Origin of the sequence: Paenibacillus campinasensis (assembly GCF_002272015.1) — a bacterium.
In the GTDB taxonomy this organism is placed as follows: Bacteria; Bacillota; Bacilli; order Paenibacillales; family Paenibacillaceae; genus Paenibacillus_AQ; species Paenibacillus_AQ campinasensis.
The window spans coordinates 1-95,599 of record NZ_NPBY01000057.1 but is presented as its reverse complement, the minus strand read 5'-3'; the positions used below and the strand labels follow the sequence as shown (position 1 = coordinate 95,599).

The following is a 95,599-nucleotide window of genomic DNA, read 5'->3' as shown; positions in this document are numbered from 1 at the left end:
CGGAAAAGAGCTCCATGACGGGTAGGGCCCCATGATTGGCGGTTTGACGAGGTGCATTGTCGGCTCATTTCTTGCATCATTATCCCTTTCGTTCAGGGTGGTGGTGCGTTGGAGCAGGAAAAGAGCTCCGTGACGCGTAGGGCTGCACGGTCGGTGGTTTGACGAAGTTCATCGTCGTCCCATCGGCGCTTCAATTCCCGGTCCAGCCCACGGTTCAGATACGATTCAAATACGATTTAATTAAATTACCTTTCAACCACGGTTCAAAGATCTTCACAGATCATGCAAGGAGAGTTCAAAGACCGTTCAAAAGGAAATTTCAAGAGTCGGAGTAGGCCGAGGTTATGAAAAGGCGGTTTATGGTGGGTTAAGTAATTCAGATTAATTTAGAGTAATACTGAGTAATTTAGACTAATACCGATTAATTTAGACTAATACCAAGTAACTCAGAGTTATACTGATTAATTTAGGGTGATTTAGATTAATTCAAGTTGATTTAGAGTGATTTGTAGTGATTTATATACATTTACAGTTATTTATAGTAATTTTTAATGGTTTATAGTGGTTTAAAGTACTTCAAAGTAGTGATTCTGAGTAATAAAGAGGTGTCAGTATGGCAAGGGTTGCTCAGTAGTCCAAATATGGATACAAAACAGCTCAAAACTAGATCACATATCGTTCAAATCCCACATTGTTTAAAACCCAATTCCCTTTCCTGAGCTAACGGGATAATGATGCAAGGCTCACGGCAAACATGTGCGAATCCGCCGCTGTAGACGGGGAAAAACCGGCAAGCTTTACGCCTCCCGGTCCATCATTTATTTATCTGACTCATTCGCCTTCTTGTTGCGGCAAAAGCGCTATTTGGAATCCGGCGCTTCTGCTGGCAGCAGGTCCTGGCAGGCCCGTTCAAGGTAGGGCTTCGCTCCGAGGAAATTCCGGAACGCGACATATTCCTGCCACAGCTTCTCCCGCTCGCCGGCGGAGCCGGTTACGGCACGGATCAAAATGTTTTTCGGCGTATGCTCCATGTCGATAAATTCCAGCAGCTGCGTCTTGTAGCCCATCAGATCCAGCAGCTTGGCGCGGATGGCGTCGGTTGCCAGTGCCGAGAAACGCTCCTTGAGTATGCCGTGGGACAACAGCGGCTCCATCACGGGACTGTTCACCTGCTGGAACAGTTCATGCTGGCAGCACGGAACCGACAGAATGACGGAGGCGCCCCAGCGCACCGCCTTTTCGAGTGCGGCATCCGTTGCCGTATCACAAGCATGCAGCGTGACGACCATGTCGACCTGCTCCAGTTCATCATATTCCGCAATATCGCCGACAAGAAACTGCAAATTGTCATAGTTCAGCTTTTTCGCCAGCAGACTGCAGTGTTCGATTACATCCGCCTTGAGATCCAATCCGACAACATTCAGCGTCCGGCGAGACTGAATCGCCAAATAATGATAGAGGGCAAAGGTCAGGTACGATTTGCCGCAGCCGAAATCGACAATCGTGAGCGGACGATCCTCAGGCAGATGAGGAAGCACATCCTCAACCATCTCCAGAAAGCGATTGATTTGCTTGAATTTGTCGTACCGGCGGGCAAACACCTTGCCGTCCTCGTTCATAATGCCGAGCTCGACCAGGAATGGAACCGGCATGCCTTCCTCCAAAATATAAGTTTTCTTGCGGTTATGCGCCAAATCCGGCTTCGATTTGGTTGGTGATTTGGTCAAGATGGAGACTTTGTATTTTTTCGAGATCAGCACCTGGTAGTCCGCATCGGGAGTAAAAATGACCGCCTGACGGAATATGTTCTCGAACATGTCGATCAGAAGGCTTTCCGCCTCTTCACTGGCCACGTTCTGATGTGTCACTTTGTTCGCCGAGTAGTAGGCAAATTGGTAATGAAGCTTGTTTTTCAGCTCGACCGGCTTGACGGTCACCTTGGTATAATCAATTCCTTCGCGCTTGCGAAGCTGACTTAATGTTGCCGTAATCAACGCGTTGTCATTCATGATGTGATGGATAAGTTTTCTCAGTGATCCCAAGAGGTACATCTCGCTTTCTTCAATTGATAGTAAAACCAAGTGCATCGGGACACGTGCCAGTGTAGACCATTCTACAAACCTATAGACAATAGTGCTATCCCGTAGACGATATCCTATAGACTATATCCCGTAGACAATATCCCATAGACGATATTCTACAGCGATGTTCTGCAGACGATATCCTACAGGCGGGCGATATTCTATACTGTATACTCTGTGCGCTACACACTATATGCTGTCCGCATACTGCCGATCCAACTCTGCCATCCCTTCATATACTTCATCAAGGGGCAAGCCACCCCGCTCCAGTTCTTCAGGCTCCAATTGAAGCAGCCGCTGGTAAAACTGACGCGCTTCATCAGGGGCCATCCCGTTCTGGTCAAGAAGGCGGTACAGTGTATTTTCCGCCTCGGCGAAGTCCCCCTCTTGCTCCGTATATGTAAAATACAGCCGTTCCACAGATACCGGCATGGCATAAGCACGCAGCTTGTCCCTTACATCCGCAATTCGTTGCGGCAGTCCAAGCAGCTTGCGGTCAGCACCGTGCAGAATCGCGGTCAAATACAGCTCCAGCACCTTGGTAAGATGAAGCACAGCCTCTTCTTCACGGCCCATGTCCATCAGAATATCCGCCTCTTCCTCCAGCATCCTTGCTGCACTTTGCAGACTGTCTGCATCCAGAAAGCCTTGATTATGGAAGAGCTTTTCAATATCGGAAGCCGACAGCGAACCAAGCAGCTTGGAATTGAGACGAAATTGCCGCCGGAGCAGATCCTCCACCTTCTGCAGAGCCTCGGTATGCTTGCGTTCCTGCTTGAGCCTGAATACATGTGCAATCAGCTTGGTCATGTCCTCAACGAGACGAACAAGATAATCCCTGCGATACATCCTCTTGTCCCCTTCCTCACCTAGCATGCTTTTTCTATGTTTAGATTGTAGGCGATTCAACACCATAATTCCAGTCGCCCGGTTCTGCGGAAGCGAGCCCCAGGCAGCACACCCCGGCGTTCTTCCGGGGGCGCTGTTAGCTTCCATCCAGCGATTTCCACCCACACACAGAAAAGATCAGCCAGAGCCTTCTGACTGATCTAATAAATAACACGAGCTATGTTCTTCTACAACAAGCTACCTTCAGCTGCAACAAGCTACCTTAAGCTACAATAAGCTTCCTTAAGCTGCAACAAGCTTCCTTCTCCTGCAACAAGCTTCCTTCTCCTGCAACAAGCTATCTCTTTTTCCATCTGCAACGAACTATCTTCATTTAAGCTCTTGTGTTATTGCACCCAGGTCGCCGCTTATGTAGCTGCGACAACCTTGTCCATAAACGACCGAATCGCGGTCGCCAGCTTCTCCGGCGCCTCCATCATGCTCATATGTCCCGCACCCTCGATGACCACTTGTGTCACGGGTTCATGATCTGCGGTGAAGGTGCGCTCGACCGGAACCAGTCCGTCCTTCTCGCCAGCTACCAGCAGAATCGGAAGCACTGAAGCATTCAGTACGGCCCGGCGATCCGGGCGCTCTCGCATCGCCATCGCCGCCCCAGCCGCTCCTTGCGGTGGCGTAAGGTATCCGATCTCCTTGGCGCGCTGAATGCATTCCGGCATCGTCTTCTCGGCACCTTCAGCAAACAGTCCGGGCACGAGCCCGTCGACAAACGCTGTAATGCCATCATTCTGAATGGTGCTGACAGCCTTCAATCTTTTCTCCTTCGCTTCCTCCGAGTCCGGATAAGCCGTGGAGTGGATAAGACCGAAGCCCTTCAGACGCGCAGCATAGCGCTGGGCAAAAGACAGCGCAATGTACCCGCCAAGCGAATGGCCCAGCAGTACCGCGGAAGGGATGCCAAGCTCATCCATCAAATGCAGAACATCATCTGCCATTTGCTCAATCGTATAAGGGCCGACAGGTGCATCCGAGCGCCCATGTCCCCGCAGATCCGGCACGATGACTCTGAAGCCGGCCAGATGCGGGAGAACCTGCTCCCAGTAAGCGGAGCTGCCGCAGAAGCCATGCAAAAGAATCAGCGGCTGGCCTTGGCCTTGATCTACATAACATATCGTGCTTCCGTTGCACTGTACTTTTTCCATAACGTTACCTTCTTTCTACCTGCGATAATAGAATGATGTCTATTAAACCGAAACAGCAATATTGAAACGCTTTAGTGCTCGCTTGCAAGCCCGAAAGCGGCGGCGGCCGACCTGGCAATCTCGGCGGCCATCGTCATCACCTGATGCAAGGACGTGACCTGAAGCGTCCAGTAAGGTTTCGGACCGTGAACGTTGACCACTGCCGCCAGGCTGTAATCTCCGACAGCCGGCAGCTTCTCGCCGACCGATTGACCTGGCCGGAGCGCCCCGTTCGAGACCAGATAATGCCCTACGGATGAAGGATGACCGAGACAGGCATCGATGGCAATCAGCACTTGTCCTTGAGGAACTGCCTTCAGCCGCGTCTCCAGATTGCGCGCATCACAAGGCTCCGGCATCGTCCCAATCACATGGGGAAACCCGCATTCCAGCAGCTTGCTTCCGGTAAGGGGCCCGAGTGCATCGCCGGTGGACCGGTCGGTTCCAATACAGACAAACGTGACTTGATCCGGCTTATAGCGACTGGAAATCTCCATAAAAAATTGCTGCAGACGAGCTCCTGACATTTTGACAGCAGCTTCTCCCCGAACAGCTTCCACAGATTGGCTCATTACGCCCTCCTCTCTCCATGTTCGCACTCATTATATTAAAATGTTCTGTAATAGAAATGGGATTCACCTGATTTTAACCTAAGGCTGCCCGATCTGGCAAAAATATTGGTCTGAGCGGCAAAGAGCATGGTACAATACATGAGGATAATCCGGGTAGAGAGGATGGTGGTACCCCAATGGATCTCAATGAGAAAAGCCAAGCAAACGTCGAATATATGATTGAATCGATCAAATCCAAGCTGCGGATGGCTTCAGCAGCAGCCATGCAGGCTTCAGCATTCTCTGTCAACCATTATGATGATATTCGCGATCTGTATGATATGGTGATTGGCAAGGACAATCTGAGCATATCGGAAGTGGAAGCTGTTGTATCTGAGCTCGGCCGACTTCGCGGATAGGCACACATCTGCAGCCCGGCATCCCTGACACCGATTCATAGCGAATAAGCGATGCCACACTGCATCATCAATGGCCTTCACAGGACAAAGCCCCCGAAGAGCTCTAGCGGAATCACCGCCTGAGCTCTTCGGGGGCTTATTGCACTCCTGTTCCGGTTAGCGATGAAGGCACATGAATCTAAGGCAAGTCAATCGCGATCCATTCAGAGGCACCTTCCGCAGCAATTCCCTTTACTTGAATCTCCTCGCATTGGTGTATGCGGGCGGTGTCCCCGGATGAAAGCTGATATACGCCTTCATCGGTCGTCACTTCGACGTTCCCGTTCACCACATATAAGTGCACTCTTCGTCCCTCCGCGACGGAGTGACTGACACGGCCTCCGGTTTCCAATATCGTGCTGTATAATCTGGCATCCAGTTGAAGGGTTGCTCCGGATTCCCCCTTGACGCCCGAGGCGACCGGAAACAGCTGATTCAGCCGCTGCTCTCTTGAGAACTCGGCGTAATGATGGGTCGGCTCCTGGCCAAGCTCTTCCGGCAAGAGCCACAGCTGAAGATAACGAACCGACCTGGTTTCGTCCTCATTTTTCTGCGTATGGGCTACCCCCGTACCGGTGTTGACCACGTAGACGGAGCCTGGCCCCAGTTCGATCCGCTCGCCTGTATCATCTTCATAGGAAAGCGTCCCGTCCAAAACAAAGTACACCATGATCAAATCATGATGGTAGCTGCGCTCCATCCGCTGCTTCGGTTCCAATACATATTCATTATGCGCGAGCAAACTGCCAAAAAACTCGTTATGCGGATCCTCATATTCCCCAAACGAAAAGCTGAATTCCCCGTGAATTCCTCCGTTATGCACAGTATGTCTCTCGGCAGATGTCATCACTTTAATCATGACCTTTCACCTCCGCGTTTTATGTACTACATACCCCTGCCCTTTTGCTTCTAATCAACATGATAGATATGCCCGTTCCCTGTACCGAATCGGGAGCGTTACCTTCCGAATTCAGTGGGACACAGCGCTGTGTCCGCCCTCAAAGAACCGCGCGGGACGGCGCTCATTCACGTAAAGGCTGTTGTTTCAGGACGATGTCATTCGTTTAAATACGAGATAAGCAAGCCCGCACGACAATCAAAGCTCTAAATAAGGAGGCGATAGAAATGTGGGGAGTTATAATCACCATCGTTATGGCCATCATTATCGGAATTATCGGCGACGCTCTGGCCGGTCATAATATGCCGGGCGGCATCATCGGTGCCATGATCGCCGGTTTCGTCGGCGCATGGGTCGGCACCTGGTTGTTCGGCGCGTGGGGGCCTGAGATTGGCGGATTCGCCATCCTTCCGGCGATTCTAGGAACTGCACTCTTCGTGTTCCTTCTTGGATTTGTCGCCCGAATGCTCAGACGTGCTGCTTAAATCGTAACCAAGTTACCCGAAGGAACAGCTTTCTTATCATGATATAAAAAATAAGGAGTGTGAACATTATGAGCAACATGGAACAGGAATACCAACAAGGCGGATCCTCTTTTCTGAAAGGAGCGTTTATCGGTGCGCTGGTCGGAGCGGCGGCGGCCCTGCTCTTTGCTCCTAAGCCGGGACGCGAGCTGCGCGGGGATCTGTCCGACAAGCTGGCGGTTGTGTCGGATAAAACGAAGGAGGTCTGCAGCACGGTCGGCACCAAAGCAACGGAGATTGCCAAAACCGTGTCCAACAAAGCCTCTGATGTTATGTCCACGGTCAGTGAGAGCCGGGATCAGATCATGTCCACTGTGAAGGAAGCGGCAGCTGATGTATCCCACGAGGCAACCCGAGCTTCGAAAGATGTGAAGGATCAAGCAGCTGACGCCACCACGGACGTTGCCCAAGAGTTGAAACAGACGCCTAACCATTAATTCGCTCAATTGAGGTATTAAACGACTCTAGCCAGCTTACTCAGCTGGCTATTTTCACGACTGTCGGATGATGGAACGATTTCGCAACCAACTTGACATTACAATAGAAAGAGGGGAATTGCCATGAGTAAGGTCAATCCTTATCCAGGCCATAGCGCGCCTTCCGATCGCGGAATGAAGCGGGATGACTCACGCTCTCGCCAGCTTCGCAGCCGTGAGCACACTGGTTCTGACACCGAGCAAGATCAGCGGAAGCTCGATGAACGCGAGGCCCAATTGAATGAGCATCCATTCGAGCTGCGGCATGAGGTGAGGCGGCTGAATACTCGCCTTGATTCCATAGCCGAAACGCTGGAGAAATCGCAGATGAAAGATATGATCGAAAACTACATGAATCCGAAAAAACGGATCATTGCCAATCTCACCGCCGGTCTCGCTCGGGGACTTGGCCTGACCCTCGGTACGGCGCTCGTGCTCGGTCTGCTCGGTTACTTCCTCAGCCTGTTTGTGGATATGCCGATGATTGGTGACTTTATTTCCGATTTGCAGGGCTATGTCCAGCAGTCCAGATAATCGCGCATTCCTTGATCCGTCATTTGTCCTGATACACACGAGGCCCGAAATCTCTTTGACTGCATGTGAGATTCCGGGCCTTTTGTATGGCCTATATATTTTTGTTCTTCGATTTGACTTTAAGCAAATCTCCTGTCCATCCCTTTGCCCTCATCCATAGATACGTTCCCGCTGTACATAACAGCGTAAAAATCATAACCGACGCGAAACCCCAACCGACATGAATGACCGGCAGATTCTCAAAGTTCATCCCCCAGATCGCCCCGACTACCGTCGCCGGCGTGAAAATGACGGTCATGATCGTCAACGTCTTCATAATCTCGTTGCCCCGGAATCCGGATATCGCATCATCGATCGATACAAGTGCTTCAATCTCGCGTTCATAATGGCGCAGCAGCTTCTCCATCCGCTCCACCCGATATAACAGATGATGAAACGGACGGCTTTGCTCCAGTTCGTCATGATAGCCTTCCTTCGCCGCAGCGATGAATTCCTGAAACGGAATGAACAGGTTGCTCCAATCCAGCAACTCATAGCGGGCTGTCAGGATTTGATCCATCAGGGTGCGCCGGTTCCTCGTCCGCATGTCTTCTTCAACCGCGCGCAGGTTCACTTCGAACCGATCCATTCCGGCATGATAATAATGCAGGATGGCTCTCGCCAGAACACACATCCCGTCAATCGGCCTCTGGCATTGATGAAGCATCGATATGCGGTCGGCTGCAAGCATCGTCCTGCGTGTATCCTCATCCAGATTCAGGGTAATCAGCACGTGTCGGTCCACGTGGAAATAAAACTGTTTCAGCTCCCTCTTCTCGGTATCCTCGGAAGTCACTCTGTATAGAAGAGCGCCGGCGATGACAGGCTCCACCCCTTCCTCGAACCGGACCGACAAATAATTCCGATCCAGCAGCGATGGCGCCTTATCCAGCCAGTCCTCCGTCGCCGGATAACGTGTACGCAGCTCGCCAAGGAGCGGAGAGTCCCATTTCCGGGCACGAATGTCATGCCATTCCCACCCTCCTGCGAGCGAATATATGTCCTGCCCTTCTTTCATATGAGGTTCAAGCATGGTGTTGTTCACTCCTTTCCTCGGCGGCGCACGGAATATCCCATGATTTGCCTTCAAAAAAAGCACGCCAATCCCTTATTATCGGAATAGCGTGCATATGTACCTCATGATCTCCTAGCAAGAAAGCTTGTCCGTTCCTGATTAATACAATGAGTTCGACATAATCTGTTTTAGTTTCTCGGTTGCCCGTTTCTGAATACGGGACACGCTCATCTGTGATACGCCGAGCTTTTGGGCGATGGCGCGTTGGGACTGTCCTTCCTGGAATGCGAGCAACAGCACTTTCTGCTCCTGTTCCTTCAACTGGCTCATCGCCTGCTGGAGGTCCATTCTCTTTTCGACAGAATCAAAATCGTCCACATCCGAGCTGATCAGTTCACCCAGCGTGGCCCCGGTCTCTTCCTGAGACAGCGGTGAATCCAGGGAGACATAATGGTAGCACTCGCGTCCGGCCAGCACTTCAACTGTCTCCTCCACGGACAGATCCAAATAATCGGCGATTTCCTTAACATCCGGGGACCGTTCAAGCTTGACCATTAGTTCGTCAATCGCTTGCTGTACTAGAGCGCCCTTCTCTTTAATCCGTCTTGGCACTTGAATGTACCAGGACTTGTCGCGGAGAAAATTTTTCATATGGCCGATCATGCTTTTCATCGCATACGGTTCAAACGGAATACCCAAGCTGATGTCGTATTGCTGAAGCAAACGAATCAATGCCATTTGCCCCACTTGATAAAGATCCTCATATAGATCCGGACGGTTTCGGGCAATTTTGCCCGCAGCCATCTTGACCATAGGCTCATATTTCTGGATGAGAACGGTAGCAATCTCATTGTCTTTCGTTTCCTGATACTGACGTATCAGACTAACCGCTTCATCTCTGGACTCTGGGGGAGTCACTTTATCATTCATACATGCTCCTCGCTTCTTGCAAGTCGCTTGATGAGCGTGACCACGGTTCCCTTTCCAGTCACATTGGTCACGTTGACCTCATCCATGAGAGCCTCCATCAAATAAAAGCCCAGGCCTCCAACTTGCACCTCATTGAGATCTTTATCATGGAGCGTTCGGTTTCCGGCCGTTCCCACACCGTCGAAACTCTCCCCTTCGTCTCTGACCGTAATGGACAATGACTCACCGGCTACTTCAAACACAACCTCGACCATTCCGCCTTTCTGTCCGTATGCATATAGCACCGAGTTGTTACAGGCTTCCGACACCGCCACCTTCATATCCTCAATCTCTTCATACGAGAAACCCATCTTCGAGGCAATCCCGTATAAATTCAACCTCACAATATCCACATATTCGGCACTGGCAGGCAAACTTAGCGTAACTCTTTGTACTTCTGAATTCATTCTTTTCGATCCTTTCCTATTGGGAATTCTTCTGTGCTTGAAAGAACTTCGCAATACCCGTCATATCAAACAGCTTTTGAATTTGCGCAGGAACCTCTTCCACAGCAAAATTTGCCTTCATCCCATGTCTGGCTTTCAAGATCGACAGAAGAATACCAATTCCTGTACTGTCAATGTATGTCAATTCCTTCATGTTGACGATCAGATCAATTTCCGAATTGCCGACCAAAGGCTCCATCACCAGGCGAAAATCAGGAGCAACGGACAAATCCAGTTCGCCGCTCAAATATACTGTGCTTCCACCTTCGCTCATCTTCGTTGTGGCATTGAATTTATCGTTGGTTTTTGTATTCATAGATACTCTCTCCCGAAATTTGTTTTCCCTACAAATTAACCCGTTATGGGGCAGATTGAAACAACTTAGCAACGAATCAGCCACTATCAATTATTGGCAATTCTCAACCATGGTTTATCCTGATCGCAGGGGCATCCTCCTGCCACTCCCGAAGCTTGGGATAACCGTAACGGGCCAGCATATGACGGACACCGCCAATATTGACCGGCTTGCTTATATAGTCGTTCATTCCCGCATCCAGACAGCGCTTCTGTATCCCTTCCATCACATTGGCTGTCATGGCGATGATCACGGGAGGATGATCCTGGAGTTCCGGCAACCTGCGAATGGAGCGTGTCGCTTCCAGCCCATCCATAACCGGCATTTGCAGGTCCATAAAAATAATATCATAGCGTTTCGAGCCCGAAACGAGGTCCACCGCTTCCTGGCCATCCTGGGCAACATCCGCCCCGAGACCCAGCCTGTCCATCATGCTGACCATCAGCTTCTGATTCACCGGATGGTCATCGACGACGAGAATGCTCGGGGTTTGGCCGCCATGGACACTGAATTTCTCCAGCTGCAGATCCTCCTGCGGGTGAATACTCTCCTCGGCATAAGCCTGAACCTGAATCGTAAAGACAAAGGTCGCTCCCTGCTCCTCCACCGATTCCACACTGATCTCCCCGCCCATCATCTGCACCAAGGATTTACAAATGGCAAGTCCCAGTCCGGTCCCCCCATACTTTCGTGTCATGGAGGAATCCAGCTGGGAGAACGGCTTGAACAGTCGGTCCAGCTTATCCGGCGATATGCCAATCCCCGTATCCTTCACGGTGAATTTAAGCGTAAGCCGCTCTTCTTCGCTGTCTGCAAGGGAGACGAGCAAATATACGCCGCCCTTGTTCGTAAATTTGACCGCATTGGATACAAGATTCATCAATACTTGGCGCAGTCGGCCCATATCGCCGTACAGCATGCTTGGAATTTGCTCTTCAATAGAATAGGAAAACTCCAGCTGTTTCTTGGAAGCCTCAGCCGAAAACAAGCCAAAGACCTCCTGGATGCAAGGCTTCAGTTCGAACGGATACTCTTCCAGCTCCATCTTGCCAGACTCCATCTTGGAGAAATCGAGGATGTCGTTAATGATGTTGACCAGCGCATCCGCGCTGCCCCGAATAATGCGGGCATACTCCCGCTGCTCCTCCTCCAGATCACTCTCCATCAGCAGGTCAATCATACCGATCACTCCATTCATGGGTGTCCGGATTTCATGACTCATCATGGCCAGGAATTCGGTCTTGGCCTTGGCGGCAATCTCGGCCGCTTCCTTGGCCTGAACCAACTCTTGGTTGATGCGCTCAAGCTCCAGTGTTTTTTGCTGAAGGAGCATCGACTGTGTCTTCAGTCTTTTATTCGTCTGATACATCGCTACAAATCCTTCAATCTTCGATTTCAGGATCTGTGGAATGAAAGGCTTGACCATATAATCGATCGCACCTGCTGAATATCCCGCAAATAAGTGCTCCGCCTCCTTGCTGTTAGCGGAGATGAAGATGATGGGAATATCCTTGGTTCTATCCCTTGCCTTAATCAGCCTTGCGGTTTCAATTCCGTCCATGCCAGGCATCTGTACGTCCAGTACAATGACTGCGAAATCATATTTCAAAATGCACCGCAGCGCTTCCTCCCCCGAGGTTGCCTTGACCAGCGTATAATCCTTGCTGTCCAGGACTGCTTCCAGCGCCAGCAGATTTTCAGGACGGTCATCTACCAACAAGATATGAATCGGTTCGTGAACCCCCATGGAATCCTCCTGTAAAATCCTATTTGATCTTCCGGTATATTTTCTCGGCCCGATCCAGTGTCTCATAGGAATCACTGTAACTGGTGAAGTGAATCGACTCTTTCGAGCCGAGAACCAGAATACCGAAGTGGCTCAGACTTTCATGAAATAGTCCATGTACGTGATCACGAAGCTCATCATTAAAATAGATCATTACATTCCGGCAAAAGATCACGTTAAATTCATTAAAAGAACCGTCTGTCGCCAGGTTGTGTTCCGCAAAAACCATATTCTTTTTCAGAAAAGGCTGAAAAATAACAGAGTTATACTTAGCTGTATAGTATTCGGAGAATGAGCGGGTGCCTCCGGCTTCCAAATAATTCTTGGTGTATTGCTTCATCCGCTTGATGTCGAACACGCCTTCCTTGGCCTGCTGCAGGGAACGGGCGTTCATATCGGTGGCATAAATTCTCGACTTCTCATAGAGGCCTTCCTCATGCAGCAGAATCGCCATCGAGTACACTTCTTCACCTGTCGAGCAGCCGGCGTGCCAAATACGGATGTAGGGATACGTCCGGAGCATCGGGACAACCTTCTGTCTGAACGTTAGGAACAGCTGGGGATCCCGGAACATTTCCGTAATCGGAATCGACAGATTGTAGATGAGCCGCTCGAAGCATGCGCGATCATGGAGCACTTTTTCCAGCAGCGCCGAGATCGTCTGCACACCCTCCGCATGGGCATGATGCCATATTCTCCGCCTCAGTGAAGGGAGCGCGTAATTGCGGAAGTCGTATCCGTAGAAGCGATGGACACCTTCCAGAAGCAGCTCAATTTCAATTTGCTCCAGCTCTTCCCCATGGCTGCCTTCCCACTCTTTCTCATCTGCTCGGCCACTTGATGACATTGTTCTTGCACCGCTTTCCTGAATATTTGATGACTAGATATATTATATTACCCAGATGCAAGAGCTACGAATACAGCCATACTCTCATAAGTGACAGCAGTTGCTCGGTCTGGATCGGCTTCTTCATGTAATCGGAAGCGCCCGCTTCAATACATTTCACCCGGTCTTCCTTCATCGCCTTGGCCGTCAACGCGATAATCGGCAGCTTCTCAAACTCCGGCATCTCGCGAATCCGGCGCATGGCTTCATAACCGTCCATTTCCGGCATCATCATATCCATCAGCACCAGATCGTAATCCGGATTCTTCTGGAGCATTTCGATCGCCTCGCGGCCATTCTCTGCAAACGTGACATCCATATTGTACCCTTCCAGCACGCTGGATAGTGCGAATACATTCCTTATATCGTCATCGACCAGCAGGATCTTCTTACCGTCGAACAGCTCTTCCTTGTTATGAAGCTTCTGCAGTATCTTCCGCTTGTCTTCCGGCAGATTCTCCTCTACCCGGTGCAGGAACAGCGTAGTCTCGTCCAGCAGCCGTTCAGGCGATTTCACGTCTTTGATGATGATCGATTCCGCGTATTTTCTTAGACGCGTCTCTTCCTTCGAATCAAGCTCCTTGCCGGTATAAATAATGATTGGCAGGTCCACCAAGTTCTCATCATCCCGGATCTGGTCAAGCAGATCGAAGCCGGTCATGTCGGTCAGCATTAAATCAAGAACCATACAATCATATCGTTGTTTGCGAAGCTCGATCAACGCCTCTCTGCCGGTCGATACAGCCGTAATGGAAACATCGTCGTGACCGATCAATTCAATAATGGAATGACGCTGAATATCGTCATCCTCCACTATCAGCAGATGCTTCACCGATTTTTCAGTATAGGAGGCGATATGGTTGAAGGCATTCTCCAGCGCCTCACGCGACGATGGCTTCTTCAAATAAGCGATCGCACCCATCATTAATCCCTGCTTCACTTCATCTACAACCGAAATGACATGAACCGGGATGTGCCGTGTGATTGCAGAGCTCTTCAGTTCGCCGAGCACCGACCAGCCATCAATGACCGGAAGCTGAATGTCCAGAATGATGGCATCCGGCTTGTACGTCTGCGCCATCTTCAGGCCGGTATCGCCCTGCAGGGCAACCAATGCCTTGAAGCCGCGGCCTCTGGCCATGTCCAGCAATATGCTGGCGAATTTAACATCATCCTCAATGATCAGAAGCACCTTGTCTGTCGGTCCAAGATCATTGCGGTCATCTTCAAGTTCAATCGGATGCTCCTCCGGCTTAGCCAGCACTCTTGGGGAGATCAATCTAGCCTTCGGCACAATAAGCTCCGCTCTGGCTGACTCCTCAGTTGTTGCAGCGGCTTCCTGAGCCGCGCTTGGTTCCGGAACGGCGGTGAGCGCTGGCAGGAACAGCGTAAAGCTGCTGCCCTTCCCTTCTTCTGTCTCCACCTGAATGCCGCCTCCGAGCAGACGGGACAGCTCACGGCTGATCGACAGGCCAAGCCCGGTTCCGCCGTACTTGCGGCTCGTCGTCCCATCCACCTGCTGGAAGGCCTCGAAGATCAGCTCGGTCTTGTCGGCAGGAATGCCGATGCCCGTATCGATTACCGAGAAGGCGATATAATCGGTATCCCGCTTGAGGAATGAAGGCAGTGCTGCCGGATTGGCCGATTTGACCGCCAGCTCCACAGAGCCGCTGTTCGTGAACTTGAAGGCATTGGACAGCAGGTTCCGCAAAATCTGCTTGATCCGGTGCCCATCGGTTACGATGCTTTCCGGAACACGGTCCTCGATGCGGACATGAAGCTCCAGCTGCTTCCGGGAAGCGACAGGGCCAAAGTTCTGGAATACAAATCCTTCAATATCCCGGATATGAACCTCCTCATGATTGATCTCCATCTTGCCGGCATCCACTTTGGACAGGTCCAGAATCTCATCAATCATCTTCAGCAGATCCGCGCCCGACGTATGGATCGTCTGTGCATATTCAATCTGCTTCTGACTCAGATTACCTTCCTTATTCTCCGACAACAGCTGAGACAAAATCAGCAAGCTGTTGAGCGGAGTCCGAAGCTCATGCGACATATTGGCCATAAACTCGGATTTATACTTGGTGGTCATCGACAGCTGAAGTGCCTGTTGTTCCAATTGATGACGAGTACGTTCAAGCTCCTCGTTCTTCTCTTCAACCTCCTGCACCTGTTCCTCCAGCGCACGGGTCTTGGCCTGCAGCTCGGTATTGTAATGCTCCAGTTCCTCCTGCTGACGCTGCAGCAATTCCTCGGAACGCTTGAGTGCTGCAGTCTGCTCCTCCAGATTTTCGTTGGAGCGACGAAGCTCTTCTTGCTGGGTCTGCAGCTCTTCGGATTGACACTGCAGCTCTTCCGTCAGCGCCTGGGATTCCCGCAGCAATCCTTCGACGCGCAGACGCCCTGTAATATTGTTAACGATAATGCCCAGCGATTGCGTCAGTTGCTGCAGCAGCTGCTCCTGAAGCGGGGAAATCGGCTCAAAGGAAGCAAATTCCACAACGCCCAGCACTTCGTTCTCAAACAGAATCGGATAAATCACAATCATGCCCGGCTTGGATGATCCCCATGCCGAGTGGATGTTCATATAGTCTTCCGGCGCACGTTCCAGCTTGATCGGCTTTTTGTCCAGCGCAGCTTGTCCGACAAGCCCTTCGCCAATCATAAACACATCCTTCGGCTCCTCGCCGCCCTCATGCGCATACGAGCCTTTCATTTCAAGCTTGTTCGGATGCTTGTCCTCCTGCCGGATATAGATAGCCCCGTATCGGCAGCCCAGCACCGGCGTGAACTCACTGATGAAGCGCTGGCCAACTTCTTCAAGCGAATTAATCCCTTCAAGCAGCTCGGTAATCCGGGCCATGTTGGAATTGATCCACGACTGATCTTTTTGCGCTTGGAGATAGGTTTCCTCCACCTTCTGTTTCTCCAGAATGTCCGCAGACAATTCCTTGAACACGCGCGCAACCTCGCCAAATTCATCCTTCGACGGCACCTTGATCCGGCTGATCGCCTTCAGCCTGCCCTCACCGAAGCTTTTCAGCATCAGAGATACCACGTTAATGCCGCGTGTAATGCTTGGCACGATCCACAGAATGACCAGGAATCCCAGCAGAAGACCGCCGCTCATTAAGTAAATGCTCATTTGGATCGAACGCTCATAAGCGGACTGGGCCAACTCAATATCCTCGGCAATTTTCTGATCCTCGTAATCCGCCAGCGCGTTCAGACTGCTCAGCATTTCCTCCTGAACCGCCTGCCCGCTGGTGATGCGAATCCGGTTGGCTTCCTGGATATCGCCAGCCTCCATCAGTTCCAATATGTGATTCTGATAGTCCACATAGCTTCCGACGGCATCATCAATTCGGGCCAAAAACTGCTGTTCCTCCGCACTTGTGACGCTCTGATGAAGTGTCCCATACAGCTCAAAAGCCCGGTCGGTCATACTTTGGATCTCATGTCTGCTCGCCTCGAAATTGTCGACCGTTCCTGTCGCAATCAGATTGGTGAGCGCGCGGGCCATGTTGTTCACTTCGCCCCGCATTTGGCTCGAATCCCTTACTTTCTGATAACGCTCTCCGTATATCGTATCCATCTGATCTCGCATGTAGCTTAATCTGTCGTAGCCGACCATAGTCAGAACGAGCATGAGACCAAGCAAGGTGGAAAAGCCGATGACTAGCTTGCTTCTTAATTTCATGACGCTTGTCCCTCTCCTTTATTTAAGACATACCCATACAAGACATTTATCATCTTCCCGCTCCTCGGACAAGTGGTCTACAAAAAATTGTGCCCTCATCTCCTCTTCTCTCCAGTCATGGGAACCGCCAAGCCGCTCCTGGAGGAAGCTTAGCTTCTCATCGTGTCCGCCGTCGACCAGCTCCAGCAAGCCATCCGTATACATCACCAAATGCCCCTGGCCTTCATAATGGAAGCTCCGCGGCTCCATCTCCTCAATCCGGTCAAACAAGCCGACAGGGCAGCAGCCCTGATCGAGTGTTACTACACTGCCATCCTCCTGGAAAAACAGCGCCGGCGGATGACCCGCATTGACATAATCGACCCGTTTCAATCGAGTATCTACTACTAAATAGATGGCGGTAAAATAATACTGAATGAGCTGCTCCTCAATATGCAGCTGATTAAACCGCCGATTCAATTCCTGGATCACCTTCTCCGGTTCCACGTAGGTCGTTACGGTGTCCTTCAATACCGAGGCGATAAACATGCAAAACAGGGATGAGGATATGCCGTGTCCCATCATATCCAGCAAGATGACACCATACCTGTCTTCACTGATCGGATACCAGGCGTACAAGTCCCCTGCCAGCTCCGCTGACGGCTGATACAGGGCATGAATTTCGACCTGATCGTTCACAATCGGGGAACTGAGCACCGCGTTTTGCACCATCGCCGCCAGCCTCAGCTCATCCTGAACCCGCTGCTCCCGCTCCTTGTGCCAATCTTTCTCATGCTTCAACCGCAGCGCCAGACGGATTCTGGCCATGAGCTCCACCTTGTTGATCGGTTTCGTAACATAGTCCATTGCCCCGGCATCCAGCGCTTCAGCCAGCTTCTTGGAATCGCCAACAGCCGTCACCATAATGATCGGAATATCCTTCAAATGCTCATACTGCTGGACGATCCGGCAAGCCTCGATCCCGTCCATCTCCGGCATCATCATATCCAGCAAAATCAGATCGATCCCGACTCTGCCCGGACGAAGCGCGTCCGTATGATCGCCGATCCCCAGATGCTCCAGCATATCAAGGGCGGAGGAAGCAGCCAGCGTATCCCGGAAGCCTTCCTTTTTCAAAATTTCGCGTATGATAATAACGTTAGTCGGATTGTCGTCTACGATTAATATTTTCATGTTCCGCTCCTTTAACGATGACTGATTCCCCGTAAGTGTCATTATGAATTTCATTATACTACAACCGAATTATGGGATCGGTTGTGCAATTTCAGGAATCTATGAAATCAATCAAGCAAGGGTATAACCCACTAAACCCACTACATGTTAAAAACATAGATAAGGAATGGGACAGATCAGGGTCCCATTCCTTATCTATGTCTTAGATTATATCTTCTGCCCATGGCACGACACCGGCATTTGTTCGAGTATGGGGCAGTATCGAATTCATTCATCATTCTTCACTGCAATAACAAGTACTTTGCCAATATCCAGCTGCTTTTCATAGAAAGCGGCCTCCGCTGCGGTGAAGCCCAGCGATTCGATCTTGGCGCGCAGCTCATCGCCTCTGGAACGAAACAGGTTCGCAAACGAGCCAAACAGCCCTTCCTCTTTCATTCCAACCTCGCGGCTTCCGGCCACCTCGGCGATTTTACTTGTTTTGTCGGAATCATGTGCAAGCACATAGATTTGATCTGTCGTGTAGCCGGATTGATGCAGATTCTCTATTTCCTGAGCGGCGAGGGTGCCGTTCTCTACAACTTTAGCATATGATTTCGTATTGGTGGATGACATATGTCGAAAACCTCCCCTAATAGCGCTCCATAATCACCTACAGGATATAGGTCCATTAGATATTAACCACTTTCAGTCGGTCTGAAACACTTTTTTTATTCTATATGTGAGAAAAATAAATCGATTCCTGTAATATGACCGCTATCCCGATTCATAAATACCTTCAGTGCTTCGTTTCCCCGAACGTACACATCCCCGTCCTCGGCTGCATGGTCGGGCTGCCCGAGAAAAGCATGAATATCACGGATTGTCATCGGAACAGGCTGCCCATTCAACTGAAACTCTCCCGCTGAAGGCTTGACATGTACATATTCCGTTCGGTCATGATCGATTCCGATTTCCATATGATCATAATGCAATACGGTAACATGCTGGATCGGGTCATCCTTTATCGCCGCAGGAGCACCCAGTTTGTGCACAATTTCAGTCTTGGTGTCGTTTAGGTCCACTCCGTTCAAGGACATGGGCTCATCCTGTACCACTTCGCGATCATTAAGGAGTCTGAATGGGCTGGCGGTATAAGCGGCATCGTTATCTGGTATGCCCGCCGAACTGACGACCGGCGCGTCAGCCTCTCCTCCTGTTGACAGCAGCATCGTCATGAGCAGCAGTACGATCGTCCGCATACTCCCTCCTCCTTCCTGTCCGAATCCGTGTGTCCGGTGCTAACGCACAAGCTGGCTTGTTGTTCTTTCTCCGTACGTGTACATCTTCTTATCTGGCTCTCTGGCGGCGGAAGCTGTTCCACAGTCCGACAGCCATATCGACATAGCTTAGCCAATTGCGGCCCTTGGTCGTTTCCCGAGACGCTTCATACACCGATTCGTAGGATTGAATGGTGCGATCCTGCTTCGTTCCAGGCTCAGGCAGCGAGCGCTCCCTGACCGCTTCCTGCTGAGGCTCGGCAGGCTTGTGCTTGAATCGGCTGACCATGCCAGCAGATACCTGCTTCACTGCATAGCTGACCTCGCTCAATGCCTCGCCCAAGTTTTTCACGGTATCCATAACCGGATTAATCTGCTGCATTTTATGTTGAATATCCACTGCAATATCATTGGTATTCCGAATCGTCTGTTTCACCTCATAACTTAATTCGTCCACCGTCTTCTGAACATCCTGGAGCGTCTGCGTTACTTTGTCGAGTGACTGGGTTGCTGCTTTAAGTGTTCTAATCAGGAAAAAAACGAGCACCGCAAAAGCGACAGCAATGACGGCTACGCTGATTTGGGTTAGCATTCTATCCAACCTCACTTTCAGTAATGTTGTCATCGGATACCCCATAGTTACCCTTTGGGGAGAAGCCCGAATCAGCGGCACAACAAAAAGAAGGGAGCTCCACCCGCAGCTTGCGGGGGAATTCCCTTCTTCGGATCACTTCGTATTTCAGGCGGTAATTACACAGCTGCTGGCGCCTCCGTGTTGCCCGCGGTTCTCGGCTCCTCGGCCGGCGTAGTCTTCTTAATAAAGAATGCCAGCAGCAAGGAAACAACGGTGATCCATGTCGCAATGACAAACGCATAGTTAATGCCGTAAATGGTCGATTCATGGGCAACCTGGAGCATATCGGCCTGATTCTGCGGATTAAATTGTCCGGACTGAACCATCGCTGCCCCGCGGCTTTCCGCCTGGGTAGCCATAATCGTTACCAGAATCGCGGTTCCGATCGAACCGGAAACCATGCGCAGCGTGTTGGACATTGCCGTGCCATGGGCGTTCATGCTCTGTGGCAATGCGTTCAAACCGGCGGTCTGGATCGGCATCATCAGCAGTGACATCCCGAACATCCGCGCGGTATAGATCATCATAATATGCCCATACGACAGCGTTTCGGTCAAATTACTGAACTCCCAGGTCGTAATCGCCGTAATCAGCAAGCCTGCAACCGCCAGCCACTTGGCGCCAACCTTGTCGAAAATCGCCCCTGTAATCGGGGACATAATGCCCATTAGAATCGCTCCTGGAAGCATCAACAGGCCGGATTCCACTGGTGTGAAGCCCCGGATTTGCTGAAGATATATCGGGAGCAGGATCATGCCTGCGAACATCGCCATGGTAACAATGACGTTGATCAAGGTCGTTAATGTAAACATGTTGTACTTGAATATTCGGAATTCCAGCATCGGTACCTTGACCGTCATCTGGCGCCATACAAACAGGACCAGCCCGATCACACCCGCAGTCAGCGTTGCAATGACGGTTGTGCTGGACCATCCGTTGTTGCCAGCGTCACTGAAGCCGTACAGCAAGCCGCCAAAGCCGATCGTCGACAAAATGATGCTGAGTGTGTCGAGCTTCGGCCGGCTTACTTCGGTCACGTTCTTCAGGAAGAACACACCGATCAAAGTTGCGATGATCGAAAACGGCAAAATCATGTAAAACAATACTCGCCATGTGGAGTGCTCAACGATATATCCCGATAACGTCGGGCCGATGGCCGGGGCAAAAATCATGGCGATCCCCATCATTCCCATCGCCTTGCCGCGGTTCTCAACAGGGAATATATTCAGAAATACGACGGTCATCAGCGGCATAATAATCCCTGCTCCCGCTGCCTGGACAAGGCGACCTGTCAGCAGAAAGCCGAAGTTCGGGCTGATCGCGCATATGAGCGTTCCAAGTGAAAACACGCTCATCGCCGTAATAAAAAGCTGCCGCGTTGAAAAACGGGCGATCAAAAACGCCGTGACCGGAATCAGAACCCCGTTCACCAGCATGAAGCCCGTGGTCAGCCACTGGGCAATGGTCGGTTTAATATCCAGACTGGTCATAATGCTCGGCAAAGCGACGTTCATTAGGGTCTGGTTCAGTATCGCTACGAAAGCACCGATCATCAATGCCGCGATGATCGGCCCTTTCTTGATGTTCTCACCCTTGTGAGCCGCAATAGGGGTGCTCATGCAAATATCACTCTCTTTCCTTCACGAAATGATGTTGAATAACTTCTGCTCATATCAGCCATAAATTCAGTAAAATCTTGTTCCCAAAAAAACTCAGTCATCGGAGCCGACTTGACCGTGAATCGTTTCAATGTTCTCGATAATCTTGCGGTATATGATCCGCAGCTGCCGAATCTCCTCCTCCGTCAAAAAACCGTACAGCAGTTCCGAAAGCTCGGCGCGCTTCTTATCCAGCTGCCGGATCAACTCACGCCCTTGATCCGTAATTTCCAGATACACAACTCTCCGATCCTGGGAATCACGAACCCGGCGAGCATATCCCCCTTCGATCAGCTTATCGGATATGCCGGTGACCGCGCCGCCCGTGACATGGATCGTATCCGCCACGTCAGACAGCCGCATCGCCCCAAGTTCATTCAGCTTCTCAAGCGTGGTAAATTGACTTCTTCCCAGCTTCGGGAAGCCCTCCTTCTGCCATTCGCTCTGGACGGTGCGCAGCATCTTCTTAAATAGCATCTCCACTTCCAGGATGTCGTTCTGGATGGACATTGTAAGATTACGCCCCTTTTCCTGCCCCAGCCTCGCTATTCATAAAGTTATGGTGACTCCTTTTTAAATAGTTTAGAACTAAAGCATTTATTACTAAACAAAATTGATTATAATCCTGCTATCGATCCATGTCAATGTTTACATAATTATAATTTTCATATTGTTTTCTGAAAATTGATGGAATAAAAAAAGACCCGGTCCGGTTGCCCTTCCCGAGTCTGCTTCATGATCTAATCCTTCGTTGTTGCGTGTGTGTACTTCCGTTATTTTAATAATAAAGGCAATGATGTCCAGTCCAGCTTAAAGGACAGCTTCATGCCATCCTGCAAAAATTCAACGTCCCTTACAGTAACAAGATCCGGCAAATGTTCTTTCAGCGATACTTGAATGTCAGAAAGATGGAACCACGACGTTGGGACATCGACCCCCCGAATCGTTGTAGCCTCATGCTTGAGATAAATAAAGCTCCCGTCAGCCGTCATATGAAACTGCAGCAGAGCCCCGAACGGAAGCAGCCCCCAGCGGCCATTGATATCGGCCAGCATCGTATCTCCATCCATTCTGAATGCAGCGCCGGTGATTTCTACGCCCAGGTCATGTTCTCTCAAATACTGAATCAAATTTTTCTTCGATAGGTTCCCTACCTCTTCGGGCGTCAAGATCATTTGTGCCTCTCGCGTCTCTACCATTTGCAGCAGCTTCGGTTTAAAATCGACAGCGCGGTATCCGAGATCCAGCTTCTGCGTCGGAGAGATAAACCACACTCCTGCCCCCAATATGGCGATGATCAGAATCAGCAATGTCAGCCAGATTCCACCTCGTCTTTTCCTCGGACGACTCATTGATTTCCCCTCCACAAAAGATACCGTTGTAGGACAACCTCTCTCTATGGTTTTCCTCCCAAAGTATATATGAAATGAGGAAGCTTGTCACATTTTCAGATCACTCTTCCCTGCTCCCTTGGTTCATGTCATCCATTTTGTGGTATTACGATACTGATCAGAATACTACAACGCTTACAAGGAGGATGTACCATGAACAAAAAGAACACTCTAGCCATCACCACCGCTTTGACGCTGGCCTTGTCGATGACTGCTGTTGCAAGCGCAGACCCGGTTACGGGCACCGTTACGGAGGCTACATATGAGCCAATCCAGAGCGAACCGATCATCAAGCCGGAACTGGTTGTGTTGTTCCCATCCGAGGATGTTATTTTGACGGAAGTTGCGTATTTCTACAATACGCCTAACGGAGTAAAAATCGGTGCCCTGGCCCCGCAAAAGGTGAAAACGACAGGAGAGCGCATCACGGTAGCTGGCGGTGAATGGGTAGAAATCTACACTTGGCTTGGCAAGGCCTGGCTCTTCGTGGATCAAACTTAATCTTCATGAATATAGTACATCCCGGATTCCATCAACTGGAGTCCGGGATGTTTGTCATGCGCTCGTGGCCCCCCTGTTCAGAGCGTTATCAAGATGGGGAACGATCGGCTTGGTCCGCCCCCAATTTCGGGTGGTCCGCCCTTGGCTCCACATGGATGTGGACGCTCATAATGTTATGCAGCTTCTCCATCTTCTCCTCGATCAGGTCACTGATATGATGGCCTTCGCGCACACTCAGCTCCGGATCAACCTCAATAACGACATCAACCAATACATGATTGCCGTGAATTCTGGCTTTCACATCTTTAATGCCTTCTACGCCCGGTGTGCGGGCAATGCTCTCTTTCAGGTCAGACAACCGGTTCTCATCAAATCCGTCAGTCAGGCTATGTGTGCTGTCCTTGAATATTTCCCATGCTGTTCTGCAAATAATGATCCCGACGGCAATCGCAGCGAGCGTATCCAGCCATGGGTATCCGAACTGGGAGCCGATGATGCCTACCGCTGCGCCCACACTGACCAGCGCATCCGACAGATTGTCCTTCGCAGCAGCCATCAATGCCTGACTGTCAATTTGGCGTGCGAGATTGCGGTTGTAGCGATATACGCCGAGCATGGCCAGCGCACACACTGCAGCTACAGCAGCTGACATCAGATCCGGCGTGCCCTTGCCTCCGGTAAAGAAGGACCGGAAGCCCTCCACCAGCACCTGAATGCCCACCACCGCCATGATGAACGAAGCGATTAATGCCGCAACCGTCTCTGCTCTCATATGGCCATAAGCATGATCGGAGTCCGGCGGCTTCTGGGAGATGCGCAGTCCAATCAGCACGGCGGCTGACGCCACGATGTCAGTCAAGTTATTAAACCCGTCAGCCAGAAGTGCGCTTGAGGCGAACATGTACCCGCTGACGAGCTTGGAAACGGACAGAACCAGGTAGGCAGCAATGCTGACCCAAGCCCCTCGCTCCCCTTTTTTTATGTTGTCATATGCGTTCACCCTATGATCTCCTTTGCCCATTCGATGTGCGAGAACAAGAAACTGCAGCCTCACGATTATTCCAGCCGAAGCTCTTCATACGGCTGACAAACACACGCACGCTTGCTTGCGACAAAGATTCGTCGCGGCGTAATATTTAATATAAATTATTGTTACCCTTGTATGCATTTTTAAAAAGGAATAAAATGAGGACAATCCTACATAAGGAGGATGCTGTCATGACTGAAAATGAGCATTCCCGTAAAATTAACCTGGCTGATGCGATCCGCCAAAAGCTTGAGCAGAAAAAGCAGCAGAGCGCATCCCAAAAGCCCGGGCATTTCCAGCCCGGATCATCCTCGAAAATGAAAAGCCAAAACAACAAAAAACCGAACAACCAGCGGCGGCGCACTGGCGGATCGTAAGCCACATGTGATGCTCTTGCAGCTTCGTCCTCACGAGGCAGCAAGACAAGCCGCACCCCCGGTATCCCCTGCTGTCAAGGCAGATGAGCCGGACGAGAAGGTCGAAGACAGGCGTATGCTGATTCTTCGGCCTTTTTAATACCGTATACCGCGTCCCTTCCTCTTCCACAATACTTAGAAAGACACACAAAAGGCCTGCAAGATTCATACTCTTGCAGGCCTTTCATATCTCGGAGAACCAGGTTCGGCAGGTTAAGCCTCCACCGGATACATGCTTGCGCGCAGCGCCTTGATCTCTTCGCTTTCGAGATACTCGTCATAGCTCATCACGCGGTCGATCACACCGTTAGGCGTAATCTCGATGATGCGGTTGGCAATCGTTTGAATGAACTGATGGTCATGGGACGTGAACAGAATCGTGCCGTCAAAGTCGATCAGGCCGTTATTCAGCGCCGTAATGGATTCGAGATCCAAGTGGTTGGTCGGCTCGTCAAAGATAAGCACGTTGGCACCGTTCAGCATCATCTTGGCCAGCATGCAGCGCACCTTCTCGCCCCCGGACAGAACGCTTGCCTTCTTCAGGGCTTCCTCACCGGAGAAGAGCATCCGACCGAGGAACCCGCGCAGGAATGTCTCATCCTGATCATGGGAGTACTGGCGAAGCCATTCCACCAGGTTCAGGTCAACCCCGTCAAAGTATGCGGAGTTATCCTTCGGGAAATATGCCTGCGTTGTTGTGACACCCCAGCTGTATTCACCAGCGTCCGCTTCACTCTCGCCCATCACAATCTGGAACAGCGTCGTCTTCGGAATGCCGTTCGGACCGACAAATGCGATCTTATCGCCTTTGTTTACAACGAAGCTGACATTATTAAGAACCTTCTCGCCTTCGATCGTTTTGGTGATGCTGTCCACGGTCAGCAGCTGCTTGCCTGCCTCACGCTCCGGCTTAAAGTTAAGGAACGGGTATTTACGGTTTGAAGGGCGAATGTCCTCCAGCGTAATTTTGTCCAGCTGCTTCTTCCGGGAAGTCGCTTGCTTCGATTTCGAAGCATTCGCCGAGAAGCGTTGGATAAACGCCTGCAGTTCCTTGATCTTCTCTTCCTTCTTCTTGTTCGATTCCCGCTGCAGCTGAAGCGCCAGCTGGCTGGACTCGTACCAGAAGTCGTAGTTGCCGACGTACAGCTGGATTTTGCCGAAATCGATATCTGCGATATGGGTACATACCTTGTTCAGGAAGTGCCGATCATGAGATACCACAATAACGGTGCCTTCATAATCCATGAGGAAGTTCTCCAGCCACTGAATCGATTCCAGATCCAGGTGGTTGGTCGGCTCGTCAAGGAGCAGGTTATGCGGACGCCCGAAGAGCGCCTGGGCCAGGAGCACCCGCACCTTCTCGTTGCCGCTCAGCTCTGCCATCTTCTTGTCGTGCAGCTCGCGCGGAATGCCGAGACCAATCAGGAGTGCGGATGCGTCCGACTCGGCTTCCCATCCGTTCAGCTCCGCGAACTCGCCCTCCAGCTCACCGGCACGCATGCCGTCTTCCTCGGAGAAGTCCGGCTTCGCGTACAGCGCATCCTTCTCTTTCATGATCTCATAGAGACGCGCATGACCCATAATTACCGTCTCCAGAACCGGATAATCGTCATATTCATAATGGTTCTGCTTCAGAACAGCCATTCGCTCACCCGGCGTCATGTGCACCTCGCCCTGGTTCGGTTCAATCTCGCCGGACAGAATCTTCAGAAAAGTCGATTTCCCCGCACCGTTGGCTCCGATAAGTCCGTAGCAGTTGCCGGGAGTGAACTTTATATTTACGTCTTCAAACAGTGCTCGTTTTCCATAGCGGAGCGTTACGCCGCTTGTACTGATCATTAAGCATTACCATCCTTTTTAAACTATTGGTTTATTTGCACATTATAGCATAAGTGACACCGCGAACGAAGTATGTAAGATTCGACACCGAGGATGGAAGCACAATAAAACCTCCTGTACCAGGCGGCATATCACCAAAAAGGTACAGAAGGTTATCCATTTTTTTATATTGAAGGAAGCCGTTGTCTAGGATTGCACACTGCGTCTCTCCGGCTGAACCTTGAACGTCTCGCCGTATTTCAGCACCCGTACCCGTTCCTCTGCAATGCCGAGCCGCTTCCGCTCCGCCTCCAGCCGCTCCAGCGCCTCTTGCGCCGTATCGTCCGCCAGCTTGAACGTGCCGTAATGCATCGGGATCATCGTCTCGGCCCCTACGTCAAGAAAAGCCTGCAGCGCTTCCTCCGGATTCACATGCTGCGAGGTCATAAACCATTCCGGCTCATAAGCGCCGATCGGCATCAAGGCAAGGTGGATATTGAATCGTTCCCCAATCAGCTTAAAGCCCTGGAAATACCCGCTGTCACCGGCAAAATATATGTTCGGAGGCAGAATCCGGGTCTGCTGCTCCGCAGCTGGCTTCTCCCCGCCTTCGGCAGCCTCTGAAGCACTCTCGGGGCTTGAAGCGCCTGAATTGGCATCCTGCGCAATCGGCTCCAGCACGAATCCGCCCCAATGCGACGTATTCGTATCAAACGGTGTACGGCGGGTCCAGTGCTGTGTAGGAACAAACGAGATTTTGACACTGCCAATTTCCGCTGTTTCCCACCACTGCAGCTCCATTACGCGCCGAAAGCCTTTGCTCAGCATTTTGCGTTTCAATCCTACCGGCACGATAATTGTGGTACCTTCCCGGTACAGCTTGCGGATCGAAGCGATATGCATATGGTCGTAATGGGAGTGGGAGATCAGAATGATGTCCAGCGGCGGAATATCCTGAATCGGAATTCCCGGCTCGCCAAGACGCTTCGTAAACGCCATTCTTCGCGCCCATACAGGATCTGTAACGATATTCATCCCTTCATACTGAATGAAGAATGTAGCATGTCCGACCCAGGTAACGGAAGCTTCGTGCCGGTTGCTGTGCAAATACTGAAGATCAGGCGTCATGTTCGGTATGACATAGGAGTAATCCTTTTTCTTCTGGCGACGTTCTTCCCGCCACTGTCTGAATTGCTTCAGGGTTTTATCCGTACTAACATTGTCGATGTTGTTATAGCGGATTCTTGGCATGCTGCCCCTCCTTCCATTACCTGTATTTTACCCTTTTTACCCCTGGCGGCTCAACTTACATTATTTATGATTCTTCGTTATGACAGGCGGCAAGTCAGCTTGTTCCTAATCTGAAGGGTCCTTGTATTTCAGGGCGTATATAGCCATGAATATAACAGCTGCACACACGGTTACCAGCGGCAAAATAAAGATGTGAAAGTCTTCCACGCGCCTCATCCCTTCTTGGCGGATTTACCGCGAATGTAGTTGGCATCAAACAGAAACAGTCTCATCAGCAGCAAAAGCGACGGAATCAGCACGCATAACCCGAGCACAAATGCAGCGATCAGCGCAATGGCCATCGCATCGTTTGTAATGCTCTCATGAATGCTGATGTAATCGTAGAGCACATACGGCAGATGCGAGCGCCCGTAACCGTACCAGGCAAAGGCGAACTGCAGCATAACCATAATGAAGGCCAGGCCCAGCCTTATTTTCCTCCATACAAGATAAACCGCAATGGCGAAGCAAATAAAGGAAGCAATAAACATCCAAGCGATATCGACCATGTTCTGAAAATGCACCGGGTTCTGATGGTTAAGTTGAAAAAAGGCAAACACCGATGCCAAAATCGTCGGTCCGCTCCATGCCAGCGCATAAGCCCTCACGACGCCGAAGGCCGCTTCGTCCCCTGCCCGGTTCGCGTAATAGGTCAGAAACATCGCTGAAATATACAGCACGCTGACCAGCGCCAACAAAATGACGGACCAGGTATACGGGTTCGCAAAAAAACGGAGCCAATTCAGGGTGACGATGCCGTCATGCTCATGAATGATGCCGCCCTCGGAAATGGCGAGAATGGTAGACAGTGCCGCCGGAGTTAGCAGCCCGGTAGCTCCGTAGAGCGCCATGTGAACAATGTTGTTCTCGATCTGGGTGCCGTAGGTGTGGTAGGCGTAATAGGCCCCTCGAATGGCAAGGAGAACAAGCGCCAGACTGCCCGGAACGAGCAGCGCCGTGCCATAATAGTAGGCCGAGTCGGGAAAGAAGCCGACCAGTCCCACCACAAAAAAGATCAGAAACACGTTGGTCACTTCCCACACCGGGGACAGATAGCGCTGGATGATGTTGTGGATTTTATTCTGATGGCCTGTCAGAACGCTGTAAAAGCTGAAGAAGCCGGCGCCGAAATCAATGGAGCCAATCAGCAAATAACCGAACAGAAATGTCCACAGGACGGTAATCGCAACGATTTCGTAGCTCACTGGCCGTCGCCTCCTTCAATTTCAAGCCCCTGGGCCTCGATCTCTTCCTCTGCCTTCCGGTTGCGGAACAGCTGGCTCAGCACCCGCACGGCCGAGACGCAAAGCACCAGATAGAGCAATATGAACAGCACCAGCATCCAGCCGACGCTTGGCGACGTTGTAGCCGCTTCCTCCACCTTCATATATCCCCGCAATATCCAAGGCTGTCTGCCGATTTCGGCGAGGAACCATCCCAGCCAGATGGCGCTCATCGTAAGCGGCCCCAAAGCCAATATACTGAGCAGGAGCCATTTTGGATAAGGCTTTTTGCCAGGAAGTTTCTTGCGGAACATGTAAAGCAGCGGAATCAGCACAATCAGCATCCCGATGGTCACCTTCAGATCAAAGTAATAATGGATGGACAGCGGCGGTCGCTCATCTTCCGGAAAATCATTCAGCCCGATGACCTCGGTGGCCGGGTTGTTGCCGGCTAGAATGCTTAAAGCATATGGAATCTCCAGCCCGAATCGAACATTGTGATCCTCATCGAGCACCCCGCCATATATAAGCGGCGCGTACCGCATCGTCTCGAAGTGCCATTCCATGGCCGCCAGCTTCTCCGGCTGATATTTAGCCAGAAACTTGCCCGAGAAATCTCCAATCGTGACGGTGGCGATCGCAAATACGAAAGTGGCGATCACCGACAGCTTGAGCGCTTTTCTAAAATAGACATGGGTTCGTCCCCGAAGGAGGCTGAAAGCAGCGATGCTGGCCAGCGCCCCCGCGCTTGTGGTATAGGCGGAAGCCAGCACATGGCTGACCTTGGTCGGCGTGGCCGGATTGAACATCGCGACAAACGGGTTCACATTCGTAAATACCCCGTCCACCAATTCGAAACCCTGCGGCTGGTTCATAAACGCGTTCATGCTCGTAATGAAGAAGGCCGATGCCGAGGAGCCGATCGCCACCGGAATGAGGAGCAGCAGATGCATGGCTTTATTTTTGAAACGGTCCCATGTGTACAGGTAGATCCCAAGGAATATGGCCTCCACAAAAAAGGCAAAGGTCTCCATAAACAGCGGCAGCGCGATCGCTTTACCCGCAACCCGCATAAATGTCGGCCACAGCAGACTCAGCTGCAAACCGATGGCCGTGCCTGTCACTACACCGACGGCTACCGTAATGACATAACCCCGCGCCCACCTTCGGGCAAGCAGCGTATAATGGAAATCCCCCGTCCGTATCCCTCTCCACTCCGCCAGCGCCAGCATGATCGGAATCCCAACCCCGATGGTTGCAAACACGATATGTACAAACAAGGTCAAACCGAACAAAATCCGGCTCATTAATACTGGGTCCAGAAACGACATTCAGGTTCACTCCTCGATGATGGCTTTAATAGCTTCAGTAGCCTTTCTAGCTTTGATACGAATGTCATGCGAAAAACGGGTGGCGTCAGCCAAAATAATGCAGCATGCGCAAGCAGGCCTTTACGGTTGCGTACAGCATGATCGCCGCGGCTATAAAGCAAACGATCGCCAGCTTCTTCTCCTGTCCTTTGTGCATGAGTCACACAACCTCCCGATGGAAAATGAATGTACAACTGCAAAAGGTTAGCCAGTATCAGTTTTACAAGTGTTTCCTCTTTTTATCCAAAGTCGAGGGAAATTGTGTGCGAAAGCAGGCGGGATGTTTTTTCTGTCAATGAAAAAAGGTACAATAGAGCCAAAGGAGGCTGAAAAATGCAATGAAAATCACTTTTATCGAACCTACCCCGAGCCCGAACTCCATGAAGCTTCATCTTGATGAGACGCTGGAGCCCGGGATCCGAAAAACATATACACTAGACAATGAACGCTCCGCCCCGGCCTGGATTCGGCAGCTGCTGCATATCCCTGGCGTCAAGAGCATTTTCCATACCGCCGATTTTATCGCCCTCGACCGGAAAGGCAATGCGGAATGGCCATCCATCCTTGGTGCTGTGCAGGAGATGTTCGGCCAGGAGGGCTTGACCGAAGGGCTGAACAATGACGAAGAGGGCTTTGCCTTCGGTGAGGCGCAGGTGTTCGTTCAGTTCTTCCGCGGCATCCCGATGCAAATCCGGGTCAAGAGCGGCAACCGCGAGGAGCGGATCGCCCTCTCCTCCCGCTTTACGGAGGCGGTAACCGAGGTAGCGACCGCCACGCTCATCAAGGAACGGAAGCTGAAAGATTATGGCGTTCGCTATGGTGAGCTTTCGGAAATAGCCCGCGAGGTGGAGCAAGAGCTTGAGGCAGCGTTCCCGCAGGAGCGTCTGGACAAGGTTGTTGCCCAGGCTATCGCACACGGGGCCAGCGATGAGGAATTTGTGGAGCAGCGGCGGAAGCTGACCGATGCGGAAATGGAAGCCGCGCTGCAGGATGAAGACTGGCGGGTTCGTTATGCCGCGCTGGAGGTGCTGGAGCCGACCGAGCAGCATATCCCGCTGCTGCGCAAGGTTCTTCATGATCCGAAGATGCAGATCCGCAGGCTGGTAGTCGTCTATCTCGGGGATCTGCGCACGCCGGAAGCGATGGAGCTTCTGTATGAAGCGATGCGGGATGACTCGCCGGCCGTTCGGCGTACTGCTGGTGATACCCTCTCCGACATCGGCGATCCGGCAGCAACGCCGGTCATGACCGAGGCGCTGAAGGACAGCAGCAAAATTGTACGCTGGCGCGCAGCCCGCTTCCTGTACGAGGTTGGTACTGAAGAGGCCAGACCTGCCCTGGAGGAAGCGGCCGATGATCCGGAATTCGAGGTTAGCCTGCAGGCGAGAATGGCGCTGGAGCGCATTCAGTCCGGCGAAGAAGCCGCCGGCACCGTGTGGCAGCAGATGGCCAAGCGCTCCAAATCCTAAATGTCACAGAAACGCCTCACATGATGGGGCGCAAGTAAATTTAACCATTGCATCTAACACTTCATGTGATATATACTAGGAATCTCTTGTGTACGGATGTGTCAATAACTCTAAGCATCCGCAGTCATCCAACACCATATATAGTACGGAATGATCCGATACATCTATATGTGGCGTCTATATCGGATGCGAAGCGATTGTTGTTGGCAATCCTGGGAAAATCAAATATGAGATAGCCTCATCATTCCTACGATGAGGTAGAGGTTGCGGACGTGATCAGTAAGCGTGTGAAGGCGAAGAGGAGCCGATGAAGCACGGGTGAAAGGCGCGTCTGCCGAAGTGTGGGGGAATCACTCTTGGCCCCCATGCTGGGGCCGTTGTCGAAAGAAACGGAACTGTCACGGAGCGCCTGCATGTTCATCTATAATGTGAACGGCCGGCGGGCAACCGTGTTGCGCTATCTTCTGGAAGGTTTGGTGCGGCGTCTATGGAACAGACCGCAGGTAACAACCTGCGGTCCTTTATGTTTTTCTACGCAAGAGATCATCCCGTATATGGGAAGCAGCGGGTCAGCATGGTCCATGCAGTTGAAGGATTGTACCTTTGTCCGTCTCGCATGGCATCATGTGCCCTTAATTTCGTATAGAGGAGTGTTAGGTTTTGAATCGTAAGACATCTACACCGGCGACATCGCTGAAGCCGAGCTTCAAGACGCGGCATATGACGATGATCGCCCTTGGCGGCTCCATCGGCACCGGGCTGTTCCTGGCCAGCGGCGGAGCCATATCGTCGGCAGGACCGGGAGGCGCGCTCATCGCTTATGCGGCCGTCGGCCTTATGGTATATTTCCTGATGACCAGTCTCGGAGAACTGGCTACGTATTTGCCGGATTCAGGCTCGTTCAGTACGTATGCATCCCGCTATGTCAGCCCCGCCTTCGGCTTTGCCGTCGGCTGGAACTTCTGGTACAACTGGGCGGTTACCATCGCCGCAGAGCTGGCGGCAGCGACGGTCATCATCAAATTCTGGTTCCCGGACAGCCCCTCCTTCCTGTGGAGCCTGCTGTTCCTCGGCATTATGTTTGGACTGAATGTGTTGTCAGCCAAAGGCTACGGAGAGTCCGAATACTGGTTTGCCATGATCAAAGTCGTGACGGTGATCGTCTTTCTGATCGTGGGTGTGCTCATGATCTTCGGCATTCTGGGCGGCGAAGCGGTCGGCTTCTCCAACTTCGATCTTGGCGGCGGGCCTGTGCACGGCGGATTCTTTGCGCTCATTGGCGTGTTCATGGCGGCAGGGTTCTCCTTCCAGGGCACGGAGCTGATCGGCGTGGCCGCCGGGGAAAGCGAGAATCCGCGCAAGCATGTGCCGCAAGCGATCCGCCAGGTGTTCTGGCGCATCCTCATTTTCTACATTCTTGCGATCTTTGTCATTGGCTTGCTGATCCCTTACACGCATCCAAGTCTGCTTCAATCGAGCATTGACAGCATTAGTGTCAGCCCGTTCACACTGGTGTTTGAACGAGCCGGTCTTGCCTTCGCCGCATCCGTCATGAACGCGGTTATCCTTACTTCGGTTCTGTCTGCCGGAAACTCGGGCATGTATGCTTCAACCCGAGTGCTGTACGCGATGGCCAAGCAGGGGCTTGCTCCTAAATGGCTCAGTCGTCTGAACCGGAGAGGTGTTCCTGTTGCCGCACTGATTGTAACAGCATCTGTCGGCATGCTCGCTTTCCTGGCTTCCTTCTTCGGCGACGGTGTTGTCTACATCTGGCTGCTGAATGCATCGGGCATGTGCGGCTTCATTAACTGGCTTGCGATTGCGGTAAGTCATTACCGTTTCCGCAAAGCCTTCCAGGCACAGGGGCGGGACCTTCGTGAGCTGCCGTTCCGGGCACGCTGGTTCCCGTTCGGTCCGATCTTTGCCTTTATCCTCTGCCTTGTGGCCATTATCGGTCAAGGTGATTTAAGCGGGGATATCGACTGGTACACCATGTTTGCCACTTATGTGAGCATTCCGCTGTTCCTGGCCATCTGGTTCGGATATGCCATCGTGAAGAAAAGCCGCATCATTCCGCTCAAGGAATGTGATCTGGGAACAGAACGCATCTCTTAACGCGAAGACGGAATCACGAATCTTCATGCTATATGTGCAGGAACCTTGCAAAAACAAGACCGGGGAATCAAGCAGAAGCTATGCTTGTCCCCGGCCTTTCTCAATATTCATCAGCTTCTAAAAAAGAGTTGCCCCTAAGAGCTATATGCTCTTCATGGGCAACTCTTATATTTAGCGCAGGGATTTTTACCAGGTCATCTGAACCCTTAAATCTCCCGTATCCTCAAATGGACCATAGTAGTAGCGTATCGAACCTACATTTCCCTTGCTCTGCACCTCTTGCAGAACCCGGACAAGCTCCTTCTCATTTCCGTTAAAACGGAAGACGAGCTGCTTATCCTTTTGGGTGCTGCTGGCAGCAAGCAAGGCGCTGAGATCCTTATGCGTCTTAACAATGGATTTGGCATCATAGAGATGGTATTCCAGCGTATTCATGAGCTGGGTGTACACGGCGCTCTTCGCCCGATCTTTCGTCACTAGCCCCTTCAGCGTGTCCCGGTACAACGTGCTGGCCTCAGGGTATTGTTTCACCCAGGTATGATCCTTGCTCATCTGTTTATCCGTGCGCAAGTAATAGGTATAGGATACCTCTCCCTTGCGGTCAGGCAACGGATCATTCCAGGTCGTATCCAGGTGGTACCACTTGCCGCCGAGTTGAACGAGATTCCACGCATGCAGCTGTCCTCTAGGATTGTCGGAAGAGTAAGCTGTTCCTTCCACGATCTTGTTCGTAATCCCTGCTTCCTTGAGCAGCTTGTGCGTCAACAGGGCGTACCCCTGACAGACGGCACTGCCGGTCGAAAGCGCATCATAGGCTGTGTATTTGGTCAGGGTTGTATCATATTCAAGGTTCAATACGACCCAATCATGAATGGCTTTAACTTTCTCATGATCGTTCATGGTCGGCTTGATTAAGGATTTCAAAATGCTCTCCGTCTGCTCATTGACATATTCCGTCTGCTTCGCGGTTTCCCGGTAAGTCAGCCGGACCGTCACATCCGCGGAGGAGGAGGTGCCACGGTAGTCGTAGCTATAGCTGGAGATCGTGTAGTGAATGTACGGGTCGCTGGCCATCGCCTGATCCAGAGCATTCTTCAGCTGTGTCTTCAGCGATTTGGTCTCCCCTTGATATGCAAAACGAACGGTTTCCTCCCTGCTGCTCATCGCGTTCAGCAGTTTCTCTTGAATAGCATCAACCGATTGAACAACCGCCTTGTTCGAGGTGGCGTAAACATCGCTTAATTCGGCAGGCTCAGGCACCGCCGCTACGACGAATGCGATGATGACTGCCAGCAGCAATTTGGCACTTGTCGTGCTCTTCCGTTTCCGTTTCATCTATCCACTCTACCTCCATCCAGCTCTCCTATCACATGCACCTCTATTCTACCACACGCCCAGGGCTCCAGGTCCCTAATTTTGTCGATTTTACACAAAATTAGGCCTCCAGAACCAGAAATGAACACGCATTAATAATAATATCTGCCGCTCAGGAAGCTGTCGCTCTGGCCACCTAGCTTGGATAGACGCACGAGCACTTCCGCCGCCTCTGCCCTTGTCACCTGCCGCTCCGGCATAAACTTCCCGTCCACAGCCGGAAGCAGGCCTAAACGAATAGTGATCGCTGCGGCTCCCTTGTTCTTGATCGATGCGGCATCGGACACGCCAGGCACATCGCTCGGCAGTGTAAATGTCCGGGACAGCTTCTCGTATTTCAAAATGCGCGTTAAGGAGACAGCCAGCTCTTCCCGCGTCAGCGTATGATCCAGTTCTAATACAGTATCCGGGTCGAACGTCAGCCAGTTTTCCCCGAGCAGTACCTGAACCGCCCCATAGTACGGATGGTCCGGCTCAAGTCCGCCATACGGATCCGCAGAGGAACGGGCATAGCTCTGCAGCTCATAAGCCGGATTCAGCGCCCCTGCCAGAAGCTGATACCATTCGCCGAGCGTAATGTCACGGTCAGGGTGCAGTTTGCCGTCCTTATCTGGTTGAAGCACCTGATGCTTCACCAGTTCATTGAGCGCCGCTTCCGAAGGATGGCCGGTTATGTCCGTCACAGACGCAGCGCCTCTGCTCGTCAATTGGGGAGTGATTTCTTTCCATTCACCCGCCTTGGCATCAAGAGGAGTGAGCAACGTTCCTCCGCTCGTCAATGCTTGATTATGCGGATAATACACCAACCGGATCTGATTCTCCACTTCTTTTCCCTGATTGTTGACATACCCGCCGTACAAGGCATACTTCAGCTTCAGCTCAATAGACTGAAGATACTTCTCCTTCGCCTGCTGTGCCGAAATAACCGGTGTTTCATCAGCCGGCAGCTTCGAGAGATCGGCACTCGCATTGAAATTAAAGCCTTGAATCTGTCCTTCACGATCTATAGTTATGCTGAGCGCGTCACCAAATATGAAAATATCTCCGGCATACCGCTGGAAACTGAACTCGTACGTTTCTCCGTTGTTCCCAGGTCCGGTGACACTGGTGAGTTTCCATTCTTCAGCAGCGTTAGGAACGAGCCTCGATACCGTCTCCAGCGCCACCTTCTGGGCCTCTTCACGGGATACCGGATTCGTTATTTGCACAGGCTCCTGATCCGAATATCGGAACACGACATACGAGTAAGAATAAATTTGTCCGGTGCTGGCATCCACCTCTGCCGAGATCCGTGGGCCCATCGGCATGGTGTTATTTCTCCAATACAAATTCCATACGCTTGTATTTCCATCATTCCAGCGTTGGCCGATTGATTTGGAATCCATTTCATAGCCGTCCGGAATGCTGAACCAGCGTTCAACCAACGCGGCTGCCGCCTCCCCGCTTGTGAGCGGGCTGGTCAAAGGGATGAAGGCATCCTTCACTTCCGGAATCGTTTCATCACCCGAGACGAGGTTCTGGTACTCTTCGCCAAAGTAATTCAACGCTTTGCCTGTATCCGCATCCCTCTCGTAACCGGCACTGTCTTCTGGAACATAACCCAAGAAATAGTTACCGCTTCTGTTGTTGTACAGACTTTCCGGGAAATAAGCCAGCCTTACATTAAACTGCTCCTCGTATAGCTTGCGAATGGCGGCTGTGTCCTTCTTCGGTGTCGGAGACGGATAATCGCCCTCGTAAGCATTACGATAATATGTAATGACATTTCCCCAGCCATCCAGCGACATCGTAATGGTATTGGAGTCAGTCTCAATCCCGTTCACGGATGATTTGAAATAAAAGTCATGCTTAGCCGGACTAAACAAAGCCTGATTCATCGAAACATAAGCCTCGTTCAACATCAGATCGTCCGCGTTGATGCTTGGAATGTTCTCTCTGATCCAAGAAAGTGCCTTCAATCTAGCTTCTTCCCTTGTCAGATAAGCCCCTTCCCCCTCATTGCTCAGCAGATTGAGCGGGAAATAGACCTGGAGCGGCTCGCCCGTTACGGCGCTGACCCGAACGCTGAACGAATGCACCGAATTGCCTCGGGCCACGCTAAGCTGGAGATCCCAGGACTTCTCTTTGTTTCTGTCTGAATCGATAAACTGGGCACCGGTGACTTTCACCCCCTTAAATGCAGGAAACAGCTTTTTGATCACCTTTTCTGCTTGCTCAGATGATATTTTGGCCCCTTCCGGAATATCGCTGTTCGTAGCATTTACGGTAATGGCAGTACCAGCAGTATTACTCGAACTTACGCTAGTTTCGGTTACTTCCCTGGTCACGGTGGTGCTTATTGTGTCAGCCCAGGCGGGCTGAGCCATCAGAAGCATGGCAGTCACGGCACATACCGTCTTCTTCCCCGGAACCTTCCTCGCGGTAAACAACTTCATTCATTTCCTCTCCCTTCAGGACATTAAAGCTGATTGCACTTAACTAGCCTGATGACGGAACTTACCTATGTAGAGTCGAAACACAATCACTTTAAATAATACCATAACTTGTCTGTTATTTCTTATGTGCATCAAACCTAATCCATCACTAATTTGGGTAACATTGGATGCATAGTGCCAATAAAAAGCCGAAGACAAGCACTCGGCTTGTCTTCGGCTGAATGGTGCAATATGAGGCTGTCCATGCCCCGTCCAATGCGTCCGCTCTATCCGCGAAACGGAGACAGCTGCTCGCTCAGTTCACGCGTGGCGCCATAGACGCTGCGGTACAGCTTATACAGCTGTTCATACTGCTGCGCCGTCTCCGGATTCGGCGAATAGGAACGCGAGGCGCGCAGGAAGGCCTGGGCGCATTCTTGCAGACTCGGGAACCAGCCGCAGCCGTAGGCTGCCAGCATGGCCGCGCCCATCGCCGGCCCCTGCTCGCTCTCCAGCTTCACAATCTCGGCGTTGAATACATCCGCCTGCATCTGGAGCCAGGTCTCATTCTTGGCACCGCCGCCAATGGAGATGACCTTGTCGATCTTTTTCCCGGAATCACGCAGAATGTCGATTGATTCTCTCAGCGAGAACGTAATCCCTTCCAGGACGGAGCGGGCGAAGTGGGTCAGGCTATGTACTGCATCCATGCCGATAAAGCTGCCGCGAATGCTGGAATCCGGATGAGGCGTACGTTCTCCGACGATATAAGGCGTGAACAGCAGGCCGCCGCTTCCCGCCGGGATGTCCGCAATGCCGGACAGCAGCTCATCAAAGGAGACCTCCGGTGCGAACGTATCCTTGAACCAGGTCAGGCTGTAGCCTGCCGCCAGCGTAACGCCCATAATATAGTAAGCATCCTTCTCACCATGATTGAAGAAATGCACTTTCCCTTCAAAATCGAGCGACTTCCGCTCCTCATAGGACAGCACCACCCCCGACGTGCCGATGCTGCACATCGTCTGTCCTTCTTCAAGAATGCCTGCTCCGATCGCGCCGCAGGCATTGTCCGCCCCGCCGGCAAATACCTTCGTCTCCGCAAGAAGTCCAGCTTGCTCGGCAACGGCTGGCAGCAGCGTACCGCACTGATCGAAGGATTCCACGAGCGGCGGACAGAGCGATGCCGGCAGATCAAAGGCCGCCAGAATGTCCTGGCTCCACGCCTTCCCGGCCACATCCAGCAGCAGCGTTCCTGCCGCATCGGAGTAGTCCATCGCATACTCCCCGGTCAGGCGGTAGCGCACATAGTCCTTAGGCAGAAGGAATAAAGCCGCTTGCTCCAGCACTTCCGGTTCATGCTCCTGCACCCACAATATTTTCGGAAGAGTGAAGCCTTCAAGCGCCCGGTTGCGGGCAATGCCCAGCAGCTTCTCCTGCAGCGTCTCCTCAATGCGGCGACACTGCGGTGTCGTGCGGGTATCATTCCACAGGATGGCCGGACGAAGCGCGTTGCCGTTCTGATCGACCAGCACCAACCCGTGCATCTGTCCCGAGAAACTGAGACCTTCCACATCTCCCTTGTTGATGCGGTTGTCTTCCATTAGACGGCGCAAGGATACGATCGTTTTCTCCACCCAATCCTCCGGCCGCTGTTCACTGTATCCCGGCTTCGGCTGGCTAAGCGGATAGGATTCCGAATGCTCGGCCACCACCTTCCCGCTCCGGTCGACGAGGACGGTCTTTACCGCGCTGGTGCCAAGATCCACTCCGATTACATAACTCATGTTCATCCCCCTTAACTTGAATGGTCACGCCTGGAATAGGGCGACAGGTTTCCTGAGTCTTTCCATTGTGAAATAACTTCACCGGCTTCCTTGATGGGAGCCGGTGAAGGATGATCTGCGTATAACGGCAGCTCTGTTCGGTTCGTTGATTGCAGTATGCCTGCTATGAGGCGTCTTCGATTAGTCAGCCAGAATATACTGGTTCAGGATCGCTTTCAGCATTTCCTGACGACCGGATTCGTTTTTGCGAGGGGACTCGTTATTAAGTGCGTATTCAGCCAAGGAAGCCAGCGTCGCTTTACCGGCTACAACATCTGCACCGATGCCTTCCTTGAAGCTGCTGTAGCGCTTCTCGATGAAGTCCTCGAACACGCGGTCCTCAATCAGCTTGGCTGCAACTTTCAGTCCCTTAGCATACGTATCCATACCTGCGATGTGCGCAAGCACCAGATCCTCAGGCTCGAAGGACGGACGGCGAACCTTCGCGTCGAAGTTGACCCCGCCGCGGCCAAGGCCACCGTTCATCAGCACTTCGTACAGCGTCAGTGTCGCATCGTAAATGTTAACCGGGAATTCGTCGGTATCCCAGCCGATCAGCATGTCGCCTTGGTTCGCATCCAAGGAGCCCAGCATGCCGTTGATGCGGGCAACGCGAAGCTCATGCTCAAACGTATGACCAGCCAGAGTGGCATGGTTCGCTTCCAGGTTCAGCTTGAAGTGTTTGTCCAGGCCGTATTTTTGCAGGAATGCGATCGTGGTTGCTGCATCGAAGTCGTATTGGTGCTTGGTAGGCTCCTTCGGCTTCGGCTCGATCAGGAACTGTGCGTCAAATCCGATTTCCTTAGCGTAGTCAACAGCCATATGGAACAGACGCGCCAGGTTGTCCAGCTCCAGTCCCATGTCGGTGTTCAGCAGCGTTTCATAGCCTTCACGGCCTCCCCAGAACACGTAGTTCTCTGCGCCGAGGCGTTTGCCGACTTCAAGGCCCTTCTTGATCTGCGCAGCAGCATGCGCGTAGACGTCTGCATTGCAGGTGGTGCCTGCACCATGCATGTAGCGTGGGTTCGTGAACATGTTGGCTGTGTTCCACAGCAGTTTTTTGCCGGTCGATTTCATGTTCTGCTCAATCTGATCCACAATCGTGTCGATGTTCTGGTAGAACTCACGCAGGCTGTTGCCTTCCGGTGCAATGTCCACATCGTGGAAGCAGAAGTACGGCAGGTTCAGCTTCTCCATGAATTCAAAGCCGGCTTCAACGCGGGCTTTCGCCAGATCCATGCCGGAGTAGCTGTCCCAAGGACGAACAGCGGTATCAGCGCCAAACGGATCGGATCCGCCAGCAGTCAGTGTATGCCAATAAGCCATAGCGAAGCGAAGATGCTCCTCCATCGTTTTGCCTGCTACAACCTCTGTCGGGTTATAAAATTTAAATGCGTACGGGTTGGTTGATTTGCTTCCTTCGAATTCGACCTTGCCAACGTTAAAATAAGCCATGTATAAAGCCCTCCTATAACCTTGTTAGGGTGTGTCGTTAACGCTTACAAGGCTATCCTAACACACTCTCCCAACTTTGTCTATTGGTTAAACAAAGTTGTTTTTGGAATCTGTATTTTCAGAAAAACCGTCTGCGTCGGCGCGGCCCATCGCTGTGTTTCGATGTTGCAATTTCCTTCTTTTCCGCCTAGACTATGAGCATATCAAGAAGCACTTGAAGCGGGCCAAAGGATGAAGAACATGACAACTATTACAGGCGACCAGGCTCTGGTCAAAAGAATAAATACTTCCCTGATTCTCGATACGATCCGCCGCCATGCCCCTATCTCACGCGCCAGCGTGTCCGAGCTTACCGGCTTGAACAAAGCGACGGTATCCAATCTGGTGCAGGAGCTGCTGAACAATCATCTCGTTCAGGAAAGCGGTCCCGGAGCGTCCAGCGGCGGCCGCAAGCCGAGGCTCCTCCTCTTTAACGGACAAGCCGGTTACGCCATCGGATTGGAGCTGCGTGTCCAGCAGATGACCGCGGTGCTCACCGATCTTGCAGGGCGCATCGTGGCCGAGGATGAATGCCCCCTGGAGCAGCATGACACGGATTCGGTGACGGCGGGCATGGTCGCGATTGTTCGCAGACTGATGCAGTTAGCGCCGCAGTCCCCGCACGGCATCGTCGGCATCGGCGCAGGCGTTCCCGGCATGGTTGACGGCAGCGGCACCGTGCTGTTTGCCCCCAATCTGGGCTGGGAGATGGTGCCTCTGAGCCAGCTTCTGGAGGAGGAGCTCGGCCTCCCGGTCACGATTGACAATGAAGCCAATGCCGGCGCGCAGGGCGAGCTTCGCTTCGGCGCCGGAAGAGATGCCAGCCATCTGCTCTACATCAGTGCCGGCAGCGGGATTGGCTCGGGCATCATTATCAATGGCGAGCTGTACAAGGGCGCCCGGGGATATGCCGGGGAAAGCGGCCATATGACGATTGAGTCCGAAGGGCGCAGCTGCTCCTGCGGGAACCGCGGCTGCTGGGAGTTGTACGCCTCCGAGAAGTCTTATGACAACGAGGAATTTGCCCTGCCATCCAAGCGAACCTCCGAACTGATCAGCTATGCACGGCAGGGGCATGAAGGTACAATTCGTCATTTTTACAAGCTGGGGCACTATCTTGGGGTTGGCATTACCAATCTCGTGAACGGCTTTAACCCGCAATCGGTCATTATCGGCGGCCCGCTCTCGGATGCCAGGGCATGGCTGGAGGATACGATGCAGCAGGTTGTCGCCCAGCGGACACTGCCCTATCACCGCGAACGGATGGAGATTCGCTTTGCCGAGCTTGGCAGCCGCTCTACTGTCATCGGTGCGGCGTATTCCGCCATCTCCCAGTTCCTTGGCCCCGTGCGTGTGTCCATGCCGATGAATTGACGCATAATTGACGCATTTTACATCGAATCATATGAAGAAAATTACAGCGTTTTCAGATATAATAAAAAACATCTGGTTCATTATTGTCACTGTTCAGATCTGAATGGTGCAATCGCTTGAGGAGAGAGAGGGAGCACTTCATGACCTATGTCAATACCTCGGATATTTCACCGCAGATGTTCGTAACCGTGCTGCTGTTTCTTCTGGTGATCGCCCCGATGTTCAGCCTCGGCATTCTGCGGCTGTTCCAGGGCAAGAAGAAAGCAGGTTTGCTGCTGATGGCCTCCGGTGTAGGCGTATATGTAGTTTTTCAGCTGATCATGAGCCTCTTCTTTGAACATTGACCCTAGCGTCAATGCAATGTGGCAGCGTGATGGCGCTGAAAGCTGCTTTTGTTCCGCATGGATGCGCGATAATGCGAACATCCTGACAAAAAAACGGCCGTTCGTGTTCAACACGAATGACCGTTTTTTTGTCGTTTATGCCATCGAGACGCTGTGCTCGATGCTTTCTATATATTTCTCGCAGTCCATCGCTGCCATGCAGCCGCTGCCCGCTGCTGTAATCGCTTGTCTGTAACGGCTGTCCTGCACATCTCCGCAGGCAAACACGCCAGGGATGTTCGTCTCGGAAGTGCCTGGGGTTGTAACAATATACCCGTTCGCATCCGTTGTGATCTGGCCGTTCAGGAATGCGGTATTCGGCTGGTGACCGATGGCCACGAAGACGCCGCTGGCTTCAATCGTCTCGATCTCGCCGGTCGCGTTGTTCAGCACTTGGATCCCCTTCACGCCGGTCTCATCCGCCACAACTTCCTGCGGTGTCCGGTTCAGCGCCCATTCGATCTTCTCATTGGCACGAGCGCGATCCTGCATAATCTTGGACGCTCTAAGCTCGTCGCGACGATGCACAATCGTTACCTTGGACGCAAAGCGAGTGAGGAAATTTGCTTCCTCCAGCGCCGAATCGCCTCCGCCCACCACGACGATCTCTTTCCCCCGGAAAAAGAAGCCGTCGCAAGTTGCACAGGTGCTGACCCCGCGGCCTACGTTGACCTCCTCGCCAGGAATGCCAAGGTACTTGGCCGTGGCTCCGGTGGACAGAATCAGCGTTTCCGTCACCACCTCACCGATGCCCTCCACGTTCAGCTTGAACGGCCGGTTCCCCAGCTCCACACTGTTCACCCAGCCTGTGCGGAACTCAGCTCCGAAGCGCTCCGCCTGCTTGCGCATATTGTCCATCAGCTCCGGGCCTTGGATGCCTTCAGGAAATCCCGGAAAGTTCTCGACCTCTGTTGTCGTTGTCAGCTGTCCTCCGGGCTGCGGCCCTTCGATCACAAGCGGGCTCAGATTGGCCCGGGCCAAATAGATCGCTGCAGTCAGGCCGGCGGGCCCAGTGCCTATAATAACGGATTTATACATGTGGCTCCCTCCTATGAAACAACATCGTATTTATGGATATGATGATTGAAATTATGATCTCTTAAATCCATTATACTCTATTATTGGCATATCCGGACTTCAGCCACCGTGTGATTTTGATGAAGATTGCAAGCGGTTCGTGTTCAAGTCCTATTCAGATTTAAAAGCTCCTCCCTGCTCTGAAAGAGCCAGGAAGGAGCTTGTCGTGCAATTCATCACTATGTGCGCCCTAGGCCAATCTGATCCGTCCAGACTACCTGGGCAAGTACCGATTCCTCACCCCTGGCTCGCGGTTATGCGTTCGACCGGAGCAGTCGCAGCCCGTTTAGAATCACAAGAATCGTGCTGCCTTCATGACCGATCACCCCTAACGGCAAAGCGACGCCCTCCAGGAAATTGGCCACAATCAGCGTCAAAATGACCGCAATCGCAAACACCATATTCTGCTTTACAATCCGCTGTGCTTTACGTGCCAATCTGACCGTACCCGCGATTTCATCAATGTTGTCATTCATGAGCACGGCATCAGCCACCTCAAGCGCCGTCTCACTGCCGGTGCCTCCCATGCCGATTCCGACCGTAGCTGTTGCCAGGGCAGGAGCATCATTCACGCCATCGCCCACCATCACGACATGCCCGTACTGCTCCCGCAGCGCCTTCACATGCTTCACCTTGTCTTCGGGCAGCAGATCGGAGAACACCATGTCCACCCCGGTCTGTCTTGCAATCACCTCTGCGGTCGCCTTCCGGTCGCCTGTCAGCATCGCTACCTGGATGCCAAGCTGCTGCAGCCGCCGAACCGCCTTGGCCGCCTGAGGCCGCACCGCATCCTGTAGTGCCAGCATGCCGACCACCCGCTCATTGTGCAGCACGACCGAGACCGTCTTGCCTTCTGCCTCCAGCCTGGAGCGCAGAGCCAGCCAGTCCGCAGCCGCCGGACTGTTCACGGAATCGTCGCCCACCGGCGCTTGCTGGCATGCCGGATCGTCCAGCACGTCGCTTTTTCCGATTTTCCAGCTGTCGCCGTCCAGTTCAGCCTGCATCCCCCATCCGGTCAAGGCCTGGGCGTTCTCTGCCTCACGCAGCTGAAGCTTCTCCTCCTCCGCCTTGCGGACAACCGCAAGCGCAAGCGGGTGCTTTGACACCTTCTCGATGGAAGCGCAGATGCGGAGCAGCTCGCTCCGGTCCCATCCTTCGGCTGCAATGAAATCCGTAACGACCGGGGTGCCGAGCGTTAGCGTGCCTGTTTTGTCAAAAGCGACGACCGCTGCCTTCGCCATATTCTCCACATGTGCCCCACCCTTGAACAGCACGCCCTTGCGGGCCCGGTTCGATATCGCCGACAGCATCGCCGGCATGATCGAGGATACGAGCGCACACGGCGAAGCGACCACGAGAAACACCATCGCTTTATAAAAGGTGGTATCCCAGTCCCAGCCCAGCACCGGCGGCGCCAAACCGATAATAATCACCGTTACAGCAACGACGACACGGGCATATATCGATTCAAACCGCTTGATAAACCGCTGCGACTCCGGAACCTCGTTCTCCGCTTCCTCCACCAGCTTGACGATTTTGGCGAACAGGGTGGACTCCGCCGATTTGGTCACCTCGATGTAGAGCACGCCCTCCCCGTTCAGCGTTCCGGCAAAAACATCATCCCCAACGGCCTTGTCAACAGGGACAGACTCCCCCGTGATGGAAGACTGGTTGACTGCCGAAGCGCCCCGATAAACTGTACCGTCGGCGGGAATCAGCTCCCCCGGCTTCACCAGAATCAGATCTCCGATCTCCAGCTTGCTGATGGATACCGCAACCATCTCACCGCCTTCAATCCGCAGCGCCGTCTCAGGCTGAAGCTCCATCAGCGACGAGATGTCCTTGCGGCTTCGTTCCATCGTATAGCTTTCCAGCGCCCCGCTGAGAGCAAAAATAAAGATCAGCATCGCGCCTTCATTCCAGTAGCCAATCGAGGCCGCCCCTAATGCCGCTGCGATCATCAGCAGATTCACGTCCAGATCGCGTTCCTTCAGAAGGGTCTCGATCCCCTCTTTGGCTTTGACCCAGCCGCCGATGCCGTACGAGATGATGTACAGCACCACCGACAACGGTTCAGACCAGATGCTGGTCAGCCAAGCGGCCAGCATAAGAACACCGCTTCCGAGCGCGGCAAGCACCTCGGAATGGCTGAGCAGGCTGCGCACATCCCATTTCCCCGGCTGCCGTGGTCCGCCTGAATTTGCTCCTTGATCTACGGACGATATCGTCCCTGTCGTTCTCTGATTTTCTATCCACTCCATATTCAATCACCTTCCTACTGAGAATGAAATCCATTATTAACACCCTTAAAATGGCACATGCTGCCCCGGCTAGGCCGGAGCAGCATGTTTAATGAGAATGATAATCATTTTTGCTATAAACCAAATTATTTTCCTTCGAGCAACTTTATAGTTATATCATACTCCGTAGCCGCCGATTTGTAAACGAGATTTAGGGAAATTTTGCATCAAAAAAAGCGGCCCTTTCCGGTCGCTTGTCATAAGCCTACTCCCTTGTCCCATTCATCCCATATGCAGCAATGCCGGTACCTACATCAAAGGGCCGCCGAAACCGGCAGCCCTGTTCTCACTCAAACAGTCACTCTTATGGAAGGAAACCCCTTTCATCTTTCAGATCCTCCGAGCCCTGTTCTCCCAGCATAAATGCAGAATCCGTTCCTAGCTACTCCTACCATCCACGCTACTCGGTCCAGGGCAGACTTCGTCTTCGAAGCTCCAGCCTCGCTCCCGTCAATCTGACAGCGGCCAGATGGCGCGAGGCACAGCTTACCTCCTGGGCCCCCAGCTTATAAGCATACCGAAGATCGGAAGCATCGACGCCGTTCACCCGAATCGGCAGCTCCGGCTTTATGGTGCGAATACGGGATATCGCCGCAGCGAAAGAAGCCTGAAGCTCTTTTCGCTCCTCCTCGGACCAATAGGAGAATCGCTGCGCCTCCAGATCCAGCACGATCATATCAGCAATGCGGGCAACATCGGCGGCCGCTTCCGGATCAGATCCCTCCCCGAACAGCACGCCCATTCGAAATCGGACGGACCTCCCCGCCTCTCCAAGCGTTTGTCTGGCTACCTCCTCAACAAAATCTTGGACGGACCGGAACACCTCCGCATCGTCAGGCTCCATGATCAGCAGTTCCGGCTGGCAGTCGATGCCGGCCTGCCAGCACTGCTCCACTGCCCGAAAGATCGACTCCAGCTGCGCATCAAGCACATCCCGGCCTTTCCCCCGGAAACCGGTCATATAACATTCCTGAACCAGACTTATTGCACAAGGAGCATCACCCGCAGCCTGCAGCACGGATACCCAATAGGCCGTCCACAGCCAAATAAATCTGCGCCGGTAAAACTCCGCCCTTGATTCTTCACGGGCGGTCAGCCACGCACTGAATACCTCGCGCAGCACCCCGGCCGTTTCCAGTGCCGCTTCGCCCCGGACAAGTCCTACCCCTTGAGCTCCAAGCCGCAAGTCCTCCCTGATCTGTTCCGCACAGGCAGCACAGCTTAATACTTTAAGATGTCGGTTAAGATCACTCCAGCCGAGAAGACGGGTTAGAGAAGGACTGACTTCACCTGCATGAACGGCTCCCGTCACTCGGAGCGCCTCCTCTATATCCTCAGGCGCAGCCAGCATCAGGAGCACCTCCTCATGGGTGATGCCTCCTGCCGCCCTGAACGAGTTCAACACATCCGTTTCCGGTGACGCTCCAGCCCGCGCACGATTCCCGGCCCTTTCCCCCACCCCATATAAGCGCTCTCCCAATTCACGGCTACTGTCCCATTGCCTTTCCGTCATCGTAATTGTTCTACCCCTCTTCCCTTGAATTGGATGTTATCGCCTCCTTTACAGACTATTATGAAACAATTGGAAATATACAGCAGAGTGACCGGAAGGATGCACATAAACGCAGCGGTGCCAGTACGCTTTCCTGCGCATGAAAAAAGGCCGAGGACCTCGCTCTCTCCGAGCGCGTCTTCGACCTGCTTTGTATGATGAATTGTGAGATAATAACCGCTTACGAGCTGACTATCCGGACCGATGCGCCACCGTTGCCATTAAATCGGCTCTTCACGCCTGACTGGCAGCAATCGCCTGCTCCAGATCGTAAAGAATGTCATCAATGGATTCTGTTCCGATGGACAGACGAATCAGTTCCGGGTTGACGCCGGCAGACTGCTGCTCTTCCTCGGTCAGCTGCTGGTGTGTTGTGCTGGCCGGATGGATGATCAGCGATTTGGAATCACCGACGTTGGCCAGATGGGAGAACAGCTTCACGTTCTCAATCACCTTACGGCCGGCCGCTGCCCCGCCCCGAATGCCGAAGGTCAGAATCGCCCCCTGCCCTTTCGGCAAGTATTTCTGAGCCAGCGCATAAGAAGGGTGACTTGGCAGTCCTGCATAGCTGACCCACTCCACCGCTTCATGCCCTTCCAGATATTGCGCCACCTTCAGCGCATTCTCGCTATGGCGCTCCACCCGCAGATGGAGTGTCTCCAGACCTTGCAGGAGAAGCCAGGCATTGAATGGGGAAAGAGATGCCCCTATATCCCGAAGCAGCTGTACCCTAGCCTTGATAATATAAGCAATCGGCCCCAGCGCTTCCGTGTACACCAGTCCGTGATAGCTCGGATCAGGCTCAGTCAGACCCGGGAACCGGCCGCTGGCCTTCCAGTCAAATTTGCCGCTGTCCACAATGACCCCGCCGATCGACGTTCCATGGCCGCCAATAAATTTGGTCGCTGAATGCACAACGATATCCGCGCCATATTCGATCGGACGCAGCAGATAAGGGCTAGGGAATGTATTGTCCACAATAAGCGGAACGCCGGCCTCGTGCGCAATGCTCGCAACAGCTTCGACATCAAGCACATTGCCTTGCGGGTTGCCAATCGTCTCGGCGAACACCGCTTTCGTGTTGGCGTTGATCGCTTGCTTGAAATTGTCCGGATTCGTAGAATCTACAAAATGAACCTTGATCCCCAGCTTTGCCAGTGTCGTCGAAAACAGATTGTACGTGCCGCCATACAAACTGGAGGAAGAGACAATCTCATCACCCGCACCTGCGATGTTCAGAATGGCAAACGTGATGGCTGCCTGCCCGGAAGAGGTCGCCAGCGCTGCGGCGCCGCCTTCAAGCGCGGCAATTCGCTTCTCGAATACATCCGTCGTCGGATTCATGATCCGGGTGTAGATGTTGCCGAACTCCTTCAGTGCAAACAAGTTCGCCGCATGATCGCTGTCCTTGAAACCGTACGATGTTGTCTGGTACAGAGGCACTGCCCGGGACAATGTAGTGGGGTCGAGCTCCTGACCCGCGTGAACCGCTAATGTTTCAATCGAAAATTGACGCTCTTCTGACATTCTTGCTTCCTCCCTTTTCTTTGTATGGAAAATGGTACGCCCATGATTTCCATCATTCTCTCATACTTTCCACCATTTGAAAAGAGGTATTACCAACTAAATTTATCGGAATACATAATCCCGATTGATATTCCCTTCATCAAGCCCGGTCCCCGTCGCTTGTCGGCGTCATTTCGCCCCAGCCGTATCCGGCTTCCGGCGACGTGTCTTCAGGCATACCCGGGAGAATGAGTCCCCCGTCAATTCGCAGGTTGATGCCTGTAATATAGGATGCTGCATCCGAGGAAAGCCACGCGATCGCTTCGCCGATATCGGACGGCGTTCCGAGTCGGCCGAGCGGAATTTTGCTCCCGAGCGGCTCCTCCTCAGCAGATTGCTCCAGCTTATGGACCGTCGCCCCCGGCGCCACACAGTTCACCCGAATGCCGTGCGGTGCCCATTCCAGCGCCAGCGACTGGGCCGCGCGGATCAGCGCTGCTTTCATGCCCCCATAGATGCTGTCCTTCGGATACGCCCGCTCGCCGCGGGACGACGTTATGAAGATGATGTTCCCCGGAATGTCGCGAGCAATCATCTCGGCCGCGGCATATTTGCTCAGCAGCATCGGCGCCCGGAAATCGAGGTTAACCTGCATATCGACATCCTCTTCATCCATCTCGGTAAGCGGCTTATGAATCCCGACGCCCGCGTTATTGACAACGAGGTCGATGCGGTCAAACGCCTCCACCGTCTTGCGGATGGTATTCTCGGCCTCGCTCCGGACGGTAAGGTCGCTCTGAATGATGAGCGGCTCCTTGCCGTAAATATGTCGAATGTCCTCGGCCACGTCCACAATCCCGTCTTTACTGGAATTATAAGTCATCGCCAGCCGATATCCTTTTTCCGCCAATATCTTGACAATGCCCCTGCCGATCCCTGCACCTGCTCCCGTGACCAGCGCCACCTTCTCAGTGCCTTGCGCTCCTGCGGTTCCCATAACGAATCCGCTCCTTTCCCGATAGTTTACAGCCTATCGCCATGCGCCGCACCCGCCCGGATGCGCACACCGCGCTACCATTCCTTACCCGGTTCGCCGTGGGATGACTTCGCTTCTTACGAAAAGGATTGGAAACTGAGTGCGATCGCACGCAAATGCATAGAAGCCAATGTTGTATGAAAATGAGGGGCTTATGGCGATGATTTTAACGATAGGCGTTGCTTGCATCCAGTTCACCGTATTCCTGATAGAAGATTACAAGAACGGTTGAACACCTGCCATTTGCAACCTTGCGCTTCTAAAATACTCAGCAGATACAAACAAATATAAAAAGGCTGTCGAGACCTTCTCGACAGCCTTGGGAGCCCAAAGACTTCTTTATACGTTTAGTTACTTCTCCAGTCTCCAGTAATCGGAACTGGCCCCTGAAATAAACCTGTGCTAAATTGCAACCATACGGTGGATCCAGCTTGATGAGGGCTATTCAAAGCATATGTATTGCTAGATGTTACACCGTATCTCCAACTTCCATTTGTCGAGCTAGACTCAGTTCGCACATCCAACGATGCTCCACCGGTAGAATGTATACGCAAACCAGCATCTGCAAATGCGTTTGTTTTGGTCTGTGAGGGTGTTTCTCCTCTGGAATCATTAACATTATTTCCTGGTACAGTTAAAGCGAAGGACTGCCAAGTAGTTCCAAACGGTTCAACATTGAAGTCATCCAAGTTAGTATCAGCAAGAGCTACTGAAATACCACTTGTTAACAGTAGTGTGGCTGTGATAGACCCAACCAAAATCTTTTTCCTAAACATATCATTCCCTCCTCTTTTTTTGTTTTCATCCATAATTATACATAACATTATAAGGAAAAAAGATCTTTTTTTTATACTTTCCCTATGATATTCTAATAAAGATGTCTGGCCAAAATAACAACATTCTACAATTTCAAAAATGTCGTTGATCGTTTATTTTTTGTGTTTGGGAAGGTGATTGAACACATGCTGAAGGAAATACTTCAAGAAATAAGGAGTAAATTATCTCCAAAATTCTTCTTGTCCTGGCTTTCTCTAACTGCTGTCCTCATCTCTTTTGCAGTCTATCGAAGCCGAAGTTATGAGTTAAGAGATTCTTTAGATTTCTTCACATTTACAATAGGCAGTATACTCCCCATCCTATTTCCAATTGTATCGGTACTCGTACTTACCATTTCATTCGCTGCCGATATTCATCACCGCTTCTTAACCTACACGCGGATGCGGAGGCCGATTATTGAAACGTTGAATATTAATTTCTGGGCTAATCTGGTACTAACATTCATATTCTTTTTTTGTTTGATTATCTCGCTCTTTATTTTTGCCTATTACATTGAGCCTCTGCTGGGTATTGCAAATTTCAATCCCGCAGGCTATGGATTAACAACTGATAATATTGCGGAGGATACCTACATGCGTCATACGTTTACGCAGTTCCTCAGATACGGGACGTTGACGTATGGAATTGTATATGCGTTGTGGGTCGGTTTGAATGCTGGGCTGTTTGCTGCAATCGGCTTTGTTCTGGTATTGCTCCTCCGGAATCGATATTTGGCCTTGAGTCTGCCCTTTGTCATCTACGTGGTTGGGATTTTCACACTAAGTGCGCTGGGGGCGGAGATCTACCGGCCTAGTTATACCATTTTTCCATTTGATCGGATTCAAAGTCCGATCTGGACAGCGCTTATACCATTTACTATTCTTTCGGTTATTGTTGCTGGATCGCTCATCTATATAAAACGAAATATAACTAAGCTAGGAAATCTGACATGAAGATTGTAATAAAATTCCTTGATCAGCTCTTCAATTGGAAATGGGCAATTCTATTTGTTCTCATCTTCATATTCAGCTTACGCACCCGGAATCTACTTATAGAGTATGCTGCTTTCATCAACTCGAACTTAAATCTGTGGGATATATGGATCGGCGTTTCCGGCGACCCGATACTACTTCTTTATTTGATGGTTCCTGTATGGTTCCTATCCTCCTGCTTGTCTATCAAGGAGGCGTGGAACATGAATCTATTAGCGCGTGTTGGCAGCTGGCAGAGATGGGTGTGGTATTCCGTGAAGATGTTTAGCCCGATAGTTGCCGTTGCACTCTTTCTATTAGGAGTAGTTTCACTGTTGTTGTCCATAACGCTGCCTTATGAGCCCGGTTGGAGTACGTTTGCTGAGGCTCCAATTACAACGTTCAATCAAATGAGCGCCCTTTCATATGAGTCCGGGATAACTCCCAACGCAGCCGTGCTATTACAGTTTATTTTACTTTATCTTTTTGCTATAACTGCGCATGCTTTCTTATCCGCGCTGTATCTCTTGTATAACCATATGGGTTTTATAAGTACGGTCTATTTTTCAATTTATTTGTACATGCTGGTTACTTTTCGTTTTTTCCAAAGTGATCCGAGGTGGATTTTATATAATTATATGACTTTTCCCTCAAGTTACGGAACGTACGGTGCGATATTCCCAGCATTCATCGTTCTTTTGGGATTCTTGGCTCTAAGTGTCTATATTCTGCCTTTGTGGAAAAAACGGCGGTGAACGAAGGATGACAAAAACACATTATTTTTATATCGGATATGGACTGCTGTGTCTGCTCGGGATTACATCCCCGCTTCTTAACCCGTGGGAAGGAGCCACTACCGTCTGGGATCGGCTGTATTTGAAGTTCTACGGCGTATCTCCTTACGGAGGATTCTCGTTATTGTCTTTCCTGTTCTATAGCATCATATATACGGGATTCCTATATCAGTTTCAGCTGTTTTTAACAGATTACTTATCTGGACGATTTTACTATACAGCTATTCGGTATCAGTCACTCGCCCGGTGGTTCATTCATTTAGGATGGCAGATGAGCTATAAAGCCGCATGTTTCCTTGTCGTATTAGCAACAGTAACCGTGTTGATAGGCCTGGCGCTCGGTGACTCGCCTGAGCTAACAGTGAGCGTACTGTCCAACCTAACAGTAATCCAGTTGTTGATTCAATTTTTGCTTAACGGCTGGCTGCAGTTGATGAATGGTCTAATGATTGTCTTCATAACTGCGTGGGTATTTAAGGAACCGTCTTACAATCTGATTGCGATGGGGTTGCTTACCATTGCTGCTTTGCCAGTGCTGAATGCAGGTGGATGGCTTCCTGCGGGTCTGAATAGTACAGCATACCTTAGCGGACAGTGGGAGGATCTCATCCTCATTACGATGAAACTGGTCGTGTATCTGTTGATCCAGCTGGTGGTTATTGCTGTGTTATTCAAAAGGAAGAACATCGCCTTTTACTAAATTCCGAACGGAATGCAATGACCTAATGTTAGAGATGGGAGGATGACAAGATGAAACTCATTGAAGTCGTCAATGTAAGCAAGTCATTCAAGGGAATACAAATATTTAACCAGGCTAATGCCGTATTTGAGCAAGGGAACATCTATGGGATTCTCGGACCCAATGGTTCCGGTAAGTCGGTATTATTCAAATTAATATGCGGATTTATAAAACCGGATCAAGGCGACATCATTATACACCCAAGCTATCGTAGCAGAAGAGCCGATTTCCCACAAAACTTCGGCATTATTATTGATCGCCCCGGCTACGCCGCAGGTCTGACTGGCTTTGAAAATTTGAAACGATGGGCCGAGATTCGTAACCAGATTAAGGACGAGGATATCAAGCGCACTATGCGTGTCGTTGGATTGGATCCTGATGCCCGCCAGAAGATGAAAAGCTATTCTCTCGGAATGAAACAGAAAATTGCCTTTGCTCAAGCTATTATGGAAAATCAACAAGTACTTATCTTGGATGAGCCCTTTAATGCAATGGATGTGGATAGTGTAAAGGTGCTTCGGGAACTGCTTATAAAGTACAAACAGGAAGGCAGAACCATTATTTTAACCAGCCACAATGAAGAAGATATCGAGTTATTATGTGATCAGGTTTATCAGATTCGCAGCCACAAGCTAGTGCCGGTTAATACAATGGCGAAAGTGTAATTGTAAAAAGAGTAGATATCGTACTCTCAGGATTTAACTGCCCCTCCTAAGTGGACAGTAATAAAAAAGATAAAATTAAGCAACCTAAGTCGGTATACAACGGGGACTTAGGTTGTTTAATTTTTCTTGCTATAAATCTTCAATTTTGACCAGGGGCCCCTAGCTTACCCCCGACGAGCCAACGCATCCATATGAAGAAAAAAGGTATCTTCCAGCGTCGGTTCCATCTCCTTGAACCCCGGCAGGGGCGGCTGCATCCCCATCATCCGGACCCGCATCGTATGTTCCTTCATTCGAAAATGAATGAGCTTCTCCTGCGGAATGTTCTCAAACTGATCCAGCAGAACCTCCCCTTCCCATACACGGGAAGACACGCCCAGCTTCCAGTTCTCCGGCGATCCGTTATACCGGATGCGCCCGCGGTGAATCCAGATGATATGATCCGCCGCATCCTCCCACTCATTCAGCTCGTGGGCGGCCACAACGACCATTCGCGTTCTCGCATACTGCGTGAGATACGTGATCAGAAATTTGCGTTCCTCCGCATCCATCCCGTTGAGCGGTTCATCCAGGAACAGGAACAGCGGCGAGGCCAGCAGCGCCTGCACCACAGCGATCCGGCGCTGCACACCCTGGGACAGATGCTTGATTTTACTGCGCTTAAACGGCTCCAGCCGAAACTCATGCATCAGACGGTCAATCGCATCCGAGTGATATACCCCCTTCAGCTCCGCCATATATTTCAGCAGCCGGACCACCTTCATCTCCCCGTACAGCTCAATCTCTGCCGGTACATACCCGATCTGACTGCATATCAAGGGCAGATGATCCGACGCCTCCCGGCCGCTGTACAGAATCTGCCCCCGATCCGGCGCCTGCAGCGTGGTCAATAATTCAATCAATGTCGTTTTGCCTGCCCCGTTCGCTCCCACGATCAGGTTCAAGCCCCTCGTCAGCCTTGCCTGCTCGATTTCCAGCCGGTACGTGCCGGCCTGGCGCTCTATCCCGCTAAGTTCAATCATGCTGCGCTCTCCAGGTGCTCTTTAGCTTGCGGCTGCGGCCATATGAGGATATGACCAATCCCAAGCCGATTAGCAGCATCGAGAAATCCGCCGCCATCTTTTTATTCGTCGTAATACCGTAATCGAGCAGTGAAGTCTGAAGCACAATCCACAATGCATACACAAGCAGGGCGGAAATGAGCGAAGCGATCATGCCTTTGCGGAACAGCATATACATGGCTACCCCGCCGGTCACCAGCAGCACGCCCATCCATTCCATCGTGAACGGCCCGAAATTAAAATACGAGGACTCCACCCGGAGCGCACGGATCTCCAATATGAGCGAGCTGACAAAAGCCATCCCTACCACGATGCCCGTCACCAGAAGCAGGCGGGTGTAAAGTACAAGCGCCGGCGGATACGGCGTGATCGTCTCAATCGCTCTCATTCCTTTATCCCATGTGCGGCTGCTAAACAGCATCGACACAATGAGCAGCAATGGCGTGATCAGCGGGAAGATCCCCCCGGGCAACCCGCCTAAATCATCGAGAGGGTACTCCGGATTGATCAACAGCACCAACATGAAAAATACCGCTCCGCCTGCCAGCAATATCGAACGTTGATTCAGACGAAGCTGGCTGCGCAAAATCTGCTTCAGCGACGGCGGCTCCACCTGCGGATTAAAGTCCAGCTTGGGCGACTGCGGCTCGATCTTCAACAGATCGAACTCGCCTTGCAGCGCAGCAATCAACTGCTGCGTCTCCCCCTCAGAAGGCGGCGGAAGAAGCGCCCTTCTCAGCGGGCCGCGCATCTCGGCTTCCAGACTTCTCAATTCGTTATCGGTTGGACGATCCATGGACGAACACCTCTCTTTCTGTAGCTTTCTGTTTCTGGTCGGTTTCTTGGCCAGGCCCTGAACCACGATCACTGCTTTGTTCAAGAGCAGGCGGACTTCCGCCCGTCCTGTGATTACCTGACACCAGGTCAGGCGCGGATGACATAGTTTTTTTCAGCTTCCTCAATCCGTTGTACAGATGGGTCTTTACCGTGCTCAGCGGCAGCTGGACCATATCCGCAATCTCCTGCAGCTTCAGCTCGTGAAAGAATCGCAGGGAGATGATCTCCTGCTGCACTTCCGGCAGTGTCTCCAAGTATTGAGCAATCTCTCTCGACGTCTCCCGCCTCTCCATCAGTTCTTCTGCTCCGGGCGAGGGATCGGTTGTCTCGGGCAACTCTTCTCCTGCAAGCCCCTCCGTCCGGTAAGCCGCACTCTTCCAATAATCCTTGCACATATTCAGCGCAACGCGGTACAACCAAGGGCGGACATGCTCCAAAGCGCCATGCTGCCTCAGATGGCGGATCAGGCGGATAAAGGTTTCCTGAACAATATCCTGCGCCTTCTGCCGATCCGCAAGCTGTCTGGACGTATAGCTGAGCAGCGGTCCATGGTATCTTGTTACCAGCATCTCGAAAGCCTCCTGGTCACCGGCTGCCATTCGTTCTGACAACTGCTGATCGGAAATCATGTGCTCCCCACCCTTCTATTTGTGCAGATGCCGTTCATGCTCCATCCTCTACAACGAGCTCCCATTGACGCAGCCACTCGCTGTACGGAATGATCGGCTGCTCCGGCCCCGAATAACCATTCAGATAACCGTTCAGGTCCGATAACAGCTCTTCCTGCTCGTAGAAATATACCAATAAACGTTTTACTTGATCGCCGCGGCCTTCATCAACCGCCTTCGATACCATCTTGAGTATCTCCAACCCGACCTGGTTGGGGTGGTATTCCTCATCACTATAGAACAGCTCATCCAGTAGCACCGTCGTCCCGAAATAGCCCCTCTTCAAATCCTCATCGGTTAAGCCTTCCACTTCCCGGTAGTACATGTACCAGAACAAGCTTCTTATTTTGAGGATGACATCCCCCTCAGGCCAATCAGGGTAATACAGAAGCCGATCACCGAACAGCCAGTTGCTCATCCAGTCTGCCGGGAGGTGGCTTTTTGCATAAGACATGTAATCTCTGGGGGATAGAATCATTTGATTGACAACGGAATAATTAGTATAGGCAATCGGGTTATGATCCACTAACACGATCGTGTCGATATCGTATCTCAACTCTGGAATCCAGCTGGAAAAATAATCATACTTCTGCTTGAACATCTTCAGATAAGGCCGGGCATCATTGTATCTATACGGTGTTGTAACTAAAGTAACCGGCAAATCGTCGATCTTCATCTCCATCCAGTCGGCGCCAGCTAACAAGTAAACACCATTTCTCGTATTCCCCGAATACGTCTGGAGCCCCGGCTGTCTGCTCATTTCCTTCAGCCCCGTATACACCGGGACAGAATAGCCTTGCAGTGTCAATTCCACTTGGCTGTCCGGATATAACAATCCAGCTGTTGTGTACACAGCACCGAAGTTAACGTCATTCGGGCCATAGGCAATATAGATTGGCTGGTGTCCGGGCAACGGATACCAGGCGGCATAGTTTGGCAGATTCACTTCCGTTCCCTGACTGAACATCGACCGTGATGGCGAAAGGACCGGATTATATAGAAACTTACCGCTGTACCTGATCTCAATCGATAGATCTCCTTGAACACCGGCAGGCAGAGCTAACGAAATATGCTCCCCCGTTCTTCTGAAGAAAGCCTCCTTGCCCTGAACCCGGACTTCCTGGATTTCAAGATTTCGGTTTAACGTCAACGGAACATAACGGCTTCCCTCCCAAGCCTCCGCAGGCACGGTCAACGTCACCTTCGCATTCAGCGTATCATCGGACAGCCGCCTGAGCTCGATATCATACGAAGGGATGGAGAAGAACCCGACCGCCTCAGGGTTTCTGTTATCCCAGATCACCTCATCCGTGGTTGGGACATCCACACCAAGCGTATATCGCTCCCGCTCCGCATAGCGATCCTGCCACATAGCCCCATAGGGAACGAAGGCTACCACAGCCAGTACCCCGCAGACGATGACGACCAGCCAGCTTCGCCGAACGTTCATCGTCGGACGCAGACGGTTCAGGATCAGGATGACAACCGACAGCAACAGTAGGGTGAATGCCAGAACAAACATTCTCGACAGCAGCATCTCCGGCCGCAGCAGATCATATCCCCAGTTTTCGAATTCCAGGAGCCTTCCCTCTATGAAAAATTGACTGAGGTGGAAGGTCTGTAAAAACCATAGCCCCGAACTGCTAATCAGAAAAATATCCATAAACAGTGTGCCAAACATCCACGCACAAAAACCGATCAAATACACGACGCGATTCGGTATCGATACACCAAGCAGCATCGCCAGTGCCAGCGTTACCAGATAGGACACCTCATATTGAACGGCAAAGTCCATCGTTCTATCATAAGCGATATGCCCCGGAATACCGGAACCGACCGAGATGACATAAAAGATGACAGCCGTACTCAACGTGAAGAATGATAAATACAGCATGCCGACAGCATATTTGGCAGACAGCTGCAGCTCATAAGAGAGCGGGAGGCTCCGGTACCATTCGAAGGCTGGCCGCCTTACATCCCTCCGTATTAATAAAATTCCGACAAGCATCGCCACACCAAGAGACAGCATATGACCAATGCTATGATAAATAATTGTCAACCTGTATATCGTGTTGATTTCGTCGGTCATGCCGGCTTTCAACGTAATCAAATAGATGACGCCATATACGATCGGCAGCGCGGCAAACAGCGGATTTCCTAGGAGCAGCCTGAACTCCAGCAGGCAATGTCTCAGCCATCTATGCATAGGCAGCCCCCCGCAGCAAAGCCAGATATCCTTCCTCCAGGGACGGATCAGGAACCGGAACCGCATCCGGAAGCGGCCGCTCCGGGGCAATCATGCGGCAGAGCATGCCTTCGGCTGTCGCTTTGGAGGAGATGATCAACCTCGGATCGGCCTGCGCGAACATCCGCTGGTCCAGCACCGCTTCCCAGATTAGCCCTGCACCCCGCTGCTGCAGCTCTTCCAGACTGCCCGTCATCACAAGCCTCCCCTTGTCCATAACCGCGATTCGCCGGCAGTTGCTCTCGATATCAGCCACGATATGGGTAGACAGCAGCACCGTCCGGTTTATGCTGAACCGGGTCAGCATGTTGCGAAAGCGCACCCGTTCCTGCGGATCGAGCCCCGCCGTCGGCTCATCCACGATCAGAATTTCCGGACCACCGAGCAGTGCCTGGGCGATGCCGATCCGCTGCTTCATGCCGCTGGAATAAGTCCGCACCTTCTTGTCCGCCTTATCCTGCATATTCACCAGGTCCAGCAGCTCCGATATTTCCTTCCGGCGACGGCTGGCATCCTTCATCCCTTTCATCGTCGCCACGTAATCGAGGAAGTCCCTGCCGGTCACCTGGGGATAAATCCGGAACTGCTGCGGCAAATAGCCGATCATACTCCGTATTTCCTCGGAACGACTCAGCGGAATGCCGTTGACGGACACCTGTCCCGAGGTCGGCTCCTGAAGCGTGGCCAGAATTCGCATTAGCGTGGTCTTGCCAGCTCCGTTCGGGCCTAGCAGCCCGGTCATCCCTTTATTCAGTTGTAATGAAATATCCAGCAATGCCCATACACCTTTGCGGTACGTTTTGGACAAATGTTCAATCGTGATCATGCTACTCCCTTTCAGCCTTCCATATAAACGATGCCTCTCATCGGCTCTCTTCATGGTAACGATCCACCCTAATAAAAAGTTTTTCCTGTGAAAAAGACTCCTAACAGAAATCCGTGCTGACTCCCGCAATGTATGCCGCTCTCGGGGAATGAGGGGGACCCATCGCAAAGGCCAGGTTATGAACAGCGCCCGTCATCCGGCAACGGGATGCGGGCGCAGCGGTATATATAACCAAGGATGATGCCATCCTGGAGTGAGATGGAGCAATCCTTCTATGACATGACTTTTCATGCCATGAAGCATTCAGTGAATCAATCATTCATGTTCTCACCTAATTCATCCCATTACCGAACCGCCTCAGACCCGAACTGGGCGCGGTGCAGTCTTGCGTAAGCGCCGTTCTTCTGAAGCAGCTCCTCATGCTTGCCTTCCTCTGCGATGCCTTCGTCCGTAACGACCAGAATTCGGTCCGCCCCGCGGATGGTTGCCAGCCGATGGGCAATGACCAGTGTCGTCCGATTGACAGCCAGCTCCTCCAGCGACTGCTGGATGATCGCTTCCGTCTCCGTATCGAGGGCAGACGTGGCTTCATCGAGAATGAGTATCGGCGGATTTTTGAGGAACATGCGGGCAATTGCCAGCCGCTGCCGCTGCCCTCCGGACAGCTTCAATCCGCGTTCACCGATCACGGTATCCAGCCCTTCGGGCAGAGACTCAATCAGCTGTTCCAGATGTGCGCGCCTAACGGCATCCATGATGTCCGCCTCCGACGCGCCGAGCCGGCCGTATTCAATATTTTCCCTGATCGTCCCGCCAAAGAGGAACACGTCCTGCTGCACGACCCCGATATGCGACCGCAGCGATTGCTGGGTCATATCCCGAATATCCAGCCCGTCAATCGTAATCGCCCCGCCCTGGATATCGTAGAAACGAGGAATTAGGCTGCAAATCGTCGATTTCCCGGCTCCCGAAGGGCCGACAAGCGCAATCGTCTCCCCGGCCTTCACCCGGAGATTCAAATTTCTCAAGACCGGACGCTCGGGTTCATAGCCGAAGGTGACATGATGAAACTCAATATTCCCTTGCAGGCCCGAAACTGCTCGGGCCCCTTCGCGATCCCGGATTTCAGGCTCACGGTCCAGCAGATCGCAGAAGCGTTTAAAGCCTGCCATCCCTTTCGGATAGCTTTCCATCAGCGCATTGATTTTATCAATGGGTTTCAGAAAAATATTCACATACAGCAGAAAAGCAACCAGCTCCCCGTACGAGAGCGTGCCTTGAAACGCAAACCAGGCCCCGCTGATCAGGACGATCAGCGAAATGAGCCGGGTCAGCATGTACATGCCCGACACACTGAAGGACATGGCCAGGTACGATTTCAGCTTCGCATAACGGAAGGCTGCGTTATTCTTACGGAAACGCTCGATTTCGAACTCCTCGTTAGCAAACGACTTCACCACGCGAATTCCGGAAATCGTGTCCTCCACTCTGGCATTCAGATCGGCGATGTTGGAGAACATCTCGCTGTTGGCCTTATGCAGCTTTTTATTGAAAATGACGATCAGCCATACGATAAACGGCACCACCGTAAAGGTGATAAGCGCCAGCTCCCAGTTGACGGTCCACATAATGCCGAAGGCGCCCACAAATGTCATCATTGCAATAAAGAAATCCTCCGGCCCGTGGTGAGCCAGCTCCCCGATATCAAACAGATCGTTGGTCATCCGAGACATGACATGCCCGGTCTTCGTGTTGTCAAAATAGCGAAAGGATTGGCGCTGCACATGGTTGAACGCCTTCTGGCGCATATCTGTTTCAATGTTAATGCCGAGCTTGTGGCCGAAGTAGCTGACCACAAAGTTCAGCCCCATGCAGACGAGGTATAGGGCCAGCAGCCCGGCGCCAGCTGCGGCAATCGTGCCCCACTCCCGCGACGGCAGCAGTGAATCAACGACCCACTGCACGGCCAGCGGGAAAGCCAGCTCCAGCACGCCGGCAACGACCGCACAGGTAAAGTCGAGCGTGAACAGCTTTTTATGCGGCCTGTAAAATTCGACAAACCGGCGGAGCAATCCGCTCCGTTGTTTGTTCTTCGCAGCAGAATTCAACGTTGTTTCCCCCATAACTCCTGCCCTGCTTTCTTGTTAATGTTGTGCGTGGTTTATTTAGCGGTGCAGCTCGTACTTGTTGGCCCGAGTGATCGCCTGAATGCGCTGAATGACCTGCGGGGACAACGGCTCACGCTTGCCTGCCTCCAGATTATGTGCCAGCTGCCCCGCCGAGCTTGCGCCTGGAATCGTGCAGGCTACCGCTGCCTGAGCCAGCGCGTAGCGAATGCCCAGGTGAGTCAGATCCACGTCAGCATCCAGCTGTTTAAGCTGGTCCAGGATCCGAAGCAGCTCGTCCCGATCATAGCCGAGATAACCCTTCTCCGCCTTGCTCTCTCCTTTTCCAGACAAAATGCCTTGAGCTACCGGCCCCCGGGCGATAGCGGAGATACCACTCTGCTCCAGCAGATCCAGTACCTCTTCCTCCGGCCGGCGGTCCAGCGGACTATACTGTGTCATAACACTGACGATGTTCGAACGTTTCACGAATTCCCGGATCACATTCGGCCGAATGGAAGAAATGCCATACTCGCGAATCCATCCCTCGCGCTTCAGATCCTCGAACGCGCCAATCGTTTCATCGATCGGATCATCGATCGTTCCGCCGTGAAGCTGGTACAGGTCGATATAGTCCGTACGCAGGCGGCGCAGGCTCTCTTTAACCGCCGTTTTGATGTAGTCCGGCGACGGGTCCCACACCCAGCCCTCCTGCCCCGGAATCCGGCGATTGCCCACCTTGGTGGCCAGAATGATGTCCTCGCGGCGGCGCCCTTCCAGCGCCTTGCCTACGATCTCTTCATTGCGTCCGGCATCATACAGATCCGCGGTGTCCAGCAGGTTCACGCCCTGATCCAGCGCTTCATGTATCAAGCGAATTGCGGGAGCCTCCTCTGTGCCAAGCGACATGCAGCCAAGTCCAATCTCCGATACGATCAGTCCCGAAGTACCCAGTCGATTTTTCTTCATCTCATATCCCTCCTGATAATGATTAGACGATAAAATGAATAGCTTTGCCTTCTTACCCTATATTTCCCCCAGAATGTCCACCCATATTTTGAAGGCGGTAGCTGCAATCAGAACTGCCAGTGCAAACCGCAATACGCGCACATTCAGCCTCCGGCTCACCAGGATGCCAACCGGCGCCCCGAGCAGGCTCCCGACAACCGCGAATACGGTCGGCCAGAGGGGAATATCGCCGCCTGCAAGCTTGCCGATGACGCCGCCGACCGCTGACAGAAATACGATCGCCAGCGAGGAGGCAATCGTGATCCGGGTCGGAATCCGCAGCATGGATAGCATGACCGGGATGAGAATGAACGCCCCGCCGGCACCGACGATACCGGCTATGCCTCCGATGACAAAGGCGATCCCCGCTGCGAGATACGCATTGTATTCCACCTCGTTCACCCGCCGCGACTCCAGAGAAGCCCGCATCGGAACAATCATTAGCGCTGCCGCAACGACAGCAAGGAAGCCATATATGATATTGATGAGGCTGCTGCTCATCATCATCGATGCATAGCTGCCGATCAGGCTGCCGGCCAAAGTGGCAGATCCCATATGGAACACCAGTTTAGTGTGGACCAGCGATTCCCGCTGTCTGGCACGGATCCGGTTCGTCAACATCCCTGTGAGCGAGGCGAAGAACACCTGCACCATGCTGATGGAAGCTACCTCCTTCGGGGTGAAGGGCAGGTAACCGAACCATTCCGGGACATATAATAATAAGGGAAAGTTGATAATGGCCCCGCCGATCCCGAGAAGGCCGGAGAAAAAAGAGCCCACAAAGCCGATTAGGATCATTACTACCTGCTGCAGTATCAAGATGATCGATCTCCGTTCATACAATATCATTCACGCGTGCTTATCCATATTGATTGTAGCTCGTACATTGTTTATAATAAAATCCAAGTATTTAGATCGGAAAAGAAAGAGGTGTAGCGAATGTTATTTGGCAAACTGAAACAGTGGATGTCCGACCGGTGTCCGGAATGTGAACAGAAGCTGATATCCCGTCATGATGACATGGCGCTGATCAAGCATTGCCCGGATCATCACTACACCGAAGAAACCTATACTCAGCTTGGCGTCACCATTGTATATCGCCCCGACCAGGAACAAGACTGATCCTGCCTATAGATCGTGCAATAACCGGACAGAACTGAACAATCCCTTCCATCATACCATACATTTCCTTCGCCCCCCCCCCCCGGGCCCTCATGTACATTCATCCGTTTCACCGTGCTCTCTGTCTGCAGCGCTCACGGATAAGCTACCGGATCACCCGACATGAAATAAGGACAAGAACAGCGGGGTAAGCTAGGGAAGAGCCACAGAGCCACATATGAACATGAAGGAAGGGATCAGAGAGGATGAATCCATCACTGGAAGCCGTAACGGAATGGCTGAACGCGAACAGCAATCAAATCCTTCATATATCCAAGGTGGAGGAACAGGACCGGGACCAGGTGAATCTGCATCTCAAGCGGGCCGAGCTACAGCGCCGGCAAGTCCCCTCCATCGACGGTTATGCCGACATGGACACCCTTCTGCTGGAGGGAGATGGCATTGTCATTACTGACGGACAGGAAGCCCCGCTCCCGGACAAGCGCTTTACGATTGCACTGGACGGATTGTCCGAAACGAAGGTAAACGACGGACAGGTCACCTTGGTCACAGAGCGGGGAACCTACGCCATTACCGTTCCTTCACCACAGCATCTTCACTGAGGGACGGCGGACATCAAGCGATCGGCATTACCCCGAACCCCACACGGCACAGCAAAGACGGCGCCCGGATCACTCCGCTGCGCCGTCTTTAATGTTGCTATATACCCAGCATTCCAAGGCCGATCAGGACGATACCCGTTTGAACCGCCATACAAAGCTCTGGAAATCACCCCGCATCGGCGGGATGACCATTCCTGCATGCATCAGCCGATCTCCGCCATACACAGCACCGTCTTCGAGGCATTCATAGTCGGCCTCCGGGTCAAGACCTCTCGTCCGCAAGCGCACAATCGGCTCATTCGCTTCCCCTAAGATGCGGAAATAATACAGCACCGCTTCGGACCGATCCTCGGATACGACCGTCCACGCCGCTTCGTTCCCCTCAAACGGGCTGCGGAGACGATAATAATCCCCGAATTGAACCAGATGACGGATGTCCTTGTACAGCTTCACCTGTGCCCGAACCTCTTCCTTCTCTTCCTCGGTAAATGCCGTCAAGTCCAGCTCGTAGCCAAAATTGCCCGACATCGCCGCATGTCCCCTGACACGAAGTGAAGTGTTCCGGTGCACCTGGTGATTCGGCACCGCCGACACATGCGCCCCCATCGTGCTGAGCGGGTACACCAGACTGGTTCCGTATTGGATCTTCAGACGGCTGATCGCGTCCGAATTGTCGCTTGTCCATGTCTGAGGCATGTAATACAGCATCCCAGGGTCATAACGACCGCCTCCGCCGGAGCAGCTCTCGAACAGGATGTGCGGGAACTCGGTCGTTAATTGCTCCAGCACCCGATACAGCCCCAGCATGTAACGATGCGCAGTCTCCCGCTGCCGTTCCGGCGGCAGCGCAGCCGAGCCAATCTCCGTCATGTTCCGGTTCATGTCCCATTTCACATAAGTGATCGGTGCGCTCTGCAATATGCTGCGAATCATGCCGGCCACCGCCTCGCACACTTCCTCGCGCGAGAAATCCAGAATAAGCTGCTGCCGGCCCTCCGTTCTTCGCCGGTCAGGCACATGCAGACACCAGTCCGGATGCTGCCGGTACAGCTCGCTCTCTGGCGATATCATCTCCGGCTCAAACCAGAGGCCGAATTGCATATCAAGCGCCCGCACCCGTTCTGCCAAATCTTCAAGTCCTTCCGGAAGCTTGTTCCGGTCCACCACCCAGTCACCCAGCGAGGTAGTATCATCATTTCGCTTGCCGAACCAGCCGTCGTCGAGCACGAACAGCTCGATGCCAAGCTCGCGGCCTTCCCTAGCGATGTGCTCGATTTTGTCCGCTGTGAAATCGAAGTAGGTCGCTTCCCAGTTGTTCACCAGCACCGGACGAACGGCATCCCGGAACTGACCGCGGCACAGGCGGGTGCGGTACAGCTTGTGATAGCGTCTGGACATTCCGCCGAGCCCCTCTGCCGAGAACACCATAACCGCTTCCGGTGTCTGAAACGACTCGCCCGGCTCCAGCAGCCAGGAGAAGTCAAATGGATTAATGCCGAGATTCAGGCGTGCTGTCGCGTACTGATCGACCTCAACCTGTGCCGAGAAGCTGCCGCTATATACCAGGCTGAACCCGTATACTTCACCATGCTCTTCACCAGCATCCTCGGACAGCAGTGCCAGAAACGGGTTATGGATATGACTGCTCGAACCGCGGCGGCTTTCAATTCCCTGCATGCCGGGAGAGAGCTTCCTCCGTTCCACATGACGCTCGCGGGCCCAAGCCCCATGCAGATGCAGCAGGTCATACCGGCTATGGCTAAAGTCGACGCTTGCGCTCATCGCCCGTAAAATGGTCATGCTCTCCTCGCCCTCATTCCGGAAGGAAACGGAACGCGCAATCGCATCATAATCAGGCAGCACGGTATAAGTCAGTACGATCGTCAAGCCGCTGATCCGGTCACGAAGCTCCAGCTCAAGCGTATCGGCCTCCGCGTCCTGCTCCACATACACCGCAGGCAGCCCTTCCAGCTTCGGCTTGCCGCTGTAGATTCGATGACCGGTATATTCCACCTCAACGACGGTAGTGCCATTCGTAAGCTGCACCTCGTATGCCGGCTGGCGAAAATCGCCTGTCCCGTAACCCGGATACTCCTGCGGCAAGCTATCAAACGAGAATGACAAGTCATCCCGAAACGGGGTCGGAGAGAACGATGCTCTCCCCCTGCGCTCCAGCATGCCCGCAATATGCCGGTCGCGAATCTTCTTTCCCCAATAGACATGAGCCGGGTATGCGCCGCGCACCAGCTCGATGCAATAGCTCGATTCGCGGCTCTGAAGATGAAAGATGCCCTGCTCCTTATGATAGTGTATGCTCACTTGTCGTCCCCCTACGGTTGACCGTCCGGCGCTATGACAGAGGCCGGACGGATGTGTGCCTGATCCGCCATATGTACAAATCGCTAGCGATCTAAGCCCGCTCCAGAATCATCACGCCTCGCGCCGGAATCGTTGCTTGACCGGAAATCGTCTTGCCCGTCAGCAGATCACGCTGACGGGAAGCTCCCGCATCAAACGTCATCTCCTCGGCATTGTGGTTCATCACAAACAGATACGAGGTTCCGTTCTTCACCCGCTCGGCGACCTCAACGCCATCCGGCGTGTTCAGCAGCGGCTTCACGCCCTGCTCCTCGCACAGATTGGCGATCAAGCCTTGCAGGAAATCGGCATCCGGACTGCTGGCTACATAATACGACTGCCCGTTCCCGAACTTGTTTCGGGTCAGTACCGGCGTGCCCTTATAATAATCCGCGCCATACTCGGCGAGCACCTCGGCGGTCTCCGCATGGATCACATCACACAGAATGCCGCAGGAGTAGCTGCCGTGCAGTCCTCCCCAGTCCTGCCTTAATACGATCTCATTCTGATGTCCCGGCAGAAGCGCATCAATCTCTTCCGCCCAAATTCCCATCACGTTGCGAAGCTCACCCGGGTAGCCGCCCAAGGTAACCAGATCGTTCTCGTTCACGATGCCGCTGAAGAAGGTCGTAACAAAGGTTCCGCCCTGTGCCACAAACTGCTCGACCCGCTCGGCAAAGCCGGGCTTCACCATGTACATGACCGGCGCGATGACAACCTTGTATTTGCTGAGGTCCTCCTCCACGCTGATCATGTCCGTCTGGATGTTCTGCTTGTACAGCGCATCATAGTATTTATGCACTTCATTCACGTAATTCAGGGCGATGGATGGCCCGCTCGACAGCTCGAGAGCCCAGCGATTCTCCCAATCGTACATGACGGCCACCTTGGCTTCGGAACGGGCATCCAGAATGGTATCGCCAAGCTGCTGCAGCTCCTTGCCAAGCTCTGCGCACTCCCGGAACACTCGCGTATGCTCATGACCGACATGCTCAATGACCGCGCCGTGATATTTCTCGCAGGCTCCGACAGAACGTCTCAGCTGGAAGAACATCACCGTATCGGCTCCGTGCGCAACCGCCTGATAGCTCCACAATCTCATCACGCCCGGACGTTTCGCCGAGTTGTACGGCTGCCAGTTCTGAACCCCCGGCGTCTGCTCCATCAGCATGAACGGCTGGCCGCTCTTGAGGCCCCGCATCAGGTTATGAGCCATCGCCGTGAAGCTGAACGGGGTGTCCATCGACGGGTAGTTGTCCCAGGATACAACATCCATTTCTTTCGCCCACTTGAAGTAATCCAGCTCTGGATAAAAGCCCATCAAATTCGTAGTCACCGGAATGTCCGGCGTCCACCGTTTCAATTCATCGCGCTCCATCTTGAAGCATTCCAGCAGGCTGTCCGATTGGAACCGGCGATAGTCCAGCGAGATGCCCTGGAAGTTCGTGCGGTTGCCGCTCCACTCTTCGCTGAGTGCGTTCGGCGCCACAATTTCGTCCCAATCGTAGAACGTATGGCTCCAGAAGGAAGTGTTCCACGCCTTGTTCAGCGCCTCCAGGGTGCCGTAGCGCTCCTTGAGCCATACGCGGAACTGCTTCTCACAGTTATCGCAGTAACAATAGCCGCCGTATTCATTCGACACATGCCACATCACAATTTGCGGATGATCCTTGTAACGTTCGGCCAGCTTTCCGGCTAGGATCTTGGCATACTTGCGGTAGGTCGGGCTGTTCGGGCAAGAATTGTGACGTCCGCCGAATTTGCGTTTGCGCCCTTCATAGTCCACACGCAGAACATCCGGATATTTCTTGGCCATCCATGCCGGATGTGCTCCAGTGCTTGTTGCAAGACAGAGATAGATATTTTCCTTGGTCAACCGCTCGATAATGTCGTCAAGCCAGGTGAAATCATAGCTCACTTCGTCCCGCTGGATTTTCGCCCATGAGAACACGTTGACGGTCGCCACGTCGATCCCGGCCAGATTGAACATCCGCATATCTTCTTCCATCGTCGCCTTGTCCCACTGCTCCGGGTTGTAGTCGCCGCCGTACCAAATTTTCGGGAATTTCTCGTTGATCATGAATGCGCCTCCTTATCTCTTAGAAAAACTGCTCCGAAGATAACCACGGAGCAGATGAATCACAATGTTCAGCTGTTACAGATCAAGCCAGCCTCTTGAGATGACGCCTTTGTACCAGTAGAAGCTGTCTTTCGGGGTGCGGACCAGCGTGTCATAATCGACATGCACCAGACCGAAGCGCATGCCGTACCCTTCCGCCCACTCAAAGTTGTCCATCAAGGACCATTCCATATATCCCTTCAGATTGATTCCATCCTCAATCGCGCGGCTCGCCTGAATCAGGTGCATCGCCAAGTAATCAATCCGGCGCTGATCATGAATGCGCCCGTCCAGGGAAAGACCGTCATTATAGCAAGCCCCGTTCTCCGTAATATACAGCGTCGGATTGCCGTATTTGTCCGCCGTATAGCGGAGCAAATCGTACAGCCCCTCGGCATAGATTTCCCAGCCGATATCCGTCTTCGGAGCGCCCATGGAGATCGCTTCGCTGGAAAGCATGCCGCCCGCTTCTCCAGGATTGTAACGATTCATGGAAGAGGTATAGTAGTTGATGCCGATGAAATCAATCGGCTGGTGAATCAGCTCCATATCGCCGTCCACAACCGGCGGCTTGTAACCCAGATTCTCGTACCAATCCAGCATGAATTTCGGATATTCCCCGAAATAGATCGGGTCCAGATACCAGTCGCCAGACCAGCCGTTCACGCGCAGGCAAGCCTCCATATCCTCCTTGGTGCGTCGGTAAGGAACGGCCCAAGAAGTGTTCGGTGCGATCCCGATCTCGCCTGAGATGCCCAGCTCGCGGAAGAGCGTTACAGCACGTCCATGCGCAACCAGCAGATGATGGCTTACGTCGATAGCCAGCTGCAAATCTTTATTTCCCGGAGCATGCACGCCCAGATAGTTGGACAGGAACGCCATGCACCAAGGCTCATTAAAGGTTATCCAGTGCTTGATTTTTCCACCGAGTTCCTTGAACATCAATTCGGCGTACTCAGCAAATGCATCGATGGTGATGCGGCTGCCCCATCCGCCCTGATCTTGAAGCGCTTGCGGAAGATCCCAGTGGTACAGGGTGCAGAAGGGCTCAATTCCGTTAGCCAACAGCTCGTCCACGAGCCGATGATAATAATCCAGTCCGGCACGATTCACCTCTCCGGTCCCCTGCGGAAGAACGCGCGGCCACGAGATCGAGAAGCGGTACACCTTCACGCCCAGATCCTTCAATAGCTGCACATCTTCCTCTACCCGGTGATAACTGTCGCATGCGACGTTTCCGTTATCGCCATTCTTCACTTTGCCCGGCGTGTGAGCGAATGTGTCCCAGATGGACATCCCCCGTCCATCTTCATTATAAGCGCCTTCAATCTGATACGCGGCCGTGGCCACTCCCCACTTAAAATCAGAAGGAAACATATGAATACTCATAAATTTATCCGACTCCTTTCAAGCTTACTAGCCCAGTATATATCATTATGGTAACGCTCGGAAGAGGCCTTTCGCAAAGTATTAAATCACAGCCAGGACAATGGATGAAACGCTTTCCCTCACGTTGGATCTCATACCGAATTTATACTAAATGATAGGAAAAGCACGCCGCCCCGAACGTTGATAGACGGGACTGGCGTGCCTTCATCACATAGCTCTTCGCGTTGCCAGCAATCGGCGACGGGTTAATTCTTCAGATTGTCCCAAGAAGCCTGCATGTCCTCAAGCAATTTGTTCACATCGGACTTGCCTGCAAAGAATGCCTGCATCGAGCCCGCGAATTCCTGGGCTACACCGTCAGGGAACTTGGCGGAGTGCTTCTCCAGCACTTTGCCGGCCTGTACAAAATCATAAATCGAGGAACCCAGATCTCCCATATCTTCCGGTGTCGCTTCAATAGAAGTCAGGGACGGGATGAATTTAAAGTGTTTCACAATATACTCTTGACCGATATCGGACGTTACAAGCCAGTTCAGGAAGATCTTCGCTTCCTCTTTGGAGTCGGAATCCTTGTTGACTACCAGGTTCGCAGGCACCCCTACGTTAATGGCGTCGTTCTCCTCGGCATTCTCGCCAAGCGGCATCGGCAGGAACCCAAGATTCAGGTCCGGATTGATCGCATCAATTTCAGTCTGAGCCCAGTTTCCGTTTTGCATCATGGCCGCTTGCTCTGTAGCCAGCAAGGAGATCGCTGTGTTGTAGTCGGTCGTCAGCGGGTTTTTGTTACCGTATTCAAGTGTAAGCTGCATCAGCTTGGCCCACTCTTCGAAGTACTTGTTGCCCACAAACGTTTCCGTACCCTCGTTCAAGCCCTGGATGAATGCATCCGGGTCTTCCTGGAGATCAAATGCCGGGTTGATGCCCTGGTTGCCCAGCAGCCACCATTCTTGGTAAGCGTTCGCAAATGGAATTACACCAATAGCTTCAAGCTTCTTCGATGCTTCTTCCAGCTGAGAGTACGTTTTTGGCATTTCGGTAATGCCGGCTTGCTCAAACAGGTCTTTATTGTAGATATAGCCCCAACCTTCCAGGTTCATTGGCATACCGTATACCTTGCCGTCCTTAGTCATCGGTTTCGCGGCCATTTCCACCAGATCCGGTACCCATGGCTGATCGGAAAGATCCTCCAGACGGTCAAACCACATGTCCATCTCGGCATATCCGCCGTTGGAGAAAATATCAGGCGCATCGTTGGATGCGAATTTCGTTTTCAGCGCTGCACCGTAATCAGCACCGCCGCCTACAGTTTGAATATCAAGCTTGATGTTTGGATGTTCTTTTTCAAACTCCACCTTCAGTTCATTCAGACCATCTACAATTTCCGTTTTGAATTGGAAAATCGTAACCGTCTTCACTTCCTGATCATTGGAGCCGCCGCTTGCGCTGCCTCCCCCAGAATTACCTCCGCATGCCGCAAGCACGAGTGAGAACGCCAGCAGCATAACCAGTGAAAATTTCCATTTCTTCATGGTGTTACCCCCTAGAAAAATGAATTTATGAGTTGTTTCATTGAAACCAAGTTATGGGGTTCCGTCAAGGTTAACCCTTGACGGAACCGGCTGCAACGCCTTCAACAATATAGCGCTGCAGGGACAGGAAGAAGATGATGATCGGCAATATGCCCAGTACGAGCGCCGGCAGCGCCAGGTCCCATTGCTTGGAGTATTGCCCGAAGAAGGCAAACGTAGCAAGCGGGATCGTACGCAGATGCGGGCTCTGCAGAATCAGGGACGGCAGCAAGTAGTCGTTCCAGATCCACAGGCAGTTCAGAATAATGACTGTAACCATCATCGGCTTCAGCATCGGCAGTACGATGCGGGTGAACACGCTGTAGGAATTGGCGCCATCCACCGTGGCTGCTTCCTCAATCTCCATCGGAATCGACTTGACAAAACCGTGGAACAGGAAGATCGAAAGCGGGATGCCGAGTCCCATATAAGCAAGGATCAGACCGACCATGCTGTTGTTCACACCCAGCCAGCTAACAACTTTCAGCAGCGGGATCATGATCGACTGAAACGGAATAACCATCGCAGATACAAACATCATAAATACGAAGCGGTTGAACATCGTGTTGGAACGCACCAGCCGGTACGCGGCCATGGCGCTCAGAAGCGCAATAAGCAGATTGCTGATGACCGTAATGATAATCGAGTTCGTAAATGCCTCCGGGAAGCGAGTCATCTCCCACGCTCTCGCATAGTTGCTCCAGTTGAACTGGTTTGGCCAGTCCGCCGCATTGACCATAATGTCTCCGAGCGACTTCACCGAGTTGACCAGCAGGAAGTAGAATGGCGACAGAAACATGATCGCAATAATAACGAGAATCACCTGTGTAATGATGTCCGATATGGACATGGAGGACTTCTTCTTCAATTTGGTGTTCATTAGGCTTCGACCTCCTTCTTCTTCGTCGCCCGTACTTGAAGCAGTGTAATGAGGGCTACGATGACAAAGAATATTAAGGCTTTGGCCGTTCCGAGCCCATAGCGGTTGTTCAGGAACGCTTCATTGTACACGTTCATCGCCAGCGATTCTGTGGAACGGTATGGTCCGCCCTTCGTCAGCGACAGGTTCAGGTCAAACATTTTGAACGACCAGGAAATGGCCAGGAACAAGCAGATCGTTACGGCCGGCATAATCAGCGGCACGATAACGCTTTTCAGCACCTGAAACCGGCTAGCGCCATCAATCTCTGCCGCCTCAAGCACATCCTTCGACACATTGTTGATCGAGGCGATATAGATGACCATCAGATAACCGGCAGACTGCCATACAAACACCATGATGATCGCCCAGAAGCCGGTTACTTCGTCGCCCAGCCAAGGCAGCTGGAAGAAGGCAAGTCCTGTCACCTCTCCAACCGTTGCAAAACCTTTGATGAAGATAAACTGCCAGATAAATCCGAGCAGCAGGCCGCCGATCACGTTCGGCATAAAGAAGATCGTACGGAGCCAGTTGCGCGCCTTAATATTTTTCGTCAAAAAGTAGGCAAGGAAAAATCCGGCCAAGTTCGTCAGGATGACACCGACCACTGTAAATCTGACCGTAAACCAGAAGGAGGTGGCAAAAGCGCTGTCATTTGTGAAAATCTGTTTGAAGTTGTCCAGGCCAACCCAGGTTACTGTACCCGAAACACCGTTCCAATCCGTAAAGGAGTAATACATCCCCATCACAAAAGGGACAATGATCGTAATGGCAAAAAACAGCAGGGCGGGGCCAACGTATACCAATTGCTGCGCGAGGGCAGCGGATGTCTTTCTCTTCATCGAATCCCCCTCCAATCTCCTTTGTTTCTCTATAGCTCAATTATGCTAATATTAGGGACTAGGGACTACCATCGGATGTGAACTAAATGGTATAGAAAATTGATCGGAGGGCGAAATCTTTGAAGTGGACCAGCCTCTTGAAATGGAACAGCATACGCACCAAGCTTATTGCCTTGATGATCCTGGCTGCAATACTGCCGACGACCATCTCGATGATTATCAGCTATGTCATCACCACCAACTCGCTCAAGGAGCGAGCCGTTGTTGAAAATATGAATCTGTTGTACCAGGGTCGCATGAACCTGGAGAACGATCTGGAGGAAATGAACCGCACCTCCCTCTCCGTATATTCCGACCCGGAGTTCTATATAAGCTTGTACTACAGCCATGAAAATATCAATGCCAGCGGACGCCAGTCTGCAACGCTGCAATCCATCAACCATGCAATCAGCGGCTCCAAGCAGGTGTACCTCTACGTGGACGGAAAGCGGGAAGCGACGCTCTTCGCCCAGGACATCGCCCGCCGCATGAGCGATGCTGCCCTATACGACCAAATTCCTGATCTGAGCGGGAAGGACTACTACATCGAGCCGCCCCGTCCTGTCCATACCTATGGTTTCCAATTATCCAATCCCTACCCGGACAGCTTGCAGGTGATGACGATGTACCGGGTCATCCAGCGCATCCCCTCCAGCGAACAGCTCGGCATTCTGGCGATCGATCTGGACATGTCCTTTATTAGCCGGATCAGCAGCCAGCTGTTTCAGCCGGACCATGAGCAGCTTTATATCCTGAATGAGGACGGCTATGTCATGTATTCGGGTAACAGCAGCCTGATCAGCCAGAAACCTCGGGAAGCCTGGTACAACCTCATCCAGGAAAGCGGCACAGAATCCGGATATTTTGAACATGACGACAACATTTATATATATGACAGCATCCGCACAGGCCTAACCGACTGGACAATGATCAAGGAAATCCCGTCTTCCTATATTCTGAGCAGTGCCGACAAGGCAGCGTTTATCAATATTTTGCTGCTCGCGGTGTCCTTGCTGGTCATCATTGCGGCCACAATCTGGATATCGATACACATTACCGAGCCGATCCGCAAGCTTGTCGGCGTGATGAGCCAGGTCAAGAGCGGCCGGATGACGGTCGATGTTTCTTCGCCGCGCAAGGATGAAATCGGGATCCTTCACCGCCGGTTTGGCAGCATGATGGATACGATCAACAATCTCATTCTTCAGGAATACAAGCTGAAGCTGGCCAATCGGACAAACCAGCTCCGCGTGCTGCAGGCACAGGTCAATCCGCATTTCTTGAACAACGCCCTGCAAACGATCGGGACGCTCGCGCTTGAGCACAACATGAAGCGGATCTATTCCCTGATCTCGGCGCTTGCCCGGATGATGCGATACAGCATGTACAATACGGACAAACCTGTAAAGCTTGGCACCGAGCTGGATCATATCAAAGATTATGTCGAGCTGCAAAAAGAGAGATTTGAGAATCTCTTCGACTTCCGTTACGATGTGGATGAGTCTACTGTCGATATATTGATCCCCAAAATGCTCGTTCAACCGCTTGTCGAAAATTATTTCAAGCATGGAATGAACCGTATGGCTGACGATAACTACATTAGCGTCAGCACCCGCCGGCTGTCCGAAGACGTCGTGCAGATTGTTGTAGAGGATAACGGCAACGGAATGTCCGAGGACAAGCTTGCCACGCTGAAAGAGCAGGTACAGCAGCTGGAGATGCTTGATTTGGAGCAGCTCGAGGTCTCCGACAGCGACGAGGCCGATGCGGCCGAACACGGGATCGGGCTTATCAACATCGTGACCCGAATGAGACTCTATTATCGGGACAAATCCAGCTTCAACATGGAGAATGTCCAGCCTCGCGGCTTCCGGGTCGTGCTGACAATTAATGTGGAAGGTGAAGCAGAAGATGAAGGCGTTGATCGTAGATGACGAGAGCCGTGTCCGGAAAGCGATCCGACTGCTCGTCCATTGGGAGGAACACGGAATTACCGACATTCAGGAAGCCGATAACGGCCTGAAGGCCATTGAGCTTATCCAGCAGCATCGTCCGAACCTCGTGCTGCTCGACATGCTGATGCCGCTCACGAACGGTCTGGAGCTGATGGAGTGGATTCATAACCATTATCCGGATACCAAATTCATTGTGATCAGCGGTCATGATGATTTTGAATTTGTACGAAACACCATACTGTACAGCGGGACGGATTATATTCTGAAGCCGGTGGACGAGACCGCCATCAATGCGGCTGTAGGCAAAGCAATATCCGCCTGGAAGGCGGAGGATGAAGAGCGGCGGGCGATGCACCAGCAGCATGTTCAGGTCAATGAATATCGGCCTGTCTATTCGGAGAAGCTGCTGACCAGCCTGATCGATGAGCCGTTCTCCCAAACCCAGGCCGCAAGACGCCTGCAGGATGAGCGCATCATCCCGGATAAGGTATCCGACATCCGGCTGGCCGTGCTGCAGGTTGACCCTTCTGATGAAGCGTTGTATAACCGTTTTGGCAATCATCAGGATCTGCTGATGTTTGCACTGCTTAACATATGTAACGAATTCATGCAGAAGGACCGGATCGGCGTCGCCTTCCGTCATTTCAGCTCTCAGCGCAACATCGTCATTATGGTGTGGGATCAGCTCGCAACGTTTCCTACCCGACTGAAGGAGATCAACAGCGGCATCCACCGGACATTGTCCCGCTACATGCATTTCGGGATCAGCCCGACAGGGCTGTATCCGGAAGACATGCCCAAGCTGTTTAACCACGGTCTCTCCTGCCTTCGCTCACGCGATCTGACGGTCCTTAACCAGTTCCTGCATGAGGAGGTCTCCGGCGTCAGGGGCGGAGATCACGGGCTTCAATTCAGCGCCTATGAGGACCGGTGGAAGCTGGCCATCATGAGCGGTCAGCCCAATCTGATCGCCGAAGCTGTAGAGGAATGGCTCGCTGCCATGCGCAAGAACGGCGTCATTACACCAGAGCTGCTGGAGCGTTATGATCGTGATATTGAACGCTTTCTGCTGCGGATCATCCATGAGGCTGCCTCCCCTTTGTCTGAAACACTGCTGCAGGAGTACAAGGAGGAAAGCGCAGCCAGCGCCAAGCCGAGCCCGGACAAGCATCTCTTCTCCTATGCCGAATGGCAGCAGTACTGGGAAACGACGATCGGCTGGCTGGCAGCCGCCTTGCAATCCCGTAAGCATGAAGGACAGGATCTGATCCATGACATCACACAGTTTATTGAACAGAACTATCAGAACGAGGTGTCGCTCTACGACATCGCCAACCGCTTTCATGTCAGCCGGGAATACATATCGCGCAAATTCAAGCAGCGCCATCAAATCAACATTCCGGAATATATCAATCGCATTCGTATATCCAAAGCCAAAATCCTGCTGCAGAATCCCGGACTGAAAATGGCCGCCATTTCGGAAATGGTCGGCTTCAAGAACGAGAAGTATTTCAGCCTCGTGTTCAAAAAACAGGAAGGCATATCTCCGACCGAATTCCGGAAGCTGCATGAGAAGGATTCCTGATCGCAAACGGCAGGCTTGATCTGCTAATAGCCGACTTGATCTGTAGCTTGTAACGGATATCACTCGGAGAAAGCCAAGGAGCTAAGCGGCTCATTCCCGCTTAGCTCCTTGATGTTATCGTCTTCAAGCACAGCTTGCTTCATGCTTATAATTCATGCTGCGCTTGAACGTGTTTATTCCGGGCCGAGACTGTGTAACGTACGCTCATCAATATGAACGTCACCGGGTAAGCTAATGATTTCTCCAAACTCCCCCTTAGCACCATGATCCCTTCGTTCAGGAGGATACCTGATCAAACGGGATCATCATCCAAAGCAGCCAGACAGTGGATAAGCAGACCCGCGGGACAGCGAATCACACCGGATGCTCTCATACTGGCCTGCTGGCCTGCTGGCCTGCGCGCCTGGCCCCCTGTTAATTGAGCAAACGTATAACATACACCTTCCCTGGCTGTGTCTCGAACGTGCAGCTCTCCCCTTCAGCTACGATGGAGCCATGGTCGTCAGCCACTTCGAGCGGCTTGTGATAGACGAGTGTGCAGCGCTGTCCATGCGTGGAGATGACGCTTGCCGAGTCAAGAGCTCCCTTGCTCCACGCCATCGCTACAACGAAGCCGCCACGCGCCTTCAAGCCGTGGACTGCGCCCGCTTCCCAGGCTGCCGGGAGAGCCGGCAACAGCCGGATGACACCACCATGGCTCTGGAGCAGCATTTCGGCCACGCCGGCTGCTCCGCCGAAATTGGCATCAATCTGGAACGGCGGATGGTCGCCGAGCAGATTCTTATGAACGGAGCGGCTCAGCAGCGTGCGGACGTAGGTATACGCCGCTTCTGGCTGCCCTAACCGGGCATACAAATTGATCAGCCAGGCGCAGCTCCAGCCGGTATGCCCGCCGCCGCTGCGGATCCGGGACGCCAGCGAGCGCTCGGCTGCGGCGGCCAGTTCGGGCGTCGCCTCCGGGGTGATCTCCTCACCCGGGTACAGGCCGTACAGATGGGACACATGGCGATGTCCCGGCTCTGCTTCTGCAAATGGCTCGCTCCATTCCATCAATCTTCCCTCCGCATCAATCTGATACGGCAGCAGCCGTTTAGCGGCCTGCCGAAGCTCCTCCCGCAGCTCCCGGTCATCGTCAAGCATTTCCGACGCCTCGATGAAGCTATGGAACAGCTCCCGCATGAGCGCCATATCCATCGTCGAGCCTGCCGACACGCTGCAGGCCACTCCTTCCTCCGTCAGGAAGCGGTTCTCGGGGGAGGTGGATGGACTGGTCATAAGGCGCCCCTTCTCATCCTCCACAAGCCAATCCAGGCAGAACAGGGCCGCTCCCTTCATGAGCGGATAAGCCGTCTGCCGCAAATATTCAAGGTCCGGATTATAGCGATAATGCTCCCACAGATGACGGGACAGCCATACGCCGCCCATCGGCCAGAATGCCCAGCTGGCGCTGCCGTCACTCGGGGTCGACATGCGCCACAGATCCACATTGTGATGCGCAGTCCAGCCCCGGCAGCCGTAATGGATATGGGCGGTACGGCTGCCGTGAACAGACAGCTCCCCGATCATCCGGATCAACGGCTCGTGGCATTCGCTCAAATTGGCCACCTCAGCTGGCCAGTAATTCATCTCCGTATTGATATTCGTGGTGTAATCACTGTTCCATGGCGGCTGCACATGCGGGTTCCATATGCCCTGCAGATGCGCCGGCTGCGTACCCGGTCGCGAGCTGCCCATGAGCAAATAGCGCCCATACTGGAACAGCAGCGCCTCCAGTGCGGGATCAGCTCCGCCCTCGCGGTACGCCTTCAAGCGCTCATCGGTCGGCTTGCATGCTGTCAGCCGCCCGCCAGCCTCCGGTCCCAAGCGGAGTTCCACACGGCGGAACAATGCGCGGTGATCTGCCAGATGTCGATCACGCAGCTGCTCATAGCCCAGCTGAGCAGCGGCTAGAAGCGCCTGCTCACACCACTTGGACGGCATGCTTCCCTCCGCCCCTGGCATCTGATCAAACCCTTCGAAATCGGTAGCAGCGGCGACCAGAAGTGTCACCGATGACGCATTGCTAATGCGAATCATACCGCTATCAGCACGTTCGCGGCCTCCTTCCACTTGAGCAAGCAGCTGCATCTCATACCGCAGTCCCCGTCCCTCTTCGTACAGCACGGATTGCGGATGGTCTCCCCTGTAATTGTCGGCAATATGGGACGGCGCATGCCCGAACAGCCTAAGGATCCCCTCTGCCGTCTCACGGATATGATGCTTAAGCAGAGACTCCTGTCGGATGGTCAGATCAAGCGATGCAGCTGCATCGACTTCATACCGGATCACCGCAACTTGATCGACCGCACTGATAAACATCTCCCGGCTATAGCGCCTTCCTTCGGAAACCCAACGTACCGCTGCCATCCCGGCATCCAGATCCAGCTCCCGCCTGTAGCTTGTAACCGCCCCGCTGATTCCTTCCTGCTCAATAATGAGATCCCCAAGCGGCAAAAAGGACTCCGTACGCCTGCCCACCATATGCTCTTCAATGAGCTTCTCCGCTTCTTCGTAGCGTCCCGACGTAATCCGTTCCCGCACAGGGGCAAGATACCTGAGCGCATCATAGTTATGCGTATCGCGGGGAAAACCGGACCACAGTGTATCTTCATTCCACTGAATTCGCTCGGAGGTTATCCCGCCGAACACCATTGCCCCCAGCCTGCCATTGCCAAGCGGGAGCGCCTCTTCCCACTTATCAGCCGGCTGGCCATACCACAGCTTCCATTCCTGCTCCTCTGCCAATTCGATCTCTCCTTCTATGCAAAGAGGGGCAGCCATAAGCATGCCCCTCACCTTGTATTAGTCGTTCCACAGCTCCACGCGAGCGCGTACGAGCTCGGTATATTCTTGTTCCATCTGCTCCGCACCGGCAGCGTTCAGTTCCTGAATGAACTGATCATACAGCTCGTCGAACTTGGACGGGTCTGCCAGAATGATTTCCGGAATACGTTTGCGGGTAATTTCCTCCACTTTTTTATACGTGATGTTGATGTTGGAATCGCTTGGTACCGGAATGTTGTAAGCAACACCCCATGGCTTCACAGGGAATTCTTCCTTCTTCGGCCACAGATCCTTCCACATCTCTACGCCGTATGCCTGAAGCGTCTCTTTCTCGGACGGCGTATAGTTCTTCATGATCGTCTCAGGGAAGTTGGTTGTGAAGTAGTTGCCTGTCGAATCCAGCACACCGTCTCCGTAGCGCGGATACAGTGCATTGTACAAGCCAATTCCTGTCTCTTTCGTGAAGTTGGCATTGTCATACGTTTTGCGCTCCTGAATCTCTTCCGGAATGACGCGCTTGCCGTCTACAACTTCATAATGCTCGCCTTCAATGCCCCAGTTCATCAGAATTTGACCTTCCTCGGATGCCAGATAATCCAGGAATTTAATGATGCGCACCGGATCCTTGGCAGACGTTGTAATCCCTACACCCCATCCTGCCACATAACCGGTATCCTGGAATGTAGCATCCTTGGTCGTTTCATCCAGCTGGATCGGGAATCTTGCATAGGTGCGATTCTCTTTGCCGGAGGAACGAAGAGCACTCGTTGCATTGCCGAAGCCCCAATCCTGGTCGATTACGCCCAGGACGCGGCCCGAGGAAATTTTAGCTTCATATTGGTCTGTTTTCTGTACGAATGTTTCTTTATCCAGCAGCCCGGTAGCGTTCATATGGTTCAGCCAGCGGAAATACTCCTTCTCTTCCGGACGCTTGTAGTGCAGCTGCGCCTCGGCCGTCTCCAGGTCGATATAATATTCACCATCATCAGATACGCCGGTTGCGATAAAGGCCGGATTTGTAACCGATATCATAATTCTCCAGCCGTCCGCGTTCAGCGACAGCGGAATCGTCGGCTGCCCGTCAATCGTAGGGTACTTCTCATAATAAGCCTTCAGAGCATTCTCGTAGTCCTTCACTGTCTTCAGCTCCGGATAGCCGAGCTCCTTCAATACTTCGTGTTGAATTTGGAACGTACCGCCCGCGTCGAGCATCTCATTATCTACCGCCGCCAAGGTAGGCAGCACATAGATCGCTTCATCCTCATTACTCCACTTCAAGCGGCTCATATAGTCGCCGTAGACCTTTTTGATGTTCGGCGCATGCTCCTCAATAAGGTCTGTCAGATCAATGTAAGCGCCTGCATCAACAAACAGATTGGCATCCCCTTTAGCAAATACCAGATCCGGGTACTCACCGCTGGCCACCATGAGCGGCAGCTTCTGGTTCGAGCCATCCACCGCGAATTCGGCTTGAATCGTAACGCCTGTAAGCTCGGTCAGCTTCTTGCCAACCGCATCCTGCATGTTGACCCAGTTCGCGTTAGAGTCCGCGCTGAAATATGTGATTGTGATCGGCTCCAGACTGTCTCCCTCATTGCCAGTGTCTCCGCCGCTTGCGGAATTGCCGTTATTACCCCCGCTGCACGCAGACAGAATAAATGTAGCCAGCATCATGATGGCAAGGAGCAGCGATAATCTTTTCTTGTGATTCATTTGCTTTACCCCCTATTCTAAAGTGAAAAAATTCTATTGTATAACAGGCCGCACGCGGCCGCACGGCCTGCTGATACCATGGATCGGTGTTTAGCTTTTTACCGCTCCGAGCGTCATGCCCTTCACGAAGTAACGCTGCAGGAACGGATACACCAGCAGGATCGGAACGGTAACCACGATCGTGATCGCCATCTTGATCGATTCCGGAGATACCTGCTTGACGATTTCGGCCATGTTCTGACCGGCCCCCATCCCGGTGTTTTGTCCCTGTGTACTCTGCAGCACCTTCATCAGCTCGAATTGAAGGGTTGTTAGATGCGGTGCAGAGCCGTTGTACAGATACGTATCAAACCAGGAGTTCCACTGTCCGACCGCCAGGAACAGGGCGATGGTGGCAAGCACCGGCTTGCAGAGCGGAAGGATAATGCGATAGTAAATCGTGAAGTCGTTCGCTCCGTCCAGCTTGGCCGACTCCTGCAAGGAATAGGGCAGGCCGTCGATGAACGACCGGATGACAAAGACGTTAAATGCGCTGACCATTCCGGGAATGATGTAGACCAGGAAAGAGTTCATCATGTTCAGGTCCCGGATCAGGATGAACACTGGAATCATGCCGCCGGAGAAGTACATCGTCAGAGCCAAGAAGGTAGACATAAACTTGCGGCCCTGAAACTCTATCCGGCTCAGCACATAGCCGAGCATCGAGCCTGAGATCAGGCCGAGCAGCGTTCCAGCAAGCGTCCGGAGCACCGATATTTTGGCACCGGTAATCAGTCCTTCATACTGGAATATCTGCATGTAGTTTTCTAACGTGAATTGCCTTGGCCATATCGTGATTCCTCCGCGAACCGTGTCCACAGAGTCGTTAAGCGAGATCGCCAGCACATTCAAGAATGGATATAGTGTCACGATCATAACTAGGGTCATGAACGTGTAGTTCACGATATCAAACACCCGATCGGAGAACGAGGGCTTGATGGATGCTGCTTTCGTACGAGCCATGCTGCTCCCTCCTCCTTACATAATCGATTGCTTCATGAATTTTTTGAACAAACCGTTAGCTGTGAGCAACAGAATGATACTAACAATCGAGTTGAACATCCCGATCGCCGTACCGAAGGAGAAGCGACCCATGCTCAGTCCGTAATTCAATGCATACAAATCGAGAACTTCGGAGTAGTCCACAACGAGCGGGTTCCCAAGCAGGAACTGTTTCTCAAACCCGATGCTGACGAGGTGCCCGATCGACATAATGAGTAGAATGGCAATGGTCGGTGCAATGCTCGGCAGTGTAATGTGCCAGATTTGGCGGATGCGGCTTGCTCCGTCCACCTTGGCTGCTTCGAACTGCTCCTGATCAATGCCGGCAATCGCGGCCAGATAGATGATCGCATTCCAGCCCATTTCCTTCCACAGATCGGAGGCGGTAACGATATACCAGAACCAGCTTCCCTGTGCCATGAACTGAATCGGCTGATCGATGAAGCCCAGGGCCATCAACAGCTGATTGACAGCGCCTCCATCAACGGACAGCATCTTGGTTACAATCCCGGCAACAACGACCCAGGATACAAAGTGAGGCAAGTAGGAGATCGTTTGTACGGTTCTTTTAAAAACGCTTCCACGAATCTCATTGAGCAGCACCGCAAACAAAATCGGGATGGTGAATCCCACGATCAGCCCCATGAAACTCATGGCCAGCGTGTTTCGCAACACGAGGTAAAACTTATCATCCGTGAACAGGGTCACGAAGTGATCAAAGCCGACCCACTTCTGTTCGAATATCCCTCTGCCCGGCCTATAATTCTGGAATGCCATAATCCAGCCCCACACCGGCAAATAGCTGAATATGAACACAACGATGATAAAGGGAAGCGACATTCCATACAGTATTTTCTGCTCCTTGAAAGTGGTCCAAAAGCCTTTTTTCTTTTTATTTACGGTAGGCTCCGTGCTGCCTGATGTTTCTGTTACCGCTTTCAAACCAACCCCTCCTCTCTTGTATACCACGATGATAAACCAAGGAGCCGCCAGGCGGTACCCGAAGGATTTCGCCAAAAATCATATAAAAATTAGACATTGTTCGCGATGGCTAATGGACCGTCAGACGCCGCGTCCGTCGCCTAAAAGAATAGCCCCAACACGTGGGGCTTCGCTTCAAGATATGTCCATCTCGTACGGATTCATCCGGCATGGAGGGGATGCCGGTCCCAGCGGCTATATGCCGCATCAGGCGACTACAGTTTCAGTTCTTTGCGATAGCTGGAGGGGGAGGTTCCGACATATTTTTTAAATTTGCTGTGAAAATAATCGACATTCGTATAGCCCACCTTCTCGGCGACCTGGTACACCTTCATCCCCTGCTTCAGATATTCCTTCGCCTTGCTGATTCTCACCTTGTCCAGATACGTGTTGAAGTATTCTCCGGTCGTATTTTTAAACACCTTGCCCAGATAAGCGCTGTTGTAATTGAAGACGGTGGCCAGTGTCTCCAGCTTGAGATTCTCGCTGTAGCTCCGCTCGATTAGATCCAGGATACGCTTGATCTCCTGATCACAACTGCCTCTGCCGACCTGCTGTGTTAGTTCGCCCAGCACATCGACGGCATGCTGGCACAGTTCAAACACCGTGCGCTGCCGGTACACGGCCGCAATGTTGTCGGTATATTCTTTGGTGCGGGACTGAAGATCCGGATGATGCAGGGTCAGCTTATGGAATATGCCTGTCAGAAGCTCCATAAAGGCGCCCTTCATCATTCCCTCCGTATACCCGTCACGAACCATTGCGTATGCGGCGGATGGAATCAGACTATGCTGCACTTCGGCATGGCCGACATCCACGGCGAAGTACAGCTGGTCCATCGCTTGGCTTGGGTCATATCCGCCCTCCTGGCTATCATCTTCGGCCGTGAACGGCTTGGAATAGGACGACAGCAGCTCGCCCGGCGGATAGAAAAAGCGGCTTCGGATGAGCGACTTGGCCATCTTGTACGACTGGACCACATCTTCCAGCTTGCGCACCTCTTTCCCCGCCGCTGCCGTTATATGCAGACCTGCCTGGGCCGCTGCGCGGTCCAGCAGACCATACATCTCCTGCCTGGCCGCCTCGGTATGAAGCGAGGCAGACAACAGGACTCCGGTATACGCCTGATAGGCAAAGACAGCACCATGGCCCCGCTGCTCGACCCATTCATTCAGCAGCTCCTTCAGCGTGCGTTCCGGGTCCTGATTCGCGGTTTCCTCGCCTTCAGCATGCACGAGCAGAATTTGATAATAATTCCACATCAGATCCAGCCTCGCAGCATGCTGCGCAAGCTCAGTCCCGCTATGAGACTCCTCGGAAAGCAGTGTCTGGATCAAGGCCTCCCGGCTCTCCTCCACGACCACCTTATGCGTGTCTTCCCAGCTGCGCTCCTTCTGGATCTCCTCCTTGATTTCCAGCAAGTAACTGGATAGCTCATCCTCATCCACCGGCTTCAGCAAGTAACCGGCGACCCGGTGTGAGATTGCCTTCTTCGCATAGTCAAAATCAGCGTACCCGCTCAATATAAGCATGTGCACACGAGGGTCCTTCTCCCGTATCGCCTCAATAAGCTGCAGGCCGTCCATGCCCGGCATCCGAATGTCCACCAGCATCAGGTCCGGTGCATGCGCCTTGAATTTGTCAAGCGCCTCCGATCCGTTCGCTGCTGTATCCACAACCTGAAAGCCAAGCTCATTCCACGGGACGATGCTTTTCAGTCCTTCACGAAGTTTCGGCTCATCGTCCACGATTAGCACTTTAATCATTGAACTCTCCCCCCATCGGAATGCTGAATTGAATTATCGTGCCTTGCCCAGGCTCGCTCTCGATGTGCAAACCGGATGCCGGACCATAGGTCAACTGGAGACGGACATGCACATTTCGGAGGCCGATCCGTTCCTGTTCCTCCGACTCTTCCAGAAACCCCCGGATCATTTCGAGTCTGTTCGGGTCGATGCCGGCACCGTCATCCGCGACCGATATAAGGATCGCCTCATTCTCCGCAGTTACCATCACCCGGACCGTGGTCGCCTCCTGCTTGTTGTCCATGCCGTGGATGACCGCATTCTCCACAAGCGGCTGAATAATCAGCGGCGGAATCCGGAACAGCAGTGCTTCGGGGTCGACCTGAACCTCGAACCGAAGCCGATCCTCGTAACGAAACTTCTGGATGTCCAAATAACATTCCACCATCTCGATTTCATCCTTGATGGTTGTTTTGCCGCTGCCAACCTCAATATTGCTGCGCATCAGCTTGCCCAGCATCCGCACCACGCGGGCAATCTCGGTCTCCCCCTTGATATGGGCTTCCATGCGGATCGATTCGAGCGCATTAAACAGAAAATGCGGATTGATCTGGCTGGCCATCATTTTGAACTTGATTTCATTCTGCTTCTGCTCAAGCAACCGCTTCTGTTGATTGGATTCCTGCACTTCATTCATCAGTTCGCCAATGCTGGATACCATCGAATTGAACTGGCGCGAGAGCTGCCCAATCTCGTCCCGGCCGTCAATTTCCATAGCCACGCCGAGGTTTCCCGTACCTACCTTCGAAATATGCTTGCTCAAGCGAAGCAGCCGGCTGGATATCAGATGCGAGAAGCTGTATATGAGCAATAAGGCCAGCAGCAAACTGATCAGAATCACCGTCATCGCAAGCCGGTTGATCCGGTTGGCTTCCTTGACAATGCTATCGATGGAGAAGATCGAAATAATCCTCAGGCCGTCCACGCCCGACTCGGTATTCAGCGGTTCAATCAGCACTTTGGACTCCTTATTGTCAATCACGGACTCATAGATGCCCTCCAGATTGTATACGACGCCGGATTCATCATGGATATTTTCCAGCGGACTCCCGTACAGCTCCGGACGGTTCGAGGCGACGATATTGTTCTTGCTGTCCACGATAATGGTGTCAAACGTCTCCTGGCTCAGTATCGTATTGAGAATCTCGGAGTTTACGTTGATGACCAGCACGCCGCGATTGTCCCTGCTTCCTAAATCGACGCCTTTCACCAGGCTGAGATAGGTTCGATTGTCTCTCTCGTCCGTAATATAATCCCACTGGACCAGTCCGACGTTCTCCTTGGCGTTCTTGTACCAGTCCGTGGCCTCGATCTCGGGTGTCGGATTGATGAACTGCCAGTTGTTCAGCAGCGTTTCGTTGTTGCTATAGAAACGAATGTTGGAGATCTCCTTGTACATTTGGATCGCCTGATGAAGATCCGGGTAGGCCCTATAAGCAACGAACACATCGTATACGCTTTCATAGCGATTGTTGACAACGCTCTTCAATCTTTCGTCATACAGCAGCCTGTAGGACAGATCATCGGCCACATTGATAATCTCGGTGGCCCGTTTCTTGACACGGTCTACATTTTGATAAGCCTGCTCCATGGCATTGTCAAAAGCGAACTTTCGCAGCTCACTGGTCAGAATTACGCCAACGATCGCCACCGGCACAAATACGACCACAACAAAGGATAATATCAACTTATTTCGAAGCTTCATGTCATTCATGAGCTGAATGAAAGAGGATCGCATGCTTATGCTCCTGTCCTTGTATCGTCGCCAGCCCATCCCGCCGATATAAGTAAACGGTTTCAACAAGACCTGGCACTGGTTTCATCGCCATTATAACAAGGTTTGCACCCGCCGATCGCATGAAAAAGATGGAAATAAGCCCGACACCAGCGTTAAATCAATCGCTGCTGCGGGCTTATAACCTGCAATGCTTCACCCGGAAGTGTTAGGTTGCCTTTATGCTTTAAGCGTTGCGGTAAAGGAGAACGTCTGCTGTCCGCCGGCCACTTGAATTGCACCTTCGGCCAAGGCTGCGGAGCCATCAACAGACTCAATCTCGCCCATGCTGTGCAGTTGGATCGAGAATGGCTTGCCTGCACCGGTGCCTGTAAAGGCGACGCGGTTGCCGCTGCGCACCGCGCGAACTTCCAGCTCGCTTGCCCCTTCCATGCTGCGCACAGTAACTTCAGCTTCTTTGCCCTCTTCCAGCGCATATAGTCCCAGCTTCACGCCGTCCGCATAGTCATAATCCGGACGGGTATTGTCCGCGCCAATCGCCACAAATGCATTCTCGCGTACAAAGAGCGGCAGTCCCAGGAAATCATACGTTTCCTTCCGCCATGTTCCGCCTTCGACCGTCTCCCCGGTCAAGAGATGCGTCCAGCGTCCATGAGGCAAGTAATAAGTAACCTCTCCCTGCTCGCTGAATACAGGTGCAACCAGCAAGGAATCGCCCAGCATATATTGACGGTCCAGCATTTCGACAGCCGGGTCGCCAGGGAATTCCAGGAACATGGCGCGCATGCTCGGGATGCCTTTCTCCGAAGCCTGAACGGCCGTATGGAACAGATAAGGCATCAGGCTGCATTTCAGCTGAGTGAAGAAGCGGGTTACGTCCACTGCTTCCTCATCATAGGCCCAAGGCACCCGGTAAGAGCTGCTGCCATGCAGACGACTGTGGCTCGACAGAAGACCGAAGGCCAGCCAGCGTTTGAAGACATGCGCAGGCGCTGTAGCTTCGAAGCCGCCGATATCATGGCTCCAGAAGCCAAAGCCGCCCAGTCCGAGCGATAGTCCGCCGCGAAGGCTCTCCGCCATGGACTCGTAGTCGGCATAGCAATCTCCGCCCCAGTGAACCGGGAATTGCTGTCCGCCTACGGTTGCCGAGCGGGCAAATACGGCAGCCTGATTCTTGCCGAATTTCTCAACCAGTACGTTGAAGACTACTTTGTTGTACAGTTGTGTGTAGTAGTTGTGCATTTTGTGCGGATCGGAGCCGTCATAATAAACGACATCTGTTGGAATCCGCTCGCCGAAGTCGGTCTTGAAGCTGTCGACACCCATGTCCGCCAGCTCGCGCAGGTATCCTGCATACCATTCGCAGGCTTCCGGATTGGTGAAGTCCACCAGTGCCATCCCTGGCTGCCACATGTTCCATTGCCATACATCGCCGTTCGGCTTCTTCACAAGGTAGCCTTTCTCGCGGCCTTCCTCAAACAGGCGGGAGCGCTGGGCAATGTACGGGTTGATCCATACGCAAATTTTCAGCCCCTTCTCTTTCAGGCGTTGCAGCATGCCTTGCGGATCCGGGAATACCTCTTCATCCCATTGGAAGTCTGTCCAATTGAGCCCCTTCATCCAGAAGCAGTCAAAGTGGAATACATGCAGCGGAATATCGCGCTCCAGCATGCCATCTACAAAGGAGTTGACCGTTTCCTCGTCATACTTGGTCGTAAAGGATGTTGAAAGCCACAGACCGAAGGTCCAGGCTGGCGGCAGTGCCGGCTTCCCGGTCAGATTCGTATATTTATCAAGCACGCCCTTCGGATCCGGGCCATCAATAATGAAGTATTCCAGCGACTCGCCCTGAACGCTGAACTGCACCTTCTTCACCTTCTCCGAAGCGACCTCGAAGGAGACCAGATCCGGCTGGTTGACAAACACGCCGTACCCCTTGTTCGTTAGGTAGAACGGAATGTTTTTGTATGCCTGCTCAGAGCTCGTTCCGCCGTCCTTGTTCCAGATATCGACCACTTGACCGTTCTTGACGAAGGACGTAAAGCGCTCGCCGAGGCCGTATACCCACTCGCCTACGCCAAGGTCAAGCTCCTCGCGCATGTAGGCTTGACCGCCCTCTTCCACGATGTGAGCGATCGATTTAAAGCCGCTGCCGGTAATGCGCTCGCTGCCTCTGTAGAAGTCCACGGACCACTGCGGGCCTTTTCTGATGACAACGCTCAGGTTGCCGCTGCGCATCGTCGCTTCGCTCTCATTCTCTTCAATGACGACATGATCCCCGTCGTTCTTGTTCAATTCAAATGCCGGACCGAGATCACGCACGCCTGCGTAATGAATCAGTTTAACGCCGATCACATCCGGAGCCGGGGAATGGAACTGAACCGTAATCAGCTGCGCGTTAATGGTGGCTCCCCGGCCGGGAATGGGCGCGGTGGAGGCGTAAGCTGTCAGCGTCTTCCCTTTTACCGCAAAATCATAAGCCTGAACGGCTCCAGCTACGGAGAAACCTTCGCGAATCATCCAGTTGCCGTCGGTGAATTTCATAAGTTGGACCGCCTTTCTATATTTCAATTTGGTGTTGTAAGCGTTATAATGTCATTATACTGATCTAATTTTGTTGATTCTATCAATATCCGGTCATTTTATTGCACGATTTTGATGTATATATCCACCTAGGGATTACCAATTCCGCATGAAGGAGAGTTCGCCATGGATCAGACGCTTCGCCAGTCCCTGAAGGAGAGCCAGGTGCATGGGAATGCGCGCTTTCCGTTCGCGTCGTACCGGTTTCATTTTGCCCCCGGGGCCCATGTCGTAGACTCCCACTGGCATAAGGAAGCGGAGATCTTCTACGTGCTTCAGGGCGAAGTGCTGTTTCAGATTGATACCGAGTATGTTCCGGTCAAGGCGGGGGAAGCGCTGTTCATAGACGGCGGCGATATTCATACCGGTCACGCCCGGGGAGATCAGGGCTGCAGCTTCTGTGCGATGGTGTTCGATCCGGCGATGCTTGCCAGCTCGCAATACGATGTGGTGCAAGAGCAGATCATTCTGCCATTCCAGGAAAGAAAGGCTACGCTGCCGAGACTGATTCGTCCGGAGACCGATGCTTCGCTTATGGCCCACATTACCGAGATGGTCCATCTGACCGCAGCTAAGCCAGCGGGATACGAGGCTGCCCTGAAGGGGCATATCTATCTGATGCTATATGAAGCGAAGGCTGCCGGCCGCATGGCCAACCGGAGCCGGAGCGGTGCCGGGGATACGACCCAGACCGAGCGGTTGAAGAAAGTCATCGCCTACATTCAGGGCAACTATCATCGCCCGATCCGCCTGAGCGAGCTTGCCGGGCTGATTCCGATGAGCGAAGGGCAGTTCTGCCGGTTCTTCAAATCGATGACCGGGCAGACGCCGATCGATTATATTAATTCCTATCGCGTCCGCCAGGCCGCGGAATTGCTGCGGCAGCCGGAGCACAAAATATCCGATATCGCACTGGATGTCGGATTTGGGCATATCAGCTATTTTGTCCGTGTCTTTCGCAAAATTATGCTGTGCACACCGTCGGAGTATCGCAAACAGCTTATATAATGAAGGCAATTTAAGAACGAATTCACGAAAACCGTTTCACGAAGCCTCCGCTTTCTGATATCTTTAGTAGAGGACAAAAATAAAAACCCAGGCATTTGCCTTAATTACCATTGAGAGGATTTTTTTACACTATGTCTAAACCACTGCTATCAGACACCATTCAAGCTGCCAAGCCTAAGAAGAGGCCCAAGCCCTCCGCGCCGCCTGTTCGGATATTCGCACTCGGCGGACTTGGGGAAATCGGCAAAAACATGTATGGCGTTGAATTTAAAAACGAAATTATTCTCATTGATGCCGGCCTGAAGTTCCCCGATTCAGATATGGGCGGTGTGGATTACATCATCCCGGATATCCGCTATTTAATTCAGAACAAAAGCAAAGTGAAGGGCTTGTTTCTGACGCATGGTCATGAGGACCATATCGGAGCGATCCCTTACGTGCTGCGCCAGATCCAGATGCCGATCTACGGCGGTCCGCTGACGATCGGACTCGTTCGTGCCAAGCTGGAGGAGCATCGGCTGCTGGATCAGACCGAACTTCATGTCTTTCATGAGGAGGAAACGATCTCCTTCCGGCATCTGTCGGTTCATTTCTTCCGTACGACGCACAGCATTCCGGACGCTTTCGGGATCGTTGTCGAGACACCGTATGGGCCAGTTGTCCATACAGGCGATTTCAAGTTCGACTTTACACCGGAGGATAAACCCGCCAATCTGCACAAAATTCTTCAGGTTGGACAGCGCGGCGTCCTTGCCCTGATGGCAGACAGCACCAACAGCGAGCGCGATGGCTTCACGCCTTCCGAGCGTACGGTAGGCCAATCCATCCTGCGCCTGTTCCAGGAATGCCCTGGCCGCATTCTGTTTGCCACCTTTGCCTCGAATGTGCACAGGCTGCAGCAGGTCGTGGATGCGGCCATACAGACCGGCCGCAAAATTGCCATCGTCGGCCGAAGCATGGAAAAAGTATTTGTGATCGGACAAGAGCTCGGTTATATCCGGATGCCTGAAGGCATGCTGATCGATGTCAAAGCCGTGAATCGCTACCGCGATGAACAGGTGTTGATCGTATGCACAGGCAGTCAGGGAGAGCCGAATGCAGCGCTGACCCGGATCGCTTCCGGGGCGCACCGCTCCATTCAGATTCATCCAGACGATACCGTTATTTTCTCTTCGTCTCCGATTCCGGGGAACACCCAAAATGTGAACCGAAGCATCGATTTGCTGATGCGGGCCGGGGCTGAAGTGAAATACGGCTCCATTCTGGACATTCACACATCCGGTCACGGTTGCCGTGAGGATTTGAAGCTGATGATCAGCAGTATTCGCCCGAAATTTTTTGTACCGATACATGGGGAGTACCGGATGCTGTTGAATCATCGTGAGCTCGCCCTTCAGGTTGGCATGCCCGAGAGCAGCGTGCATCTGCTGAACATTGGCAATACGTTGTCCTTGTTCAGAAACGGGGCTCGAAGAGGACGCAATATTCCTTCCGGCGAAGTCTACATTAATAATGGTGAGCTGCGCGTACATGAGAAGGAGCTGCTTGAGGAGCGCGTTCAGCTCGCCCATGACGGGGTCGTCATTGTGGCCATTACGATCGATCCCAGCACCCGCAAGCTGTTATCCGGCCCGGAGCTGATTACTCGCGGCTTCGTATACATGCAGGACTCCAAGCCGCTTCTGCGGCGCGCGGAGGCGATGCTGCGCAAGCAGCTGAACAAGGCGGGCGAACAGCGGGAATACGACCGCGCGGCATGGGAGCAAATCACGAGCACCAAACTGAATCGCTATTTCCGAAGAGAGCTTGGAAGAAGCCCCTATATCATGCCTTCGATTATGGAGGTATAAAGGTAAAGAGCCTGGGATGAAACATCCCCGGCTCTTTTTTTGGTGATAGAGGGTTCGTTGCCACTCCCCTTAGCATGATGATCCCTTTCGCTCAGGAAACTCCCCCTGCCTCTGCCTTAACCTCTAAACCACCTCTACCTGATCAAACGGGATGACCGTGCTAGGCCTCCGCACAGCAAGAACGTGCTCCCGCCACAAGCCAACGCTAATCTGCAAGCTCCACACCCTTCGTCTCTTTGCCCAGCAGCAGCACGCTGAAGGCCCCGATCAGAATCGTGACAAAAAACAGCAGGAAAATAACCTCGATACGAACCCCGTTGCCTTTCATCACGCCTACGAGAAACGGGGCGATCACCCCTCCGATCCGGCCGAAAGAAGTCGCCAGACCCACACCGGTGGAGCGAACCCTTGTCGGATACAGCTCCGGACTGTAGGCGTAGAGACCTCCCCATGCGCCCAGATTGAAAAACGAGAGGCAGATCCCTGCGGCCAGCAGCGATCCAACGGAATCGGCGATGCCAAACCAGGCCGCGCTTATCGCCGTCAATACCAAATAGGTGACCAGCACAAACTTTCTGCCCAGCTTCTCAATGAAATAAGCTGCTGTAAAATATCCGGGAAGCTGGGCGAGCGTCATGATCAGCACATATTGAAAGCTCTGCACCAGACTAAACCCCTTGTCTACCATGACCGTCGGCAGCCATAAAAACATACCATAATAAGAAAACACAACGGTAAACCAGAGCACCCAGAGCATGATGCTCGTACGGCGAAACTCCGGTGACCAGACCGAAGCGATCCGTTTGCCAAGGCCCAATCTGACCACCTTCTTCTGCTCCAGGTATCTGGGCGAGTCATCAATGGCACGCCGCAAATACAAAGCATAGAATGCTGGAAGGGCTCCGATTAGAAATGCCGCCTGCCATCCGTAATTCGGGATGACAAAGTAAGCGATCAAGGCGGCTAGAATCCAGCCCGCTGCCCAGAAGCTTTCCAGCAGCACGACCGCCCGCCCTCGTTCCTTGACCGGCATGCTCTCAGATACAAGCGTAGATGCTACAGGCAGTTCTCCGCCAAGACCAAGCCCGGCGATGAAACGAAAGATGCACAGCATGATAAACCCCGTCGCCAGGGCCGACAGCCCGCTGGCAATGGAGAATATAAGCAGTGTCCACAGCAGGATGCTTTTGCGGCCATATTTGTCTGCCAGAAATCCGGCCATCGCAGCGCCAAATGCCATGCCGATCGACGTCGTGCTTGTCAAAATGCCCACCTGCTGCGAACTGAGCGCCCATTCGGATGCCAGCGCGGCAACGACAAATGAGATCATGCCGACATCCATCGCATCGAACATCCAGCTGAGTCCCGCGCTGAAAAGCAGCTTGCGCTGCTTGGGTTCTTTTAAAAGTGCCAGATTGCTCATCCTCTAACCTCCTCTCCCTTATCTTTCTATAAGATAGGTCGAAGGATACATTCGGTCAATAGAAGATTACCAGAAGTTGCAACATTCCTCGTATGAGCGTATAGCCATACATGTTCCCAGCAATCTCCTCTTTCGGGGAATTGAAAAAAATTGGATATTTTTGACTTGAATCTGCTGCCCTTTTCGTATATTGTGGAGAAAAGCAAGTCATTTACAATTGTGTATAGCGTTAGGATTGTTAATAAAGGAGTTTGTGAGTATGTACACGGAACAAGATATTTGGATTGTGCTCACAGGCACGGGTACCTGGTTCAGCCGGATGATCCAATACTTCACGAAAGCCCCATTGAATCATGCATCCATCGCATTCGATTCCGAGTTGCGCGAAGTGTACAGCTTCGGTCGAAAAAAAGCCAACAACCCGTTTGACGGCGGACTGGTACGGGAAAACTTGCGTTCCCCTTTCTTCTACAATTCGGAATGCGCGGTTTACCGCTGCCGTGTCCGTACCGAAGATTATGAACGAATGTACAATCTGGTGAAGGAAATGATGCGCAACCAGGATCGCTACAAATATAATCTGCTCGGGCTGCTCGGCATCCTGTTCCGAATCCACATCGACCGGGACTACGCCTTCTTCTGTTCCCACTTTGTCGCGACCGTATTGGATCGTGCAGGGCTGCGGCTTGTGAATAAGCCTTGTCATCTGGTCACGCCCGAAGACTTCTCCAATTGCCCGCAATTGCACGAGGTATACCGGGGACCGCTTCACGGTTATCTCCCCCCGGACTCCCCCGCTTCGCTCCCTTCTTCTCCAGCATTCGCACCGGTAACTACGGAAGGCAGGGGCAAGTTTTTTCGGATTGGCAAGACGGGTTAATGATGATGCACTCATAATGAATATAACAAATGGAAA

77 protein-coding genes and 1 riboswitch are annotated in these 95,599 nt (G+C 52.5%); of the genes, 21 read left to right on the top strand and 56 right to left on the bottom strand.

Annotated elements, in window-relative coordinates:
• Positions 1-860: 860 nt before the first annotated feature.
• The 4 genes from CHH67_RS18085 to yyaC form a co-directional block, all read right to left on the bottom strand.
• Entirely contained in the window at positions 861-2,051 is a 1,191-nt protein-coding gene (locus tag CHH67_RS18085; RefSeq protein ID WP_179292161.1) for a class I SAM-dependent methyltransferase, read from the bottom strand.
• 219 nt (positions 2,052-2,270) lie between these two features.
• The gene (locus CHH67_RS18080; RefSeq protein WP_230875730.1) at positions 2,271-3,077 is read right to left on the bottom strand and encodes a DUF6483 family protein; all 807 of its coding nucleotides are present in this window, start codon (positions 3,075-3,077) and stop codon (positions 2,271-2,273) included.
• Positions 3,078-3,337: 260 nt separating this feature from the next.
• Positions 3,338-4,132, bottom strand: coding sequence for an alpha/beta fold hydrolase (locus CHH67_RS18075; RefSeq protein ID WP_095266602.1), 795 nt, complete (start codon positions 4,130-4,132; stop codon positions 3,338-3,340).
• Positions 4,133-4,203: 71 nt separating this feature from the next.
• Positions 4,204-4,743: a spore protease YyaC gene (yyaC, locus tag CHH67_RS18070; RefSeq protein WP_095266601.1), complete on the bottom strand. Its 540-nt coding sequence runs from the start codon at positions 4,741-4,743 to the stop codon at positions 4,204-4,206.
• Between the two features lie 176 nt (positions 4,744-4,919).
• Between yyaC and CHH67_RS18065 the strand changes: the two genes are divergently transcribed.
• Positions 4,920-5,141: a DUF1128 domain-containing protein gene (locus tag CHH67_RS18065; protein WP_095266600.1), complete on the top strand. Its 222-nt coding sequence runs from the start codon at positions 4,920-4,922 to the stop codon at positions 5,139-5,141.
• A gap of 178 nt (positions 5,142-5,319) precedes the next feature.
• Here the strand turns inward: CHH67_RS18065 and CHH67_RS18060 are convergent, their stop codons facing one another.
• Positions 5,320-6,039, bottom strand: coding sequence for a pirin family protein (locus CHH67_RS18060; protein WP_095266599.1), 720 nt, complete (start codon positions 6,037-6,039; stop codon positions 5,320-5,322).
• 266 nt (positions 6,040-6,305) lie between these two features.
• Between CHH67_RS18060 and CHH67_RS18055 the strand changes: the two genes are divergently transcribed.
• From CHH67_RS18055 to CHH67_RS26825, 3 genes are all read left to right on the top strand, one after another.
• Complete coding sequence (locus tag CHH67_RS18055) at positions 6,306-6,563, top strand: GlsB/YeaQ/YmgE family stress response membrane protein (RefSeq protein ID WP_095266598.1); 258 nt, start codon at positions 6,306-6,308, stop codon at positions 6,561-6,563.
• Positions 6,564-6,631: 68 nt separating this feature from the next.
• A complete protein-coding gene (locus CHH67_RS18050; protein WP_095266597.1) occupies positions 6,632-7,039 on the top strand; it encodes a YtxH domain-containing protein in 408 nt (135 codons plus the stop codon).
• Positions 7,040-7,162: 123 nt separating this feature from the next.
• Positions 7,163-7,612 (top strand): DUF5665 domain-containing protein, encoded by a 450-nt coding sequence (locus tag CHH67_RS26825; RefSeq protein WP_244908246.1) that lies wholly within the window; start codon positions 7,163-7,165, stop codon positions 7,610-7,612.
• Between the two features lie 91 nt (positions 7,613-7,703).
• Here the strand turns inward: CHH67_RS26825 and CHH67_RS18040 are convergent, their stop codons facing one another.
• The 14 genes from CHH67_RS18040 to CHH67_RS17975 all read right to left on the bottom strand — a co-directional run bounded on the left by CHH67_RS18040 (position 7,704) and on the right by CHH67_RS17975 (position 22,887).
• Complete coding sequence (locus tag CHH67_RS18040) at positions 7,704-8,684, bottom strand: magnesium transporter CorA family protein (RefSeq protein ID WP_095266596.1); 981 nt, start codon at positions 8,682-8,684, stop codon at positions 7,704-7,706.
• 141 nt (positions 8,685-8,825) lie between these two features.
• Positions 8,826-9,596, bottom strand: coding sequence for a sigma-70 family RNA polymerase sigma factor (locus CHH67_RS18035; protein ID WP_095266595.1), 771 nt, complete (start codon positions 9,594-9,596; stop codon positions 8,826-8,828).
• Positions 9,593-10,042 carry an anti-sigma B factor RsbW gene (gene rsbW / locus CHH67_RS18030; protein ID WP_095266594.1) on the bottom strand — a complete coding sequence of 150 codons (450 nt, stop codon included), beginning with the start codon at positions 10,040-10,042 and terminating at the stop codon, positions 9,593-9,595. Before rsbW ends, CHH67_RS18035 begins: the two co-directional genes overlap by 4 nt.
• 16 nt (positions 10,043-10,058) lie before the next feature.
• Positions 10,059-10,397, bottom strand: coding sequence for an STAS domain-containing protein (locus CHH67_RS18025; protein ID WP_095266593.1), 339 nt, complete (start codon positions 10,395-10,397; stop codon positions 10,059-10,061).
• Positions 10,398-10,500: 103 nt separating this feature from the next.
• Positions 10,501-12,183: a response regulator gene (locus CHH67_RS18020; protein WP_095266592.1), complete on the bottom strand. Its 1,683-nt coding sequence runs from the start codon at positions 12,181-12,183 to the stop codon at positions 10,501-10,503.
• A 19-nt stretch (positions 12,184-12,202) separates the two neighbouring features.
• Positions 12,203-13,069: a CheR family methyltransferase gene (locus tag CHH67_RS18015; protein WP_095266591.1), complete on the bottom strand. Its 867-nt coding sequence runs from the start codon at positions 13,067-13,069 to the stop codon at positions 12,203-12,205.
• 64 nt (positions 13,070-13,133) lie between these two features.
• A complete protein-coding gene (locus CHH67_RS18010; protein WP_095266590.1) occupies positions 13,134-16,811 on the bottom strand; it encodes a response regulator in 3,678 nt (1,225 codons plus the stop codon).
• An 18-nt stretch (positions 16,812-16,829) separates the two neighbouring features.
• Positions 16,830-17,984 carry a PP2C family protein-serine/threonine phosphatase gene (locus CHH67_RS18005; RefSeq protein WP_095266589.1) on the bottom strand — a complete coding sequence of 385 codons (1,155 nt, stop codon included), beginning with the start codon at positions 17,982-17,984 and terminating at the stop codon, positions 16,830-16,832.
• A gap of 267 nt (positions 17,985-18,251) precedes the next feature.
• Positions 18,252-18,599 carry a YflT domain-containing protein gene (locus tag CHH67_RS18000; protein ID WP_095266588.1) on the bottom strand — a complete coding sequence of 116 codons (348 nt, stop codon included), beginning with the start codon at positions 18,597-18,599 and terminating at the stop codon, positions 18,252-18,254.
• Positions 18,600-18,694: 95 nt separating this feature from the next.
• On the bottom strand, positions 18,695-19,225 hold the full coding sequence (locus CHH67_RS17995; protein ID WP_095266587.1) for a hypothetical protein: 531 nt from the start codon (positions 19,223-19,225) through the stop codon (positions 18,695-18,697).
• A gap of 88 nt (positions 19,226-19,313) precedes the next feature.
• Positions 19,314-19,835, bottom strand: coding sequence for a DUF948 domain-containing protein (locus CHH67_RS17990; protein WP_095266586.1), 522 nt, complete (start codon positions 19,833-19,835; stop codon positions 19,314-19,316).
• A 158-nt stretch (positions 19,836-19,993) separates the two neighbouring features.
• Positions 19,994-21,496, bottom strand: coding sequence for a DHA2 family efflux MFS transporter permease subunit (locus CHH67_RS17985; protein ID WP_095266585.1), 1,503 nt, complete (start codon positions 21,494-21,496; stop codon positions 19,994-19,996).
• A gap of 93 nt (positions 21,497-21,589) precedes the next feature.
• A complete protein-coding gene (locus CHH67_RS17980) occupies positions 21,590-22,045 on the bottom strand; it encodes a MarR family winged helix-turn-helix transcriptional regulator (RefSeq protein ID WP_095266584.1) in 456 nt (151 codons plus the stop codon).
• Between the two features lie 263 nt (positions 22,046-22,308).
• Positions 22,309-22,887, bottom strand: a complete 579-nt coding sequence (locus CHH67_RS17975) for a hypothetical protein (RefSeq protein WP_095266583.1) — start codon at positions 22,885-22,887, stop codon at positions 22,309-22,311.
• A 192-nt stretch (positions 22,888-23,079) separates the two neighbouring features.
• On the opposite strand from CHH67_RS17975, the gene CHH67_RS17970 reads away from it, so the two are divergent.
• Positions 23,080-23,427: a hypothetical protein gene (locus tag CHH67_RS17970; protein ID WP_095266582.1), complete on the top strand. Its 348-nt coding sequence runs from the start codon at positions 23,080-23,082 to the stop codon at positions 23,425-23,427.
• Positions 23,428-23,515: 88 nt separating this feature from the next.
• Here the strand turns inward: CHH67_RS17970 and CHH67_RS17965 are convergent, their stop codons facing one another.
• On the bottom strand, positions 23,516-24,427 hold the full coding sequence (locus tag CHH67_RS17965; RefSeq protein ID WP_176475596.1) for a cation diffusion facilitator family transporter: 912 nt from the start codon (positions 24,425-24,427) through the stop codon (positions 23,516-23,518).
• A gap of 218 nt (positions 24,428-24,645) precedes the next feature.
• On the opposite strand from CHH67_RS17965, the gene CHH67_RS17960 reads away from it, so the two are divergent.
• Positions 24,646-24,831 carry a hypothetical protein gene (locus CHH67_RS17960; protein WP_095266580.1) on the top strand — a complete coding sequence of 62 codons (186 nt, stop codon included), beginning with the start codon at positions 24,646-24,648 and terminating at the stop codon, positions 24,829-24,831.
• A gap of 252 nt (positions 24,832-25,083) precedes the next feature.
• On the opposite strand, the gene CHH67_RS17955 is transcribed toward CHH67_RS17960, so the two are convergent.
• From CHH67_RS17955 to CHH67_RS17940, 4 genes are all read right to left on the bottom strand, one after another.
• Entirely contained in the window at positions 25,084-26,709 is a 1,626-nt protein-coding gene (locus CHH67_RS17955) for an ABC-F family ATP-binding cassette domain-containing protein (RefSeq protein WP_095266579.1), read from the bottom strand.
• A 186-nt stretch (positions 26,710-26,895) separates the two neighbouring features.
• A complete protein-coding gene (locus tag CHH67_RS17950; protein WP_095266578.1) occupies positions 26,896-27,939 on the bottom strand; it encodes an MBL fold metallo-hydrolase in 1,044 nt (347 codons plus the stop codon).
• A 212-nt stretch (positions 27,940-28,151) separates the two neighbouring features.
• Positions 28,152-29,183 carry a cytochrome d ubiquinol oxidase subunit II gene (locus tag CHH67_RS17945; protein ID WP_095266577.1) on the bottom strand — a complete coding sequence of 344 codons (1,032 nt, stop codon included), beginning with the start codon at positions 29,181-29,183 and terminating at the stop codon, positions 28,152-28,154.
• Entirely contained in the window at positions 29,180-30,532 is a 1,353-nt protein-coding gene (locus tag CHH67_RS17940) for a cytochrome ubiquinol oxidase subunit I (protein WP_095266576.1), read from the bottom strand. The genes CHH67_RS17945 and CHH67_RS17940 overlap by 4 nt, the downstream gene beginning before the upstream one ends.
• 377 nt (positions 30,533-30,909) lie before the next feature.
• Here CHH67_RS17940 and CHH67_RS17935 point away from each other — a divergent pair, with 377 nt between their 5' ends.
• Positions 30,910-32,040 (top strand): virulence factor, encoded by a 1,131-nt coding sequence (locus CHH67_RS17935; protein WP_095266575.1) that lies wholly within the window; start codon positions 30,910-30,912, stop codon positions 32,038-32,040.
• A 250-nt stretch (positions 32,041-32,290) separates the two neighbouring features.
• Positions 32,291-32,508, top strand: a riboswitch (Lysine riboswitch).
• A gap of 252 nt (positions 32,509-32,760) precedes the next feature.
• On the top strand, positions 32,761-34,155 hold the full coding sequence (locus CHH67_RS17930; RefSeq protein WP_179292162.1) for an amino acid permease: 1,395 nt from the start codon (positions 32,761-32,763) through the stop codon (positions 34,153-34,155).
• Between the two features lie 186 nt (positions 34,156-34,341).
• Here the strand turns inward: CHH67_RS17930 and CHH67_RS17925 are convergent, their stop codons facing one another.
• From CHH67_RS17925 to xylA, 4 genes are all read right to left on the bottom strand, one after another.
• A complete protein-coding gene (locus CHH67_RS17925) occupies positions 34,342-35,490 on the bottom strand; it encodes a transglutaminase domain-containing protein (protein WP_095266573.1) in 1,149 nt (382 codons plus the stop codon).
• Between the two features lie 131 nt (positions 35,491-35,621).
• Positions 35,622-37,964 (bottom strand): YcdB/YcdC domain-containing protein, encoded by a 2,343-nt coding sequence (locus CHH67_RS17920; RefSeq protein ID WP_095266572.1) that lies wholly within the window; start codon positions 37,962-37,964, stop codon positions 35,622-35,624.
• A gap of 266 nt (positions 37,965-38,230) precedes the next feature.
• Positions 38,231-39,727: a xylulokinase gene (gene xylB / locus CHH67_RS17915; RefSeq protein WP_095266571.1), complete on the bottom strand. Its 1,497-nt coding sequence runs from the start codon at positions 39,725-39,727 to the stop codon at positions 38,231-38,233.
• A 180-nt stretch (positions 39,728-39,907) separates the two neighbouring features.
• Positions 39,908-41,221 (bottom strand): xylose isomerase, encoded by a 1,314-nt coding sequence (xylA, locus tag CHH67_RS17910; protein ID WP_095266570.1) that lies wholly within the window; start codon positions 41,219-41,221, stop codon positions 39,908-39,910.
• A gap of 240 nt (positions 41,222-41,461) precedes the next feature.
• Here xylA and CHH67_RS17905 point away from each other — a divergent pair, with 240 nt between their 5' ends.
• Together CHH67_RS17905 and CHH67_RS17900 are read left to right on the top strand one after the other, a co-directional pair.
• A complete protein-coding gene (locus CHH67_RS17905; protein ID WP_095266569.1) occupies positions 41,462-42,634 on the top strand; it encodes an ROK family protein in 1,173 nt (390 codons plus the stop codon).
• Positions 42,635-42,774: 140 nt separating this feature from the next.
• Entirely contained in the window at positions 42,775-42,978 is a 204-nt protein-coding gene (locus CHH67_RS17900) for a hypothetical protein (RefSeq protein WP_095266568.1), read from the top strand.
• 135 nt (positions 42,979-43,113) lie between these two features.
• Here the strand turns inward: CHH67_RS17900 and trxB are convergent, their stop codons facing one another.
• The 6 genes from trxB to CHH67_RS25985 form a co-directional block, all read right to left on the bottom strand.
• Positions 43,114-44,055, bottom strand: a complete 942-nt coding sequence (trxB, locus tag CHH67_RS17895; RefSeq protein WP_095266567.1) for a thioredoxin-disulfide reductase — start codon at positions 44,053-44,055, stop codon at positions 43,114-43,116.
• Between the two features lie 293 nt (positions 44,056-44,348).
• Positions 44,349-46,355 (bottom strand): heavy metal translocating P-type ATPase, encoded by a 2,007-nt coding sequence (locus CHH67_RS17890; protein WP_095266566.1) that lies wholly within the window; start codon positions 46,353-46,355, stop codon positions 44,349-44,351.
• A 439-nt stretch (positions 46,356-46,794) separates the two neighbouring features.
• Positions 46,795-47,907 (bottom strand): PEP-utilizing enzyme, TIM barrel domain protein, encoded by a 1,113-nt coding sequence (locus CHH67_RS17885; RefSeq protein WP_095266565.1) that lies wholly within the window; start codon positions 47,905-47,907, stop codon positions 46,795-46,797.
• A 273-nt stretch (positions 47,908-48,180) separates the two neighbouring features.
• Positions 48,181-49,473, bottom strand: a complete 1,293-nt coding sequence (locus CHH67_RS17880) for a homocysteine synthase (protein WP_095266564.1) — start codon at positions 49,471-49,473, stop codon at positions 48,181-48,183.
• A gap of 139 nt (positions 49,474-49,612) precedes the next feature.
• A complete protein-coding gene (locus CHH67_RS17875; protein ID WP_095266563.1) occupies positions 49,613-50,449 on the bottom strand; it encodes an SDR family NAD(P)-dependent oxidoreductase in 837 nt (278 codons plus the stop codon).
• A 386-nt stretch (positions 50,450-50,835) separates the two neighbouring features.
• Positions 50,836-51,297 carry a hypothetical protein gene (locus CHH67_RS25985; protein WP_141235860.1) on the bottom strand — a complete coding sequence of 154 codons (462 nt, stop codon included), beginning with the start codon at positions 51,295-51,297 and terminating at the stop codon, positions 50,836-50,838.
• 153 nt (positions 51,298-51,450) lie between these two features.
• Between CHH67_RS25985 and CHH67_RS17870 the strand changes: the two genes are divergently transcribed.
• From CHH67_RS17870 to CHH67_RS17855, 4 genes are all read left to right on the top strand, one after another.
• Complete coding sequence (locus CHH67_RS17870; RefSeq protein WP_095266562.1) at positions 51,451-52,257, top strand: ABC transporter permease; 807 nt, start codon at positions 51,451-51,453, stop codon at positions 52,255-52,257.
• Positions 52,258-52,499: 242 nt separating this feature from the next.
• Entirely contained in the window at positions 52,500-53,030 is a 531-nt protein-coding gene (locus CHH67_RS17865; protein WP_141235859.1) for a hypothetical protein, read from the top strand.
• A 7-nt stretch (positions 53,031-53,037) separates the two neighbouring features.
• The gene (locus tag CHH67_RS17860) at positions 53,038-53,769 is read left to right on the top strand and encodes a hypothetical protein (RefSeq protein WP_095266560.1); all 732 of its coding nucleotides are present in this window, start codon (positions 53,038-53,040) and stop codon (positions 53,767-53,769) included.
• Positions 53,770-53,819: 50 nt separating this feature from the next.
• Positions 53,820-54,473: an ATP-binding cassette domain-containing protein gene (locus CHH67_RS17855; RefSeq protein WP_095266559.1), complete on the top strand. Its 654-nt coding sequence runs from the start codon at positions 53,820-53,822 to the stop codon at positions 54,471-54,473.
• Positions 54,474-54,637: 164 nt separating this feature from the next.
• Here CHH67_RS17855 and CHH67_RS17850 read toward each other — a convergent pair whose 3' ends face one another.
• The 8 genes from CHH67_RS17850 to CHH67_RS17815 all read right to left on the bottom strand — a co-directional run bounded on the left by CHH67_RS17850 (position 54,638) and on the right by CHH67_RS17815 (position 64,042).
• Entirely contained in the window at positions 54,638-55,495 is an 858-nt protein-coding gene (locus tag CHH67_RS17850; protein WP_095266558.1) for an ATP-binding cassette domain-containing protein, read from the bottom strand.
• Entirely contained in the window at positions 55,488-56,330 is an 843-nt protein-coding gene (locus CHH67_RS17845; RefSeq protein ID WP_095266557.1) for a hypothetical protein, read from the bottom strand. Before CHH67_RS17845 ends, CHH67_RS17850 begins: the two co-directional genes overlap by 8 nt.
• Entirely contained in the window at positions 56,311-57,000 is a 690-nt protein-coding gene (locus tag CHH67_RS17840) for an RNA polymerase sigma factor (protein WP_095266556.1), read from the bottom strand. Before CHH67_RS17840 ends, CHH67_RS17845 begins: the two co-directional genes overlap by 20 nt.
• 34 nt (positions 57,001-57,034) lie before the next feature.
• The gene (locus CHH67_RS17835) at positions 57,035-59,245 is read right to left on the bottom strand and encodes a hypothetical protein (RefSeq protein WP_095266555.1); all 2,211 of its coding nucleotides are present in this window, start codon (positions 59,243-59,245) and stop codon (positions 57,035-57,037) included.
• Entirely contained in the window at positions 59,238-60,110 is an 873-nt protein-coding gene (locus tag CHH67_RS17830) for an ABC transporter ATP-binding protein (protein WP_095266606.1), read from the bottom strand. Before CHH67_RS17830 ends, CHH67_RS17835 begins: the two co-directional genes overlap by 8 nt.
• Before the next feature lie 344 nt (positions 60,111-60,454).
• The gene (locus CHH67_RS17825) at positions 60,455-62,233 is read right to left on the bottom strand and encodes an ABC transporter ATP-binding protein (protein ID WP_425320449.1); all 1,779 of its coding nucleotides are present in this window, start codon (positions 62,231-62,233) and stop codon (positions 60,455-60,457) included.
• A gap of 42 nt (positions 62,234-62,275) precedes the next feature.
• Positions 62,276-63,184, bottom strand: a complete 909-nt coding sequence (locus CHH67_RS17820) for an aldo/keto reductase (RefSeq protein ID WP_095266554.1) — start codon at positions 63,182-63,184, stop codon at positions 62,276-62,278.
• Between the two features lie 57 nt (positions 63,185-63,241).
• Positions 63,242-64,042, bottom strand: coding sequence for a sulfite exporter TauE/SafE family protein (locus CHH67_RS17815; RefSeq protein WP_095266553.1), 801 nt, complete (start codon positions 64,040-64,042; stop codon positions 63,242-63,244).
• Positions 64,043-64,162: 120 nt separating this feature from the next.
• Between CHH67_RS17815 and CHH67_RS17810 the strand changes: the two genes are divergently transcribed.
• Together CHH67_RS17810 and ymzB are read left to right on the top strand one after the other, a co-directional pair.
• Positions 64,163-64,345 carry a hypothetical protein gene (locus CHH67_RS17810; protein ID WP_095266552.1) on the top strand — a complete coding sequence of 61 codons (183 nt, stop codon included), beginning with the start codon at positions 64,163-64,165 and terminating at the stop codon, positions 64,343-64,345.
• A gap of 245 nt (positions 64,346-64,590) precedes the next feature.
• Complete coding sequence (gene ymzB / locus CHH67_RS17805) at positions 64,591-64,947, top strand: protein YmzB (RefSeq protein WP_095266551.1); 357 nt, start codon at positions 64,591-64,593, stop codon at positions 64,945-64,947.
• Positions 64,948-65,070: 123 nt separating this feature from the next.
• On the opposite strand, the gene CHH67_RS17800 is transcribed toward ymzB, so the two are convergent.
• From CHH67_RS17800 to CHH67_RS17775, 6 genes are all read right to left on the bottom strand, one after another.
• Positions 65,071-67,266 carry an alpha-galactosidase gene (locus tag CHH67_RS17800; protein ID WP_095266550.1) on the bottom strand — a complete coding sequence of 732 codons (2,196 nt, stop codon included), beginning with the start codon at positions 67,264-67,266 and terminating at the stop codon, positions 65,071-65,073.
• Between the two features lie 91 nt (positions 67,267-67,357).
• Entirely contained in the window at positions 67,358-69,385 is a 2,028-nt protein-coding gene (locus CHH67_RS17795; protein ID WP_095266549.1) for a beta-galactosidase, read from the bottom strand.
• Positions 69,386-69,460: 75 nt separating this feature from the next.
• Positions 69,461-70,813, bottom strand: coding sequence for a GH1 family beta-glucosidase (locus CHH67_RS17790; protein WP_095266548.1), 1,353 nt, complete (start codon positions 70,811-70,813; stop codon positions 69,461-69,463).
• Between the two features lie 245 nt (positions 70,814-71,058).
• The gene (locus CHH67_RS17785) at positions 71,059-72,342 is read right to left on the bottom strand and encodes an ABC transporter substrate-binding protein (RefSeq protein ID WP_095266547.1); all 1,284 of its coding nucleotides are present in this window, start codon (positions 72,340-72,342) and stop codon (positions 71,059-71,061) included.
• 70 nt (positions 72,343-72,412) lie between these two features.
• Positions 72,413-73,261: a carbohydrate ABC transporter permease gene (locus CHH67_RS17780; RefSeq protein ID WP_095266546.1), complete on the bottom strand. Its 849-nt coding sequence runs from the start codon at positions 73,259-73,261 to the stop codon at positions 72,413-72,415.
• Positions 73,261-74,142, bottom strand: a complete 882-nt coding sequence (locus CHH67_RS17775) for a carbohydrate ABC transporter permease (protein WP_095266545.1) — start codon at positions 74,140-74,142, stop codon at positions 73,261-73,263. The genes CHH67_RS17780 and CHH67_RS17775 overlap by 1 nt, the downstream gene beginning before the upstream one ends.
• A 119-nt stretch (positions 74,143-74,261) precedes the next feature.
• Between CHH67_RS17775 and CHH67_RS17770 the strand changes: the two genes are divergently transcribed.
• The gene (locus CHH67_RS17770) at positions 74,262-76,115 is read left to right on the top strand and encodes a sensor histidine kinase (protein ID WP_244908244.1); all 1,854 of its coding nucleotides are present in this window, start codon (positions 74,262-74,264) and stop codon (positions 76,113-76,115) included.
• Entirely contained in the window at positions 76,093-77,721 is a 1,629-nt protein-coding gene (locus tag CHH67_RS17765) for a response regulator transcription factor (RefSeq protein WP_095266544.1), read from the top strand. The genes CHH67_RS17770 and CHH67_RS17765 overlap by 23 nt, the downstream gene beginning before the upstream one ends.
• A 414-nt stretch (positions 77,722-78,135) precedes the next feature.
• Here the strand turns inward: CHH67_RS17765 and CHH67_RS17760 are convergent, their stop codons facing one another.
• The 7 genes from CHH67_RS17760 to yicI all read right to left on the bottom strand — a co-directional run bounded on the left by CHH67_RS17760 (position 78,136) and on the right by yicI (position 90,363).
• On the bottom strand, positions 78,136-80,541 hold the full coding sequence (locus CHH67_RS17760) for a glycoside hydrolase family 95 protein (protein WP_095266543.1): 2,406 nt from the start codon (positions 80,539-80,541) through the stop codon (positions 78,136-78,138).
• Positions 80,542-80,562: 21 nt separating this feature from the next.
• Positions 80,563-82,257 carry an ABC transporter substrate-binding protein gene (locus tag CHH67_RS17755; protein WP_095266542.1) on the bottom strand — a complete coding sequence of 565 codons (1,695 nt, stop codon included), beginning with the start codon at positions 82,255-82,257 and terminating at the stop codon, positions 80,563-80,565.
• Between the two features lie 90 nt (positions 82,258-82,347).
• Positions 82,348-83,259, bottom strand: coding sequence for a carbohydrate ABC transporter permease (locus tag CHH67_RS17750; protein WP_095266541.1), 912 nt, complete (start codon positions 83,257-83,259; stop codon positions 82,348-82,350).
• Between the two features lie 15 nt (positions 83,260-83,274).
• Positions 83,275-84,240 (bottom strand): ABC transporter permease, encoded by a 966-nt coding sequence (locus CHH67_RS17745; protein WP_095266540.1) that lies wholly within the window; start codon positions 84,238-84,240, stop codon positions 83,275-83,277.
• 254 nt (positions 84,241-84,494) lie between these two features.
• Positions 84,495-86,045, bottom strand: a complete 1,551-nt coding sequence (locus CHH67_RS17740; protein WP_095266539.1) for a response regulator transcription factor — start codon at positions 86,043-86,045, stop codon at positions 84,495-84,497.
• Positions 86,038-87,822, bottom strand: a complete 1,785-nt coding sequence (locus CHH67_RS17735) for a sensor histidine kinase (RefSeq protein WP_095266538.1) — start codon at positions 87,820-87,822, stop codon at positions 86,038-86,040. Before CHH67_RS17735 ends, CHH67_RS17740 begins: the two co-directional genes overlap by 8 nt.
• A 216-nt stretch (positions 87,823-88,038) precedes the next feature.
• Positions 88,039-90,363, bottom strand: a complete 2,325-nt coding sequence (yicI, locus tag CHH67_RS17730) for an alpha-xylosidase (protein WP_095266537.1) — start codon at positions 90,361-90,363, stop codon at positions 88,039-88,041.
• Between the two features lie 165 nt (positions 90,364-90,528).
• On the opposite strand from yicI, the gene CHH67_RS17725 reads away from it, so the two are divergent.
• On the top strand, positions 90,529-91,410 hold the full coding sequence (locus tag CHH67_RS17725; protein ID WP_095266536.1) for an AraC family transcriptional regulator: 882 nt from the start codon (positions 90,529-90,531) through the stop codon (positions 91,408-91,410).
• Positions 91,411-91,541: 131 nt separating this feature from the next.
• The gene (rnjA, locus tag CHH67_RS17720; protein WP_095266535.1) at positions 91,542-93,260 is read left to right on the top strand and encodes a ribonuclease J1; all 1,719 of its coding nucleotides are present in this window, start codon (positions 91,542-91,544) and stop codon (positions 93,258-93,260) included.
• Between the two features lie 205 nt (positions 93,261-93,465).
• Here the strand turns inward: rnjA and CHH67_RS17715 are convergent, their stop codons facing one another.
• On the bottom strand, positions 93,466-94,683 hold the full coding sequence (locus CHH67_RS17715) for an MFS transporter (RefSeq protein ID WP_095266534.1): 1,218 nt from the start codon (positions 94,681-94,683) through the stop codon (positions 93,466-93,468).
• 259 nt (positions 94,684-94,942) lie between these two features.
• Here CHH67_RS17715 and CHH67_RS17710 point away from each other — a divergent pair, with 259 nt between their 5' ends.
• Positions 94,943-95,563, top strand: coding sequence for a hypothetical protein (locus CHH67_RS17710; RefSeq protein WP_095266533.1), 621 nt, complete (start codon positions 94,943-94,945; stop codon positions 95,561-95,563).
• Positions 95,564-95,599: the final 36 nt, after the last annotated feature.

Excerpts from the sequence above, each read along its gene's own strand:
- CHH67_RS18085 (WP_179292161.1), bottom strand. The coding sequence starts at position 2,051 with ATGTACCTCTTGGGATCACTGAGAAAACTTATCCATCACATCATGAAT.
- CHH67_RS18080 (WP_230875730.1), bottom strand. The coding sequence starts at position 3,077 with ATGGAAGCTAACAGCGCCCCCGGAAGAACGCCGGGGTGTGCTGCCTGG.
- CHH67_RS18075 (WP_095266602.1), bottom strand. The coding sequence starts at position 4,132 with ATGGAAAAAGTACAGTGCAACGGAAGCACGATATGTTATGTAGATCAA.
- yyaC (WP_095266601.1), bottom strand. The coding sequence starts at position 4,743 with ATGAGCCAATCTGTGGAAGCTGTTCGGGGAGAAGCTGCTGTCAAAATG.
- CHH67_RS18065 (WP_095266600.1), top strand. The coding sequence starts at position 4,920 with ATGGATCTCAATGAGAAAAGCCAAGCAAACGTCGAATATATGATTGAA.
- CHH67_RS18060 (WP_095266599.1), bottom strand. The coding sequence starts at position 6,039 with ATGATTAAAGTGATGACATCTGCCGAGAGACATACTGTGCATAACGGA.
- CHH67_RS18055 (WP_095266598.1), top strand. The coding sequence starts at position 6,306 with ATGTGGGGAGTTATAATCACCATCGTTATGGCCATCATTATCGGAATT.
- CHH67_RS18050 (WP_095266597.1), top strand. The coding sequence starts at position 6,632 with ATGAGCAACATGGAACAGGAATACCAACAAGGCGGATCCTCTTTTCTG.
- CHH67_RS26825 (WP_244908246.1), top strand. The coding sequence starts at position 7,163 with ATGAGTAAGGTCAATCCTTATCCAGGCCATAGCGCGCCTTCCGATCGC.
- CHH67_RS18040 (WP_095266596.1), bottom strand. The coding sequence starts at position 8,684 with ATGCTTGAACCTCATATGAAAGAAGGGCAGGACATATATTCGCTCGCA.
- CHH67_RS18035 (WP_095266595.1), bottom strand. The coding sequence starts at position 9,596 with ATGAATGATAAAGTGACTCCCCCAGAGTCCAGAGATGAAGCGGTTAGT.
- rsbW (WP_095266594.1), bottom strand. The coding sequence starts at position 10,042 with ATGAATTCAGAAGTACAAAGAGTTACGCTAAGTTTGCCTGCCAGTGCC.
- CHH67_RS18025 (WP_095266593.1), bottom strand. The coding sequence starts at position 10,397 with ATGAATACAAAAACCAACGATAAATTCAATGCCACAACGAAGATGAGC.
- CHH67_RS18020 (WP_095266592.1), bottom strand. The coding sequence starts at position 12,183 with ATGGGGGTTCACGAACCGATTCATATCTTGTTGGTAGATGACCGTCCT.
- CHH67_RS18015 (WP_095266591.1), bottom strand. The coding sequence starts at position 13,069 with ATGTCATCAAGTGGCCGAGCAGATGAGAAAGAGTGGGAAGGCAGCCAT.
- CHH67_RS18010 (WP_095266590.1), bottom strand. The coding sequence starts at position 16,811 with ATGAAATTAAGAAGCAAGCTAGTCATCGGCTTTTCCACCTTGCTTGGT.
- CHH67_RS18005 (WP_095266589.1), bottom strand. The coding sequence starts at position 17,984 with ATGAAAATATTAATCGTAGACGACAATCCGACTAACGTTATTATCATA.
- CHH67_RS18000 (WP_095266588.1), bottom strand. The coding sequence starts at position 18,599 with ATGTCATCCACCAATACGAAATCATATGCTAAAGTTGTAGAGAACGGC.
- CHH67_RS17995 (WP_095266587.1), bottom strand. The coding sequence starts at position 19,225 with ATGCGGACGATCGTACTGCTGCTCATGACGATGCTGCTGTCAACAGGA.
- CHH67_RS17990 (WP_095266586.1), bottom strand. The coding sequence starts at position 19,835 with ATGCTAACCCAAATCAGCGTAGCCGTCATTGCTGTCGCTTTTGCGGTG.
- CHH67_RS17985 (WP_095266585.1), bottom strand. The coding sequence starts at position 21,496 with ATGAGCACCCCTATTGCGGCTCACAAGGGTGAGAACATCAAGAAAGGG.
- CHH67_RS17980 (WP_095266584.1), bottom strand. The coding sequence starts at position 22,045 with ATGTCCATCCAGAACGACATCCTGGAAGTGGAGATGCTATTTAAGAAG.
- CHH67_RS17975 (WP_095266583.1), bottom strand. The coding sequence starts at position 22,887 with ATGAGTCGTCCGAGGAAAAGACGAGGTGGAATCTGGCTGACATTGCTG.
- CHH67_RS17970 (WP_095266582.1), top strand. The coding sequence starts at position 23,080 with ATGAACAAAAAGAACACTCTAGCCATCACCACCGCTTTGACGCTGGCC.
- CHH67_RS17960 (WP_095266580.1), top strand. The coding sequence starts at position 24,646 with ATGACTGAAAATGAGCATTCCCGTAAAATTAACCTGGCTGATGCGATC.
- CHH67_RS17955 (WP_095266579.1), bottom strand. The coding sequence starts at position 26,709 with ATGATCAGTACAAGCGGCGTAACGCTCCGCTATGGAAAACGAGCACTG.
- CHH67_RS17950 (WP_095266578.1), bottom strand. The coding sequence starts at position 27,939 with ATGCCAAGAATCCGCTATAACAACATCGACAATGTTAGTACGGATAAA.
- CHH67_RS17940 (WP_095266576.1), bottom strand. The coding sequence starts at position 30,532 with ATGTCGTTTCTGGACCCAGTATTAATGAGCCGGATTTTGTTCGGTTTG.
- CHH67_RS17935 (WP_095266575.1), top strand. The coding sequence starts at position 30,910 with ATGAAAATCACTTTTATCGAACCTACCCCGAGCCCGAACTCCATGAAG.
- CHH67_RS17930 (WP_179292162.1), top strand. The coding sequence starts at position 32,761 with ATGACGATGATCGCCCTTGGCGGCTCCATCGGCACCGGGCTGTTCCTG.
- CHH67_RS17925 (WP_095266573.1), bottom strand. The coding sequence starts at position 35,490 with ATGAAACGGAAACGGAAGAGCACGACAAGTGCCAAATTGCTGCTGGCA.
- CHH67_RS17920 (WP_095266572.1), bottom strand. The coding sequence starts at position 37,964 with ATGAAGTTGTTTACCGCGAGGAAGGTTCCGGGGAAGAAGACGGTATGT.
- xylB (WP_095266571.1), bottom strand. The coding sequence starts at position 39,727 with ATGAGTTATGTAATCGGAGTGGATCTTGGCACCAGCGCGGTAAAGACC.
- xylA (WP_095266570.1), bottom strand. The coding sequence starts at position 41,221 with ATGGCTTATTTTAACGTTGGCAAGGTCGAATTCGAAGGAAGCAAATCA.
- CHH67_RS17905 (WP_095266569.1), top strand. The coding sequence starts at position 41,462 with ATGACAACTATTACAGGCGACCAGGCTCTGGTCAAAAGAATAAATACT.
- CHH67_RS17900 (WP_095266568.1), top strand. The coding sequence starts at position 42,775 with ATGACCTATGTCAATACCTCGGATATTTCACCGCAGATGTTCGTAACC.
- trxB (WP_095266567.1), bottom strand. The coding sequence starts at position 44,055 with ATGTATAAATCCGTTATTATAGGCACTGGGCCCGCCGGCCTGACTGCA.
- CHH67_RS17890 (WP_095266566.1), bottom strand. The coding sequence starts at position 46,355 with ATGGAGTGGATAGAAAATCAGAGAACGACAGGGACGATATCGTCCGTA.
- CHH67_RS17885 (WP_095266565.1), bottom strand. The coding sequence starts at position 47,907 with ATGACGGAAAGGCAATGGGACAGTAGCCGTGAATTGGGAGAGCGCTTA.
- CHH67_RS17880 (WP_095266564.1), bottom strand. The coding sequence starts at position 49,473 with ATGTCAGAAGAGCGTCAATTTTCGATTGAAACATTAGCGGTTCACGCG.
- CHH67_RS17875 (WP_095266563.1), bottom strand. The coding sequence starts at position 50,449 with ATGGGAACCGCAGGAGCGCAAGGCACTGAGAAGGTGGCGCTGGTCACG.
- CHH67_RS25985 (WP_141235860.1), bottom strand. The coding sequence starts at position 51,297 with ATGGATGAAAACAAAAAAAGAGGAGGGAATGATATGTTTAGGAAAAAG.
- CHH67_RS17870 (WP_095266562.1), top strand. The coding sequence starts at position 51,451 with ATGCTGAAGGAAATACTTCAAGAAATAAGGAGTAAATTATCTCCAAAA.
- CHH67_RS17865 (WP_141235859.1), top strand. The coding sequence starts at position 52,500 with ATGAATCTATTAGCGCGTGTTGGCAGCTGGCAGAGATGGGTGTGGTAT.
- CHH67_RS17860 (WP_095266560.1), top strand. The coding sequence starts at position 53,038 with ATGACAAAAACACATTATTTTTATATCGGATATGGACTGCTGTGTCTG.
- CHH67_RS17855 (WP_095266559.1), top strand. The coding sequence starts at position 53,820 with ATGAAACTCATTGAAGTCGTCAATGTAAGCAAGTCATTCAAGGGAATA.
- CHH67_RS17850 (WP_095266558.1), bottom strand. The coding sequence starts at position 55,495 with ATGATTGAACTTAGCGGGATAGAGCGCCAGGCCGGCACGTACCGGCTG.
- CHH67_RS17845 (WP_095266557.1), bottom strand. The coding sequence starts at position 56,330 with ATGGATCGTCCAACCGATAACGAATTGAGAAGTCTGGAAGCCGAGATG.
- CHH67_RS17840 (WP_095266556.1), bottom strand. The coding sequence starts at position 57,000 with ATGATTTCCGATCAGCAGTTGTCAGAACGAATGGCAGCCGGTGACCAG.
- CHH67_RS17835 (WP_095266555.1), bottom strand. The coding sequence starts at position 59,245 with ATGCATAGATGGCTGAGACATTGCCTGCTGGAGTTCAGGCTGCTCCTA.
- CHH67_RS17830 (WP_095266606.1), bottom strand. The coding sequence starts at position 60,110 with ATGATCACGATTGAACATTTGTCCAAAACGTACCGCAAAGGTGTATGG.
- CHH67_RS17825 (WP_425320449.1), bottom strand. The coding sequence starts at position 62,233 with ATGGGGGAAACAACGTTGAATTCTGCTGCGAAGAACAAACAACGGAGC.
- CHH67_RS17820 (WP_095266554.1), bottom strand. The coding sequence starts at position 63,184 with ATGAAGAAAAATCGACTGGGTACTTCGGGACTGATCGTATCGGAGATT.
- CHH67_RS17810 (WP_095266552.1), top strand. The coding sequence starts at position 64,163 with ATGTTATTTGGCAAACTGAAACAGTGGATGTCCGACCGGTGTCCGGAA.
- ymzB (WP_095266551.1), top strand. The coding sequence starts at position 64,591 with ATGAATCCATCACTGGAAGCCGTAACGGAATGGCTGAACGCGAACAGC.
- CHH67_RS17795 (WP_095266549.1), bottom strand. The coding sequence starts at position 69,385 with ATGATCAACGAGAAATTCCCGAAAATTTGGTACGGCGGCGACTACAAC.
- CHH67_RS17790 (WP_095266548.1), bottom strand. The coding sequence starts at position 70,813 with ATGAGTATTCATATGTTTCCTTCTGATTTTAAGTGGGGAGTGGCCACG.
- CHH67_RS17785 (WP_095266547.1), bottom strand. The coding sequence starts at position 72,342 with ATGAAGAAATGGAAATTTTCACTGGTTATGCTGCTGGCGTTCTCACTC.
- CHH67_RS17780 (WP_095266546.1), bottom strand. The coding sequence starts at position 73,261 with ATGAACACCAAATTGAAGAAGAAGTCCTCCATGTCCATATCGGACATC.
- CHH67_RS17775 (WP_095266545.1), bottom strand. The coding sequence starts at position 74,142 with ATGAAGAGAAAGACATCCGCTGCCCTCGCGCAGCAATTGGTATACGTT.
- CHH67_RS17765 (WP_095266544.1), top strand. The coding sequence starts at position 76,093 with ATGAAGGCGTTGATCGTAGATGACGAGAGCCGTGTCCGGAAAGCGATC.
- CHH67_RS17760 (WP_095266543.1), bottom strand. The coding sequence starts at position 80,541 with ATGGCTGCCCCTCTTTGCATAGAAGGAGAGATCGAATTGGCAGAGGAG.
- CHH67_RS17755 (WP_095266542.1), bottom strand. The coding sequence starts at position 82,257 with ATGAATCACAAGAAAAGATTATCGCTGCTCCTTGCCATCATGATGCTG.
- CHH67_RS17750 (WP_095266541.1), bottom strand. The coding sequence starts at position 83,259 with ATGGCTCGTACGAAAGCAGCATCCATCAAGCCCTCGTTCTCCGATCGG.
- CHH67_RS17740 (WP_095266539.1), bottom strand. The coding sequence starts at position 86,045 with ATGATTAAAGTGCTAATCGTGGACGATGAGCCGAAACTTCGTGAAGGA.
- CHH67_RS17735 (WP_095266538.1), bottom strand. The coding sequence starts at position 87,822 with ATGCGATCCTCTTTCATTCAGCTCATGAATGACATGAAGCTTCGAAAT.
- yicI (WP_095266537.1), bottom strand. The coding sequence starts at position 90,363 with ATGAAATTCACCGACGGCAACTGGATGATTCGCGAAGGTTTCTCCGTA.
- CHH67_RS17725 (WP_095266536.1), top strand. The coding sequence starts at position 90,529 with ATGGATCAGACGCTTCGCCAGTCCCTGAAGGAGAGCCAGGTGCATGGG.
- rnjA (WP_095266535.1), top strand. The coding sequence starts at position 91,542 with ATGTCTAAACCACTGCTATCAGACACCATTCAAGCTGCCAAGCCTAAG.
- CHH67_RS17715 (WP_095266534.1), bottom strand. The coding sequence starts at position 94,683 with ATGAGCAATCTGGCACTTTTAAAAGAACCCAAGCAGCGCAAGCTGCTT.
- CHH67_RS17710 (WP_095266533.1), top strand. The coding sequence starts at position 94,943 with ATGTACACGGAACAAGATATTTGGATTGTGCTCACAGGCACGGGTACC.